The sequence below is a fragment of the Streptomyces sp. NPDC001153 genome, assembly GCF_053598315.1.
Genome location: NZ_JBSFJZ010000043.1, coordinates 1 through 95,334, shown reverse-complemented (window position 1 = coordinate 95,334; position 95,334 = coordinate 1). Strand labels below are relative to the sequence as shown.

The following is a 95,334-nucleotide window of genomic DNA, read 5'->3' as shown; positions in this document are numbered from 1 at the left end:
GTGGGAGCGACGGGACGACATCCATGAAGCCTTCCTCGGGCTCGCTACATGTCTCATCACCTACAGACACGTCCGACGCCTTTGTTAGGACCTCTTAGGGCACTGGCCGAAGGCGTCGCGACCTGCCCGCACTGCCGACCGGACGCCGAGTTGGGCGTCCTCAGCCAGAGAGTGTCCGGCGGGTGGGCTGCTCAACTGTCCTTTGTGCAGCGTGAATCGAGATCGTCACCGGTTCGATGGAACCGGGCGCCTGAATCGTTTGCATAGGACCGAGCCGGAGATCTTCTTCCCTGCGGCCGGCGCTCCTCGGCAGTCCTGCCGACTGGCACCGCCGGTTCGAGACCACCATCCATGGGAGGGAACATGCGTATCCGTACCACCGTCGCCGCCTGCACCCTGGCTGCGGCAGCCATCCTCGGAAGCTCCGGAACCGCCTCCGCCGACTCCGGCGCCGAAGGCGCAGCGGTGGGCTCGCCCGGCGTCGTCTCCGGCAATGTGCTCCAGATGCCGATCCATGTGCCGATCAACGCGTGCGGCAACAGCATCGACATCGTCGGCCTGCTGAACCCGACGTACGGCAACGTCTGCGTCAACGACTGACGCGAATCCGCCCGGAATAACCTCGCTGCGGCGCTCCCGGCGTGGCTGGGACCGCCCGCCGGATGATGCATGACATAGGCCGGACAAATGGGGCGGCCAAGCCGGACCGCCGTCCGGCTCCGCAGTGCCCGGGCGTGTCCGGTGGGCAAGGAACCGTCCACCGGACACGCCTTCAGGCGCTACGCGGCGGACGTCCCGTGTCTTCTTCGCGGCGATCCGGTTCAGCTTGGCGCGGGCCCGCTCGGAGACCACGGGCAGGAAGCGCGGCTCGCCGTCGTCGTCGACAGCGGTGACGTGCTCGTGCTCCAGGTCCTCAAGGCAGGCGGCGGTCTGGTCGCCGCGCCGGGAGGTCCAGCGGATCAGCACGTGCGGCACCCGGCGACGTCCATCACCGGGCGGCGCCCGGCGGTGACGGTGCGCGGCTCGGAGGCCATCCCCAGCACCTCACACACCTCCATCATCACGATCTCGTTGTAGAGCGCGGAGGCGGCCACCGCATTCTCGTACCGCGCGAGGCCGTTCATGATCGCGGTTTCGGTGACCCTCCATGGCCCTGGCAGTGAAAGTGATCCAGAACCACTTTTCAGCGTCGCCGACACTCGCCCAGCCCACGCGGTGACGGCACCCGATCGATCGCCGCCCTGACACGCCTTCGGATCCGGGAACAGGTACGGCGCCTGCGAGTCGAGAATCTTCTGCCCGAGCACCGCCCGTACCTCATCCCGGCACCTCCGGCATCGGCCACGTTCGACGCGAACGCCCGACGCGCCCTGTGCGCGCCCACTCGCCTGTCCAGCCCGGCCCGGTCGCTGAGTCGTTCCAGCAGTTACCCGATTGCCTCCGGCGGCATCGGCTCACCCAGCGGGGCCCGGAACAGGTTCACCAGCAGGAAGTCGCTCCCGCCGCTCCCGAGCAGCCGGTTGCGCTCCTCGTAGTAGAGGTCGAATGCGGAGACTACAAGGAAGTCCAGCGGCGCCACCCACGCCTGCCGTGACTTCGACCAGGCCCCGTTCCCGTTCTCCCGCCGACGCACATGCACGTGGGCGCCCTGGTAGTCGCAGCCCAGCGCACGGGAGTCCGGCAGCAGATGGACATCGCTGCGCCGCAGGCCCGCCACCTGGCCGCGGCGCAGCCCGACTCTGCCGACCGGCAGGACGCTGAGTCGGTCCCGCGCGTTGCGGCAGGCGGCGAACATGGCCACCAGCTCGGCGTCCTCGGCCCGGTCCACCTGTGTCTCCGGCTCGCGAAGCGAGTGCACCGGCCGCAGCCGGTAGAACAGGCCGCCGTTCTCGTCCTGGGCTTCCGCCGGGAGGTCCCGGCTGTCGGCGAGCTCGTAGATCTGCCCGGGCACCGTCCTCGGCGCCTCCCTCACCGACACCGCGTACGACAACAGGCCCCGCACCGCGACGAGCACCCGGTTGATCCGGCGCTCACCCCGCACCGGGACGGCCCCCGGCCCCGGCCGCACCACCGACGCCGCCCCGTCCCGGGGCGCCGGGGTGTACTTCAGCCAGACCATGAACAGACCGAGGTCGCGCCCGGCCGCCGTCCACTCCCGGCGTGTCGACCGGCACCACCGCAGGTAGAGCGCGACGCCACCGGCGTACGCCTTTGTCGTCAGCTCCGCCCGGTCTCGACCGAGCCGCAGATTCCGAAGCCATTGATCAGTAGTTGCGACGACCTCCAGGTCGTCGTCGAGGACCGTCCAGTTGCTCGGTCCGGACGGAATCACCAAGGGGAATGCCCGCACCATCAACTCCTGCCACGAGTCGTGCAACAACCCGCCGCAGAGCCACACCCCACGAGAACGAGTCCCAGGAGCTCAACGAACGCACCTGACTCCACTTCACACCACAGCAGATCCACCCCGAGGGAAACGAGCTGGGCGTTGTTGCCGTACCGAACCGTGAGTCCCTGGCACTGTGCGCATGGGCCGATCTGCTCGGGCTTGCAGCCGAGCAGATCGCTGCCCATGCGGGGAGGGGCGTCGAGGGATCGATGCGTCTGACGGAGTCGTTCATGCATCCGAATCTACGTCGGGCGATCCATAGAGCTCTGTCACTGCGGCCGTCGGCTGGTGTCCCGTGCCGTCGGTTGAGCCGTATCGCGCCCGGGCCACCGCCCCATTGATAGGGATGCGTGCCAATTGCCACCATGTTGAGATTGGTCGGCGACTCATGTGGGGGAAATGTGCTCAGCTTCCGGGGAAGGCCATCTCAGACGAGCCGGACACTCGTCGCTGCCTCCTGTGTCCTGTTCACCTTGGGACTCATCCTGGGAACCCCGTTCATTCTGAACGTGCTCGCGCCGGATGACCTGAACTGGGGTCAGCTGAGCAACGTCAGTCAGACCTATGGTGCGCTGTCCGTGCTCTTCTCTGCAGCTGCACTGGCCGGAGTGGCTGCCTCCCTCTGGTACCAGGCTCGACAGACTCGGATAGCCCAGGAAGCCGCGCGGCGCGATGCGCATCGAGAGCTGATCATCCTGGCGCTCGGCGACCCTACGCTCCTCGCATGCTGGGAGCCTCCGCATACGCCGATGACGGCCACCCGGAGGAAGCAAATCCTGTTCACCAACCTCATCGTCACCAACTGGGAGTCCGACTTCAGGCTCGGGAATCTGAGCGAGGCCGCGCTCCGGGACATGTTCGACGGACACTTCCAGGGCGAGATCGCGCGGGAGCACTGGATGACCGGAGGTCCTGGGTGGCGCGTCTCGGCAGAGCTTTCCGCCGACCGGATGCGCCGCCAGTTTGTCGAGGTTGCCGACGAACGCTACGCGCGCGCCATCGCCGACGGCCCTCCGGTGGCAACTACTGAGTACTTTCAGACTGCTCCGTAACAAGCCAGGCTGCCGAACAGCCGCTACTTCTCAGTTCGGCTGGGGGCGAACAGATCAAGCTTCCCTACGTTGTTCTGCGGGAGGCGGAACACTGGGCGGGCAAGCCACCCCTGAGCCTGGGCAAGCTCCACTGCTCCGGGGTGGGCACGCCTGTCACAGCAGCCCAGGCCGGGCCGCGTACCGGGTCCCAGTGGCGGGTCACCATGAAGCCGGTGCTGTTCAGTGCGCTACGACCGGTGGCCCTGACGCTCCGGGTCGAAACGCCCAGATCTCCTTGAGCTACGCGGACTGCTGCGCGTAGCGGATCGTCGCCTTCGAGGCGTGCCGGTAGGCATCCTGTCGCTCCTGTAACGCTGCGTTGCAGAGCGAGCAGTGATCGCGCGGCATCTCGGCGAGCGCGCCTTGCCGGCCACGGTGGACCGCAGGAGGAACTTGTACGCACGGATCACCGGGCCCACCCCCCTTTTCCAAGACCACCGCCGGTGAGATCACCGTACCGGCCACCACTGACAACGAAGCGAACTCCGGCGCTGCACGCCTCCGCAACAAGCATGCGTTTCCCTCCCCCGGCTGAAGCCAGGGATATCCACGCAAGATCAACGATTGGTGTCCTCCACCGTCGCCGGCGTGGGGGTTACACCTCGGCGAGTCGGTTCGGTGAGGGTCTGCGCGACGGCTTCTGTGAACCTTTGGTGTTCCGCACCGCCGCATCGTAGGGGTGGAGGCTTGCCCGGGATGCGGGGAAGTGGCGCGCGGCTGGGCGTTGGCCGGTTCAGGGTGAGGGGGCCAGGGAGGCCGGGAAGACGGCGTCGGGCCCGAAGCGGATGCGGGCGGCGTCGGCCGCCTGCTCTATCCTGCGTGTTTTGTCACCGCTTTCCGGCCTGTGAGTACCGGTGCCGAAGCTACTGTCCGTCTGTGGGACACCTGCTGGGTGATCCGTCACCGAGAAGGTAACGCCCGCCCAGTGCTCCAGGCACCGGTGAAGCAGTTTCACGGCGTGAGATCGGCGGTGAGCGGCCCGCCGTCCAGGCGGCGCAGGGTGCAGTAGGCGTAGTGCTCGCTGCCGCTGACCCAGCTGGTCTTGTCTGGGCCGAGCACGGTTGAACCCAGGTGGGTGGGAAGGCCGGGGTCGAGCTTCTCACGCTCCTGGGCGCAGGCTGTGCCGGTGCGGATGACGGCGACTGCCCAGCTGGCCGCGTACGTCGGCCGGGGCAGCTCGTCGACCCGGCGGACCTGGCCCTGGTGCGGTTGGGAGCAGCCGACGACGGACCAGCCGAGGTGTTTGTCGAGATCGGCGTCGGTGACCACGGCGTTACCGGTGTAGTTGACGCACTGCCCGACCGCGAGCCTGGGCGGGGTGGTGGGCCGTGGCGGAGCGGACGCGCCGCGGACGGCTTGTGCGTCCTCTCGGTCGCCGAGCCAGGACATTCCCAGGTACGCGGCCACCAGGATCGCGAAGGCCGTGCTCAGCGCGAGGGCGGTCCGGCGAGTCAGGTGGGTCCGGACGCGGGCCCAGGCGGCTTCGTTCGAGTGGCCGGCGATGTGGTGCAGTCGGGCTGCGACGGCCGCCGCGTCGTGCGGGCGGTCGGCGGGCCGGGGCGCGAGCAGGCCTTCACTTTCCTTCAGCTTCCATTCGTTGGGAGGCAGCACATCAGGCACCGCCCACAGCGCTGGGGGGGGAGGGGCAACTCCCGGTCGGTTGCCGGTGGTTGGGATGGCGCGACTTCGTCTGCGTCCAGGCACAGGCCGTGGCGAGGTGCTTTCCCTCGCGCCGATGCCACGAAGCGGCGCAACTGCCCTCCTAACGGATTCCGTTGGCCACCGCCTGCCGCGCGGCCCATGCCAAGCCGTCCGTCCACGGTTCGCCGTGGCCCGGCAGCATGGTGGCGAGCTCGTGTTCGGCGATCTTCTCCAGCGAGGCCAGCGCAGCCTGGCTGTCCTGAGTGAAGGCCCGACAGATGACGCACGGTCCGACCCGGCCGGCCACGAAATCGTGAGTGACCAGGGCGTCGCCGGTGAAGGCGATCGAGGCCTCCGGGAAGAAGTAGCTGGAACTGCCGGCAACGCCGGAAGGGCGAGCGGTTGCCGCTCGGGGGACGCGGGTACTGCGTTGAAGCGCGGTGTGAGAAGTCAGCGCCGGCTGAGACCTGGCGGGTCTCACTCGCAGACAGTCAGCGACGACCAGCGTGAGCAGCCCGAGAACCGGTCACACCATCCCTTTGACGTGCGGCTTCAAGTTGGCGGAGGCTCATTGTCCGAAACTCCTCTGCTGCTCACGAGCCACGCTGTGAGCCGTGCGTCGTCGGGGCCACTCTTACGCTGCATTGCAAAGCGGCGAGGTAGACGTGCGAGTGTCCGCCCGGGTCAAGCCTCACGGAGCCGTCGCGCATCCGTGCCGTGCCGAGGTCGACGGTCTCTCCGTTCGCGGCGTCATGGAGCTCAAGCGGGCACTCGCCCGCGCCGTTGAAGTCCAGAACCTTCACGAGGAGGACTCCTGGTGCCTCGAAGGCGTCGGTGTCGCCCAGTCCGTATTGCTGGCTGAAAGGCAGTGCCAGCTGCCCGGGCCCGGGGCGGCTGACGACCTCACATGCCGCATTGTTTGCTTCCCAGTGGAAATGCCCCGAGGCCTGCATCTGGAACGATTCCGTTCCGTAGTTGTGCAGCGTTTGCCGTCTACGGCTCTCCGTGTTGGTCAGAGTGACTCTGCAGCCGTTGTCCTGGCCCTCGATCTTGTCACTGACGACGAGCCGCCACGGTGAGGCCGCGGTGAGGTCTCCGGACGCCGAGTCCGGGTTTCCCGCCTTCCGGGAAGCCTTGGCCCTGACGTCCTTGCTGACGTTGCCGTGCACGAACTCGGCTGCCACCGTAACGGCGAGAGCGAGGGCCAGGGCGGCCCCCACAGCAGACAGGACCACGCTGCGGCGAGGCCGTTCGCGGCGACCGGCCGGGACCGAGTCACCCTTCGCCGGCCTGGACGGTCGCAGAGAGGATGACGGTGCCGCACCGGCGGCGGATGTGCCCGCCTCGGGTGTGCACGGTGACAGCGTAGGGCGCTGGCCCGGGCTTGGTTGCGCAGGCGTGCCCTGGCCCGTGGCCCGTGCTGCCACTGGTGCCGTCTCCCGCTGCCGGTCAGCCGCTGCCCGCTCCAGCTCGTCGCGCATGGCCTCGGCGGTCGGAAAGCGGTGCGCCGGGTCCTTGCGCAGTGCGCGGGCCACCAGTGTGTCAAGAGAGGGGGTGATCGCCGGGTTGATGCTGGACGGTGTGGGAGGCGGCTGCCGCACATGCTGGTAGGCGATCGAGAGGGCGTTGTCCGCGAGGAAGGGGGGTCTGCCGGTGAGCAGTTCGAACACCATGCAGCCAACGGAGTACAGGTCGGAGCGCGGGTCGACACTCTTTCCCAGTGCCTGCTCCGGCGCAAGGTAGGGTGCGGTGCCGACCATCATGCCTGTGGCGGTCAGGGAGGTGACGCCCGACTGCAGCACGCGGGCGATGCCGAAGTCCATGACCTTCACCAGGCCGCCGGAGCTGACCATCACGTTGCTCGGCTTGATGTCGCGGTGCACCAGCCCCTGCTCGTGGGCTGCGGCGAGTGCTGAGAGCACCTGGGTGGTGATCTTGACGGCTTGCTCGGGGAGGATCGCCCCGTGTCGCTCGATCTCTTCACACAGTATCGCGCTGAGCGGCCGGCCCTCGACGTACTCCATGACGATGTAGGGCATCGGAGTACCGTCACCGGCGACGTCCTCACCGCTGTCGTGGACGGCGACCACGTTGATGTGGCTGAGCCTGGCCACCGCCCGCGCCTCCCGGCGGAAGCGCTCCCGGGCGGAGGACTCCAAGCCCAGCCGGCCGTGGAGAATCTTCACCGCCACCGGTCGGTCCAACACGGTGTCGTGCGCCAGGTGGACAGTTGCCATCCCGCCCTTGCCCACAGGCCGCCGAAGGACGTATCTGCCGCGACCCACCGCGTGCAATTCCGTGCCGACGTCACCCGTGGTCCCGTCCGCGCCCATCGTCGCCTCCATCCCCCTTGGCTGCCCCTCCACCTCAGACAGGCACAGGTCAGCAGACCCATTGCGCCTCCCCGGCCTGATCAGGCCGGGGACAGAGTATCGGCACCCAACCGGCGGTTGCCGGGGCGGCCGGGTCTCCGTTCCCCGGCCCGGCCACCGACGAGGCCACGGCGGTTAGGGTCTGCGCCACGACGCAGATGTTCGACGTCCGGAAAGGCCTGGAGCATGTCCGCGCGGACCGCGACGCCGCATGGCAGTTCGTCCGCGACTTCACGCACGCATGGGTAGAGCCGCTCACAGACGGCGACGGCTTCACCGAGGAGGACCTTGCAGCAGCGGAGGAACGTCTCGGCGTAAGCCTGCCGAGCGCCCTCGGCGAGATGTACCGGCTGCTAGGGCGGCGCCGGGATCTGACGAGCAACCACGATCGGCTGCTGCACCCGGACCAGCTCTACTGCCGGATTTAACGAACTACCGCTATGAAGGAATTCGGGGTGCGACGGGCCATCTCGTACCACCATCGACCGCGCGGCGAACCCCGCGCGGGATTCTCAGGCGTCCCCGGGGAGCAGGTGCTGGCCGACCTGACGGAAGGCCCACGAGCCATGGGTGTGGGTGAAGACCCACACCAGGTCGAAGCGGTTCGGCCACGCCGCGGGCGCGCCGCTGTGCGACGCGCCGAGGGCATTGACGATGGCCGGGATGCGCGAGTGCTCCCAGCAGATCAGGACCGGTTGGGAAGCGGAGAGCGCGGCCTCGGCCAGTGCGGCTTCCTGGGACTCGGCATGGGTGGTGTCCAGGGTGATGCCCATGTGCCGGGCGAGCGGTGTGACGGTCTGCCGCATCCGGTGGGCGCCCGCGAGCGGGCCCTGGTCCGCAGCGGCGTAGATGGTCCGCGGACGCACGATGCCGGGTTTGAGGGGCCGGCCTTTGGGCGGGTCGAACAGCGCCGGCAATGCCCTGGCCCGCTCCCAGCCGCGCCGGGTGAGGGACTTGGCGTCCGGACGGCCGTTCTCGTCGATGCCGGATGCGTTCCGGCCCGGCTTCTCCCCGTGTCGGATGATCATAATGGTGGTGTTGTCGGCGACCGGGACCCTGGTAGCCGGTGCGTCGGCGGGCTCGGATGCGGCTTCGCGCGCGTGCTTGCCGCCGCAGCCCGCGAGGACCGCGGGCGCGGCCGCCGCCATCGCGGCCAATGCCCCACGCCGACTGATCATCGCGCGACCGACGCCGCTACCGCCCGGCGTCCGCGCAGCCCCTTGCGTCCGGCTCTCCACCATGCGAACTCCTTACCGCGATTCTCGGGCCATTGATCGTTGCGGAGCACTACAGCATCGCTTGGTGAGAATCCCTCTCATGTTGGCCGCCGTCGGAACCGGGCGTGGTGGCCGACGGTCTCTTCCCGGGAAGGGCGCGCACATCGCCCTTGAGCGCCCGAACGCGGGTGACAAACGTAGATCAAAAGCCTACGAAAGCAGGGAAATGAGGGCTGTGGAGACGTTGAGGCGGCGGCTGCCGGGTACCGCCGTATACGTGACGGCCCTGCTGCTCACCGCATGGTGGCTGAAGGGGCAACCGGCAGCGGAACGGGCCCGCTTCATGCGCCACAACAGCAGCAACGTGCACCACCTGGATGTCGGCAAGTGGTGGACCCTGTTCACGAGCGGTCTGGTGGTCGACGGTGTACCGGCCCTGGTCGGTATCGCCGCGGTGGCCGGGGTCCTGGGATGCGCCGAGTGGCGCTGGGGGACGCTGCGCGCGTGCGGAGTCTTCGTCTTCGGTCACCTCACCGCGACCCTGCTCACCGAGGGCGCCCTGTGGCTGATGCACGTCGCCCATCTGCCAGGTGTGCCCACCCGGACCCGTGACGTGGGCATCAGTTACGGTCTGGTGACGACCGCCGCCTGCCTGCTCGCCCTCACCCCCGGCCGACTCCGCCGCTATGGCCTGCCTCTGCTCGCCGCGGCGCTGACGGCCGCGCTGCTGTACGACCAGGAGCTCGCGGACGTCGGCCACCTGGCCTCCCTCGCGCTGGGCTCCCTCGCCGCCCGCACACCGTGGCTGCGCGCCCCGTCCGGTCCCCCAGTACGCACGATGCCCGTCGCACCCGATCCCGTCGGCGCCGCATCGCCGAGCGGGAGTGCCCCGATGAGGAACGAGGGCGTCGTGCGCGGGGTACGCCAGGAGCAGTCCCGAACGGCGGTGTAGGCGGTCACGTAATTCGGCTCTGGCGCTGATCTTGTGACGCGGTAGGTGTCAGTGGACATCGCCGCCGCGGCCACCGGCCCGGTGTGGATGCAGTTGTATTGGCTCAAGCGCCGTGACCTGATCCGCCGGGCCGAGGCCGCCGGTTTCCGCGCGCTGGTCCTCACCGTCGACGCGCCCAGGATGGCGTTCCGTCCGGCGGGAGGCCATCAACGGGTTCGCGGTGCCCCGGGCATCCAGGCGGTCAACGTGGCGCATGACGTGATCGCCGCCTCGCACGGCAGCCGGGACGGGGAGCCGGCCATCGCTCGGCAATCCAAGGAGCAGTTCGGCGCCTCGATCACCCGGGATGACGTCGCCTGGCTGCGCGAAGTGACCTCCCTGCCCCTGGTACTGAAGGGCGTGATCACCCGCCTTCGGCCTGCACCGCGTGGTACGCGGAGGGGCCGAAGGCGCCTTGTCGTACGGTCGTTGGGAGCGCGGCGTCAGCCGGCCTGCCCGGTCGGCCGCATGGTGATGTGGTTGATGTCCACACCCGCGGGCTGATTGACGGCGAAGACGATCGTGTCCGCGACCTGCTCGGCGGTCATCACCGGCGCCGCCTCGGGGGTGCCGCCGCGCTCGTCCCAGAACGGGGTGTCCACCACCCCGGGGGCGACGACCGTCACGCCGACCCCGTCCTTGCCGACCAGCAGCCGGGTGTTCTCGGCCAGTGCGTGGGCGGCCCACTTGGTGACCGAGTACAGGTTGCCAGGCGTGTTGCGCACCCCGGCGACCGAACCGATGATCACGATCCGGCCCTTGGACTCCCGCAGGTGTGGCAGGGTCTCCCGTACCAGCAGAGCCGGGCCCAGGACGTTGGTGAGGACCATGGCGCGCATGTCCTCGGGGGCGTGGCTCTCCAGGTTGCCGGGCAGTGAGAAACCGGCGTTGGCAATGACGTTGTCCAGTCGGCCCCACGCCTCCACCACGCGGCGCACGGCGGAGGCGACGTCGTGCGCGTCGCTGGTGTCGCCGGTGATCGTCAGCAGCCGCTCGGCCGCTCCGGCCGAAGAGGCGAAGGCGGCCAGCTTCTCCGCGTCACGTCCGGTGACGGCCACGCGGTGGCCCTGCTTGAGCAGGGCGCGGGCGGTGGCGGCGCCGATTCCGGTCGAGCCACCGGTGATCAGCGTGGCGGGTTCCATGGGACGGCCTCCTCAGCGATGTGGTCATCGGGGCTCCGCCAGGGCCCCCGATGCCGATGAACACGAGGTGGCGCGTGAGGTCGACCGACTCCGGGTCGCCGGTTCCCCGAAACGCTTGCACTATACCCAGCGATCTTCCCGCCAAGCCGGTACGCCATCGCTGGCTGGCCACGATGCCGCACGAATGGGGCCGAACTCCCGCTGCTGGCCGCCCTGTTGGGACCTGCGCGGCGCGCAGGTCCCAGGCTGCGCTCACGCTGCCGGTCTCAGTGACGGCTGAGACCATGGCTCGCGTGTTCTTCGCGGAGTTTGCAGACGTTTTTCCCTCATCTGGCTGGTGTCGTGGTGGAGTTAGTCGAGCGGACTGCGGCTGGGATGGTCACGATGCATGCCCGGGCCCGCTCGGCGGGTGCGTACTGTCCACATTGCGGTAGTGCGTCGCTCCGGGTGCATGGCCGGTACATGCGACGGCTTGCGATACCGCGGTCGGTGGCGTCAATGTGGTGATCGCGCTGCTGGTGCGGCGGTTCAAGTGCCAGAACACGGCGTGCCGGGCCGTGACGTCCGCCGAGCAGATCGCGGGGCTGACGAGTCCGCATGCCCGCTATACACCGCTAGTGCGTGAGCAGTTGACCTTGGTCGCTCTCGCGCTGGCCGGCCGTGCGGGTGCCCGTCTGGCCGGGGTGTTGGGCCTGCGCGTCGCCAAGGACACGCTGTTACGTTTGGTCCGCGCTGTACCGGAAGATCCCGTGGGTGAGATCCGCGTGCTCGGTGTCGACGATTTTGAGCTGCGTAAGGGCGACTCGTACGCCACGATCCTTGTGGACCTGGAGAGACGGCGTCCGGTGGACGTGCTGCCCGGCCGGGATGCCGAACCGCTGGCCGCATGGCTACAAGCCCATCCGGAAGTGGAGATCATTTGCCGAGACCGGGCCGGGGCCTATGCCGAGCGCGCCCGCAGCGGAGCCCCACAGGCCCAGCAGGTCGCCGATGCCTGGCATTTGTGGCACAACCTCGGCGAGGCCGTGGACAAGACCGTCGCAGCCCACCACGCCCGCGTCCGGACCGCGTTCGAGAACATTCTTCCGGCCGTGTCGCCGACCAGCGACGACGTCTGGCTGACGCCGCCGGCTCCGGCTGCCGAGACGCTCGACGTCTGCGGACGAGAACGCCAACTGGTGACCCGGACCAGGGAACGCTACACCGCCGCGCGACGGCTCTTGGACGACGGCAGCACGCTGGAGGATGTCTGCCGGACCCTGCGGCTGGACCGGTCCACCGTCCGCCGCTTCGCCCGCGCCACAGGCATCGACGAGCTGTTGGTCAAAGCGACGAACCGCTCCACCATCCTGGACGAGTACAAGCCCTAATTCGTTGGTAGCGGCACCGGCGCGGCTTCTCGGAGCACTGCCGGACTGTTCGAGTGCGGGACTGTGACGCCTTCCTGGACCCCGGCTGACGAAGCCCTCATTGGGAGAGCGGCGCATGACCCCGTACTTGTGAGCATTGGGACATGACGCCTTACGCCTTCCTGGCTTCGAGCCCTCGCGGGAGAGCGGCCCAGGTCCCCGTGCTCGTGGTGGTGGCGGTCGCGTGGACGCCGGCGGACAACCTATACAAGCGTTGGCCTGCTAGGCCTCTAGGTAGAGCGGTGACGTTCGGCGTCTTCACGGCCGCCACCACCCATGCGGGATGACTCGTTGATGTTGGTGGTACGAGCCCGCTTCACGGTGACCTCTTGACAGTCCCGAGCCGTCGAGCTCCGGGCAAGACCGAGGCCCGTGGCGCGCGCTGGTGTCACGAACGGCTTGTGAGATGTCGGACCGAAGAGTCCTGGAATTAGGGAGCCGCGTGGCCCGCATGCGCTCGTGACCAGCGCAGATACCATCGCCAAGGGGAGGAACAACTTGATCTACTGCGGTATCGACTGGGCCGAAAAGCATCACGATGTCGCTCTCGTCGACGACACCGGGCAGCTGCTGGCCAAGCGCCGCATCAGCGACGATGCGGTCGGTTACCAGCTGCTGCTGGACCCGCTTGCCGAGTACGGCGACACCGAAGAAACTCCCATCCCGATCGCGATCGAGACCAGCCGCGGACTGCTGGTTGCCGCCTTGTGGCAGGGCAAACGGAAGGTCTTCGCGGTCAACCCGATGGCCGCTGCCCGATACCGTGACCGGCACGGCGTCTCGCGCAAGAAGTCAGATCCCGGCGACGCCCTGGTCCTGGCGGACATCCTGCGGACCGAAATGCCCGTGCACCGCCCGCTGCCGGATGACACCGATCTGGCCCGGGCCATCGCTGTCCTGGCGCGTGCTCAGCAGGACGCCACCTGGAACCGGCAGCAGATCGCCAACCAGCTCCGCTCTCTGCTGCGCGAGTACTACCCCGCTGTCCTGGATGCCTTCGCCGGATGGCAGAACGGCCTGTGCCGCCCCGAACCCGCGAACTACTCAAAGTGGCGCCGACGCCGGCCCAGGCCGCGCGGCTCACCCGCGCACAGCTCCGCTCCGCCCTCAAGCGTGCCGGTCGCAGCCGCGGCATCAAAGCAGAGGCCGAGCGGCTCCGCGACATCTTCCGAGGCGACTACGCAAGCCAGCCACGGCTCGTCGAGGAAGCGCTGGGCAAGCAGGCCCTCGCCCTCCTACGTCAGTTGGAAGCCGCCTGCCTCGCGGCCGACGAACTCACCGAGGCGGTCGAGGCGTCTTTTCTCCAACACGGGGACGCGGAGGTGATCTTGAGCTTCCCCGGTGTCGATCCGCGCCGCCCGGCCCGACGGCGCCCCGATCTACGTGATCATGGACAACCTGTCCGCCCACAAGGGCACCGGCATACGCCGCTGGGCGAAGAAGAACAAGGTCGAGCTGTGCTTCACCCCAATCTACGCCTCGTGGGCGAACCCGATCGAGGCGCACTTCGGACCGCTGAGGCAGTTCACGATCGCCAGCTCCCACCACCCCAACCCCACCGTGCAAACCAGGGCCCTGCACGCCTACCTGCGCCGGCGCAACGCCAACGCCCGCCACCGCGATGTCCTGGCCGCCGAACGCAAGGAACGCGCCCGCATCCGCAGCGAGAAAGGCATCTACTGGGGAGAACGCCCCCTGACAGCCGCTGCCTGAACAAGCTGGCGAAGCTATACGGTCTCAACGCTGGGAATCCTCCTCAGGCGCCGTGATTCCAAGGTCGATACGCATGACGCGACGCATCGCCCACAGAGCGTCCCAAAGCCTTCTCATGTCCTCTTGGGCTGCATCCACGCCCTCGCCCTCCTCAGCGATGCCTGTGTCGAGCCGCTTCAGTAAGCCGTGCAGATCGCCAAACCCGCGGTTTACCGTGCTGGCCGCTGTCATCACGGCATCGGATTTGGCGCGGCAGACGCCACTCCAGCGGCCATGAGACCGACATCGTGTGACGGGACGCGGTAGTTGGAACCATGGGGGTGTGGTGGCCTTGCGATGCGGATCCCCGGGTCACGATTGTTGGAACCAAATGGTCACGCTGCTTGCAAGCTGCGGTGAATTGCCATCCATGTTGGAACCAGTAGCGGTGCGGAGCGTTGCCCCAAGCACCGGAGCGTCGGCCGGAGCGGCCGAAGCAGTCGATGAACCTGTTCGAGACGCGCGGGCGAAGCGGCCTCACCCTGGTGGCTGCGCGGGTGATGACCGCCGTGCACTTCACCAGGGCACTACGCCGGCGTCCTCGAAGAACTGGCCCGTCGGGCCGTCGTCGGGCAGGGTCGCGAGTTTGATGGCGATGGCCGCGCCCTGTTCGGGGGTGCGCACGCCCCGGAAGCCGTTGAGGTCGGTCGCGACGTAACCGGGGCAGCCGGCGTTGATCAGGATGTTCGTGCCGCTCAGCTCCCGGGCGTACTGGAGGGTGACGGCATTCAGGAACGTCTTCGACGGCGAGTACGCCACGGCCACTGGACCTGTGGTCAGCTCACCAGCGGTCCCTGACTGCCGGGTGAGGGAGCCGACACTGCTGGACATGTTCACGATCCGCGGTGAGGCAGAGCGGCGCAGCAGCGGCATCATCGCGTTGGTGACGCGGATGACGCCGATGACGTTGGTCTCCACGACCGTGCGGATGGTGGCGGGGTCGACGCGGGTGGGCTCCTGGGGCGTGCCGCCTGTGATGGCGGCGTTGTTGACGAGCACGTCGAGGCGCCCGGCCTGTTCCTCGATCAGCCGTGCGGCGGCTGTCGCGCTCTCGTCGTCGGTCACGTCCAGCGGTACGCCGAACGCGTCGACGCCAGCGGCGCGCAGTCTCTCCACCGCGGCCTTGCGACGCTGATCGTCGCGGGCGCCGACGCCGACGCCCCAGCCGAGGGCGCCCAGGCCTGCGGCGATCTCGTAGCCGATTCCCTTGTTTGCGCCGGTGACCAGCGCGATCGTTCGTTCGCTCATGGGGACCATGCTGCTCTCGGACCCCGGCGGGGGTCCAAGACCGATTGGGTGGGCAACGATACCTTCCAGGTATTGATCCGGAGTACCGTGGCCGGATGGAGACCAGGGAACTGCGCTACTTCGTGGCTGTCGCCGAAGAGTTGCACTTCGGGCGCGCCGCGCAGCGGCTCGGGATCGCACAGCCGCCTCTGTCACGAGCGATCCAGCAGCTCGAACGCCGACTCGGGGCAGCGCTGCTGGATCGGACCAGCCGCACCGTCGCGTTGACCGAAGCCGGCTCGGTGCTGCTGGCCGAGGGCCGGGCGGCCCTCGACGCGGTCGAAGCGGCCGAGCGCCGGACCCGCCGCGCCGCCCTTCCCTCGACCGGCCGTCCCGGCCTGGTCCTGGTCACGAAGGCCACCGCGTCCCGCGAACTGCTGGCGCAACTGCTGGACGCGTACGCCGCCGAACCCGGCGCGGTCCCCGTCGACGTCATCCTGTGCGGCCCGGCCGAGCAGGAACGATTTCTGCGCGAGGGCCGGGCCGACGTGGCGCTACTGCACCGGCCGTTCGACTCGACGGCCGGGTTCCACACCGAAGAACTCAGCACGGAGGGCCAGGTTGTGGTCCTGCCGGCCGGGCATCCGCTCACCGTCCGGACCCATGTGCACATGGCCGACATCACCGGGCTGCCCGGCCTGCCCCTGCCACGCTGGCCCGACCCCGACGGCACCTACCCGCCCGGCCCCGGCCCGCAGGTCCGCGACCACGCGCAGTTGTTGCAGCTCGTCGCGCTCGGCCGTGCTTGCGCGGTCTCACCGGAGTCGTGCCGAGCTCAACTGCACGGTGACCTCGCCGCCGTGCCCGTGCTGGACGCGCCGAAAGTCACCACCGTGATCGCCTGGCCGCCGCACAGTCGGTCCAGAGCCGTCGCCGACTTTGTCCGGACTGCGACCCGTCTCCGGTAGTTCCAATACGCCTGGCCAGGTTCCACCTATCGTGTCCCGGCTCATCTGTCATTTCTCTATGCCCGTCGCTCAGTCGCCAGATGGAGTGCTCACTCGCTAGCTGAAGCGCTCCTTACCTTGTGGGCGGGTTGATTCCGGTCCTTCGTACGATCGGCAGACCCAGGGGCCTGGGTGTGGCTGAAAGCGCTCATGCCGTACGTGTGGCTTTGACTGATAGGCCGCCCAGTGCCCCGCGACGACACGGCCACTCATTGGGATGAGCGAACAGAAATCGCTTCGTAAGGACACGTCGGCGTGGTCGTCTGCAGGGACCAATCAACCGATCGGCGAGGGAGGCTCGGGTGCCCGAGCTCTGGGCGGGGACGGATGCCGGCAAGGCCGCGCACCACTGCACGGTGATCGACACGGACGGAACGAAGGTGCTCTCGCGCCGAGTACCGAACAACGAGGCTGAGCTGCTGGAGCTGATAGGCGACGTCCGTGCACTGGCCGAGGACGACCCGGTGACCTGGGCAGTCGATCTGAACGCGGGCGGAGCCGCCCTGCTGATCGCTTTGCTCACCAGTCACGGTCAACGGCTTCTCTACATCCCTGGCCGCACCGTTCACCATGCCTCCCACAGCTACCGCGGGGACGGCAAGACCGATGCCAAGGACGCTTACGTCATCGCCGACCAGGCACGGATGCGCCGGGACCTGCAGCCCCTGCAGGACTGGGACGAGATCGCGGTGGACCTGAAGATCCTCACCGCTCGCCGCTATGACCTGGCGGCCGACCGCAAGCGGGCCATCAACCGCCTGCGGGCTCAGCTGCTGGAGTACTTCCCCGCTCTGGAGCGGGCGTTCGACTACGCCGCGTCCAAAGGCGCCCTCACGCTGCTGACCGGCTACCAGACGCCAGCAGCCCTGCGCCGGATCGGTGCGAGCCGGCTGACGAGTTGGTTGAAGAACCGCAGGGTTCGCGGCGCCCAGGCCCTGGCGGACGCTGCAGCGGCCGCGGCGCAGGCCCAGCACACCGCCGTCGCCGGGGAGGCCACGGCCGCAGCTGTGGTCTGCACCCTGGCCAAGGCCGTGCTGGCGCTGGACGAGGAGATCGCCGACATCGATCTGCAGATCGCGGCCCGCTTCCGTGAGCATCGCGACGCGGAAGTGATCGTCAGCATGCCCGGAATGGGTCCGTTGCTGGGGGCAGAGTTCATTGCCTGCACCGGAGGGGACATGGACGCCTTCGGCAGCACGGGACGGCTTGCCGGAGTCGCCGGTCTCGCGCCGGTCCCACGGGACTCAGGCCGGATCAGCGGAAACATGCGCCGACCACATCGCTACCATCGCCGGCTCCTGCGCGTCTTCTACCTCTCGGCCCAGATCGCCGCGCGCTTCTGCCCTACGTCGAAGACGTTCTACGACCGCAAGAGGAACGAGGGCAAGAGCCACAAGCAGGCGATCCTCGCACTCGCTCACCGTCGGCTCGACGTCCTATGGGCTCTCATCCGGGATCAACGGCACTGGGCCCCCGAGCCGCCCCAGCCAGCTTGACAAGGACGATTGGGAATCAGTCACAAGGGGACGGGGCGTTTGTACGGCAGCGGGTGGCTACAGCTCGATCTCGATCTGCTCGATGTCAGAGAACTCCACGCCCAGGCCGTGTGCGCGTGTGTGGTTGGCACGGAAGTACATCTGCGCGAGGCCCTCGGCCGCGATCTGCTGGAGCTGGCGTTCGGTGGCGCCCTGTTCCCGGGCGGTGAACAGGCGGTCCGCGAACTCGGGCGGGAGGGCCTGGGTGATGTCGCGGATCCGGGCGTCGTCGGTCGTGCCCTGCGCGGCGGTGAACCCGAAGCGGGCGCGGGTGGAGACGACCGGGCCGGTGGTGGTCGCGGCCTTCTTCTTCGCCTTGGCCCTGACCTGCGGCTGCCACCGCTTCTTGACCTCGCGGTCTATGCGCTCGCGCAGCTCGCGGCGGGGGCGCTTGAGCGTGCCGACCACGTACCGCTCCACGGTGCCCTGGGACACCCCCAGCAGCTGGGCGACCGCCTTGGTGGTCTTGAGCTGCTTGACCAGTACTTCAACTGTGCCTGGGCGCTCTTGGGGGCGGGGCGGGTGAACGCCCCTTTCGGCGCACGGTCCAGGCTGTCCCCGATCGAGTCCAACATGGCCTGCTACTCCCCTTCTCCGGTGGTCGGGTCGTTCTTGATGAGGTTGGCGATGTTGAACACACCGCCGTGCTCCTCGAACTGCTCCTCGGCCCAAAGGACGGTCTGGGTGCCCTGGTGCTTGGCCATGCCAGGCAAGACGCCGAGCCGGAACGCGCCGGGCACGGGCTTGCCCTCCGCGGTGTGGGGCAGGACGTCCAGCGGGGACGGGCCGGGTGAGGGGTAGACGATGGCGTCGGTGCCGATCGCGACTGGGTACAGGTCGGCCGTCGCGGCGGTCTTCATAAGCTTGCGGTGCAGGCCGATCCGCTGGTTGGCCAGGACGGCGGCCCGGATGTCGGGGCGCTACGTCTCCCTGGCGAGCGCCGGCCACGGCTCGTAGTAGGGCACCTGTCCCCGGTTGCGCTGGCGGAGTTTGCCGATCCCGCCCTTCGCGGTCGCCTTGATCGCGTTCACCAGCAGCGCCATCGCCGGGTCGACCTGCTTGGAGCGGGCTATCGCGTCCAGGAACTCCTGGCCGCCCAGGTCGGTGGTGACGTCGAGGTCGGCCATCGTCGCCACGTACGCGTCGCGCAGCCGCTTGTACCAGGGGTCGAGGTGGCGGCCGGTCTGGGTGCGGACGTATGCCTCGATCGGCGCGACCTCGAAGCCGAGCTCGACCGCGTAGGCGACGGTCGGGGTGGCATACCAGGCCGGGCCGGTGGGCTCCTCGCCCTTTGGCGTGAACGGGCTGGGGAGCCGGTCACCGTCGACCGTCCGGCCGTTGATCTCCACGAGCGCGAGGTCGACGTGGCTGAGGTCGACCTGCCACCGGGCAGCGACGGATCGAACTTCGGGTTGCCGGTGAGGTGGATGGGGCCGTTCAGCCCGACGGTGAGCCCGTTGGCGGCCGCGGCGAACGACATGTTGATGCCGATCGCGACCAGGAACTGGTTCACGCACTCCTCATCGGTCAGCGGCCGGCACCGGTCGTAGGGCTCCTCCATCAGCATCTCGGCCGGAGTGCGCAGGTGTTGCCGGGCGAACTTCCCTTTCAGAATGGGGTGTTCGTCGGGACCTCGCACTCCACCACGTCGTACACGGCGGTGAGCGCGTCCGTGTTGAAAGCCTGCTTGAACTCGCCGGTGCCTCGTCCCTCTCCGAAGGGGTCGCCGGGCGCAACGCAGTCATCAGTTCCAGGCCGGTGACTGCCGCGGTGCCGCGCGGCGTCATCACCCGCTCCGCACAGGCGCCCAGGTACCGGGCCAGGTCCGCCGGGTGCATCATGGGCAGCTGCGGGTCGTCCTTCTTGTCCCACTCCCGTGCGTCCAGGGCGTTCCAGGCCGGGATGCACAGCTGGACGCAGTTGCGCTTGGAGCGCTCGGCCGGGCGGTAGATCCGCGCCCACGGCCCGAAACCGCGCTGGGTCAGCTTCCAGTCGGCCTTCGCGAGCTGCTTGACCACCTTGTGGCCGTCCGCGAGCCGTCCGGCGCGCCGCTCCTCCTCCGACAGGGCGACGGGCGGGCCGTAGCGCTCCAGCGCAGCCGAGGTGAGGACCAGGACCGGGTCGGCGTCGCGGCCGTTGCGGTGCAGACGGGCCTGCCCGAGCTTGGCCTCGGCCAGCGTCCACTCGATCAGCGACGGCAGCGACTTGGCGGGCACGTCCAGTACGAGGCCGCCGACCCAGTACGCCAGGACCTGGCCGTCCTCTTCGACGCCGACAACGGCCAGCGGGCCGTTCTCGAAGCCCGGATCGGCGGCCGCCACCGGGGCAGCCGGCTTCTTCGACACCTTCGTCGCCCCCGGGCGCCGCGACGCCGACGGCCTGGTGCCGACGGCTGGGCGGTGCGGGCCAGTCGTACTCGCCGGCACCTTTTACTGCTGGGACTGCAGCTGCATGTGCGGGGGCGCCTGTTCCGCCGCGGGCTCCGGTGCGGCGGGGCCCGTGAACGCCTCCGGTACCTCAGGCTCCGCGGCGGGGCCTGGGAAGCGTTCGGCCAGCTTCTCCCGGAGCCTGGCGTAGGCGGCACGCTTGCGGCGGCCGCGGTTCGGTCTTGCCCAGCTCCCAGTTGACGACGGTCTCACGGCGCGTCTCCAAAGCGGTGGCGATCTGGGTCTGGGTCAACCCGGCAGCCTCCCGCAGGCGCCTGCGTTCGGCAGGCGAGGGCAGATCGTCCTGGGAGACCTGTTCCAGGAGCGCATACGACCAGCTCCTGCGGCGCCGCCGACCCGACCATCCCACCCCGTGAAAGAGGAGAACATCGTGACCCTTCCCCGCCAGCGAGGACTCACCGAGCAGGCCACCCCCACCGCCGTCGATCAGGCATGCCGCATGCTCCGGCTGCCCACCATCCGCTCCCAGTTCCCCGACCTCGCCGAGACCGCGAGCCGTTCCTGCCGAGCCCCGATACCGATGCCGGTCGTCTCCTGGTTGCCGTTCACAGCCAGCCGCGTTGGGCGGCCTTGAGACCTGCCTCGAAGCGGCTGCTGGCGTCGAGGCGTTCCATGAGGGTGGCCATTTGGCGGCGGACGGTGCGCAGTCCGATGCCGAGTCGTTTGGCGGCGGCCTCGTCGGTCATGCCGCGGGCCAGGAGGGTGAGTAGTTCGCGTTCTGCGGGTGTGAGGCCGGTCCCGGTGTCGCGGGTGGTTGCTGCGCCGAGGGGGACGGCGGTCGCCCAGGCCTGTTCGTAGACGGCGATGAGCGAGGCGACGATCCCCGGCTCGCGGGTGCACAGCGCGCCGGCCCTGGTGTCGGCGGGGTCGATGGGGACGATCGCGGTTTCACGGTCGAAGATCAGCATGCGGGGTGGCAGCAGCGGTGCGGTGCGGACCTCTCCGCCGTTCTTGGTCAGCCAGTGCGCGTAGTCGTATGTAGCCTGGTCGTTGCGGACGCTGTCCTGGTAGAGCGTGAGGATCGCGATGCCACGGCCGAGCGCATCGGCGTCCAGTGGGCGTGAGGCGTCCAGGCTGGCCTGGGACTGGGCGCCGCCCGGCATCACCGACAGGCACTCGCGCTGCAGTTCCTTGGCGAGGATCTCCAGTTTGCCCTCGATGGCGTCCATCCCCACCAGACGTTCCGCGCCGTTCACTGGCGTGTTGGGGGCGAGCGCGCCGAATGCCGCGACGGCTTCGGCGGCTGCGGCCTTGCTCGCGGCCAGTTCCTGGGCCCGGCGCGCCAGGTCCGCTTCCTGTCGGCGGACCATCAGATCGAGCGCTACGTGCGGGCTGACGACACGCAAGCCCCCTGGGATGTCCCGCGATGGGCGCACGAACGCGCAGTCGGCCAGGTCGTCCAGGGCTGCGCGGACTTCCCGTTCCGTCAGGCCTGTGACGGCCTGGAGGTCGGACAAGTTCGACTGCGGATGCCGCAGCAAAGCCGCGTACACCGTCTCGACCACCGGTTCCAGCCCCAGAACACCGAGCACCATGATTGCCGCACCCCCCGTGCGTCGTGACGCCTGCAGACCACCGTGCAGCCGATGATCCTCTCAGTACCCGGCCAGCCGCGCAACGCCCGGCGGGTGAACGGCATCGGATGCTCGGGGCAGGCACCAAGGTGCCGGGCAGCTTGGTGCCCAGCTGACCCCGTTCCCCCGGGCCCGACCCGCACGGCATTGTTTTCTCAACGCGCCGGACAGACAGATGATCCGGCGCCGGACCATCAAATCCAAGAATTCCATTCAGAAATGGATCCGGGGGCTGTCATGTCGAAAATCGTTCGCGCCGCAGTGATTGCCGTGCTCGTCGCCACTCCCGCGTTCGGGGCAGCCGCCACCGCCTCGACAAGAGCCCTCGGCGCCGGCATCGGATGGGACCAGGCCCCCACGTCGGCAGCGGCAGCAGGCGCCCCTGTCACCTCCGCGGTGACACCGTCGCAGGCGGACGGCATCGGCTGGGACTAGGAGAGCCATGCACCTCGTCCACCTCGTCCTCACCCGCCCCGACCTGCCCCGGCCCAACTCGGCCGACGCCGAGCGCGTCCTGGACACCCTGTGGGCCCACCTGGATCCCCGCTCCGGCATCGAACACATCCGGACCCGGCCCCGGGCCAGCGGAGTAGATCTCGGCCTCTTCTTCAGCGGCGACGGAAACGGAACCGGCGGCGCCCCGCAGACCGCGGCCGCGATCGCCCACCTCCTTGCCTCCCTCCCCGGCTGGACCGCGACACCTCCGGAGTGAACGCGCACGCCCAGCAAATCCCGCCGAAATCTTTCGCTGGGCATCGTGTCAGAACTCCCTGGACACGAATTCCTAACTCTGGACAACCCGGTGTCCATTGTCTCGCTCCTCTTGCCGCACCGCCGACGACGGCAACGCCACACCTCACCTTCACCACGACTCGGGGGAACACCCATGTCCAAGCCCAGCCCCGCTCGCGCCCTTTCCCGCCTTGCCCTCGTGACCGCGACCGCGGTCGTCGCCGGCCTGTGCACGGTGGCGCCCGCCTCCGCGGACACCGGCACGTACGACAACAGCGGGACCGAGACACCGACCTCCACGGGCACGCTCGGCACCGGGGTCGGGCAGAAGCTGACCGGCGCCCAGATGGTCCAGCGCGCCAGAGACTGGGTCAGTCACCAGGTCAGCTACAACCAGTCCCAGTCGTTCTCGGACAGTGAGGTCGGCGGCCCCTACCGCACCGACTGCGGCGGCCTGGTCGACATGGCGTGGCAGCTCACCAGCAGCCCGGTCGTGACCACGCCCTCGCCCGGCATCGACTCCTCCACCTACAGCACCAAGCTCACCAGCTGGTCCCAGCTCCAGCCCGGCGACGCCCTCGCCGTGCCCGGCGAGCACATCAACCTCTTCGCCGGCTGGACCAACCAGGCCAACGGCGACTTCACCTACATCGCTGAGGACAACCCCAGCGTCCCCACCGGCGAGTACCGCGCCAACATCCACGACACCACTATCGACGGCTACGCCCCCTCCTCGTTCGAACTGCTGCGCTCCAACAACCTCGCCCCGGCCATCCCCGCGAACTTCAACGTCACCATCGATGCCAACGGCGCAGCCCTCGCGTCCGGCCAGACCGTCACCGGCACGGTGAACCTCACCGCCATCGCCAGCTCCCAGGGCGTCATCAACTCCCTGAGCTACACCATCACCGGACCGAGCGGCACCCAGACGATCAACGGCGGTACCGGCGCCAGCAACTACGCGCAGGCCTGGAACACCACCGGCCTGCCCAACGGCACCTACACCATCTCGGTGAACGCGAACGAGATCGACGGACAGAACCACACCTACGGGCCGGTCACCGTCACGACCGACAACGGCAACACCTCGGACAGCACCTGGTCGGTGTACAACCCTGACACCAAGACGATGACCCTGTTCGGCCTCGGATCCGGCGGCCACCTCGGCCTCACCAAGACCACAAACGGCGGAGCAAGCTGGAGCAACTGGACCGAGGCCAACGCATACTGGACGCTGCAGGGCACACCCGACGCGGTGTACGACCCCGACACCAAGACCACGATGCTCTTCGCCCGCGGGTCGGCCAACGGCGCCATGGGCATCAGCACCAGCAGCAACAACGGTGCCAGCTGGTCGAACTGGACCCAGGTGAACGCCTACTGGAGCAACTTCAAGGGCGACGCCTCGGCCGTGTACAACCCCGACACCAAGAAGGTCACCGTGTTCGCACGTGGCGGGGACGGCAAGATCGGTTACACCCAGAGCAGCAACGACGGAGCCACCTGGTCGAACTGGGCCGAAGTCAACGCGTACTGGAACAACTTCGCCGGCGACCCCCACGTGATCTACAACCCCACCACCAAGCGGATGACGGTGTTCGCACGTGGCGGGGACGGCAGAATCGGTTACACCCAGAGCAGCAATGATGGAGCCAGCTGGTCGAATTGGGCCGAGGTCAACGCGGACTGGAACAACTTCGCCGGCGACCCCCACGTGGTTCTCAACCCGGACACCCACCAGATGACGGTCTTCGCCCGCGGCGGGGACGGCAAGATCGGCTACACCCAGAGCAGCAACGACGGAGCCAGCTGGTCGAACTGGGCCGAAGTCAACGCGTACTGGAACAACTTCGCCGGCGACCCCCACCCCGTGTACAACGCCCGCACGAAGACGATCTCGCTGCTCGCGCGCGGCGGGGACGGCAAGATCGGCTACACCCAGAGCAGCAACGACGGAGCCAACTGGTCGAACTGGGCCGAAGTCAACGCGTACTGGAACAACTTCGCCGGCGACCCCACTGCGACCTACGACCCGGACACCACCCAGAACACGGTCTTCGCGCTCGGTAGCGGCGGCCACATGGGCTACACCCAGAGCAGCGGAGGCGGCTGGACGAACTGGGCCGAGGTCAACGCATACTGGACGCTGATCGGGTCCTGATCCATCAACTCCGGCGCCGCCGCACACATGATCGCGGGCCGCCCCCCTCCCCCCTGTCCTGCGGCTCCCCCAACCGGGAGCCGCAGGACACGCGTTTCTACAGGTCGTTTCGGTGGCGAGGCCGGGAACTCTCCCGAAGCTGACGCCCCCGCGCCCTCCGGGCGGCCCCCGCGCAGAGCTCGCGCTCTGCGCGACGGCCTCGACCTCAACGCCCTCGCGGCCCGCCACGCGCGGCTACGACGCGGACGCCTACCTGGCCGCCGTGGCCACCAGCCACCCCGCCCTCGGACACCGTCGCCCGCACGTCCTCCGCACGTCCTCCGCACGTCCTCCACCTGCCCCGCCTGCTGTGGCACCCGCACCGCAACCGGAACTGGCGGCGGCGTCCTCGCCGCCCGGCGCGCCCGCTCTGCGGCCTGCTCGGGCGACCGCCTGCCACTCCCGGACGACTCGCCCGTGCTCCTGTACCTCACGTGCCTGAACAGACAGGAGATATCCGTGGGGCACGATCACCGGAGGGCCACCCCGCACGACTCCGGACACGTCAGCGGGAACCTGCATCGCCCCACCCGCTACCATCGCGGACTTCCACGCGACTTCTGCATGTCGGCCATGAGCAGCCTCCACTGCTGCTCGCAGTCTCGGCGCTTTTACCAGCGCAAACATGGTGCTGTGAGGTTCGTTCGCTGAGCCCGGAAAACCGTTGGACCCGCTGACGGGGGCGCGTCATAGGGTTCGGGGCGCGGAGAGGCGGTCGGCGGAGAGGGAAGGGTGGATGGCGGGACTGTACGAGATCTGGCAGCGGGCGGAGGTGTCGCGCAGGCTCGACGTGTTGTCGGGCTTCATCGCGATGTGTGTGGCGGGGGACCACGACGCGCGATGCCGTCTCGACCAGCTGGTTGCCGGCGCGGACACGGCCCTCTCCGCCTCGCCCCCGGATGTGGTGGTCGCCTCGGAGTACCTGGACGAACTCGTCTGGTGGGCTGACACGGAGTGGGCCGATCACCCCTGTCGTCCCGTGGAAGCCCGGCCTGACGAGGCCGATCGGCAGACGCGTGACTACGCCAAGGATCTCCGGCACGCCGCACTCCCGGTCCGCGTCCGGGACGAGATGGGTCGCATCGAACTCAGTCTCGAGGTGCGGTTCCTGGCCTTGTGCCGCCAACCGGGATTGGACTGTCGGATCCGCCAGGACGTCTTCTACGTCGCCGGGCGTGCCGCGATGGCCCTCGACCTCGGGCAGTTGGAAGCGGCAGAGCGGGAGATCCGGCGCATGGAACAGGTGGGTTCCGTGGAGCCGCGGGAGCGCCGCTGCGGCTGATTCGCGGCTTTCCGAAGTCCATTGGCGTGGAACGATCTCTTCACGTGGATCAAGCCGCGTTCACAACCCCTTTTCGGAGGCGGGGAAGTTCCTCTCTGCTACGGGAGGAGTGCCAGGGCCTCCTTCAGGTTGTGCTCGGCGATCTCGTGCATCAAGGCCCGGTCGGGGTAGTCGCCGTCAAGCAGGCGCAACGGGCCGGCGACCAGGGACAGGCGCATCGCGAGCACGTAGAGGTCCAGCCGCTGTGGGTCGAGGCCGGGCCGGGACAGGACGGGGTAGCGCTTTCCGAAGCGGAGCTGGAGGAAGACGTGCTCCCACTCGATGTCGAAGTGCATGAGGCCCTCGATGTCGATCAGCACCGCGTGACCGTCGGCGTCGACCAGGACGTGGTCGGGGCCCAGTTCTCCGTGGATCAACCCGTATGCGGTACGGGGGGTCACCAGTGCGGCCAAGCCGTGGAGACGCTCGCGCAAGTGACCGTCTGCCGCGGCGATCCTGCGATCTCTGCCCGAGGTCTCTTCGATATCGCGCAAGGCCCGGTCGAGAACCAGTTGCTCACAGGAGGCTCCGCTTGCAGTGCCGCCCTGCTCAAGCAGATCCACCCGGCCGTACGTCGGGGCGAGGTGGCGGTGCATGACGTCCACCATCGCGGCCAGGTCGTTCAGGGCCGCAGTCGCGCGGGCGGGATCGCTCTCAAAGAGCGCTTCGAGAGTGCCGCAGGAGATGTCCTCGACCACGGCCACGTCCGCCGGGTAGAGGTGCTGGCTGTCGTCCGCCAGGAGGATCCGAGGAGCCCTTACCCCGAGGCCTGCCAGACTCCGCTGGGCGGTGAGGAACGGGACCAGACCTGAGGCGGGTGCGAACGGGTCACTGGTATCGATTCCGTTTTGGCCCGGCCAGAAGTTCTCCTCTTCGGCCCAGCTGTAGACGATCACACTCGTCATCGGGGTTCCGTCAACTCGAACCCGGTACACCCCCTTCTTGCTGCCCCCGCGCAACCGGTCCACCGCGACCACACGGCAGCCCGATCCCAGCACGTCACGCACCAGTCCCGACAAGTCCTCGATCTCCGCGAGCTCTCGCATCGGCAGAACGTATCGAACAGGACGGGCGCACAGCGGTGAAATACCCCTCCATCAGCATCCGACTGCCGACCAGCGGCACGCGCCCGGCCCCACCGCAACCGCGGCCGAGCCCGGCGTCTTCCACCGACACGGAGCAACGGGCCCTTGCACGAGCCCGTATCGCCGCCGTACGCCAGCTGCTGCAGGAACACCTCGGCCTCACCGCCGAAGAGTACGGCGGCCAATCGTCTGCTGCTGGACCTCAGCCCTCAGTTCGCCGTCGCCGACATATTGCACCCCTGATGGTCATTCCGCTGGCTGTAGGCACGGCCATCCGGAACACCGCGGTGAGTCGACGCGACGTGCAGGGATAGCGGGAGTCCGAGGCGAACATTGCCTAATTCCCTGTTACTGAGGACGACGGTTTGATGTCGTCTCGTGACGGGCGCGCCAGCCGGAGAGGGACCTGTTGTCTCAGGGCCGCACCAGTATTCGTGTGACCCCGGCGACCAGCGTCGTGGCTAGTGTCCAGCCACTGATGATTAGCGCATAGGCCAGCGCCTGGCTGGACCCGCTCGGATTCCACGCGCCCGATTGACCGAGGCTCACTACCGGCACCAACAGGTCGAGCGTGTAGGCGACCGGGTTGAAATGCGGTCCGCCCGTGCCCAGCGGTGCGGGGTGGTGGGAGGCGAAGTAGACCGATCCGGCGGCGAGCAGGCCCAACAACCACAGCCCGGCCAGCCACGGCCGATACCCGTAGCCGACCGTTGCGTCCTGGAGAAGGCCCCATGCTTTCGCTGGCAGGCCCGCCGCCTCACGTCGCCGCCGCTGCTGGGCAAGCAGCACCCGCCGCGACTCGCCGTCACGCCCCACCGCGCGGTAGCGCGCGGCCAGCTGCTCGTAAGGCTGAGGCTGATACGCGTCACGAGCCAGCCACGGCAGTCGCATCCCGGCCGTCGGCAACGGCATCAGTTCGTCATAGACGAAGCCGTCCAGGCGCAGCTTGTCGGGCCAGGACGCGGCGTCGTCCTCGAACGTTGTAGTCCGTGCCCGCCGCAAGTCCAGGCTGTGCGCGGTGAATCCCTCATTGCAGAACATCGCCCCTTCGACGCGCGCGCCGGAGGCGTTGAGCGTGCCCAGTCGCGCACCGCTCAGTGTCAGCGGCCCGACGACACGGGCCGAGTTGAGCCGGACCGCGCCCGAAGTCGTGACGCCCGACAGGTTGACACCGCCCTCGACCGAGATGTGGTCTGCGCGCAGCGCCGTTTGGCCGTGGTCGTCCACCAGGTCGGCGTCGGGCAGTATGAGCCCGCCCTTGATCGTGGCGTCGCTGAGGTCGACGCCGCCGGTGACGGTGAACCGGTTCTTCGCTCGGGTGTTGCCACGGCGGGCGAACATGCCGGTGTCCACACGCAGCCCCTGCGCCAGCAGGGCGGGCGTGGGTGGGCGGTTGGGCTCCTCATGGGTGATCCGCGCGCCGTCCAGATGCAGGTAGCCGCCGATGCGCGCGCCGGGGAGCCGGAACTGTCCGTCGATGACGACGTCGTGGCAGTACATCGCGGTGTCGACGACGAGCAGGTCGCCGTTGACGGCGGTGCGCGGCGGCGTCCAGTCGGCGTCAGGGTCCGGTGGTTCGGGCGGGGGCGCGGTGATCGTGGTCCCGCTGATTTCGATCTCGAAGACGCGCGCCGCGTAGAGGCTGAGCCGGTCGAGGCGGCAGCCCTCCATCTGGAACTCGCCGCGGATCTCGGCGCGGTTGGCTTCCAGCACGGTGAGGTAGCAGCCGCGCAGGCGCACGCTGCGAGTCTCGGCTTCGGCGAGGTCCAGGCCGTCGTCGAAGCAGCAGTGCTCGAAGCCGAGTGCGTAGGGGACTTGCGTGTGGGCGAGCGTGAGTCGCCCGACGACACGAGCGCCGGCCAGTTTGACCCCCGCGCCGCGGTTCGCATCGGGCCCGCTGCCGGTCAGCAGCGCCGCGATCACCTCGGCGCGAATGTCGCGGGTGCGCGGCCACGACGTCGCTTGGCCGGGGCCGTCGTCGGGTCCGGAGCGCAGGTCGACCAGGGCGCCGGTGGGGAAAGCGTGCCAGAGCCGCTCCTCGGTGGCCGTCAGGGTGCTGATCTGGAAGCCGCTCACGGCATTCGAGCATCGCTGGACAGGGTCAGCAGCGCAAGGGGATTGCCTGCGCGGCGGACGATCGCGGCGGGCGAGTTTCCGACGACGGCGTTTCGCGACGTCATGGCGGTAGCGGGTCGAAGGTCAGGCCGGTCTCCGCAACGAAGCCGTCGAGGACGACGGGCCGGTACTGAAGGCGCTTGAGTCGGTTGCGGATCAGCGTCTCCAGCGCATCGACGGTGAGCGCGGCCAGGTTGGCCAGGCTGCGTTTGACGTGGGACCACACGCCCCCGACCGGGTTCAGGTCCGGGGCGTAGGCCGGGAGCAGCACGACGGTCAGCCAGGCTCGTTCAGCGATCATCTGTTTCATGATTGCCGACACGTGAGTGTTCAGCCGGTCCCAGACCAGGATGATCGGGGCTCTCAACTGCTGGTGGGCGGCGTCGATCAGCCCGATGTAGTCGCGTTCGGACAAGGAGCGTCGCTCGTTCTTGCGGCCGCGGTGGATGCGCAGCCGGTAGAACAATCTCGTGCGCGCCCCGGGACGGACCGCGATCACTCCGACGATCGACACCCGCCCGGAGCTGCGCCCGGCCACCTTCACGATCGGGGTCTGGCCCCGACGTCCCCAGGTTCGGCCGCGCGGCGGCGTCAGATGCTGGCCTGCCTCGTCCTCGAAGCAGACGAAGGCGCCGAGCGCGGCCTGTGTCCTTTTACCGCAGGCCACGTTGTTTCCTTCCAGGTGGCGATCGCGAGCTCGTCGCGCTGGGCGGCCCGTCGCGCCGGCATCTGCGGGGTGAAGCCGAGCCGACGGATCAACCGGGCTGCCGCGTCGGCGCTGTAGGAGACATGGAGTTTGCGGCCGATCAGCTTGGCGACCCGAGCCCCGGTCCACACCTGGTCCTCATCCCAGCCGAACGCCGCCGGGCTCTCGTTCAGCCTCGCGGCCAGCTTGACCTGCGACTTCGTACTGAGCTTGCACCGCTGCCCCAGCGGGCCCCGGCTTGCCAGCGCCGCCGTCCCGCCGCGCTCGAAGTCAGCCCTCCACCAATATATCGACCGCACCGTCACCCGCAGCCGCTTGGCGATCTCCGAAGGCGTGACGTCCTCGACGAACATCGCGGCAGCCTGCATCCGCAACGCCTCGCGGCGCGCCCGCCCCGCGGCGTCCAGCCCGCCGCCTTGCGCATATCTCACTTCAACTACATAGCGCCGTCAGGGCCGTTCGTCAGCACGGTGAACCTCGGCGAGACGACATCAAAGCGCCGTCGTCAGTAGCGGTGCGGCACTAGTAGCTGTCGTAGCTGGGCTTACCCTGCGGCCGGTAGGCGCCGACGATGGTGCCGCCCTTCGTCGTCGAGACCCTGACCGGCTCCAGCGCAGTGGGGATCGCTCCGTCGGCGAACAGCCGCTTGCCGGTGCCGATGATCACCGGATGGATGGTCAGCCGGTACTCGTCGACGAGGCCGTGCTGCATGAGGGTCTGGGCGAGGTCGCCGCTGCCGACGACGTTGATGTTGCCGCCGTCGGACACCTTCAGCTTGCGTACGGCTTCGACGATGTCGCCCTCGAGCAGCGTGGAGTTCTGCCACTCGACGGACGTCAGGGTCCGAGACGCCACGTACTTGTGCATGCTGTTCATCCGATTGGTGAACGGGTTGTCGGGATCGGCGGTCGGCCAGTACGCCGCGAAGAACTCGTACGTCTTACGGCCGAGCAGCATCGCGTCAGAGGACTCGTACCAACCGGCGATGGCCGTGCCGACCTCATCGTCGGCCACCGGTTTCTGCCAGCCGCCGTGCTCGAAGCCGCTCTGAGCGTCCTCGTCCGGGCCGCCCGGCGCCTGCATGACGCCGTCCAGCGTCAGGAACGTGCACATGATGATCTCGCGCATGGTGCGCTCCCTTCGTCGACGGGTAGACCGCACAACCACCGGAAACTCATCGGCAGAACTCCCGTGGCGCCGGACTGCAGTGACTGACTGCCGGGCGACTGCTCCCTGCTCGGCAGGGCTGCCGGTGATCGACGTGGAAGGCATCACGGCATGACGTGGTCCTTGCCCGAGCCGATTTCGACCGTGGCCGTCGAAAGCCCTGCCCTGCGCGCCGGGTGGGCGGCGGAGCCGAAGTTATGGACGGGGTTTGAGATTGGCCGTTGTCCACGACGGAAACGGGATCGGATCCCCCAACATGAGGGACCCGACCCCATACATGCCTTCAGTTCTGGCACGCGCACGCTGACGCGGTCTTGGCCTCCGACGCAGTGAGGCTGGGGCCGACGGAGGTCTCGTCTGACGCGTCGACGCCGCAGCAGGGACGACCGCCTGCCGTCACTCGGTGTGTAGGACGCGGGCGGCGATGGTATGCCGGGCCGCCGCACGCGCCGGCAGCACCGCACCCAGTGCGGCGATCGCCACCCCGGCCAGCACCATCAACGTCATCACCCCTGGGGGCCACACGTCCAGCATCCGAGCAGAGAAGGTGAGTTGGGCCGCGTACTCGGTGATCGGGATCACCACATGGTATGCCGCAACTCCGAGCGGCAGTCCCAGGATCCCGCCCACCAGCCCGAGTCCGGCCATGGACACCACCATCATCACTGTGACCTGGCGTGGCGTCATGCCGATGGACTTGAGCATCCCGAGGTCGCGCCGGCGCTCCCGTGCGTTGAGCACGACGCTGTTGAACACGCCCATCGCGGCGACCAGCGTCAGCATCAGGTCAGCGCGGAGGCGGAGCTGATGACGGTCACGGCGTCCGTGTTCAGCATGGTGTCTTTTGTCGGGTAGAGCACCGGGTCGACGGCTTGTACGGCCTTCGTGTAGGCGTTGAATTCGGCGCCTCGGGTGAGGCGCACCCACTACTGGTTGGCCTGCGCGTCCGGTGCCAAAGTGGTCACCGTCGACCAGTCCGCGCGCATCGAGTCCTCCGGGCCGGCCAGGATCTCCCCGACCAGGGGTCACGCGCTCCTGGCGGCCGTCCGCCGCGGTCAGGGTGAAGGAGTCGCCGAGCCGCAGCCCCTGCTTGCCTCTTCCTCGGCAGGAAGCACTACCGCAACGGCGACCGGAACTTCCCCAAGTCCACGGTCCACGCGAAGTTCGCCGAGTTCGCCCAGCGCATCGACCTGCGCGACGAGCAGGGCAAGCGGGTCAGGATCTCCCGGCCCACGCCTTCGGCCACACCTGTGCGACCAGCCTGCTCAACGCCGGCGTCCCCCTGCACGTCGCGATGCGCTGCATGGGCCACACGACCCGACGATGTTCCTCCACTGCGCCCAGAACCTCTCGACCGTCGCCGAGCAGGAGTTCCTGCGCTACAAGAAGGTGACAGCCGACGGGCGCGAGTACCAGCGCGACGAGACCCGGGACCTCGTCCAGCGCCGCCAGGCTATGAAGGCCTGGCCTCCTCTGGCCGGTGCCGCACCGCAGGGCAGGAAGGGACGCCCCGCCGGAGATCCCACCGTGGCACGCCGCCAAGCGGCCACCGGCATGCGCACCCGCATCGTCCACGAGCTCAGGCGATGAAGCCGAGGGAGTCCTGCTGTTGCTGCCCGACGCGGCAGCGTCCAGCGCTGGGCCACCGGTGATCCGGCATCCAACGAGGTGCTGCGCGTGTGGTACCCGGCTGTCACCGTGCCCGCCGCCTGGCCGCCATCGCCCTGCCGGAGGAGGAGGCCGACGCGCTGGCCCAGTTGCTGACCGAGCGGCAGCTATCGGCCCGCGTCGCATGAAACCTGCTTCGTCCTGTCCAACCCACCGATGCGAAGTCGGCCAGCGCGCAACCGTACGTCACAGGCCGCGCGCCCTGTTCCAGTTGTTGATACGCACCGCGTAGATGATGTTGCCGATGCCCCCCGTCAAGCAGAACAGCCAGAAGTGCGCAGAGAACGACTGACGGCGCCGACGCTGATGGCCCTCACCGGCGACCGCCGTTGCCGCAGCGGACGCGGCCGTGCGGCGGCGATGCAGGGTTGGCTCTCCCGGTGACGCCAGAAAGGCGGCAGTGGTGGTCCTGTGGTCCCCATGAGGCGCTTGGGAGATGATGTTCTGGTAAGACTCGGGGTTCCTGGAGTGAGCGGCCGGTGTGCCGCCATGCGAGGGTTGGAGAGGCACTGGGGCCGCTCCTGCTTTCCGTCCCACGCGGCGGAAGCGTCCTTTCACGGTGAGCGCGAGCCCGGCCGCCTGGCGTAGATCCACCAGGGCATCGTCGAGAGTCTGCTCGCTTCCGTGGGGTGCTTTGGACCTGTCGACCATCAGTCGGGGCGTTCGGCCACGGGTGAACTGGACGAAGGTCGCTTCAGGGTCGGCTGACTGTTCGACCAGCCACCGGACCGAAGCGGTGAACGTGCCTGCGGTCAGCTCGTCAGGCAGCTCGTGCAGACGCCACACCGGGCCCGCACCAGGGCCGGTGAATACCAGCGGACCACAGGCTGCGACCGCCTCAGCGGGCTGCGCGGCGGGCTTCATCTGCTGCTCGAGCCACCGTCTGGCGGCGGCGGGTGCCAGTACGGGCAGGCGGTGCTGGGTCACCACGCTGGGGCTGGGGACCGTTGCCGGGTCGGTGGCGATGACAAGTCGGGTGGTCTTGGAGGGCCGCACACCGATCGTGGCCCCGTGCCGCTCGGCCCAGGCCGTCAGGTCGCGCACAGACGCGTCCTGGCCGACGGGCACGATGCGCACCCCCTTGAGCTCGTCCCCCACGCTGGGCAGATCACGGGCGGCAAGATCCGACACGCCAAGATGCCGCGCCACATCGGTCAGCTCCCGGACGGCTCGCGGCGAGGGGTCCGGCACACGGGAGCGCACCGTTTGCCACACGGCGGCGTGTGTCTGGCGCACCGAGGTCTGATGGTGGCCGGCTGCACTGGCCAACGTGACAAGTCGCTGTGCCTCATGGCCGGCCAAGCGTCCCTGAATGGCGAGGCCTTCGAGCACGCGCTGGTATTCCCCAGCGGTTGCCGGATCCCGCGGCACCGTCCTGCCACTCGGCAGCGCCGCGTGGATGTGCGCGGGCCAGCCCTGACGGCTGCCGGGTGCCCCCGCGATGCGCGGCCGGCTGCGGACGGCCTCGGGCCATACCGGAAGCGCTCCGGCTGGGCCGCCCGTCAATCTCAACGGCTGCGGACTAGTGGCCAGCAGCGTGCTCAGGGCCCGGGCCGTGTTGCGGGCGTCTTCCAAAGCCGCGTGGCCGTGGGACGGCCAGCCTCCGGAGAGGTCTTTGACGATGCCTGCAAGAGTGTAGCCACGCAGGTCGGTCTGGGCGCGGAACGCCGTCAGCGTGCACAAGCCGGCCATCCGCAGCCTGGCGGCTCCGGCCCGCGCGAACTCGGCCTCCAGGAACGAGGCGTCGAAGGCCAGTTTGTGCGCCACCACCAGCGAGCCGCGCATCAGCCGCAGCAGCGTCCCCGCGACCTGCGTGAACAGTGGTGCCTCTGCGACGTCGTTCTCGCTGATGCCGTGCTGTGACTGGTTCTGCCGCGACATCGGCCGCTGTGGGTCGACCAGGGTGGAAAATTCCTCGACCACGGTGCCGTCGGCCCGCAGCCGCACCGCCGCGACTTCACACACACGGTGGCCGCGCGCGGGAGACAAACCGGTGGTCTCCACATCGACCACCGTGTACTCAACCTGCCAGGGATCCACGCCCTGAAGCCCCCGCCGCAAGAACACCGGCTCAAACACCGCGCACATCCCTTCCCCGCACATTCCTCACTCAAGCGGCGACATCTTGGACGGCCACCCGATCAGCAACGCCACTGGGGATCCATGGAACGGACACGTCTACCGCGTGAGATCACATAAGAGCCCACCACTGGTGCGCGAACTCGGCGTTCGGCCTCTGATCACACGCCGGCACACCAAGCCCGGCTTGGGCGTGGGCAACCAGCGGTGGGGGCGAGAAAGGTTTCGCACGCCTGCACGGCGACCGTCTTCACACCGCAATACCCGCTCTCCACAGCTCCTCCCCATTCGTAGCGGCCTGATCCTATGTTCAACCAGGCAGAAGACGGAAGGCACGATCAAGGTCTTGACCTGCACTTTCCTTGCGCAGAGCAACTACCGGCGCACATCACCTGCGCGTCCTGCAGTTGCCTGCCTGGTCATGGACACCCATCTCGGCGAGGCAGTCAACGGGACGGGGCCGATCACCCAGGCGGCTGACCGCGGGTGGGAAGTGCCACGCTTCCGCCCCGCTGCCCGGAGGGCAACTCCTGACCCTGGCCACTCCGGAGATCGCCGCGCTCGTCCAGGACGGCGCCAACGTCGCCGCGGCATGCCTCGCGGCCGCAGCCTCGTGCCCGGGTGTCGCAAAGGTGCTCCTGTGCACGAGCCGGTCGGCAGACAGGGACGACGTGCTCGCCGTAACCGGGGCGTCCGCCATCCCTCCCGCCACGCTCATCACGGCCCTCGATGTACTCGCCCCCCTCAGCCACCGCCTCCGCCACCCCGACCACGGCACGTGCTGGCTGCGCCCGTTGTCGGTACCCGCCAGCCAGGAGGGCGGAGAAACCCTGGGAGGGCACAGAGCGGGCCGCCACCGCGTTCCCCGCCGTCCACAAGCCCGCCCTGTACGTCCTACACGACCACACCGCCGACGGCTACGCCTACCGTGCCGAACTGACGGCGTACGTCGATGAGCCCGTGCTGTCCGCCGACCCGTTCTGCGGCACGAACTCAAGCTCACCGACAGCTGGTTCGGCATGATCCGCAGCACTCTGTCCGCCATCGCCGCGACGCCCACCGGCCGTACGGCCGGAATGGATCGACCGCGCCGTCCCCAAATACACCGGCCAGCCCGCCCCTCGAATCGCGGACTGGAACTGCGCACACGGCGACTTCCACGCCGCCAACCTCACCCAGGACGCCGCCTTGCTCGACTGGGAGGGCTGGGGACTGGCCCCCGGCTACGACAACGCCCTGTTGTATGCCTACAGGTCGGCGTCGAGTTTGCTGGCGGCGGCGGGGCTGGTCGGCGAGGGTGGCGACGGCAGGGCGCATGCGTGGCCGCTACCGCAGCGAGGGCCTGGGGGGGCTGGTGGACGGCCGGGCAGTAAGGGAGCGGCGGGGGGCGGGCCGATGAGCGGGTGGTCGCGGCGATCAGGCAGGTGCTGAGGGGGCAGCGGGAACGGTCGACGGGCAGGAGGTACACGCCCGCGTGGGCGGCGCAGCGTGCGGTGGCCGCGACCCGCTCGACGAAGCCGCCGGGGGCCGGGGGCGCGGTTCAAACGGGTTCGGGCAACCGATCGGTAATCGGGTTGAACCGGTGCTGGTGGGCGGAGAAACTTGCGCGGTGATCACGGAGATGTCCCCCCGCAATCTGACCTGGGACGAGGTGGATCCCGCCCGTCATCCGTTCGACAGAGAATCGGCGGCGCGGGTGGTGAGATCGCTCAGACCGGCCGGGCGGGTGCCCCGACGCCCCGACGTACCACCGTGTGACCGGGCCCTGCACCAATGGAGCTGGGACGAGGCCAGACCATGGTCCGACGCCATGACGTACGCACTGGCCGAGCACTACGGCCCCTGGGTCGCCGGCTGGCGGTGGGCGCACGACGAAGGGGACTTCGACGGGGGTCCGGTCGGCAGCTGGTGCTGCCCCCAGCACTCGGTCACCACCCCGGACGAGACCCTCGATCGCGTGACCGCGGCGCTGCGCGAGTGGCGTGAGTGGCTGGAGAGCCTGGCCACACGATTCGAGGCCTACCCGCTGGACCTGGCCGACATCGACGACCAGCGGATCTTGTGGGACCGCACCGCCCACAACCTGATCCTGCACGTCACCGACCGCACCGGCTGCGGCAGCGCCTGGTACGGGCACTGCCATCAGGTACTCAGCTGGTTCCTCACCCGCTGGGGCGTCGCGGCCGACGACGCCGAGCACCTGGTGGACCGGGCGATCGGCGGCCGGTTCAAGAGCTGGACCGGCCCCGACCCGGTACTGGTCGAGGACATCGCCGAGCGGCTCGCGGCCTCCGTGCGGCCGCACGCGGACGCCCGGTCCGCCGAGTCGCCGCTGCCCGACCACCTGGAGCGCTGGCTCGCGGTGCGGGAAGCCGTGCCGTGGCAGGAGGCCCAGGACAGCACCGGGGACGGACCAGTGACGCCGTCCCGCGACGGAGCGGCGGAGGAGATCCGCACCTTCGACGCAATCCTGGACCCCGCCCGCGGACAGGGCCTGCTCACCGCTTTGGAGCTGATGCGGGCCGACGCCGCGCGCGGCGCCCGGCTCGACTTCGACCTGATCCAGGGCTGGCAACGACACGTCCTCGGCACGCCCGGGCCGCCGCCGTTGCGCACCTTGGCCGCCTTCGCCAAGGGCGGCCGGGAACGGTACGGCATAGGCCCGGACACCCGCGCCCGCCTCGACGCCTGCCTGGCCGAGAGCGCGAAGGACGCCGCCCGGCCCCTGCCGCTGACCGCCCGGGCCGCGCGCGCCTTCCTCGACGTCTGCTTCTTCCACCCCTTCGACGACGGCAACGGCCGCTCCGCCCTCCTCACCTGCCTCTTCGTCCTGGCCCGCGAGGGTGTGGCGCTCGACGGCGTGCGACTGCTGCGCCGTGTCTCCTTCCAGGCCGACGAGCCGCAGGACGCGCTGGCCCTCGCCCGGTACGTCGATCTCCACCTGCGCGAGACCCGGCGAAGGACCACCGACCCGGCCTCCTGAACGGCCTGTGGCCGCCCCGCTCCGACCGGTGACCCCGGCCGCTACGTGCCACCCGGCCCGGCGACCCCCTCAAACGCCAGCTGCTTCGCGGCGGCCAGGATGCAGTCGCGCGGCACCAAGACCAGGGACTCACCCTCACCGATCGAGACGCCCAGCTCGTTCATTCGCTCCGCCTCCGGCTCGGTCAGGAGATGCAGCCTCCCGATCACAAAGAAGTCGCCGTCGTCCCGCTCCACGACATCCGGGCAGTTGTTCGCTCCGACGGACCCGCGCTCGGCGGGCGTCGATCCGATACGGCGCATGAGGCTCCTTGCGGTGACACGATCGGTGTTATGAACACCAATACGGACTGGACCTACCGGGTGTTCGAGCCGCACGGGTCCGAGGGCTGGCGCCCCTACGGCAGCGACCCCGAACAATGGCACGGCGTGATCACCGCCGCCGACACGGACGAAGGCGCCAAACACGCCATCGGCCGCATCGTCGCCGACCTCATGACCGAATGGGAGAGGACCGGCCTTCACCACGCGATGCACGTGCGCGTCTTCCTCTGGCACGACGAGGCGGGCCAGATGGAGGATGCGGACTTCGTCGTGGAGGTCCGGCCCCGGTCGGACTTCGACACAGCGTGACGGATCAGGACGCTCGGCAGCCGAAACCCGCATCGGCGGCAACCCACCCGCGGGCACCGACACTCTGGATCAAGGGAACCGCAGGTACGCCCACCTGTGGCGGAGATGAGGGCGCCCCTCGGCACCGCGCAACATCTCCCCCACGCAACGAAAACGCCGCCAAGTACAGCTGCGGAGCTAATGGCATGTGATCTACGAAGATCGGCCATGGAGAGAGGACCGACGCGAGGATGCGGTGACCAGTGAACGACACGCCCGCTTCTCCTACTTGACGCCGATGTCATGCAGCAGGCCGCGGCGCGACAACTGGTGGGTTGAGGCGGGCGAAGCCCTCCTGGCGCTGGTAAGGGAAGTACGGGTAGGGCGCTGTCCTGCCGCTCGCCGCGTCGAGTTTCGCCATCTGGTCGGGCGTGAGCGTCCAGCCGATGGCACCGAGGTTCTGGCGAAGCTGTTCCTCGTTGCGGGCGCCGATGATGACGGAGGAGACGGTCGGTCGCTGCAGCAGCCAGTTGATGGCGATCTGTGGAATGTTCTTGCCGGTCTCCTGCGCGATCTCGTCGAGGGCGTCGACGACGCGGTAGAGGTGTTCGTCCTCGACCGGCGGGCCGTAGTCCGCGCTGCGGTGCAGTCGGCTGCTGGCCGGCAGCGGCTGGCCGCGGCGGACCTTGCCGGTGAGCCGTCCCCAGCCGAGCGGGCTCCAGACGAGGGCTCCGAGGCCCTGATCGAGCCCGAGGGGCATCAGCTCCCATTCGTAGTCGCGGCCGATGAGGGAGTAGTAGACCTGATGTGCGACATAGCGCGGGTGGCCGTACTTCTCGGCGATCGCGAGGGACTTCATCGCCTGCCAGCCGGAGAAGTTGGAAATGCCGACGTAGCGGACCTTCCCTGCTCGTACGAGATCGTCGAGCGTGGACAGGACCTCCTCGATCGGCGTGCCGGCGTCAAAGGCGTGCAGCTGGAAGAGATCGATGTAGTCGGTGCCGAGCCGGCGCAAGGCATCCTCGCATGCGGTGATCAGGCGGGAACGAGAGGAGCCCGCATCGCCTGGGCCGTCGCCCATCGGCAGGCTGGTCTTGGTGGACACGATCACCTGGTCCCTGCGGCCTTTGATCGCTTCGCCCAGCACCTCCTCGGAGGCCCCGCCGGAATAGACGTCGGCGGTGTCGAACATGGTGATCCCGGCGTCGAGGCAGATGTCCACGAGACGGCGTGCTTCTTGCGCATCGGTGCTGCCCCAGGCACCGAACAGCGGCCCTTGGCCGCCGAAGGTGCCGGCGCCGAGGCTCAGGGCGGGGACCTTGAGGCCGGATGCACCCAGCCGCCTGTATTCCATGACTGTTCCTCTCTCGTCGCCTACCTGGCTAATGGGCTTGGAGTTCCGTTAGCGTGTCCTCAACATAGCAGGCATGACTGATTAACGAAACTGGAGTCCCGTTATGGGCTTTGAGGGTGCAGATCCGGGGACCGTCCGTCCCGGAGGGCGCACAGCACGGGTGCGGGCGGCGGTCCTGCAGGCGACCGGGGACGCCTTGGCGGAGCATGGCTTTGCGCACCTGGACCTCGCCGACATCGCGCGCCGCGCCGAGGTGGGCAAGACCACCGTCTACCGCCGTTGGGGAACGGTGACCAGCCTGGTGGCCGACCTGCTGACGGACATGGCCGAGCAGTCACTGCCACGGACCGAGACCGGCTCGCTGCTCGGCGACCTCAAAGCCAACGCCCGTCTCGTACAGCGCACCCTGGCCGACCCGCGGCAAGGACCGCTGTTCAAGGCAGTGATCGCCGCCGCCACCTGCGAGGCGAAGACAGCCGAGGCCCTGCACCGCTTCTACGACATCCGCGTCGAGGAGTGGGCACCCTGCGTCCAGCAGGCCATCGACCGGGGCGAGGTGCCCGAGGGCACCGATATCCACGAGGTAATCCGTGCTGTCTCAGCCCCCCTCTACTACCGCCTGCTGACCACCGGCGACCACATCGACGAAGCCGCCGCAGACCAAGCCGCCGAGGCCGCTGCGGCTGCGGCGCGTGCGGGAGCGTACCTGAGGGACGACGAAGGTCGTGCGTGACCGGCTTCCCACTCCGCCGCTGAGCGCGGGCCACCGTGCGTGATCCCAGCGGGCACAGCGTTTCCAGGTCCCTCCGGCCGCTTCAGCGAGCCGGGCTGTGATGTCGTCGTTGTGGCCGAGCATCCGGGCGATCACCGGGCGGGGGCTTGGAGGACGAGTTGGCGGATCGCCGCTGTGCGTCCTGGTCGGGCCGGGAAGCCCAGCACCGAGTCTCTACGACCGAGCAGGTCCCATTACCGGTAACCGGTAGTTCGTTGAATCGGGTGGCGGTGCGGGTTGACGGCAGGTCGGATTGGCCGTAGGCCGTTGCGAGGAGTCAACAAGCTCAACTGCCTTGCTTGGGGCTGAAGATGACTGCTTGTCGTCCGTGTCGGCCCGCGCCGGGGCCGTTGGAGAACTACGTGATCCGGTTCGACGACATCTAGTTCAGCCTGGCCCAGCGGCGAGGGTTTCGCGAGCACTTGACCGGGCTGCTGGCGCCGCGGGAGCGGAACAAGACGATCACCTGCCTCGCAGGTGCGGAACCGGGGGCGGGTGCGGGGATGCCTGGGGTGCAGCGGCTGCAGTTCTTCCTGTCCGAGTCACCCTGGGAGGCTGAGCTGGTCAACGACCGGCGGCTTGAACTGCTGCGCGAGGAGCCGGCGACGGCTCCGCACGACGGCGGGATCATCGTGATCGACGATTCCGGAGACCGCAAGGACGGCACGGCCACCGCGCACGTGGGCAGGCAGTGGCTGGGCCAGTAAGGCCACCTGGTACCTGGCCACCAACCTGCCCCGCCCCCACGCACCCCACGCCACCACCAGCTCGCACCCGCCCGCACCCGCCGACCGACCTCGCCGAGATCGTCCGCCTCCACGGCCTCGGCCGTGGATCGAGAAGAGCGACAAACAGATCAAGGACGAACTCGGCTGGGCCGACTTCCAAGTCCGTTCCGACCGCGCCATCCGCCGCGGCAAGCGGATCGGAGTGCGGATCGCCCGCAACGGCATCGAGTCCAGCGATCGCTTAGGGCGTCGCAGGTAGGTGATCGAACGCACCCTCTTCTGGCTGACCGACTACCGCCGGCTCACTGGGCCGCCGCCCACGCCTTCCACGAACCCGGCACCACCGAGGCCGAGGACTGGTCGGGCCCCGTCTGACCGCGATCCTCTCGGGCCACGCCGTTCGCACCGCCGCCGAGATGACCGCCCACGCCAAACGGGAACACCTGTCAGCCGTCCGGCGCGAGACCCTCGACGCCTGCCATCGCTACCAGACCGGCCACCTCGATGAGCTCCACTACGACACCGCGCTCGACCGGCGGGGCCGATCGCCACCGGCGCGGTGGAGGGCGCCGTCGCCACCTGATCGCCGACCGCCTCGATATCACCGGCGCCCGCTGAGGCCTGCCCGGAGCCGAAACCGTCCTCCGGTTGCGCGCCATCGTTTCCAACGGCGACCTCGATCCCTACTGGCGCTTCCACGCCGCACGCGAACACCAACGCCTCTACCCCGCCCCGGACCAGCAGCGGTTTGGCCTCGCCGCTTGATCACGGGACTCCTTGCGGACAGACTGCGACCCATGAGGTCCACAGGCGTGCCCACCGACACGCAGACCACCCGCGTCGACGCGGCTCTCTCCTTGCACAGGCAGGCTCATCAGTGAGCGCCAACCTGCCCTCCTTCCGCTACCACCCCGAACCCGTCGCAAGCGGATCCATCCGCGAGAGCGCCGAGACCTGCGCCTGCTGCGAGCGCAGCACCGGGTGGATCTACACCGCGACCTTCTACACAGCCCAGGACGTCAACGGGCCGTTCTGCCCCTGGTGCATCGCCGACGGCAGCGCCGCTGAACGATTCGAAGGCGCATTCACCGACTCATACGGGCTCGACGGCGTCAGCGAGGAGACCCTGGAGCACGTCACCCGCCGCACCCCCGGCTTCCACGCCTGGCAGGATCCGCACTGGCTCGTCCACTGCAACGACGCGGCCGCCTTCATCGGCGAGGTCGGATACACCGAACTCGCCGCCCACCCCGACGCACTCGACCAGCTTCGAACCGACCTACGGATCGGCGGTTGGCACGACGCATCCCAGCTCGAGAACTTCCTGACCCACCTCGGGCAGGGCGCAAGCGCCATGCTCTTCCGCTGCACCGTCTGCGGCACCCACCTCGCCTACGCCGACGCTTCATAGCCACGCCCACCCCAGACGCGCCTTTCCCTTCAGCGGATCTGACTCGCGCGCCCGCCACGCCTCCTTGAGCATGACGTTGATCCGCAGGCCGTCTGCCTGGATGACCACCTGTGGGCAGGTCGATGCCCACTGCTCCCCGACGCACAAATCCGAAATGGCTGGGTGTCCGTGAAGCCGAGCAGGCCGTGCGGTTACGGAAACTCAGGAAAGTACTGGTGGTCAAGGGGCGACGAACCGACGGGGAGAGACCTGCGTTCTCTCTTCTCATCATGCCCACTACAAAACCGGCTGCTCCCCCGGCCTCCCAGATCGGCCGGCTACTCGACTTCGCCTGGAACCAGACCCGGGCCTGCGCCTTCGCCCTGCTGTCCGGAGTGACGGCATCGAAACTGCTGCCACGGCTGCCGGTGGCCCGCTACGACCTGCTCGTCGCTTACGGCGTGCTGCTCACGCTGCTGTTCTGGCGGCGCGGCTGGGAGAGCGGACGGGACGTCGCCGTCTTCAGCGCCTGCCACGTCATCGGCCTCGCGTCCGAGCTGGTGAAGGTCTCGCAGGGCTCGTGGAGCTACCCGGAACCAGCCGTGCTGAAGTTCGCGGGCGTCCCCCTGTACGGGGGCTTCCTCTACGCGGCCGTCGGCAGCTACGTCTGCCGGGCCTGGCACCTGTTCGACCTGGAGCTGTGCCGCTACCGGCCACGGGCCGCTGGGCTCCTCGCGGCCGTCACGGCGGGCACTTCCGTACGCTTCACGGTGTGCGGGGTACAGCGGAGCATGCCGCTGGCGCTGTCATTCGTCCTGATCGGCTTCTTCCTATGGGTGGCGGAGAACCTCGCCACTTCTGTGGGCGCCTGGCGTTACCCCTACCAGCTGCACGGCTGGCAGCCGGTCGGCGTCGGCAAGTTCGGCGCCTGGCCTTACTCATCAGCGTCACGTTCGTGCTCGCGGCACTCGGCCGGTCGAGGACACCATCGCCTACCAGGTCCCTCTCCACGTCGCGGCGACCCTCATCCGGGCACGATGCCGTCCAAAGAGACAGAACCAGGTGACGCAGCTGGCTGGTGTTCGGTCCCCGATGCCGGTGTGGGGTCGGTGGCTCCGCCGCACCTGCACCTGTACCTGCACCGAAAGCCCATCTGACGCAGGATGCTCCAGCTCTGTGCCTGGCCGAAGCGCTCGTGGAAGCGCCGGGCGATCACGGTGGCGACCCGAGCCAGCGTCCAGCCCCAGTCCTCCGTCCAGCCGTGCACGGACGGCCCCTTCTCCAGCTCCACCGCCAGCCAGGCCCGCCACTCCGGCTTCATCCGTGACGGAAGCCCGGACGGCCCCTTGGACCGCAGGGCCTCCACACCGCCGTCCCGCCAGCGGGCATGCCGAGAGACCGCAACTCCCACATGACCTGCGGCGGCGACAGCGCTTGCGCACATAACTCGGCGGCCTCGAACCGCACTTGCTCCCGCCGGGCCCGCTGCTCCGCGGTCAGACCACTCCCATCGGGATACCGCATCCCCCAGGCATACACCCACCGCCGAGATCACCGTCACCCCGAACCAAAAACCCTCAGTAGTGCCGACGACGTGGTGGCCGAGACGGTGGAGCGGGCTCTGCGTGACCGCTCGGCAGAGGGCGAGGCGGCGGAAGTCTTGGTTGGGACCGCATTGAACGACGACGACGGCGGAGTTCGTCGAGCGCTGGTGTGTGCAGGTCGGAACATGGGTTGTGGCGGGAGGAAGACGGAGCAATTGTCAATAGTTGTGGATGGAGTGAAGCGTGATCAGGCCTCTGGTTGTACGGATCTCGTCGCGCGCAGGGGACTGCCGTGGACTGGTCGGGAGACATGCGCCTTCAGGCGCGCCGGGCGTCAGGGGACGACCTGCTGTCCTTGGTGATGGCTACTGCCGACGAGCCGCCCGCTTGAGGACACGGAGGTACTCGATCAGATTCTGTCCGTGCCGGCCACGGGCGGGGAGACCACCGCCTGCCTGCTCGCCCGAACCCTGCACGCCGTGCACGAGCGCCCGGACGTGCAGAGCCAGCTGCGGGCTGGGGGGGGACGCGAGCTCGCCGGGCGCGCCCCGCCTTCGCCGACATCCGGTGGTCGCCCGCGCGGGACCGGGCCGGGCGCTGCAGCTTTGTCTCAGCGGAAAGCGGCGATGTTGCGGGCGACCCAGTCGGTGAAGGGGCGCGGGGCGCGGCCGAGGGCGCGCTCCACGTCCGGGCTGATCCGCAGCTCGGACGGGTTCGGGGCGCCGAGGATGTCCAGGGTGTCGTCGGCGAGTTCCGCCGGCACGAACCGGGTCATCGCCACCTTGGCCTCGTGGCGGGTGAGTTCGTGGAACCGCACCGGCGAGCCGAGCGCGGTGGCGATGGTCTCCGCCTGCTGACGCGGCGTGATCACCTCCGGCCCGGTCAGCTCGTACACCCCGCCGGTGTGCCGGTCGTCCAGCAGGCAGTCCACCGCGACCTCGGCGATATCCGCCGGGTCGACGACCGGCACCCCGACGTCGCCGAAGGGCGCGGCGACCGTCGCTTGCATGCGGACGGACTCCGCCCAGGCCAAAGCGTTGGACGCGAAGCCACCCGGCCGCAGGATGGCCCAGTCCAGGCCGGACTCCCGCAACGCGTCCTCCACCGCGCGCATCGAGACCCGCGACGGGCCGAGCGGCCTGGTCGCCACGCCCTGCGAGGACAGCAGGACGACCCGGCGGACCCCACTGGCCGCGGCCAGGCCGATGATGTCGGTCGGCCTGGCTCCGGGGGCGTGCAGGTCGCCGGACAGCAGGAGGAACAGCGCCTGCGCCTCTGCCAGCACGGGAGTGAGGCTCGCTGGCTCGGCCAGGTCGGCCGCCATGTGCCGGACGCCGTCCGGCACCGCCGCCGCGTGCCGCGACACCGCCGTCACCTGCTCGCCCGCCTCGGTCAGGGCACGCGTCAACGGCCGGCCCACATTTCCGGTAGCCCCGGTCACCACGATCACGATCAGCTCCTTGTCCGTTGTGTACTGCGGCAATGACGCTAGGAGAATGGCTTACTTTTCGAAAGGACCTACCTGAAGGTAAGCTCCGGACATGAGGGAAGGCGCGCAGCTGACGCAGGCCGAGTCGGGGAAGCGGTATGAGGTGTTTCACACCCACTGCCCCGCGCGCGATGTACTCAGCCACGTGACCAGCAGGTGGGGCGTCTGGGTGCTGATCTCCCTGCGCGGCGGCGACCTGCGGTTCTACGAGCTGCGCGAGAGCATCCAAGGCATCAGCGAGAAGATGCTCGCCCAGACCCTGCGCGCTCTGGTGCAGGACGGCTTGGTCTGGCGGGAGGTCGAGCCGACGACGCCGCCCCAGGTCACCTATGGCCTTACCCGGTTCGGCCAGGACATCGGCGAGCCGCTCGAGGAGTTGTTCAACCGGCTCGACCGAGGCCGTCGTTAGCTTCCGCTGGCGTGGGTGCTGGTAGCGGCGTGCTGCCATGCCGTGCCGCTCGGCCGGCGGTCGGTGGGCCTTGCACCTCGTGCAAGCGCCGTGCAGTAGGCACACGGACGGGCGGCGTGCGCCGATGTCCGCGGGTCAGGGAACCAACCGGAGCGTCGTACGGGCCGCGCGCGAGCGGTCGAGACAGCCGCAGCCGAACCGGCGCGAGCCTATCCGGCCCACCCTTCAGGGCCGTTCCAGCGCGGGGTCGCCGCCGAGCTTGTCCGCGATCACCTCGTGAAGGCGGTCCATGCCCGTGTCCAACACCTGGTCGACCTTTTGATCGGCCCCGGCGCCGGCGGTCTCCCGGTCGCGCCCCCTGCCTAGTTCGAGACGGCTCCGTAGCAAGCCGAGGCTGCTGGAGGGCCGCTGACTTCACTCCAACGCACAGAATCGACGCAGCGACTGCAGCATGGCACGGAACGCATCAGTGCGTGTTTTGATCCTCTTCTGCCTGCTGGTGGCGGACTGAAACCGACTACCCGAGAGGACCAACACCTGATGTCCATATGGCCTTCGATCGTTGCCGTGCTCGGTACCCTCGCCGGTGCCCTGACCGCCGGACTCCTCCAGCACCGATCGGCACGCACCGCACGGGCCGAGGAGCGCGCCGACAGCCACCGCCAGGACCAGCTCGATGCCGTCACCGACTTCGCGGCCGCCCTGGACGCGCACCGCTCGGCGATGTTCCACCGGGAGCGCCTGGCCCTGACCGAGGCAGGCACCGAGCACCAGCTGGAGGCCCAGACGAGATCCCACGACACCCGGGCGGCAATCACCGCGCCCCACATCCGCCTTCAGATCCTGGTCCCCGAGCTGGCCGGCCCCGCCCAGCAGGCCGCAGATGCCACGTACGCGCTGCGCAAGGCCTCCGACCGGACCGAGCTGGACGCCCGGCGGCACGCGGCCAAGGAAGCATCCGTCGCCTTCATCGCCGCGGCCGCCACGCTGCTGAGCCCCACCAACCGCTGACCGAGGGCAACCACTGCCGCGTCCTGGCCGTCCGACCGTGCCGGTCCCCCACGCCCTGCAACACTCGTACGCTCCCGTGGCGGGTGTTCCTGTATCCCGCCGACATTCCGGACGCCGGTGATCGTGAAGCGCTCCTGAAGGCCGTAAGCAACCGTTCTTGGAGATGACCTACGCAGCCAGCCATTCATGGCACCGGTGTGCTGGCCTCAACGGCTCACGGTGGTCTCCTGCTTCACATGCGAGAGCTTCTCAGGGTTGCGCACGGCGTAGAGGCCGGTGATGAGTCCGTCGTCGATGCGCACCGCCATGACGGTGTGGATCTCGTCGTTGACCCGTACCAGCAGTCCCGGGGCGCCGTTGACCTGTACCAGCTCGATCGCCCTTTCGACGCCGTGCCTGTCCCACCGGGCTGCCAGGCAGCGAGCCACCTGGTAGGCACCCGCGACGGGCCGCAGCAGGGCGCGCTTGACTCCGCCCCCGTCGCTGAGGGCGACCACGTCCGGCGCGAGGATGTCGAGCAGACGCTGCAGCTCGCCGGTTTCAACCGCCTGCTGGAAGGCCTGGATCACGGCCCGGGTTTCGGCCGCGGAGACGGTGCCGCGGGGGCGGCGCGCGGCGACGTGCGCCCGGGCCCGGTAGGCGAGCTGGCACACCGCAGCCGGGCTCTTGCCGACGGCTTCGGCGATCTCGTCGTAGTCCAGGCCGAACACCTCGCGCAGGACGAACACCGCCCGCTCGACCGGCGCGAGTGTCTCCAGCACCAGCAGCATCACCATCGAGACGCTGTCGGCCATCGACGTCCTCGGCCAGCGGCGAGTTCCTGCCGAGCCCCACGCCAAGCTCGCTGGTCCCACCTTCCGGAAATGGCTCGACATCCAACTCTGATACGGCCGCACACCGGCAACCGGTCGGCGTACGACCACCCATGTCCTGTGCTGGTGAGGCTTCACCGAGTGCCGTTGAAGTCTGACCACCGTGCAGTTCGTGTCATCAAAGGTTGAGTGACGCGGCTTGCAGGACGGCCGGGGCGCGGGCATAGGCTACTTTGATCACCAGGGGGGAGATGTTCGTGTCGGGTCTGCACGTAGTCGAGGTGGCGCAGTGGCAGGGATCGGGGGCGGCTACAGCCCCTCGGCTGCGCGAGGGGGCAGTTCGGCTTGCCGAGCTGATTCCTGCAGGTCGGCGGCGCACGGTCCCGCTCGCCGACGGCGTCGGCAAGGCGCGGGGCGGCGTACAGAACGCCGATGTGCTGGAACGGCATCTGCAAGCGGTGCGCGCGGCACTGGCCGAGGTCCCGGCCGGCGACCTCACGGTGATCGTCGGGGGCGACTGCGCGGTCGACCTCGCCCCGGTCGAGGCTGCGCTCTCGGTATTCGAGGACCGGCTTGCGCTGGTGTGGTTCGACGCGCACGCAGACCTCAACTCCCCGGAGTCGTCGCCGTCCGGAGCCTTCCATGGCATGGTGTTGCGTGCGCTCATCGGCGACGGGCCAGAGGGCCTGCGGCCCGCGCGGAGTCTGTCGGCCGACCGCGTGGTGCTGGCGGGCGCGCGGTCACTGGACCCAGGTGAGCAGGACCTGGTCGGGCGCCGCGGCATCCGGCACCTCTGCGTCGAGCAGCTGGCTGGTCCAGGGCCGCTCCTGGACGCGGTGCGTGCCACCGGCGCCGAGGCGGTGTACGTCCACATCGACCTCGACGTCCTCGACCCGCAGATCTTCCCGGCAGTCGGCACCCCTGAGCCCGGCGGGCTCGGCGTCGAAGAGCTGCTAGGGGCAGTGCGGGCACTCACTGACGAGTTCACGCTCGCCGGCGTCGCCCTCACCGAGTACGAGCGGACGGAAGGCGCCGATCAGGAGGAGGCCGTACTTCGGCGGATCATCGACGGACTGTTCCGGCCCGATCAACGCTGAGCAGCCCTTCTGCACTCGCGCTGCCCCTCCGGTTCGAACGCCTCGTCCGGGCCGGACGCCCCCGCTCACACTCCGATGGCACATGTTCAACCTTCAGTGTGACGGGACAGCCCAAGGGCACGACGATTCCCCGCTGACCCGCCTCGACATGCTGCGGTTTGGCTGTACGCGAGTCGCGTCGTCGTTTCGCCGTGACTCCGGGCGTCGCACGGTCGTGCGCGGAGGCGATGTTCGCGACTTCGGGAGACGCCTCTGGCCCAGGGCGTGGTGGTCGGCAACGGCGCGGACATGGCCGACCGCCTACACCCGTGGCCAGCGCTTTTGTCCTCAGCCGGTGACCGGCCTCAGACGCTTGGACCAGGGTCGCCGCCTCCCGAGCGTCCGCGGCCCCTCCCGAAGCCGTGAGCATCCGAGAGGGGCCGGTGTCCTCGGTGCCGCCCGAACTGCTGTCGGAACGCTGCTCCTTGCCGCGTACGAAGCCATGCGGTTCGTCCGCCGCGTCGTCGAGCAGCAGACCACGCGGCAGCTGACCCTGATCGACCGGTTGATCACCGACGAGCAATGCCCATGTAGGGCGTGTGGTGGCGCGGGAGCGGGCGGGCGCAATCGGCTTGCATCGTCGTGCACGAATTCCCCCTCGGGGGACCATGTGCCTGTGTCAGGCCGCGGCCTCTTGGTGGGCTTGGTGGCTCCGGGCGGTGGCCAGGTCTGCCGCCCGCCGGACCGAATCGGCGGAGGCGGCCAGCAGCGGCAGCCGGACGGCCGGGCTGGGGATGCGGCCCTGGGCGTGCAACACCCCCTTGATAACGGTCGGGTTCGGTTCGGCGAAGAGCGCGGCGGACAGCCGGGCCAGCTCGGCTCCCAGCCTGCGGGCCGGTCCGGCGGCGTCGCGCTGCCACAGCGAGATCAGCTCGGCGAAGTCAGCGGTGCGGACGTTGGCCGACGCCAGGATGCCTCCGCGCGCGCCTGCCGCGAGCAGCGGCGAGATGACGGCGTCATCGCCGCCGAGCACCGCGAAGCCCGGTGCCGACGAGCCGAGCAGTTCCATCGCGGCCGCGTCGATCGCACCGGTCGCGTACTTGACCCCGACGACCTGCGGCAGGTGCCCGAGCGCGTTCAGGGTGCTGGTGCTGAGGGGCTGAGCGGTGCGGTACGGGATGTCGTAGACGACCAGCGGCAGGCCCCCGTGTTCGGCGAGCGCCGTGAAGTGTGCCAGCGTTCCCGCCTCGCCGGGCCGGGTGTAGGGCGGCGCGGGAACCAGCGCCGCGGTCACGTCACCGCTCTGAGCGAGCTCCCGCAGTGTCGTGATGGCGGAGGCGGTGTCGTTGGTGCCGACGCCGACGATCAGCGGAGCTCCGTGTGCCCGGCAGGCGGCCGAGCAGATGCGGACCACGGCCTGCTTCTCCTCGGTGGTCAGCGTGGCCGCCTCCGCGGTAGTGCCCAGGGCAACGAGTCCGCGCGCCCCGCCGACTGACAGTGCCTCATTGGCGAGCCGGGCGAGCGCGTCCGGGGCAAGGCGCAGGTCGTCGGTGAACGGGGTCACCAAGGGGACAAACAGGCCGGTGAGGTTCGCTTCGGGCTTCATGCGCCCAGCCTGACCGACACAAACCCAATAGATCCAGTTCATGTTTCTTCGCTAATACGTAAGCTCACCTTATGCTCGATGTCCGACGTCTTCACCTGCTGCGCGAACTGGACCGACGCGGCACCATCGCGGCCGTCGCCGAGGCGCTGACCTTCACCGCCTCGGCCGTCTCCCAGCAGCTGAGCGTGCTCGAGCGCGAGGCGGGCGTACCCCTGCTGGAACGAAGTGGCAGACGGGTGGTGCTCACCCCCGCGGGCCGCGCCCTCGTCACCCACGCCGACGCCGTCCTCGAACGCCTCGAACTGGCGGTCTCCGAGCTGGCCGGGGCACGCGAGGGCATCGGCGGGCCGCTGCGGATCGGGACGTTTCCCTCTGGCGGCCCCGCGATCGTGCCCGCCACGCTGGCCGAACTGGCCCGGCGGCATCCCGCGCTGGAACCGATGGTGCAGGAGATCGACTCGGCGCGGGTCTCCGACGGCCTACGTGCCGGCGAACTCGACGTGGCCCTCGTCCACGACTACGACTTCGTGCCCGCGTCCCCGGACACCACGGTCGACCAGGTGCCCCTGTTGGAGGAGCCGATGTACCTGGCAACGGGCGACTCCACCGACACCGATCCCGCAAGAGGTCCCGCCGCCCGCGGCGACACGCTGGCGGAACTGCTCGGACCGTGGGCCGCGTCCCCATGGATCACGGCCCGGGACGGTACGACCGGTCACGCGATGGCCGTACGCGCCTGCCAGGCGGCCGGTTTCCAGCCGCGCATCCGCCATCAGGTCAACGATTTCCGTACGGTCCTGGCACTGGCCGCCATCGGGCAAGGCGCCGGGTTCGTACCGGAGATGGCCACCGCACACGCCCCCGAGGGCGTGGTCCTGACCCGGCTGCCCCTCTTCCGCCGTTCGAAGGTCGCCTTCCGCGCGGGCGGCGGCACGCACCCGGCGATCGCAGCATTCGTGGCGGCGGCGCGAACAGCGGTGGGCGCCACGGGGCCTACCTCCTTACCGATCGCTTCAGTGAGTTGAGTCGCGGGTCCTGTGCTCGGCGATCTTGGTCGAGCGGGTGTCCGGAGTGCGTACTGGTCTTGTTCCTGACGACCTGTGGGAGCGGGTGGCCTCGCTGCTGCCGCCCGCTCCCGCACGGCGCCGCCGCTGCCCCGGTCGGCTGCCTGTTCCCGGCAGGGCAGCACTCGCCGGCGTCATGTACGTGCTGTTCGAACGACGCGCCGATCTCCACCAGGGCCTGCTCGAACTGGCCTGCAGCCTCATACGCCTCCGCCGCCTGCGAACCTCATTCTGAAACGATCAGTTACCCACCCGTCGCCTGGTCTCGGAAGATTTCGCCGAGCCTATCCGGCAGATCCCGTCCGACTCGATGTGCCAGACCGGTTGGGACGCTTCCAACACACTCGCGCGGTGGTGCGCATCCAACCGGTGCGCATCGTGCATCTGGTGCGCAGCACGAAGCGCACCCCAGTCCGCCGGTTTGCGCATCCACTCGGTGGCCTATGCGCACGGGTGCTGCCAGCGGTGCGGGAGTGGCGCATCGGGTGGGCTCGATGGGGTGGAGCGGGCCAGTTGAGCGCGCAGCATTACCCCTTGCGGACCAGGTCGAGGTCACAGCAATCGGTCGACCAGCCCATCGACGTAGTCCGGGGTGAGCGGGCCCCTGCCGAGCAAGACGCGGATATACATCGGGGCCAGGATGTGGTCCAGCACGCCGAACGCGTCGGGTGCGTGCTCGCCGCGTTCGCGGGCGCGATCGAGCATGGACTGCAGTTGCCGGGTGCGTTCGGCGAGGAGGTCGTCAAGCGCCTGCAGGCCCTGCTGACCGTTGCTGGACAGGGCGACGGCCAGGCGCAGCAACGCCAGGCCGTCGGGTCCGGTGATCTCGCGGGCCACGTTGGCCGCGTAAGTGCGCAGGTCGCCGGCCAGGCTCCCGGTGTCGGGCATCGGCGACTGCGCGTTGAGGCGGGTGAGTGCCACGTCGGTGAGCAGGGTTTCCAGGCTGCCCCACCGGCGGTAGATGCTGCTGTCGGCCACGCCCGCGCGGGCTGCGACCTCGCCGACGGTGAAGTTGCCGTAGCCGCGCTCGCTGATCAGGTCGGTGACGGCCTGGTGCACCTTCATGCCGACGCGGGCGCTGCGCCCGCCGGGCCGCCGGGCTCGCTGTCGCTCGTTCATGCCCCCACCTTAACGCAGTCGTGACTTGCGTTTGCGAGGCAACCCTCCTTACAGTCGCCTAACGCAGCCACTGGCTGCTTTAGAGCGCCCGGAGGCTGACCGCGTCGGCCGTGGAGAGGCGCAACCAACGATGGAGAGGACTCCCCATGGCTGCATCGTCTGCGGCCGCAGGCAGTCGCCCAAACCGGGCCGTGCTGCTCACGGTGACCTGCTTAGGCCAATTCATGGTCCTGCTCGACAACACGATTGTGGGAGCAGCGCTGCCCGATATGCAGCACCGGCTGCACACTCAGCTGACCGGTCTGCAGTGGATCGTCGACGCGTACGTACTGCTGGTCGCCATGCTCCTGCTGTCCGGCGGTGTCTTCGCCGACCGGTTCGGCCGCAAGCGCGTGTACCTGACCGGCGTGGCGGTGTTCACCACCGCGTCGGTGCTGTGCAGCCTCGCGCCCTCGGTCGGCTGGCTGGTCGCCGGGCGGGCGCTGCAGGGGATCGGAGCCGCGGCGCTGAGCCCTGCCTCGCTGGCCCTGATCGCCGCCGCCCATCCCGTGCCGCAAGAACGAATCAAGGCGATCGGGCTGTGGGCCGGATTCAGCGGAATCGGCCTGGCCGCAGGCCCCGTGGCCGGCGGCATGCTGACAGATGCCTTCGGCTGGCCCGCCATCTTCCTGGTCAATCTGCCCATCGGCGTGGTCCTTGTGCTGGTCGGTCTGCGCAGCCTTGAAGAGGCCCGCAATCCGAGCGCCCCCGCGATCGATGGTCCGGGGACGGTGCTGTCCGTTCCGGGGGTGGGGGCGTTGACCTACGGGCTGATCGAGGGTGGTGCCCGCGGCTGGACGTCGCCGGTGATCCTGGGCAGCTTCACCGTCGCGGTGATCCTCCTCGCCGCCTTCGCCGCCGTCGAAGCGCGTCGTTCCGCTCCGATGCTGCCGCTGCGGCTGTTCCGGCAGCGGCTGTTCACCGTGTCCAACACCGCCATGGTCGTGGTGGGGTTCGCGCTCATGGGTTCGTCGTTCTTCTTCTCCCAGTTCTTCGTGTACGTCCAGGGCAGCTCGATCCTGCGTGCCGGACTGCAGACCCTGCCGGCATCCCTCGCCATGGTGATCGTCAGCCCGTACGCGGGCCGGCTCGCCGCCCGGTACGGCTTCCGAATCGTGGCGACCACCGGCCTGGCCCTGGCCGGCCTGGGACTGCTGGCGCTCGGCATGGTGCACGCCAACACCGGCTACGGGAACGTGTGGTGGCGGCTGGGAGTCGTCGGCATCGGCTTCGCCCTGACCATGTCCCCACTGACGGGAGCCGCCATCCAAGCAGTCGGCCCGCAGGAAGGCGGCCTCGCATCAGGCATCAGCAGCACCACCCGGCAGATCGGCGCGGTGCTCGGCGTGGCGGTGCTCGGAGCCATCGTCCGCACCCGGCAATCCGGCGGCGCCTCCTTCGAGACCGGCCTCAACAGCGCCTTCCTCGCTGCCGGCACGGTCACTTTGGCCACCGCCGTGTTCACCGGCCTGTGGCTGGCGAGGTCCGGGCCCGCGGACGGCTCCGCGGCGCCGCGACGTTCCACCGGCCCAGGTACGGTCACCACCTCGAACGAGGCATCTGCGAACAGCCGTTGACGGCGACACCGACCATGGCCGGGAGACGTTCCGCCGCAGGCCGTCGCGGCCCTGTGGCAACGCGCCGTCGACCGCGATGACGCCTCGCCCGACACCGACGCGGACGACGTCATCGGCATCCTCTTCGGGCCACTCATCTCCCGCAGGCTCACCGGCCACTACGACCTCACGGACAAGCGCCGAGAAGCTCACGCGCACTGCCCTCGACGGGTTTATGCGCTCCACCGTCTGACACTTCCGATTCCCACGGAGAGACACATGTCCCGCACCTTTCTCATCACCGGCGTGAGCAGCGGCCTCGGCCGCGCCTTCGCCACCGCCGCCCTCGAGGCCGGCCACACCGTCATCGGCACCGTCCGGAACCCGGACCAGATCGCCGCCTTCGAGCACTTCGCTCCGGGCCGCGCTCACGCCCGCGTGCTGGACGTCACCGACACCGATGCCATCGCGCCGACCGTCGCAGCGATCGAGGACAAGGTGGGCCCCATCGACGTACTCGTCAACAACGCCGGCTACGGCGTCGAGGGCACCTTCGAGGAAACCCCGCCCGACACCTTCCGCCACCAGTTCGACGTCAACGTCTTCGGCGTCATCGCGGTCACCCAAGCCGTTCTGCCCCGCATGCGCGAGCGCCGTGCCGGGCACATCCTGTTCGTGACCTCCATGGGCGGTCTGCGCGCGTTCCCTGGCCTGGCCGCCTATCACGGCTCCAAGTTCGCCGTAGAGGGCATTGCGGCCACGCTCGCCCTGGAGGTCGCACCATTCGGCATCCACGTCACGGCGATCGAGCCCGGCTCCTTCCGCACCGACTGGGCCGGCCGCTCCATGCACCGCGTAGAGAGCACCATCGCCGACTACGACCCGATCTTCGCCCCGATCCGCGAACGCCGCCTCGACATGCGCGGTCAGCAGCTCGGCGATCCCGCCCAAGCCGGCCGCGCCCTGCTCGCCATCGTGGAGGCCGAAAAGCCGCCGACCCACCTCATCCTCGGCAGCGACGCCCTCCGCCTCGTCGCCGAGGCCCGCTCCGCCTTCGATGCGGAGACAGCCGCCTGGAACGAGCTGTCGAAGTCCACCGACCACCCCGACGGGGAACAGATCGCGTGAGAGCCGCCGAGCGTCTCTGACGCGTAAACAACTGGAGGTAGAGGCGGTTCCGAGCGAGACTGTTGGCCCGGTCGGGACCATGCCCGCCGAGCTTCGTTCGACCCGTTCATGCGGAAACGGCGTCCATCGGGTCGAGAGTGACGCAGAAGCCGAGTTCGTTGAGCCGGGAGACTGCGGCTCGGCTCGGCGTGCGGCCCGTTCGGGATCCCGCCGGGTGAAGTAGTCGCCGCCCAGGCCGTGGTAGGGCACCGGTACCGTCCGTCCCAGGCCCGCCCCCCTGGGTACTACGCCCTCCCCCGGCCACTCCACTCCAGACGGGCCGCTGGCCGAGGCCATGCTCAAGTGGCTGGCCCTACCGCGTACCGGCAGCCGGCGGGAGATCGCCGCCCTGGTCTCGTACCTCACGGGGCCAGTGGCGGCCTTTGTCACCGGAGCCAGCCTCACGATCGACGGCGGCTTCACCGCGTAGCGGCCGGGCTGGTCTGGATGCTTGTGCCGCGACCGTGCAGTGATCGGGGGCAGACCGCGATACCCGGCGCCGAACCGAATCCACGCCGGTCACGGTCAAGTGCCCGCCGGGGCCGAGCGTTGGCCGCTCCTGTACCTGCGGTCCGCGGCATCACGAACTCGTGCCAGATACACCGCTGTGCGAGACACAACCGCTCATACCGCCGTGGGACCATGCTCGCGGCGAGGGCAGTGCTACGGTTCCGGTAGGCGAAGCGCGGCGTCGGAACGCTTCGCCAGTCACTGCGGTGCCCCTGAGGCGCGAGTACCGGAACGCATCCGGTCGAGGTTGAGCGCCCTGTAGCACCGCGTTGCACGTCAGCCGGGCTGTAACCGGCTCCTGGTCGTTTCGCGGGTCGCCTGACGTGCCTGTGCTCACCCTCGCCGGAGCTGATCCTGCGAGAGGAGCACATCATGACCACTCTGGTCATCGGAGCCCGAGGTGGCGTCGGTCGCCATGTCGTGGACCAACTGCTCGCTGTCGGCGAACCCGTTCGTGCCTCTGTGCGCGACCCTCGGGCTGGAGCCGACCTGCCGGACGCGGCCGAAGTCGTGACCGCCGACCTCACCCGGCTCGACACCCTGCGCCCCGCACTCGACGGCGTGCGCCGGGTGTTTCTCTACGCCCCGCCGGCCAGCGCCGAAGGCTTTGCCACAGTGGCCGCCGAGGCAGGCCTTGAACGCGTCGTACTGCTCTCCTCCGGCAGTGTTCTGCTGCCGGGCATGGAGCACAACGCGATCGCCCAGGAGCACCGTGCGGTCGAGGACGCACTGTCAGCCGCCGGCCTGCCCTGGACGCCGGTGCGGCCCCTGGTCCTGGCAAGCAACAGCCTGCGCTGGGCGGGGTCGATCAGGTCGAGCGGCACGGTGCGGCTGGTCCACCCCGGCGCCGTCACGGCGCCGGTCCACGAACGCGACGTCGCAGCCGTCGCGGTCACGGCGCTGCGTGTCGGTGCCGAGGATGCGGTGGCGACCGATCCATCGAGCGCGGCCGTGCTGACAGGACCCGAACTGATGTCGCAGCGCCGCCAGGTGGAACAGATCGGGCAGGCGATCGGCAGGACTCTGCGCATCGAGGAACTCTCCCCGGACCAGGCCCGCGAGCGCTACGGTCGCTCTTCCGACCCGGCAACTGTCGAAGCGATCTTGCAGTTCCTTTCCCTGGCCGCGACCGGCGGTAGCCGTGTACACCGACCGTGCGGCGTGTGCTGGGTCGGCCCGGCCACAGCTTCGCGCACTGGGCCCGCGACCACGCAAAGGACTTCGGCTGAGGGCCCACGGCCGCTGAACCCCCCGGGGCGCGGGCATGCCACAGCGATCAGCACCTGTCCTGGGCGGTGCCACGGCCCCGGGGTTTCGACTGATGGCGATCAGCGGGCGGTCATGCGGACCGCCATCAGTTCGCCAAGACTCATCGCGCGATGAGGACAGTTTCTGACCTCATTGACGTCTACTGTCGCGGCATCGGCCGGGATGCGGTATCCACGGCAGGAGGGAAGGGGACACCCATGCTGCGAGGGCTTACCACCGTCAGTTTCTGGGCCGCTGATCTGGCGGCGGCGAAGAGCTGGTACACGGAACTACTGGGGGTGGAGCCGTACTTCGAGCGGCCGGGGTACGCCGAGTTCCGGCTCGGCGACTACCAGCACGAGCTGGGGCTGATCGACAGTCGCTACGCGCCCGCAGAGGCGGGGACGCGGCCGGGCGGTGCTGTCGTGTACTGGCATGTCGACGATGTGAGCGCGGCTCTCGGAAGGCTGCTGTCCCTGGGGGCGAAGGAGTACGAGCCACTCACGGAGCGCGGTGCGGGGTTCGTCACCGCCTCCGTGACCGATCCCTTCGGGAACATCCTGGGCGTGATGTACAACCGGCACTACCTCGATGTGCTGGGCACACGCGGGTAACGACAGGGGTGCAGCGAGGGGAACGGCCGGGCCGTGTGCTCCGCCCCATTGGGACGTGGATGACGGGCACATGGGGTCCTCCCCGCCGACGCGGGCGCGCTCCGTCAGTCACGAGACCGATGTCCCACGAACCAGTTCAGACGCTGTGCCTGCCAACCGGCGAACCAGGCACATGGGCGTGGCTGGGTCCCGTCGGCGGGTCATGCCTGGGACGCGGTGGTCTGTCACGCCCATCTGCGGCGTCGTCGGCAGGTTCGGCAGGTGAGGGGAAGAATGAGCGGCATGGCCATGGTGAAAGACATCGACGTCCGCGGCATGCAGCACTGCGAGACGACGGCGCTGGGCGTGCTACTGCGGCATGTGGGACTCGACTTGTCCGAGCCCATGCTGTTCGGGCTAGGCTCCGGGTTGTCCTTCATCTACTGGGACAGCAGAGCCATGGGTTTTCCCTTCCTGGGAGGCCGGGTCAAGCCGTTCGAACTCACCAGGAACCTGGCCGCCGCCCTCGGGCTTGAGCTGCTGGTCGAAGAGACCACCTCCCCGCGCAAGGCATGGCACAACGTGGCGGCACCCATCGACGCCGGTCGGCCGGTCGGGCTGCAACTCGACAGCTACCACCTGGACTACTTCAGCACCAAGGTGCACTTCGGTGGTCACGTCGTGGCCATGTACGGCTACGACGAACAGGACGCCTACCTGGTGGACACCGACCCGCAGGGCGGAGCCGTCTCCACCAGTCTCGCCAGCCTGGCCAGAGCCAGGGCCGAACGCGGCCCCATGACCGCCAAGCACCGCTCCTTCACCATCACAGCGCCCAGCAGCCCGAAGCCACTGCAGGACCGGATCATCCCCGCGATCAAGATCTGCGCCGACGCCTTCCTGAACCCGCCCATCGCGAATCTGGGCCACCGGGGCATCGAGAAGACCGCCAAGCAAGTGCCGAAGTGGCTGGAACGCAGTGACAGTCCGCAGGAAGACCTGCCGCGGACCGCCGTCCTCATGGAGAGGGCCGGCACCGGCGGCGCCCTGTTCCGGAATCTCTACCGGGACTTCCTCGCCGAGTGCGCCCCGCTGATCAACAGCAGCCACCTGCGCACCGGCCACAGCCTGTATGCCGAGGCCGCCACCCTCTGGACACAAGTGGCCGTACTCATCGCGGCAACAGGCGAATCCGGCGACGCGAAGAACCTCATACAAGCCGGCTCCATCCTCCACGAGCTCTCGCGCATCGAACGCGATGCGATGCAGGCCCTCAGCCTGCTCTAGGGCCTGTCCGGCGGGTAATGCGCGGAGCCAGAGTCCCCGCAGCTCGTCCAGGTCGGGGAGGTGGGCTACGGGGAGGGAGTTGAGCAGATCGGGCTGGGCAGCGCGGAGGCTGGGTGGGGCCTGGGGCCGGCACCAAGAGTGCGGCGGGCTGACACAGGACCGTCGTACGGGCAGTGTTACAGCCGCAGAGGGCGTGCGAAAGCCGCTGCGGGCTGCCAGGAGAGGGGCGGCAGACCGGGCGCCTCAGCTTGAGCGGTTCGACCGCCCGCTGCCCACCTGCCGGCCGACGCGGAAGACGACGCCGTATTCGCGGCCGAAGCGGTTGTCCTCCGCAGCGGACGCGCCCACCGAGCGCAGGTGGAAGGCGTAGGCCACCGACTCGATCTGTTCCTCGTTCAGGTACAACCCAGAGGCTGCCGAACTGGCGCGCGGTGCGCACCTTCTCCTCCAGGCCGTCGGCCGGCGGCACCCGCAGCCGGGCACCGAGGCGGCACACGTACAGGCGCAGTGCGTCCAGCTCCGAGCGGCGCAGCTCGACCAGCCGCTCACCGTGAGGCGGCCCGACGGGCCGGCGGTCGGGGGCGGGGCCGGCCTCGGCGTGGACCACCACATCCCGGCCCTGCCCCATCAGCCGGGCCGCCCACACAACAAGCCCGCCCTCACACGCGGACAGCGGCGGTGAAGGTCGCCCCCTGGACGAATGGCAGCCGCGCTCCGATCCGTCAGAAACCCCAGGCTTGGATGATCGTGGCGATGCCCGCGGTGAACAGGTCCGCGTTGATCGGGTAGACGAGTTCCTCGGCCGAGAGATCGAGCGCGTTGCCCAGCACGATCGGTACCACCACCGCGCCGTCGTAACACGCCAGGACGTGCTGGAAGCCGTACAGCGAGAGTTTCGCGATCGGGAGTAGTTCGTCCACAGGGTGAAGCGGGCTCTGCGTTCTTCGGTGTGAAGCGAAGGTTGCCAGCTCTGCCTTGCCTTCAAGGTGGGTGAACGAGAGGTGCGTGGAGGAGGGGTGCGTGAGCGGTCACGGATGTCGGATGGGCCTGTCGGACGCAGTCAGAAGGGCCACACACTCCCGGGGCGGCTCGACAGAGCGCGGGCACGGTCGACCCGTCCTCGGTCCGGCGCAGGTGACAGACCGCCATTTCCTGCAGGAAGACCGGCCCGTGGCCCACGGTTCCATGGACCCCCCGGGGTGATCGGTTTGAGACTTCGCCGGTGGCAGGTCTCGCCGCATTCCGGTCATGCCACGGCGTGCAGATAGCGGGCCCGCCCGCCCCAACGGCCGGGGCAGCTCGGCGACAGTCGGCTGGGCGCGCTCGGCCTGGCTCCCGGAGAACTTCTGCCCGGGTGGCCGGCCGACGCCGGCGAAGGCCGGCCTGATCGAGCTGTTACGGCTGCTCGACCAGACCCGCGCCTCCGGTGTCGTGATGAGCCCGCGCGAGGAATCGGCCTGCTGACCGGGATCAGCTCACGTTCTTCACCTGCTCCGGGACCGCGATCTGCTCCGGGACCGCGATCTGCTCCTCCGGCCCGTGTGCGGGCGGGACCTCGTGACTTCGGCCCAGGTGATGGAAGAGCAGGTTCAGCGTGACGGCCATCAGGCAGCCTGCCGAGATGCCCGAGCTCAGCACGGTCGCGACCTGCTCGGGGAAGGCATGGTAGAAGTCAGGGAAGGCGATCGGGAAGATCCCGAAGGCCAGGCTGACCGCCACGATGACCGCGTTCGATCCGGCACTCAGGTCCGCCTTGCCGAGCGTGCGGATGCCCGCCACCGCCACCGAGCCGAAGAGCACCACGCCCGCCCCGCCGAGCACCGGCTGCGGCACCAGCGAGACCAGCGCGCCGACCGGTGGCAGCAGACCCATCACGATCAAAAAGACCCCGGCCAGCGCGACCACGTATCTGCTGCGGATCTTGGTCAGCGCCACCAGCCCGATGTTCTGTGCGAAGGCCGAGCAGATGAAGCCGTTGAACACCCCACCGAACGCCGTCGCCAGCCCGTCCGCGCGCAGGCCGCCCGCGATCGTGCGGTCGTCCGCGGGCCGCTCCACGACCTCACCGAGCGCGATCATGTCGGCGGTGGACTCGGTCATCGAGACCACCATCACCACCAGCATGGAGATGATCGAGGCCGCCTCGAAGCGAGGTGCACCGAAGGCGAACGGGTGCGGCAGTTCGAAGACCGGCAGGCTGCTGAGCGCGTGCATGTCGACCTTGCCGAGCGGGATCGCCGCGAGGGTGCCGACCAGCAGGCCGAGCAGGATCGAGATCCGTTGCAGGAAGCCGTGCAGGAAGCGGTTGAAGAGCAGCACGGCGACCAGCGTGAGCCCCGCGAGGCCCAGATTGACCAGCGAACCGTAGTCCGCCGCATGGGAGTTGCCGCCCTGCGCCCAGTTTCCGGCCACCGGGAGCAGTGAGATCCCGATCAGCGTGATCACCGTGCCGCTGACCACCGGCGGGAAGAACCTGACGAGCCGGCAGAAGACCGGGGCCAGCAGGAAGCAGCAGAGCCCCGCGATCAGGGTGGAGCCGAAGATCAGCGGCAGCGCGGCGCCCTTCTTCGCCCCGACCACGGCAAGGATCGGTGAGACGACGGCGAAGGAAACGCCGTTGACGAAGGGCAGCCGCGAGCCGATCCGCCAGACGCCCAGCGTCTGCAGGAGGGTGGCGACGCCTGCGATGACCAGGCTGGCGGCGAGCAGGGTGGTGAGCTGCGCGGCGGTCAGTCCGGCCGCTGCGCCGATGATCAGCGGTGGCGCGGCCACCCCGGCGTACATGCTGGCTACGTGCTGGAGCGCGACGGTCGCCATCCGGCCGGGTGGCAGTACCTCGTCGACGGGATGCCGTGACGCCTCAGTCTCAAGCGATGTCTGGCCTTCCACCTGCTGTTCCTCCACATCTGGCAGTGGCTTCGGGCCCGGGAACGACTACCGAGCTGCGGGACGAGCGCGGTGACGCTGGGACGACCCCGGCGGACGGCAGTGTCGTCATCCACCCGCCGGAGCTGCCAGAACAGATCCGACCCATAAGGAAATCCACAATGCGGAATCGCGATTCCGCGTTCAACGAAATGTAGAAAGCGTCCCCCGGGTCGTCAATGCCTCCTACTCGACCGACACACACTGGGCGCAAGTCTGGAGTTTCCTCCAACGGCCACTCGGCGCTGCTTCCAAGGGGGAGCCGGGACCTCCACCGACGGGGCGTTCGACACCTCCGGGCGGCGGGCTGGGGTCGCAGCAGAATGTCCTCCCCGCCGACGCGAGAGTGCTCCGATTCACGGTGAACGTCATCCCGGACCCCGACCATGCGGAGCCCGCCGACACCCTGAAGTGACGCGCAACGAGCACCTGGTGCTGGCCCACGCGGTGCACTCCGCCCTCTGAGCGCACCGGTAGCCGCACCGTCGTGCGGTCGGGGTGCGCACCTGATGCGGTGGCCGGGCCGGTTGAGGGCGACGCAGTTCTCTTTGACACGGACCGTGGTCAAGGAGAAGTGCGGCGGGTGCGCATCGGGGGGTGCGCGGCATAGCCCCCGGCGATGCTGTGCACTCCTGGCTGGTGGACTCCACTCGGTGGAGTGGATGCCGGGCATCGTCGGTGCGCACGACGACATCGGGTTCGCCCGGTGGCCGGCCGCCCGGCCTCGGTGCGGTCCGGGCTGCTGCAGGTGGTGCGCCTGCTGGTCGTCCTCACGCACCGGGGCGTGGGCGACGAGCTGCGTCGGCATCGCCCTGGTCGGCTTAGCGGTCCGCGCGGGCGCAGGAGTCGTCAGCCGCCTCGGCAAACGCGTCCTGGAGGTGACACAGCCGCTCGGCCGTGAGATCCAATGCTTCCACGTCCGTGCGGGACTCCCCCAAAGCCCGCAGCGCCGTCAGGTCGATCGCCTCCCCAGGCTCAGCCTCCGGCTCCTGGCCGCCGTGCTCGGGGCCGGCGACCAGGGGCCCGAGCAACTCCTCGGGCATCGCCGCCTGCTGATGCGCGACGACGTCGTACGCCTGGGAGTCTTGCACGCGGCCTTGCACGACCGTACGCGCCACAGTCACTCGTTCCCGAAGGTGTCCCAGACCGCCTTGGCGAGCGCGGAGACCGCACCACCGACTGCGGCCACGGCGGCCTTCCTCAGGAGTTGGCGGCGCAGATCCGCCTCTGGTTTTGGTCACGAGGCGTGGCAGCACTCGGGCACGACTCTGGGAGGCACCTTGCGGGTGGAGCGGCGCTGCGCGGTTGTGTCCGAGGTCCGCGTTGACCACTGACGATTCGGTCGTGGTGGCGCAAGGGCGGCTCCGGCCACAGGATCTCTCGAAGGGCCCACTCCCCTCAGCTGAGGCTGTGCCATGAAATCTAGGCTCTACAGGTGCCGTGACGAGATTTCAGCCTGCCTCTATTTCTCCTGGTAATGGTGGCGCAGGGCATAGCGGACGGCGTCGGCGCGGGAGTGCAGGTCCGCCTTGGCGAACAGGTTGTTGATGTGCGTCTTCACCGTGGCCTCGCTGATCACCAGTCGCGCCGCGATCTCCGGGTTGCGCAGGCCCTCGCCGATCAGCCCGAGTATCTCGCGTTCCCGCGCGGTCAGGTTGGCGGTCCGGTCGTCGGGCGGGGACGGGGCGGTGGCCGGTTGCGGAGTGGCCGGTGTGGGCGCGGGTCGGGAGGCGAGGGTCAGCAGGCGGCGCTGTACCTCGGGGGCGAGCACGGTCTGGCCCTGGGCCGCGGTGCGCACGGCGTTCAGGATCGTGTTGCGATCGGCCTCCTTGGTCAGGTAGCCGTTCGCACCGGCCTGCAGCGCGGCCAGGATGGACTCGTCGTCGTCGAAGGTGGTCAGCACGAGGATGTTGCTGTCCGGTCGGTCCCGGCGGATCCGCTGCGTCGCCTCCACGCCGTCCATGACCGGCATGTTGAGGTCCATCAGCAGCACGTCGGGATGGTGCCCCTCGGCGGCCGCGACCGCTTCCGCGCCGTTGGCCGCGGTGGCCACCACGGTCACGTCCTCGGCGAGGTCGAGCATGACCGCGAGGGCCTCGCGGATGGTCGCCTGGTCGTCGACGACCACCAGGGTGATGGCGGCGGTGCGGTTGCCGGTCATCGGGGCAGCTCCAGTTCCACGGTCCAGCCGCCCTCCCGGGTCGGCTCCGCCTGCAGGGTCCCGCCCAGCAGGGCGGCGCGTTCGCGCATGCCGACCAGGCCGACCCCGGTGCCGCCGGCCAGCTCGCCTCGGCGGGGCCCGGTTGCGGGCCCGTTGCGCACGGTCAGCGTGACGCGGTCGGCGGTGAGGGCCAGGCGCATGCTGCGCTCCGCGCCTGGAGCGTACTTGGCCGCATTGGTGAGCGCCTCCTGCGCGGCCCGGACGACCGTGTGCGTCGCCTCGGCACCGATGGCATCGCTTTTACCACCCGCACCGGTGATCGCGAAGTCGACCCCGTGCTGTTCGGCGAGTTGGCGCAGTGTGTCCGGCAGCGGCAGGGTGTCCTCGCGCAGGGCGTGCACCGCGCGGCGGGTCTCGCCGATACTGTCCACGGCGAGCGCGCGAGCCCGGCGCACGGCCGCTGTTGCCTCCTCCTCTCGGCCGCCCTCGTGCAGCGCGTCGGCCAGGTCCAGTTGCATCGCGATCCCGGACAGCGAGTGGCCGAGCACATCGTGGATCTCGCGGGCGATGCGTCCGCGTTCGATCAGCGCGGCCTCGCGTGCCTCGGACTCCCGGGCGCGCTGGGCCTCCTCAGCCGCGTGCTCGGCGCTGCGCAGCGCGTCGAGCCGGTACCGCGTGGACATTCCGATGTAGACGGGCAGACCGACGGACAATAAAGCCCACCACGGCCACTGCGGTGCGTCAGGCACCCGGAGTTGGACGAGCCAGGTTGCGCCGGTCGCGACGAGCGAACCGGTCACGGCGACACCGATGGCGGCCCGGGGGGAGTCGAGCTTCCGGCCCGCCGTTGACGCGGCGATGTACGGGAGGAGCGAGGCCGCGTCGGTCGCGTGTACGAGCGGCAGCAGCATCGAACCGGACAGCATCGAGGCGGTTGTCGCGGCGAGCTGCTGACGGTTGCTCAGTCGGGTCAACGGGAACAGCGATCCGACCGCGCCGATCGAGGCGAGGACGAACAGCGGCAGCGCGAGAGTGGGCAGCAGGATGCGGCGGGACGGCCACTGGGCGATGGTCAGGGTGATCGCGACGATGGTAAGGACCGGCCGGACCGCTTCGTCCCAGAAGGGCCCGGTCGGAGCCGTCGGCCGCTTTTCGGTGCTGGTCATCGTGGCGGGGTCCAGATCGTCAGTGGTGGTCGCGAGGCGCCTCGGATCGAGTGTTCCATCCGGACACCTGGTTCTGACCCCACATCACTTGATGGCCGCGGCGCATCGATCGGTAGAGGGCCGCCAGGCCCTCGGCCAGGATGCCCAGCCCGAGGGTGAGCAGCAGGCCGTCGCCGATCGTGCCCGCGTTCTTCGGGTCGAGCGAGTGGAGTGCGAACTTTCCGCCGAACCCGACCGCCAGGTTCAGTGCCCACAGCGCTGCCGTGATGCCCGTGTACTGGACGAAGGCGTAGCCGTCGTGCCGGGAGATGCGCATGCTGGCGCCGCGCAGTGCTCCGAAGGCGACGCTGATCGCCGTGGCGGCGGCCAGGTACAGCACGGACGACGGTGTGCGGACCACCCCGGACACTTCCGACAAGCCGATCAGGCCCAGCACGGCCGGCAGCACCAGCATCCGCTTGCCCTGTGCCGGCTCCCCCGCCATGCGGCGGACCAGCAGGTAGCCCACCGCCGCCACGACCAACACGATCTCCACCGGACCGCTCACCTCAATCGCCTCCGCTGATCCGCACGTTCGAAGTGCTCTGGCGGAGAAGCTAGAACCTCCCGGCACGGACGTCCTGCGGCGAGTGGTGTAGATCCGGGTGGAGACGACTCCACCCGGATCTACGGCGGACGCCGCATGTCCGGCACCGCGGACTGACATAGCGTCGGCATCGTTCGAAACGGGAAATTCCGCCGGCTGTCGCTGCCTTCATTTCCCGGCCCGGAAAAGAACGTCAACCCTCCTCCTGCCCATTCACGACTGGGAGTTCCCATGTCCTCGAACCCGTCCGGTCCGGCTGCCCGCACCGAAACCGGCACCAGCGCACGGCGGTCCGGCTCCGTGATGCGTGCGATGGTCTCCACGCTCTTCTACGATGTCGGCCTTTCGGTCATCGCCTACTTCGCCGCCGAACTGCTCGGTGCGAACACCTATCTCGCGCTGCTGGCAGGCACCGTCGTCGCCGGCTTACGCGTGCTCTGGGTGGCGATCCGGCAGCGCCGCATCGACCCGTTCGCGCTGTTCCTGGTCTTCCTGTTCGGCGCGAGTCTGCTGCTGAGTTTCACCACGGGTGACGCCCGGTTCGTCCTCGCCAAGGACTCGGCGCAGTCCGCCACAGCCGGCTTGGTGCTCGTCGGCAGCTGCCTCGTCAGGCGTCCTCTCGCCTACTACGCCGCCCTGCGATTCGCCCGCGAGGCCGGCTCGGAGCAGGCGGCACAGTTCCGGGCCACCGCGGATACGAGCGCCATGCGGGCCCGCTGGCGCCGCGTCACCCTGGTCTGGGGCACCACGCTGCTGATCGACGCCGCGCTGCGCATCGCAGCCGTCTACCTGCTGCCGATCCGAGTCGCATCCAACGTCTCGCAGCTGCTCATGGTCACCTTCATGGGCGGGCTGACGCTGTGGACCGTCTGGTCGATGAAGAGAGAGCAGGCCGAGCTCGGGAAGGCCGGGCCGCAGCGCGACACAGCCGGCTCCTGACGGATGCGACGGTCATCGCCACCGGGAAGGGAGCTTGTCATGCGGGTCGTTGTCGACCTGAACCGCTGCCAGAGCTACGGGCAGTGCGTGTACGCGGCGCCGAAGGTGTTCCGGTTCCGGGGCACGGAGTCGCTGGAGTACGACCACGTGCCGGACCCGGAGTCCGACCGGGCCGCGGAGCGGGCCGCTGTGGCCTGCCCGATGCGGGCGATCACCCTGGGTCGGGCGGCCGGCGTCGGAGAGGTGTGGGAATGACCGGCCCGAACCGAGGGAGCCTCCGGCGGATTGTCATCATCGGCGCGTCGCCGGCGGGCCTGCACACCGCGGAGTCGCTGCGGGCGAACGGGGTCACCGGCGCGCTCGTGCTGATCGGTGACGAGCCGCACGAACCCTACGACCGCCCGCCGCTGTCCAAGGCGGTGCTGTCCGGATGGATCGGCACCGACCGGGTGCAGCTGCCGCGGAGCCGGGACCTGAACGCCCGCTGGCTGCTCGGCGTGGCCGCGACCGGGCTCGAGCGGCCCGACCGCTCCGTGCACCTCGCCGACGACCACTCCGTCCGCTTCGACGCGCTCGTCATCGCCACCGGATGCCGGGTCCGGCCCTGGCCGGTCGCCGACGAGGCCGCGCTCGGCGGGGTGCATGTGCTGCGGGGCCGCGACGACGCCGACCGGTTGCGCGCCGACCTCGCCGCCGGGCCGTTCCGGGTGCTCGTCATCGGCGGCGGCTTCACCAGCTCGGAGGTGGCGTCGAGCTGCCGGGACCTCGGCATCCCAGTCACCGTTACCCACCGCGGCACCGCGCCGCCGGCGGGCGCGCTCGGCGGGACCGTCGGGGCGGTCATCGGGCGCGGCAGCGGGCGCACGGGGTGGACCTGCGCCTCGGCACCACCGTCAGCGCGCTGGAGAGCGGTACCAACGGCCGGCTGCGGCGGGCCCGGCTGTCCAACGGGGATGACGTCGAGGCCGATGTCGCCACGTCGAGACTGCGTTCCTCAAGCGGATCTACGTGCTGTTCTTCATCGAGCACGGCACCAGGCTCGTCCACATCGCAGGGGCCACGGCGAACCCGACGGTTTCGTGGGTCGCCCAGCAGGCCCGGAACCTGGTCATGGATCTGGGCGACAGAGCCGAACAGGTGCGGTTCCTCATCCGAGACGCGACGCGAAGTTCACCGGTGCCTTCCATGAGGTGTTCACCTCACTTGGTGCCCGGGTGATCCGGACACCGGTCCGTGCACCGTGGGCGAACGCAATCGCCGAACGCTGGGTCGGCACCGTCAGGCGCGAATGCACCGACCGGCACCTGATCTACAACGAGCAGCACCTGCGCGGGGTGCTCACCGCTTACGAGCACCACTACAACACCCATCGCCCGCACCGGGCACGAGACCGGCGACCGCCTCAACCGCTACCGGCGGCTCCGGCCGACCTGAATCACGTCTGGCTCACGCAGCCAAGCCGTTGACGGACCACCGGCCTCAACTGCAACGGCAACCCGCTCAACCCGTTCCCGGGCGTCGCGCCGAAGCACGCCGACGACCTGCGCCGCACCATCCGCCTCGCCGGTCTGCTCGGGGTGAGACACGTCGTCACCATGTCCGGCACCCCGGGCTCCGACCCCGATGCCAAGTACCCCTCCTGGGTGCCGGCGAGTGCCCGACCCAGAAGCCGTTTGAGGCCTGGTGAGCCATCGATTGCTGGGCACCAGAAGCGGCTGACGAGTTCCGCATATCGTGTCCCGTCCCGTCAGGCCAGCCGGGGGCCGCGGCCACCTTGCGTCCTGTGGGTACGGGATCGGCAAACGCCCTCCGTGGCGTGTGTCCGGGTCGTGCTTCCGCACCATGGCCTGTTCAACGTCAGCGTGCCCTCGCACGCTCCGTTCGGGGTGAGCGGCTTGGTGAAGATGAGGACATCCTCATGCTGGATCACCGCGAGCGGGATGCCCCGGCGGCTGGCGTCGCGCAAGCTCTTCATCTGGAACAACGACGGCCGGGTGATCATACGGCTGTCGCGGATGCCCGCGAGGAGGGCCACGCAGCGTTCGGTGGGAGTCAGGCCGGCGGCTTTCCCGGCGGCCAGGACTGCCTACGGCAAGTCGATGAGTTCACGGCGTTCGCGCCACGGGCGGGTGGTGAACACGACAGCGCCGCCAGGCCTCAGCATCAAACGACACTGGGCGAGGATTTCGGTGAAGGCGTCCAGGAGCCGGTCGGTGGAGACGTGGGCGAGGTTGGAGCGGTCGTGGCTGTAGCGGTAGTCCTTCTTGACAACGCCGCGTTCACCGGTGTCGCGGCTGGAGCGGACCTGCCCGTACACGGAGCTTCCGTACGGCGGTGAGGTCACCACGAGGTTTACCTCGCCGTGGAGGGCGGCGGGGATGAGCTGGGTGAGTTTTCGGGCGTCGCCGCAGTGCACGGCGCCGGCGCTGGTGCCGTCCAGAGCGGCCACATCTCCGGCATCCATGTGATCCGCAGCCGTGGCGGCGATCACGTTCGGGGACCGCATTGGCCGCGGCGAACAGTTACATACCGCCTTCTTGCAGCGACCAACTTGGCGCCAAACGACCCGCTGAAGGGCCTCGCTGAGATATTCCGCATAACGGACATTTAAGTGGATGGCATACCTCACACTTTCATAGTTCATTGTTCAACTAAATGAGGAGTAGTGTCACGAGTGCCTGATCCAAGGCGGCCACTGCCACTCGCTTCGGCGGGTTGCATGGTGTTCAAGGAGGAAAAAAATCATGGGTTACAGGATTGTGCGCCGCGTAGCTGTCGCAGCCGCCTCTGTGGCGGTCGCGGCAGCGGGACTCCTCGCCGCAGGGGGACCAGCCTCGGCAGCGACCGTCACGAGTAGCGAACCGGCGGCTGCCCTCGCGTCTCACTCGGCGCAGTACACCAACGCCCTTGAAAACAGGAACGGACACCGGAGCGAAGGCCGAGGTTGGCACGACGACCACGGCCGCGACTCCTGGGTCCGCCGGGTCGATGAGAATCGTAGCCCGGCCCGCCGCTATGACGGCGACGGCCAGCGCGCCGACCGCGAGATCCTCCGCTGGTACAACGACCAGATCTCGTGGTTCCGTGACAACGACGGAAACCGCTACCAGGTGCGGCGGCATGAGGAGCATGCCTACCGTTGGGACCACCGCCGTTGGCTCCTGTGGACCACCGGGGACACCGGATTCCGTGACGTCCGCGAGCACCGCAACGAAGGCTACGCCCACCACGGGTAGGCAGCCGATGAACACAGGCCCGACGTCGGCACCGACGGCCGCCGCAGTCCGTCACTCCCGGGTTCCTGACGCCTCTCGGGATACCTGGCCCATGCGGGCAGCGGAAAGAAGGACCGTAACAAGAGCCGCCCTAACCAGTGCGGATCGATGACACCTGCGCCGGATCAGGGGAACCGGCACAGGAACCACCGGTTTTGGTGGAGCCGGTGACGCGCAGGGGACGTCGACGACGCCGTACCCTGCGGTGGGGGCGCCTCGCCAGTCGCCATGAGCGGCGGCGGCTGACACAGCGACAGCGCCCCCACACAGTCCAGCGGGTGCTGCGCAACAACGCACCGCACGCTGGTCACAAATCGGCAACCGACGGTTTGTCGCTGACGCAGTCCTGAGTAACTGGCCGATCTCCGCTGGGTCCGGGCCGTCGGCATCGGCGGCCTCCTGGCGCCTGCCCAGCAGCTTCTATGAACGCCGTCGCCGCTGGGTCGGCGTCGAGAAAACGGGACGCTCACACCCCATGAGCGGGCGGCACTCGCGCTCGCGGAAGCGGTCAACAGCCCAGCGGGCGCCTTCGCGCAAGTCAGCTCTCGCGCACTCGCCGCACGCGCTGAGCAAGGGCGAGATCTTGGCGTCGACCTCGCCCGTCGGCACCCTGTCGGTCTTCGACTTCCAGACGCCCATTCCGTACCGTTCGGGACGGAGCGCACCGGATGGCTGATGACGAACATGGACTCCGGGATCGAGCAACCTCGGGCCAGCGGAGCCAATGTCATCGTCTCGCCCTTCCCCGCCCCGGTGGGCCGAGACGCGGTCATCCAGTTTCCCGGTGGGGTCAACACTCAGTTGTACTGGCACACCACACCACCGGCCTACAAGCCGCTGCAGACCGTCCCGGAAAACCGCGTGTACCTGCCGCCGGATGCAGTCAGCGCCTTTCTGCGCTCCTACCTGAAGTTCACCAGCGGCGTGGTCGAGTCCGATGCTCCAAAGGCGAATGCGAGCGAGATCGGTCAGCCCTCGCAGACGTTCCGCAGGATCCGCCTCACCTCTCCCTTCGGCAGGACCGTCATCTCGGTGACCAACGGACACCTGCCCTACCCGTACAGGCATGAGACCACGGGGTACAAGGTCGCGAACCTCGCGACGACACTGAGCAAGGCCAAGGCCGCCGGCCGCCACGGTGCTGTCCGGTCCCCACCTCTCGGGCGGCCGCCACAGCGCCATCGCCGAGTTTCCCGGTCATTCAGCGGCACGGCCCTCATAAGATCAACCTGAAACCGTCAACCAGCCGACTGGCGTTCACCTCGGTCTGAACGCATGAACGGTGCCGAATGAGACGGAAACTGAGACGGTACGACGGATGGCTGCGCACTCCTCACCAGGTGGATGTCGCGAGCCTCGCGTCAGGGGGCAACGCTACTTACGACATGGCAGCGCTTGCGAAGGAGCGCAAGCTGGGGGGAGTGCAGGGAGATACCTGGCGATCCATCAGGCGAGGCGAGCTGTACCTATCACATCGAGGGCCGCCGGCGGTTGCGGCGACAGGAAGACCTCACCGGCTTCGCATCCGCGCCCACCGCGGGGGCGAGAGTCTCTTCCTCGAGCGCGGATACGAACAGGTCCGCATCCCGCGAGATCGAGCCAGCCGTGCCCTGAGGCCGGAGACAGCGAGCAGGGGGCGGGCGGCCGCTGATTCAGCGCTTCACAGTTCCAACCCTGAATGCGAGGCAGCCGTGATCAGGAGCCGCAGCGGCACTTTCCGCGGCAACCAGTTCGGCAACACTCATGGTGATGGGTGCCCTGCGATCACATTCGCAGGTCCGTGAGATCACGGGCTCCCGCTGACCGACCCTTTTCCCAGGCAGCGGAAGCGGGAGCCGGGCGCGCGGAACCATATCTGCCCTCGACGCAGCAATTAGTTTATAATTCAATTTCTGGCGAGACGCTGCAAGGAGGTCGTACCGTGGCAGAGCTCGGACTCGCCGACACGCTGGGTATCCTGCGGCAGCCCGGCGTAGAGCCGCAGCACAGCAGCGCAGGGCTCGGTTGGGATCACCTCTACCTCTCCTGCCAGAAGGAACAGCCCTACCGCGCTCGCTTCGAACCGGCCCCCACCCACCTGCTGATCCTGCATCTCAGCGGACCGGTGACCGTCCGCAGGGGCCAGGGGCCGAAGGCGCGGTCGCGGGCGGTCCCACGCGGTGGGCTGTTCGTGCAGTCAGCTGGCCAAACGCTGTCCGTGGAACTCGCCGGACGGCTCGACACCGTGCACGTCTATCTGAGCGACGAGGCGTTGCGCGAGGCCAACGACGGGCGGCCGGTCCAGCTGTCCGAGGACCTGGGTGCCGTCGATCCGTTGGCCGAACAGCTCGTCCTGGCCTTGGCGGGGGTTGCACGGGATTGGCAGCCGTCGGCGCGCACCTACGTCGACCACCTCGCCGGCATGCTCGCCGCGCAGCTCGTACGGCGGCACGCTGCCGGGCCCGCCGAGCCGCCTCCCGGCCCGTCCGGATTGAGCGACCGGCAGCTTGTGGCGGTCAGGGAGCTCATGGAGGATCGGCTCGCCGAGGCACTGCCGATCGCGGATCTGGCCGCCGCCGCCTCACTGAGCCGCAGCCAGTTCACCCGGCAGTTCAGGGCGAGCACCGGACAGTCGCCGCACCAGTACCTGCTCGCGCTGCGCCTGGAGCAGGCATGCCGAATGCTGCGCACGGGTTCCGCCCCCATCGGGCAGGTGGCGGTCGAATGTGGTTTCTCGCACCAGGAACACCTGACACGAGCGATGCGCGCCAGGCTGGGGACCACCCCGGCCGCCCTGCGCCGCGCGGGTTGAGAGGTGAAGGGGCACCCCCCGCGCCCGTCTCAGCGGCGTCAGCGTTCCAGGACCAGCGCCAGTGCCTGGCCCACCCCGATGCACAGGGCCGCCAGCCCAGTCCCGGATCCCGCCGCGGCCAGCTGATGCGCGACCGCGCCGGTGATGCGGGCGCCCGAGGCTCCCAGCGGATGGCCGATGGCGATGGCCCCACCGCGCGGGTTGACGACCTCCGGGTCGAGTTCGGGCAGCGCGACCAGGCAGGCCAGAGCCTGTGCGGCGTACGCCTCGTTGAGTTCGATCGTGTGCAGTTCGTCGGGAGCGACCGACGCCTTCCCGAGCACCTTGCGGATCGCGTCCACCGGGCCGAGTCCGAAGTACTGCGGCTCGATGCCCGTCACCGCCGCCGCCCGCACCCGCGCCAGTGGTTCGCGGCCGGTCGCCGCGAGCCCCTCCTCGTCGGCGAGCAGCAGCGCGGCCGCCCCGTCGTTGAGCGGCGAGGCGTTGCCGGCTGTGATCGTGCCGTCCTCGATGAAGGCCGGCCTGAGCCGGGCGAGGGCCTCCAGGGAGGTGTCGTCCCGGATGCCCTCGTCACGGGGCAGGTCCACCCCCTCGACGGGGACGACCTCTCCCGCATACCTGCCCTCACGCCAGGCACGGGCGGCGTTGCGGTGGCTGGCCAAGGCGAACGCGTCCTGTGCCTCTCGGGTGACGGCGTACTTGGCGCCGACGAGTTCCGCGCTCTCGCCGAGGGGGATGGTCCACTCCGCCGGCATCCGCGGGTTCACCATCCGCCAGCCGAGCGTCGTCGAGTACAGCTGCTGGTCCGTCGCCGGAAAAGCACGCTCCGGCTTCGGCAACACCCACGGCGCGCGGCTCATGGACTCGACGCCGCCGGCCACCGCAATGGACGCGTCACCGAGCGCGATCGCTCGGGCCGCCTGGACGACTGCCTCCATACCGGATCCGCACAGCCGGTTGACCGTGGCACCCGGCACGGTGACCGGGAGTCCTGCGAGCAGCGCGGCCATCCGGGCCACGTCGCGGTTCTCCTCGCCCGCTCCGTTGGCGTTTCCGAGAAGCACGTCGTCGATGCGCCCCGGGTCCAGGTCGGGACTGCGGTCCAGGAGGGCGCGCAGCACACCGGCGGCGAGATCATCGGGGCGTACGCCCGCAAGGGCGCCGCCGTAGCGGCCGAAGGGGGTGCGCACGGCGTCGACGACGTACACGTCACGCGGTCTCTCGATCATCAGTGGCTCCCTGCAGGACTGGGGTGGAAGTTCAGCGGTGTCAGGTCGGCGATCTCGTCGGCCGTCACACCTGGGGCGGTTTCGACGAGCCGGAGTCCGGTCGGCGTGATGTCGAGGACGCACAGGTCGGTGATGATCCGGTCCACGCAGGCCCGGCCCGTCAGCGGCAGGGTGCAGTTCTCGACGATCTTGTGGCTGCCGTCCCTGGCGGTGTGTTCCATCAGTACGACGACCCGGCGGGCGCCGTGGACGAGGTCCATCGCACCGCCCATGCCCTTGATCATCTTTCCGGGTACCGCCCAGTTGGCCAGGTCGCCGCGGACCGAGACCTGCAGCGCGCCCAGGACGGCGGTGTCGATGTGACCGCCGCGAATCATCCCGAAGGACAGCGAGGAGTCGAAGAAGGACGCCCCCGGCCGCACGGTCACCGTCTCCTTGCCCGCGTTGATGAGGTCGGCGTCGACCTCGTCGGGTGACGGATACGGTCCGACGCCGAGCAGGCCGTTCTCCGAGTGCAGGACGACGTCGATGTCTGTCGGCAGGTGGTCGGCCACGCGGGTGGGCAGGCCGATGCCGAGGTTGACGTAGTCGCCGTCCCGCAGCTCGCGCGCAGCGCGCGCTGCCATCTCGTCCCTGGTCCAGCTCATCGCTCGCGCACCGTCCTCTTCTCGATTCCCTTGTCGGCCGCCTGCTCGGGGGTCAGCGCCACGACACGCTGGACAAACACCCCGGGCAGATGGATCTCGTGGGGGTCGAGTGCTCCCGGCTCGACGAGTTCCTCCACCTCGGCCACGGTGATGCGCCCGGCCATCGCGGCCAGCGGGTTGAAGTTGCGTGCCGCACGGTGGAAGACGAGGTTGCCGTGCCGGTCTCCGCGCGCGGCTCTGACCAGCGCGAAGTCGGTGGTGATGGCGTGCTCCAAGATGTGGTCGACGCCATGAAAGGTCCGTACCTCCTTGGGTGGCGATGCCATGGCGACGGATCCGTCCGGCGCGTACCGCCACGGCAGCCCGCCCTCCGCGACCTGCGTGCCGACGCCGGCCGGGGTGTAGAAGGCCGGGATTCCGCAGCCACCCGCCCTGAGCCGCTCTGCGAGCGTGCCCTGCGGCGTCAGCTCGACCTCCAGCTCGCCCGCGAGGTACTGGCGGGCGAACTCCTTGTTCTCACCGATGTACGAGCCCGTGACCCGGGCAATGCGGCCCGCGGCCAGCAGGATGCCGAGGCCGCGGCCGTCCACGCCGCAGTTGTTCGACACCACGGTCAGACCGCTCGCCCCGCTCTCGTACAGGGCGCCGATGAGCACCTCGGGGACACCGCTCAGCCCGAAGCCGCCGACGGCGAACGACCGTCCGTCCGCCACGTCCGCCAGGGCCTCCGCGGCCGTGGCCATCACCTTGTCCATACCGCTCTCTCCTACCGGTCCAGCACCCGACGCAGCGCGCCGAGCAGTTCGTCCTGGGCCGACTGCGCGCTCTCGGGGGCGGTGGCGCGGCGCCAGGCGACGTAGCCATCGGGGCGCACCAGCAGCACGCCGTCCTCGGCGATCTCGTTGACTCGGCTCCATTCGCCATACGCGTCACGGCAGTTGTCGTGGCCGATGCGCACCACCCGCAGCGGAAGGCAGAGCTCTGTCCGGCAGGCGGTCGCGGCGGTGTCCCAGACGCCGCCCGACAGGCCGGTCAGCACGGTGAAGGTGCCGTCACCGATGACGTCCAGCGTGGACAGACGCTCTCCGTGGGCGTCGACGAGCCACGCGTGCGGCAGCTTCGCGCCGGGCCGGGTGGTCGCCCGGGCCACCAACTCGGGGTCCTGCTCCCAGACTTCGGCCGGTCCGTCGTCGGAAAGCACCGCCGAGGAGGCGTAGCGCTGGTTCATCTCCACGCCGTGCGCGTTGAACTCGTAGTTCTTGAGCTGGATCGCTTCTTCAAGAAGGCGCCGCTTCTCGCCGGCCTCGGGCGTCTGCGCCCCGAGCGCCGCGAGCCCTTCGGCGATGGCCTGCTCGTCGCTGCCGCCTCCGACGCCCAGCACTTCGAAGATAGGGCCGAACTGGTCACGGCTGAGGTTGGCCCGCTCGACGATCTGCCGCCCGACGGGCGCGCGTTCGGCCGTGTAGCTGTCGAGCAGCGCTTCTCCGGCCTCCCCGCGGATCACCATGGCGAGCTTCCAGGCGAGGTTGTAGGAGTCCTGGACGGAGGTGTTGGAGCCGAGCCCGTTGGACGGCGGATGACGGTGCACGGCGTCGCCGGCGCAGAAGACACGCCCGGACGAATACACCGTGGCGTAGCTGTGGTTGACCGTCCACAGCGAGGTCGATGTGATCTCGACCGGCAGGTGGGGGTCACCGACGAGATCACGTACGATCTGCCGCGCCGCCTTCTCGTCCACCTCTGGCGGCGGTTGCTCGATGTCATAACCCCACACCAGCAGCCACTCGTTCCACGGACGGACCATACGGACCAGGCCCATGCCGATGCCGCCGGTCTCTGCCCCGGGCCGCAGCACCCAGTACAGAACACTGGGCCGGTGGGCGCAGTAGCGGGTGAGGTCTGCCTTGAAGACGATGTTCATGCTGCCGGCCTTGGCCATGCGCCCGTCGAAGGGCAGGCCGAGCTGCTCGGCGACCGTGCTGCGCCCTCCGTCCGCGCCGATCAGGTAGCGGGCCCGCACGGTGAACTCGTCGCCGCGGACCCGGTCACGCAGGACGGCGGTGACGCCATCGGCGTCCTGGGTGAAGCCGATGAACTCGGTGTCGAAGCGGACCTTGGCGCCGCGGGACGCCGCGTTGCTCACCAGGATCGGCTCCAGGTAGGTCTGCGGCAGGTCGATCATCTCGCAGGGGCTCTTCGAGGCGTATTCGGTGGCCGAGGCGGGCCCCGTGCCCCAGCTGCGGATGCGGCCGATCTCCTGCCCGGTCAGCGAGGTGCACAGCACCGTGTCACCCATGAGGTGGGACGGGCTGCCGAACGTCAGTGCCTCGGATTCGACGCCGAGGTCGCGCAGCACTTCCATGGTGCGCTGGTTGGTGATGTGGGCCCGCGGCGTGTTGGCAAGCCAGCCGTATTTCGTCACCAGCAGGGTGCGGACGCCGTAGGTGGCCAGCGCCAGGGCGGCCGAGCCGCCAGCGGGGCCGCTGCCGACGACGATGACGTCGGTGTCGTACGCGCGTCGCGCATCGGTGATGGTCATGAGTGGGCGCTCCTCGGTCATCCGGCCAGGGGGGCGATGCGGAAGGTGTAGTGGAGGCGACGCCACTCCCCCTCGACATGGCGGCCGTCGGGGGTGGGGCCGGTCTGCGGCGCGAAGTCGACGACGAGCTCGTCCTTGACGCCGAAGACGGTGTCGCTGTCCAGATAGGCGCCGCCTGACACGAACAGCTGTGTGACGAGCCGGCGGTGGCCGGGTGCGTCGATCATGAAGTGGAGATGTGGTGCCCGGTAGGGGTGACGCTCCACCGCGCCGAGCATGTGCCCGACCGGTCCGTCGTCGGGGATCGGGTACTCCGAGGGCAGGATGGACCAGAACGTGATCCGCCCGTCGGCGTGGGTGCGCAACCGGGCTCGCAGCACCGGTCCGTCCAGATCGGGGAGTTGGACGTCGTAGAAGCCCTCTTTGTTGGACTGCCACACGTCCACGACCGCGTCTTTGACTGGCTCGCCGTCGGTGCCGGTGATCCGCACGTCCGCCCAGAGCGGGACGCCGGGCAGCCCGGCGGAGATGTCGCTTCCGTGCGCGGCCTCGGGCGGCCCCTCCACGTAGAAGGGGCCGAGCACCGCGGACGGTGTGGTGGTGGGGGTACGGGAGTTGGTGAGCAGATCGACGGCGCTGGAGACACCGAGGGTGTCCGACAGCAGGACGAACTCCTGGCGGGTCGGGCTGCACAGCTGTCCGGTCCGGGTGAGGAAGTCGATGGCGTACTGCCATTCGGCATCGGTGACGTCGTTGGTGGCGACGAAGGTGTGCAGGTGCCGGACGAGGTCGCTGAGCAGGGTACGGACCCGGGGCTCGGGGGCCCTCGCGAAGCTGGCCACCACCTGTTCGGTGAGGCGGGCGAGCCCCGCTTCCGTGGACGGAGGGCCTTCGGGGCGGCGCCCGTACCAGGCGTCGGTCAGCAACTCCGCCATGTCCTCGGCGGTCAGCTCCCGCGGGTTCGGGTAGGGCGTCGAGACGGCCAGTTCGGCCGCGTGGGCGAGGCTCGACTCCGGCAGGCCGAGGTCGCGCAGCGAGGTGGGCCCGCCCAGGGAGGCGACCAGGTCGTACACGCCGCTCGGGGCGTCCGGCACACCTAGGGCGTCGGCGATGCGACGCATCACACCGGGGACAGCGGGCGCGTTGTAGGCCATGGCGTGCGGCAGGACGACGGTGTGCGTCTCGGCGTGCGGCATATCGAAGCTGCCGCCGAGGGTGTGGCACAGCTTGTGGTGCAGGCCCATACCGACGGTTGCGAGGCAGGTCCCGGCGAGCCAGGCCGCATGCAGGAGATCGGCGCGCGCTTCCGGGTCGGCGGGGTCGGCGGTCAGGAGGGGCAGCGCCCGCGCGATGCGGGAGATCGCGTCGAGGGCCTGCTGGTCGGTGACCGGGTTGGCGTCGGAGGAGTACAGGGCCTCGACGGCGTGCGCGAGTGCGTTGACACCGCTGGTGACCGTCATGGGCAGCGGCAGAGTGAGGGTGAAGTCCACGTCGTAGACGACGGTTTCGGGCAGGATCGACGGGGAGGACTGCGTGACCTTGCGCCCGTCCCGTGTCTCGCCGAGCACGGGGGTCACCTCGGAGCCCGCGTACGTGGTCGGCAGGACCACCTGCGGGAGGTCCGTGCGCAGGGCGAGCGCCTTTGACAGGCCTGTCGTCGAACCGCCCCCGATGGCCACGATGCCGTCAGCGGACGCCTGCGTGAGCACGTGGAGCGCCTGCTCTGTCACCTCGACCGGGGTGTGCATGGCCGCGCCGTCGAATTCCGCCACCAGCATGTCACCGAGGGCCCGGCGGACTCGCGCAGAGGCCTCCGGCAGGGCTGGGCTGGACAGCAGCAGCACCCGGGAGCAGCCCAGCCGCTCGGCCTCGTCGCGGACCCGGCGCACCGTGCCGGCACCGAAGACGACCCGCGAGGGACGGGATGTGTACACGAATGTTCGCACTGAGCTCGGCCTCCGCGTCATCGGGGATTGTGTCGGTAGCTCGGGCACCGAGTATGCGAAGGGCATCCGGGTGAGTTCCTGCACGATCAGCGCGTTGCACTGCACAAAGCACGCGTGTGTCCCAGGGTCTCCGGCGGACCTGGGGCGTGCGTCGGAACGCTGATGAGTGCCGGGCGGAGATCGCCGGATCGACCGGGCAGCTGGAAGCTGCGCGGGAGGCGCGCTCCCGGCAGGTGATCACTCGTGAACGGTGGCCGAGGGCGTGGCCGAGCCCTCCCGCGAGACAGCCTGGATGAGATCGAGGATTGGCTCCTTCGTCCGATGGCCCGGAGTGCGGCTGCCGTTCGGCCACGGCCTCCTCACCGCATCCGCGGGCATTGCCAGGGCCGGGAACGGGTGCTGTCCTGCAGCGCGTGTGCCTCGCTGCTGCTGTCCGGCCGGGCGGCGCCTGGCCCGGCAAGCCGGTGAAGCACCTCTGCGCAGCCTCACGTCACACAGGTAATCCGGACAGCGTCCGCTAAAGGTCTCCGTCTTGAGGGCCGTCCGGGCCGGAGCCCTCAAATCTGCGGCGCTGGTGCAGGTATCGCGGCGGGCGGCCGAGGCGGGTTCCCTCGTGTGGCAATCCCCCCCACGCACCTGCTCGTTTGCATGATCTTGCAACTAACGTGACGCCCCGATCGCTCGAAGTCACGTCAACCACATGCTGAGGTGGCCAGGTGGCCTTGCCGGCCCGGCAGAGGGTGCCCGCGTGGGTCAAGGCGCCGATGATGCCGTGGGATCGGGCGGCCTTCATGTCGTGAACTGCGCCGGGCCGGGCAGCTGAGGCCCGGGGCAACTCAGCAGGGGCTGCGTCGGCCTCATGCCTCTCAGGCAGGCACCCAGTGCGACAGTGAGAGCGGCAACGCCGTAGGCCCATGCCTGCAAAGGGAACCCTGGCAACAGCCGCCCGGCGAGGTAGAGAACTGTGCCGGCCACGGTGACGGCGAGCCACTCCCAGCGGCCGTCCAGGGCTGCGAGGGCGATGACGAGCAGGGAGTACCAGGGGTAGTTGGGTGAGAACAGCAGCAGCGCCGTGCCGGTCACCAGGAGGGCACCACTCCAGGGACGTGCCGGGTCTCCGCGCCACCATACGAACAGGGCCGTCAGCGCGAGCAGGACAACAGCGGCGATTCCGGCGGCCGAGTCCGGCAGGATCAGCCGAAGCAGGGCGAAGCGGCGTACGTCGCCGGGTTCGTAGCCCTCTTCGTTCAGGTAGCCGGGGAGATAGCCGAGGACGCTGGTGCCGGAGGCCAGGACGTAGGGCAGGTAGGCGAGCGCGACCGCGCCGAGGGCAGCCGCCGCCACGCTCCCGATGCGGCGCGCGCTGCGCTGTCCGGACAGGGCGCCGGGCAGCGCCAGCACGGGCAGCAGTTTGACCGCGACGGCCGCGCCGAGCAGGGCTCCACGACGCGCCCCGGAAGTGGCGGTGCCCAGTGCCAGCACGGTGAGCAGGACGCCGAGGGTGTCGACGTGGGCGTTGTTGACGGCTTCGAAGGGGACGGCCGGGCACCAGCCCCACAGTGCGGCCCGGGCAGGGGCTCGTTGCGGGTCGCCGCGTCGCCGCAGGACGGCGAGCAGGGCGATGGTGGTGCCGAACGCCAGTACCGCTCCGCCCACTTGGAGCGGCTTGTGACGAGTACCGGGTGGCGAGAGGGTATGGACGGCGAGGAACCAGCCCTCCGCGACGGGCGGGTAGATCGTCGGCACGCTGGGCCGGTTGATGCGGACACACGCGCCGCTGTCGGTGCGCCTCAGTCCCCAGCCGTCGCAGGCTCCATGGGTGGGGAAGAGCCACTCGTCCCGGAGACGGGCGAGTTGGGGGGCGGCCGGCGGGTGTGCGTAGGGGGAGATACCGGCCGCCTGTACGCGGCCGTCCCAGGCGTAGCGGTACATGTCGTCGCTGGTGCGGGGCGGTGCCGCCAGGCCGGACAGTGCGACGGCGGCGGAGCCCGCGAGCACCAGGAAGGTCGCGGCGCGCGCGGGGAGTTTGCGCACGGCCCAGACCCCGGCGGCGAACAGTGCCCAGGCAATGGCGTATCCCACGAGCAGGCGGCCCGGGTCGCTCTGGTTGTCGCCGGCGTGGAGGGTGCCGATGACAACGGCGCTGAGTGCGACGAGCACCGCCACGACCAGGGTGGTACGCGTACGGCCGACGCGGCGGTTCACCGGCTCGGCGGGGTGGTCGGGCAATGGCTCCGCGGGCCGGGGAGCCGACGTACGCGTGGGGACGCTGTCGGTCATGAGTGGTGCGGCCTTTCGGTGTTCGAGGGCTGCGCGTCGGGGTGATTCGCGCGCCTGCGGCGTAGTTCCGCGAACGGGCGTCCTTCGCAGGTCCACCTGCCGGTCGGGGTCCAGCCGGCGGAGTCTGCGGCGTTCAGGAGCGCGGTGGTGCCGAGCCTGGCCCAGGGGAAGGGCCGTCCGTGGTGGCCGTGGGCGTCCTCGACGCGCACGGTGAGGCGCTGGTCCACGTCCTGCGGGGCGGCTTCGGCCAGCAGGAGCCCGCCGGGGGCGACGAGTTCGCGCATGCGGCGCAGCAGGGCGACAGGATTGCCGCCGATGCCGATGTTGCCGTCCATCAGCAGCACGGTGCCCCAGCGGCCTTCGCCCGGGAGGCGGTCGAAGGCCGAGCGCTGGATGGCGGCGCCACCACTGCGCCGGGTGCGCTTCACGGCGTCCCGGCTGAGGTCCACACCCAGCGCCGGTATGCCGCGGGCGGCCAGTGCGGCCACCATGCGTCCCGGTCCGCATCCCACGTCCAGGACGGAGCCCGTACATCGGCGCAGCACGCTCGTGTCCGCCGCGTCGGGACGTGCACACCAGCGCTCCACGTCCAGTGGCAGTACGTGGTCCTCGCCGAGGCTGTCGGGGTGATCGGGCTGTGACAGGCGCCGCAGGAACAGCGGGCCGCGTCCGCTACGCAGAGCGTGGGCGTAGGGATCGTCGATCCACGGGGCGCCCGGTTCCACGGGCACGGCGGGGCGGACGGGTAGCGCCGGCATGCGCTTCCTGGCCCTGACCACCGTCAGGTTCTCCGCCCGGGGCTCCGCCACGGCCGGTTCCGGCCGCTCGGCCACGGCGGAGTCGATGCCGACCACCGTCCCGCTCATCGGACCACCTCTGCCATCGAGTTGAGGACAGCGGCGAAGCGGGAGCCGCGTGCACAGCAGGCGGCGACCGCGGCAGCGTCGGCTGCTGTGTCCACGTCACGAAGCACCGGCAGGTCGGTCACGGCCAGTCCTGCCTCGGCCAGGCGGATGCGCTGGATCGCGCCCGTACGGTCCGTGGACATGGGCACCCCACGGACCAGGGCACCGACCCGGGCGGGATCGGCGAGGCCGAGCGCCCAGAAGCCGCCGTCCGCGGCCGGACCGAACCAGGCATCACGGCCGTCCCGGCCGACTCCGGCGATCATGTCGGCGGTCAGATGCGGGGTGTCCATGCCGACCAGGAGCGTCGGGCCGTCACAGTGGGCGAAGGCTGCGATGATCCGCTCGTCCAGGCCGCCGAGGCTCTGGGGTGCGACGTCGTAGCCGGGCGGCAGCCAGGGGCCAGGGGTGCCGTCGAGAGCGAGCACGCGACGGCGTGCGGGGGCTCGCAGCAGGGTGTGGAGCGTGTCGGTGAGGGCAGCCTCGGCCAGAGTGGCCGCTTCCTGGGGCGTGTAGGGCGGGGTGAGCCGGGTCTTGACGCGGCCGGGCACGGGTTCCTTGGCGATCACCAGCAGGGTCACCGGGGGCAGGGTGTTCATCGTCCGCCTCCCCGCACGCCGGCGACGGCGGTCGTAGTGACGGGCGTCTCGGCGAGCACGGCACGCATGTCGTGCACCGCCTGCCAGGTACCCCGCCAGGTACCGGTGACCTTGGAGCGGCCGGTGCGCGGGTGGTAGGGCACCTGCGTCTCGCGCACCCGCCAGCCGGCGTCGGCGCCGCGCACCACCATCTGCAGCGGGTAGCCGGAGCGCCGGTCGGTCAGGTCCAGGGCGAGCAGCGCCTCGCGGCGGACCGCGCGCATCGGGCCCAGGTCGTGCAGCCGCACCCCGGTGCGCCTGCGGATGAGCCGGGCCAGCTCCAGGTTGGCCAGGCGGGCATGCAAGGGCCACGCGCCGGGGGACGTGGGGCGCCGCCGGCCCAGCACCAGATCGGCGGTGCCGCCGAGCACGGGTGCGGCGATGTCCGGCAGCAGGGCGGGGTCGAGGGAGGCGTCGCAGTCGCAGAAGCACACGACGTCGGCGGTCGCGGCCATGACGCCGGCGTGGCATGCGGCGCCGAAGCCGCGCACCGGCTCTGTCACCACGTGGGCGCCGAGTGCGCGGGCGATGTCCGCCGAGCCGTCGGTGGAGCCGTTGTCGACCACGATGGCGCGCCAGCCGGGCGGGATCCGGTCGAGCACCCACGGCAGGGCCTCGGCCTCGTCCAGACAGGGCAGCACCACATCGACCCGGGCGGGAGAAGAGGGGGAAGTCTCGATCACCCCACTCACCCTACGAACACAAAAGGGGCGTAAGGGACTTGGTGTCCTTACGGATCTCTGACGTCGGCGACAGTCCTTACGGATCTCTGACATCCGCCACCGCTCCCCCTGACAGCCGCGGGGCGGTGTGAGACTCGATACCGTGAAACGCGTACTCGTCGTGGACGACGACCCGACCGTCTCCGAGGTCGTCGCCGGATATCTGACCCGGGCGGGCTTCGACGTCGATGTGGCCGCCGACGGCCCGTCCGCCGTGGCCAGGGCCATCGCGCAGCCGCCGGAACTGGTGGTGCTGGACCTGATGCTGCCCGGCATGGACGGGCTGGAGGTCTGCCGCCGTATCCGCGAGACCGGTCCACTGCCCGTGATCATGCTGACCGCGCGGGGTGACGAGGAGGACCGCATCCTCGGCCTGGAGGTCGGGGCCGACGACTATGTCACCAAACCTTTCAGCCCGAGGGAGCTGGTCCTGCGGGTGGAGTCGGTACTGCGCCGTGCGGGGACGCTGGCGGCGGTGCGGAGCACACCGTCCGTACCACGCCTGACCGGACTGCGGGCCGGACCGCTCGCTGTGGACCCCACGGCTCGCCGGGCCACCCGCGATGGCCAGGAACTCGCCCTGACCATCAGGGAGTTCGACCTGCTGGAGTTCTTCCTGCGCCATCCCGGGCGGGCCACCAGCCGGGAGGAACTGATGCGTCGCGTGTGGGGCTGGGAGTTCGGCGACCTGTCCACCGTCACCGTCCATGTACGGCGGCTGCGCGAGAAGATCGAGGACGACCCGGCCCGCCCGCGGCTGATCAACACCGTGTGGGGCGTCGGCTACCGCTTCGATGTACCTGCGGCGACCGGGGCGGACGATGCTGCGTGACACCTTCCTGATCGCCCTGTACGCGGCGATCGGCGCGGGCGCCGCCGGACTGCTCGGTGTGGCCGCCCTGAGGCTGCTGCGCAACCGCTCGGTCGCGCTGTCGCTGACCGTGGTCGCCGCCGTCGCCGTGGCGGCGATGCTCGCCGGGACCATGCTCGTGTCGTGGGCGATGCTGCTGTCGGATCACGACCTGTGGGTCGTCACCATGGTGTGCTCCATAGCGGCGGTCGTCTCCCTCGCGGTGGCGCTCGTCCTGGGCCGCAGCGTCGTCAAGGGCAGCCAGGCACTCGCCGAGGCCACCCGCGCCCTCGGTGACGAGGGCCGCTTCACTCCGCCCAACACCGCCCCTACAGCCGAACTGGCCCAACTGGTCCGGGAGTTGGATGCAACCAGCGGGAAGCTGGCCGCCTCCAGGGAGCGCGAGCGGGCCTTGGAGGAGTCCCGACGGGAGCTTGTCGCCTGGATCTCCCACGACCTGCGTACCCCGCTCGCCGGGCTGCAGGCGATGACCGAGGCGCTGGAGGACGGCATGCTAGACGATCCGGGCGTCTACCACGCCCGGATCCGCACGGAGGTCGAGCGGCTCAGCGAGATGGTCGGCGACCTGTTCGAACTCTCCCGCATCCAGGCCGGCGTACTCGCCCTGAACACGGCCCGCATGTCGGTCTACGACCTCGTCGGCGACGCGATCGCGGGTGCCGACGCCCTCGCCAGGGAACACGGCGTTCGGATCATCGGCGACGGAGTCGAACCGGTGCCGATCGAGGTCGATGGCCGCGAGATGTCCCGCGTCCTGGCCAACCTTCTCGTCAACGCCATCCACCGCACGCCCACCGACGGAACGGTCGCCGTCTCCGCCCGGGAGGAGGGCGGCAGCGTCGTCGTCTCGGTGACCGACGGCTGCGGCGGCATCCCGTCCGAGGACCTGCCCCGCGTCTTCGACACCGGCTGGCGCGGCACCGACGCCCGCACCCCGCCCGCCGGTGCAGGCCTGGGACTGGCCATCGTGCGGGGCATCGTCGAGGCCCACAGCGGCCGGGCCGCCGTCCACAACGTGCCCGGCGGCTGCCGCTTCGAGGTCCGCCTGCCGACAGCCGCCTGAGTCCGCTTTCCGGTCCGGAGAAGGGCCGTCCCCGTGGAAGTACAGGGACGGCCCTTCCGAGTAGTCTCCGGGGAACGCTCAGCCGGCCCGCAGCGCAGCCCCCGCGAACTCCGCCATCCCCTCTGCGAAGCCCACCACCGGCTTCCAGCCCAGCTCCTCGCACAGCCTGCGCGAGGAGGCAGTGATGTGACGGACGTCGCCGAGCCGGTACTCCCCGGTGACGACGGGTGCGTCGCCGCCGTGCGCCACGGCCAGCGCGGAGGCCATCTCCCCCACCGTGTGCGGGTCGCCGCTGCCGACGTTGTACGCCCGCAGGCCACCCTCCGGCAGAGCGGGCAGCCCTTCCATGGCCGTGAGGTTGGCCCCCGCGACGTCCCGCACGTGCACGAAGTCCCGGCGCTGACCGCCGTCCTCGAACACACGTGGTGCTTCACCGCGTGCGAGCGCGGACCGGAACAAAGAGGCGACTCCCGCGTACGGGGTGTCCCGCGGCATGCCGGGTCCGTACACGTTGTGGTAGCGAAGCGCTGCCACCCTTCCGCCGGTCGCCCGTGCCCACGACGCGGCCAGGTGCTCCTGGGCGAGCTTGGTGGCCGCGTAGACGTTGCGCGGATCGGTCGGCGCCTCCTCCCCCACCAGCCCGGCGGACAGGGGCTCGCCACAGTGTGGGCACGGCGGTTCGAAGCGGCCCGCGTCCAGCTCGGCGATCCGTCGCGGCCCCGGCCGTACGACGCTGTGCCGGGCACACTCGTAGCGGCCCTCGCCGTAGACCACCATGGAACTCGCCAGCACGAGCCGGCGTACCCCGGCCGCAGCCATGCCCGCCAGCAGTACGGCCGTGCCGAGGTCATTGCAGCCGACGTAGTCGGGCGCGTCCGCGAAGTCCTTGCCGAGCCCGACCATCGCCGCCTGGTGGCAGACGGCGTCCACGCCCCGCAGAGCGTCCACCACCGCTCCCCTGTCGCGCACATCCGCGTGGCGCCAGTCGACACCATCGGGGACGGGCGGCGGCGTACGGTGGGCGGCGGGCAGGAGCGCGTCGAGCACGCGTACCTCGTGCCCGGCACTGGTGAAAGCGCTGACGATGTGCGAGCCGATGAAGCCCGCACCTCCGGTGACCAGGATCAACATGCTCCGACGCTAAGCCTGGCTACGCGTCTGCGGATGCCTGGACGCAGAACCGTCAGGGGTTCGTAAGCCTTCCGGACCGGCCGGACGCCGCCGCGCTCAGCAGACCGAAGCCCACGGCGAACGCGAGCATGGTGAACACACCGCGGGGCCAGAAGATGTGACTGTCGAGGAATGACCAGCACGCCCCCAGCACCACCACGGCCCCGGGCAGCACCCGGACGCCGTGGCGCCGCAGCAGCACCGCGCCGGTGGCGAGAGCGGCGACTGTCAGCGCGTACACCCCTGCCCGGCCCAACTCGTCACCAGCCGAGAAGAGCCACCCCACCGCCTCCTGCGCCCCATGGCCCGCCACCGTCCCGGCAGAGACACCGGCCACCGCGTCCAGCCCCGAATAGTAGGCCGCGTAACCGAGACACCCTGCCCAGGCCACCACGGTGAGTGCACCGTCCAGGTCACCCGCTGGTCTGCCCCACAGCGGCACCAGCAGGCCGAGCGCCAGCAGGGGGAAGGCGGGAAGCAGAGCGACATGCAGCGCCGTCCACTGAGCGGCCGTCGACGCGGTGAGATGCCGCGGGTGGGCCAGGCCCGCCACAGCCAGGAACAGGGGCGGAGCCGTTGCGAGGACCACCGTACGAAGAGTGCGCATGGCGCCACCGTAGGAATGCCCTACGCCAGGCGGGGCCCGTGCCGGCCGTGCGTAAGACACCCGTAAGACGCCGCTGTTACGAAGGTGGACGCCGTCGGCTGCGACGGACCTCCTTCGCCACCACCAACAGGGCCGTGAACGTGGCCAAGGCCACCAGGGTCAGCAGCCAGTTGCGCGGGTAGTCGAGCGGCAGCACCGTCGAGTTGGCCCGCGGCCCCGGCCGCAGCAGCACCGGAAGCGCCACCGCAGTCAGAGCGCCCGCCACGAGCAGCGCCCCGCGGACCGGCCCCCGTACCCCACCACGGACCAGCACCAGCCCGAGCAACAGCACCACTGGCGCGACCAGCGCGTCGTGCAACACGACCGCCCCGCCGAGCCACTCCAGTACACCCATCAGCTCCTGCTGTCTGTCCAGCAGCAAGGACGCGCCGACACCCATCAGCGCCAGCCCGGCGGCGCCCACCAGCAGTCGCAGCACCTTGACCCTCATGACAGCACCTCCAGTCGGCCGACCCACTTGGTCTGCAGTACACCCGGACGGTTCGGAGCGATGAGGCGCACCGGGTATCCGTGGTCGGGCGACAGTTCCTCACCGTTCAGCCGCAGTGCGAGCAAGGTCAGCGGGTCCCGGGCGTGCTCGTGACCCATCTCGGAGACCCGGTAGCCGCCCCGGGTCTGCAACGACACCACCCGTACCCGCGCGTGGACCGGGGCGCCCGCCCGCTCCAGCAGGTCCATGACGCGCACACCTGTCCAGTGCGCCGACTTGCTCCAGCCCTCCACGCAGGCGATCGGCAGCTCGACCTCGTGCTGGGGCAGTGCGCGCAGCTCGTCCAGCGTGAGTGTGTAGGACCTCGGTCCGGCGACGGTCAGGCGGTAGCGCTCGGCGTGGATCAGGCCGACCCCGGCCGCCGCGGCAGTCCGGTTGACCGGCAGCCCCTCGGGACCATGGTCGGGGTGGCGGGGTGCGAGAAGAGTCAGGTCCTTCAGCGGGGTGAAGGACTGCCCCACCGTGGTGATGGTGACCGCGCCGACCGCCGCCGCCACCGCGGCGAGCAGGGAACGCCGATCCGGGGCGTCCTCGGCCGGCAGGGACAGCGTGCCCGCCGAGCGACGGCTCCAGTGTGCCGCGATCTCAGGTGCCTTGACCGCGATGTGGAGCACCAGCGCTCCTGTCAGCAGCCAGGCCACGGCGTAGTGCACCTCCACGAAGGAGAAGGGCCACGGGTACCACTGGGCGGTGTTGAGCAGGCCGGTCGCCAGCTCGAAGAGGGCGGCCGCGACCAGGACAGCCACCGACACCCGTTCCAGGGCGTGCCGCACCGAGCGCACCGGGGGCCACTCGAACAGGCGGGGGTACACCGTCCACAACTTGGCGAGCAGCAACGGGATCGCCGCGATACCGGACGCGACGTGGAGCCCCTGCGTGAACCGGTATCCCCACACCGGACGGCTGGGCAGCTCGTTAGCGAGCCATCCCGGCGGGTGCTGCGTGAAGTGGCTGATCAAGCCGGTGCAGAAGCACACCGTGAACGCCAGGCCGAGCCACCGCCCGATGGAGGTTGCCGTGCGGGCGTCGTGCAGTCTGCCCTTGAACACAGGCGGAAGGAAACGCGATGTCATGCCTTCCATCCCACCCGGAGGAAGGCCGCCATGGAACGTCCGACCGCCTTACGGAACAGGGACATCTCCCGGCCGCAGGGCACGCCGAACATCCGCGGGACTCCACCCGTCGCAGTCCTGACCACCCGTGTGACAGGCACTTGGCGGAGGCCGGGCACCTGTCCGGCTTCCGCGCTTCGCAATACGGCCGTCACGCCGTCCAGCGCCTCGAAGCCTGCACATGGGCCTTACAGGAACACCTCCTGCGAGGCGGCCGGGCCGGTGCACAGCCTTGCCCGAGCAGGACGGTCACAGCGTGAGGACGCACACGCGTCGCTGCCCGGCCAGCGCCGGCCACGCGGCCGCGAAGTCGACCTCCGACTGCTCACCCGCAGCTTTCGACCGAGGGAGCGTGCCTTCCGGGAACCGCCGCGCCGCCGTAGCCTCCGCTCCGACGGCCGCCCTTCCCGCAGCGGTCCTGGCCCCGGACCAGATCAGTGCGTACCCACGTTGCCGAACTGCCGACTCCAACGATGGGCACCCGATCCGGGCGGCCGAATTCCTTTCGAGAGCATGACGTTCCCCGATGCCGTGATCTCGAACCGTGCCTGCGCGGCTAGCGTGCTGGGCATGACGAACGCGGAGATCGGTGTCATCGGCGGGTCCGGCTTCTACTCCTTCCTCGACGAGGTGACCGAGGTCCAGGTCGACACCCCGTACGGAGCACCCAGCGACTCCCTCTTCCTCGGCGCGATCGCCGGCCGACAGGTCGCCTTCCTCCCCCGCCACGGCCGCGGCCACCATCTGCCCCCGCACCGCATCAACTACCGCGCCAACCTGTGGGCGCTGCGCTCCGTCGGCGTACGTCAGGTTCTCGGCCCGTGCGCGGTGGGCGGACTGCGCCCGGAGTACGGGCCGGGCACACTGCTGATTCCCGACCAGCTGGTGGACCGCACAAAGACCCGGGTGCAGACGTACTTCGACGGGCTGCCGCTCCCGGACGGCACCGTGCCGAACGTGGTGCACGTGTCCCTGGCCGACCCGTACTGCCCCGCCGGACGGGCGGTCGCGCTCAAGGCCGCGCGCGGACGGGACTGGATGCCGGTGGACGGCGGCGCCCTGGTCGTCGTCGAAGGGCCGCGGTTCTCCACCCGCGCAGAATCGTTGTGGCACCGGGCGCAGGGCTGGTCCGTGGTGGGCATGACCGGTCATCCCGAAGCCGCGCTCGCCCGTGAACTGGAGTTGTGCTACACATCGTTGACTCTGGTCACGGACCTCGACGCGGGCGCGGAGACCGGGGAGGGCGTCTCGCACGACGAGGTGCTGAAGGTCTTCGCGGCGAGCGTGGAGCGGTTGCGGGGCGTGCTGTTCGACGCGGTGGCCGCGCTGCCCACCGCCGAGGAACGGGATTGCCTGTGCGTGAACGCGCTCGGCGGAATGAACCCGGGCTTCGAACTACCGTAGCCGCGGAGGGTTCGAAGGTGTCCCGTTGGTGGGACGTCGTCCTACTCAGTCGGCCGGTATCGTACGTCCGGCTCGCCCCGCAGAGATGTCGCTGCCATCTGGTACCGCGCGATTTCCAGGGCTCCGCGGACTGCGGCGAATTATTAGCGGGTGAGATTCAAGAACAGCTCACACCGGCCGACCGCGTGAAGCACGTCAGATGCAGCTGATCATGTGTGGTCACTGCGGTCGAATCACACATTTCCCATGGTGGATCGGACGACACCGGCGCGCGAACCCGACTCCTTCTCGCGCCCGACCGGAGAAACTCCGTTAGAAATACGTAAGCGGCCGCTATGGAATCACGGGTGGATAGAACACATAGGCTGGCCGTATGAGGCTTCGATTCCTTGCCTTGAGCGCTGCCTGCGTCACCACCCTTGGGGGGACCTCCGCGTGCTCTGCCGTGTCACGTCACGCCCGGACAACCACGAGTGCATCCCCGGCCGTCACCCGGACAACAGCAATGCCCACCGGTCCGTTCACGCTCGGACGAGAACAAGGCTTCAACTTCTCGGGTTCCTTCGAGTCCCTGATGTCCTGCGACAGCCCCCATGACTACTCGCCCGGGCTCACCATCGCGAATGCACCGGCGGGGACCGCCGAACTCGCCCTTTCCATGGTCGATGTCCAGGACCAGAAGATCCATTGGCTACAGGTGGGTATTCCGGCGGCGACCCGGGAACTGAAAGCGCACCATCTGACACCCGGCGCCAGGGAACTCCTCAACGACCTCGGCGAGGCAACGTACGACGGGCCGTGCCCGCCCCCCAACAGCACCCACCAGTACCTGCTGACGCTGTATGCGTTCCACGATGCGCTGCCGAAATCCCTTGGCGACAGCTCGTCTCCGAGTCAGACACTGACAGAACTTCGAAGCAGGTCGGATGCGACTGCCGTGCTCATCGCGCCATACACGAGGCGCAGCTGACGTGAAGTAACAGGGACTCGTCGGCCGGTCTTTGCCATTGCCCCTTGCGTGCCCGATCTCCGCTGTGGTCGCTCCGCGCGGTCACGTCCGCTGCCGGTTTCGGTCGTTCGTCCTGGGCAGGGCACGAGGTCGTCTACGACCAGGAGGCAGGCCGTCCCGATGCCGACCGCGCCGGCGAGCAGCCGGGCGCTGTTGAGGCGAAGCAGCTTGGTGCTGAACTTGGCGGCACCACCAGCAGACGAAGAACATTCTTTGTTCTTACAGCCCTCAGAAGCTTGGCTTCTTCTAGAGCCTGAAGTCGGTTGCCTGGAGGCATCGTTGCGCTCCAGGCAACCCGAAATAACGGCTACACTCTGTGATTAACTGGAGCCTTCGCGCTACTGTCTGACACCCCAGGAGGTCTCTCCCGGACCAGTCGTGGACCAAACGGCGCCGAACGACATCACCCCGCGAGCCGCCCGCTCATGAGCGCCGCTAGTCCATGAGAACGCCTCCTGGCACCGCATCAGATCGAATGCCGGGCGTGCGTCCCATCACTCGCGTACCGACCGTCGTATTGGCTCTCAGCGGGTGACGTGTTTCTTCTGTGTGATCACGGGCGGGGGCTTCGCGTATCGCTGCGGCTGCGTCGCAGTTCCACGCCACCCGGACGTCGTGCGGGGCTGCTCCTCGCAGTCACGGACGTCACCTTCGACTTCCCGGGACCGGCTCGAGACCACGGCCGAGCCGCCCCCGCGCGACCTCGTCGTCGAGTTCGATGGGGCACCACATCGGGTTCCGGCATGGCGGGCGGGGGCGGCGAGCGCTTCGGGGACACTGCCATCTGTCTGCCTGGCGAAGGAAGCTGCCCCGGGGCCCTCTCGGCCCGCTTGCTCGTGAGCGCCGTGGGCACCCGCGTCTCGACCACTTCGAGTGGACCAACGCCGAGGCCCGCCGGGAGGTGACGAACGCCGGAAGACACGACAGGGTGCACGAGATCTTCTCCAGCACCGGGCGAACGGTTCGGCCACGGAAGGTGGTACCGCTTTCACCCCTGCCTGTCCCCGGTCGCCGGCGTGATCCGGTCGTGCCGAGGCACCCGCTGCGGGTATCCCGCTCCGTCGGGAGAAGGAGATCGCACGGGCAATGGATCACCCTGTCCCGCTGTCCGGGTACCGTCAGGGTATGAGTCATCCGCACCCCGAGCTGAAAGCCGCCCCGCCCCTTCCCGAAGGAGGGCTGCGGGTCATCGCCCTGGGCGGCCTGGGTGAGATCGGCCGCAACATGACCGTCTTCGAGCATGCGGGCAAGCTGCTGATCGTCGACTGCGGCGTGCTGTTCCCGGAGGAGACCCAGCCCGGCGTGGACGTGATCCTGCCGGACTTCACCTCGATCCGGGACCGGCTGGACGACATCGTGGCCGTGGTCCTCACCCACGGCCACGAGGACCACATCGGCGGTGTGCCGTACCTGCTGCGCGAGCGGTCCGACATTCCCGTCGTCGGATCCAAGCTGACGCTGGCGTTCCTGGAGGCCAAGCTGAAGGAACACGGGATCCGGCCGCGCACGGTGCGGGTGCGGGAGGGCGACCGGCGTGGTTTCGGGCCCTTCGACTGCGAGTTCGTGGCGGTCAACCACTCCATCCCCGACAGCCTCGCGGTCGCGATCCGCACCCGGGCCGGGATGGTGCTGCACACCGGCGACTTCAAGATGGACCAGTTCCCTCTCGACGACCGCATCACCGATCTGCGCGCCTTCGCCCGCCTCGGCGAGGAGGGCGTGGACCTGTTCCTCACCGACTCCACCAATGCCGAAGTACCCGGCTTCACCACCTCCGAGCGAGAGCTGAACCCGGCGATCGAGCAGGTGATGCGCACCGCGCCGCGCCGGGTCATCGTCTCCAGCTTCGCCAGCCACGTGCACCGCATCCAGCAGGTCCTGGACGCCGCCCACCAGCACGGCCGCAAGGTCGCCTTCGTCGGCCGGTCGATGGTCCGCAACATGGGCATCGCCCGTGACCTGGGCTATCTGAAGGTCCCCTCCGGTCTGGTCGTGAGCACGAAGGAGCTGGAGAAGCTCCCGGACCACAAGATCACGCTGGTGTGCACCGGCTCCCAGGGCGAACCGATGGCCGCGCTGTCACGGATGGCCAACCGCGACCACATGATCCGCATCGGCAAGGACGACACCGTCCTGCTCGCCAGCTCCCTCATCCCCGGCAACGAGAACGCCATCTACCGGGTGATCAACGGACTCACCCGGTGGGGCGCCCACGTGGTCCACAAGGGCAACGCCAAGGTGCACGTCTCCGGGCATGCCAGCGCCGGCGAACTCGTCTACTGCTACAACATCGTCAAACCCCGCAACGTCATGCCCGTGCACGGCGAATGGCGCCACCTGCGGGCCAACGCCGACCTCGCCATCCGTACCGGTGTCGACCCCGACCGGGTCGTCATCGCCGAGGACGGCGTCGTCGTCGACCTCGTCGACGGGCGCGCCTCCATCACCGGCAAGGTCCCCGCCGGCAACGTCTACGTGGACGGCATGGAAGTCGGCGGCGCCACCGAAGCGTCCCTCAAGGACCGCCTCACCCTCGCCGCCGAAGGCGTGGTCACGGTGGTGGCGATCGTCGACGCGGACACCGGCGCCCTCGCCGAGGCCCCCGACTTCCTGGCCCGGGGCTTCGTCCACGACGACGCCACCTTCGAGCCGGTCATCCCCGTCATCGAGAAGACCCTGGCCACCGCGGCCGAGGAAGGTGTCGGGGACGCGCGCCAACTCGAACAACTCCTCGCCCGCGCCGTGGCGAACTGGGCGTTCCGCACCCACCGCCGCAAGCCCCTCATCATCCCCGTCATCATCGACGCCTGAACCACAGCCCAGCAGCACGGTCGGTTCCGGCCGCGGCCCCGCCCGCGACGGACTTCCCGGGCGGTGCCGCCTCAGCGGCGGCCAGAGGCTGCCCCAGGTTCCAGATCCCCGCCACCCATGGCGACCTCCTATCGATTGCCGCTCCTTCTCCCCCGGGTTCGCCCCTCGTCACCCACTACATACGTCACGCTCGCTGGCGGTTCTCTTTTTGCGTGGAGTCCGGTTGACGCGTTGAGCCCGCCTGAGCTGCGAAACGGCGCTGCGGTCCCTCGACGGCCTCGTCCGTCGGCAGTGCATCGGTTGCCTCGGGTTCCAGCGTTCTGATCAGGCTGATGTCTTCGGCTGAGGCTTGCCGCCCTCGGCGCGCAGTTGCTCGTTGATGCGCTGCGCCTCTTCGAACTGGTCTTCGAGGATGACGATGCGGCAGGCGGCCTCTATGGCGGTGCCCTGGTCGACGAGTTCGCGGGCGCGGGCGGCGATGCGCAGCTGGTACCGGGAGTAGCGGCGATGGCCGCCATCGGAGCGCAGCGGGGTGATCAAGCGGTGTTCTCCGAGGGCACGGAGGAAGGCAGGGGTGGTGCCGAGCATCTCGGCGGCCCGGCCCATGGTGTAGGCGGGGTAGTCGTCATCGTCGAGAGGGCCGACGGGACGGGAACCGGCAGGCGGCATAGACCTCTTCTTTCGGGGACGCGTCGGGGGGGGGGGGGGTTCGGTGTGGGCGACCGCGGCCCGCGTCTGATCAACCCCACATCC

88 protein-coding genes and 15 pseudogenes are annotated in these 95,334 nt (G+C 69.4%); 49 read left to right on the top strand and 54 right to left on the bottom strand.

The window, feature by feature from the left end; genetic code table 11:
* The first annotated feature begins 48 nt into the window (after window positions 1-48).
* Together ACWDEN_RS37300 and ACWDEN_RS37295 are read left to right on the top strand one after the other, a co-directional pair.
* Window positions 49-267, top strand: coding sequence for a hypothetical protein (locus ACWDEN_RS37300; RefSeq protein WP_450862358.1), 219 nt, complete (start codon window positions 49-51; stop codon window positions 265-267).
* A gap of 96 nt (window positions 268-363) precedes the next feature.
* The gene (locus ACWDEN_RS37295; RefSeq protein ID WP_450862356.1) at window positions 364-600 is read left to right on the top strand and encodes a chaplin; all 237 of its coding nucleotides are present in this window, start codon (window positions 364-366) and stop codon (window positions 598-600) included.
* A 359-nt stretch (window positions 601-959) separates the two neighbouring features.
* Here ACWDEN_RS37295 and ACWDEN_RS37290 read toward each other — a convergent pair whose 3' ends face one another.
* Window positions 960-1,307: a hypothetical protein gene (locus ACWDEN_RS37290; protein ID WP_450862354.1), complete on the bottom strand. Its 348-nt coding sequence runs from the start codon at window positions 1,305-1,307 to the stop codon at window positions 960-962.
* Window positions 1,308-1,426: 119 nt separating this feature from the next.
* Entirely contained in the window at window positions 1,427-2,353 is a 927-nt protein-coding gene (locus ACWDEN_RS37285; protein WP_450862352.1) for a tyrosine-type recombinase/integrase, read from the bottom strand.
* A gap of 509 nt (window positions 2,354-2,862) precedes the next feature.
* Here ACWDEN_RS37285 and ACWDEN_RS37280 point away from each other — a divergent pair.
* Window positions 2,863-3,441, top strand: coding sequence for a DUF6082 family protein (locus ACWDEN_RS37280; RefSeq protein WP_450862350.1), 579 nt, complete (start codon window positions 2,863-2,865; stop codon window positions 3,439-3,441).
* A 282-nt stretch (window positions 3,442-3,723) separates the two neighbouring features.
* Here the strand turns inward: ACWDEN_RS37280 and ACWDEN_RS37275 are convergent.
* The 4 genes and pseudogenes from ACWDEN_RS37275 to ACWDEN_RS37260 all read right to left on the bottom strand — a co-directional run.
* Window positions 3,724-3,890 (bottom strand): annotated as a pseudogene (locus tag ACWDEN_RS37275) (RNA-guided endonuclease TnpB family protein); the annotation flags it as partial.
* 541 nt (window positions 3,891-4,431) lie between these two features.
* Window positions 4,432-5,091, bottom strand: coding sequence for a hypothetical protein (locus ACWDEN_RS37270; RefSeq protein ID WP_450862348.1), 660 nt, complete (start codon window positions 5,089-5,091; stop codon window positions 4,432-4,434).
* 151 nt (window positions 5,092-5,242) lie between these two features.
* The gene (locus ACWDEN_RS37265; RefSeq protein ID WP_450862346.1) at window positions 5,243-5,602 is read right to left on the bottom strand and encodes a hypothetical protein; all 360 of its coding nucleotides are present in this window, start codon (window positions 5,600-5,602) and stop codon (window positions 5,243-5,245) included.
* Window positions 5,603-5,714: 112 nt separating this feature from the next.
* Window positions 5,715-7,454 (bottom strand): protein kinase domain-containing protein, encoded by a 1,740-nt coding sequence (locus ACWDEN_RS37260; RefSeq protein ID WP_450862345.1) that lies wholly within the window; start codon window positions 7,452-7,454, stop codon window positions 5,715-5,717.
* Between the two features lie 197 nt (window positions 7,455-7,651).
* Here ACWDEN_RS37260 and ACWDEN_RS37255 point away from each other — a divergent pair, with 197 nt between their 5' ends.
* The gene (locus tag ACWDEN_RS37255; protein ID WP_351622250.1) at window positions 7,652-7,921 is read left to right on the top strand and encodes a hypothetical protein; all 270 of its coding nucleotides are present in this window, start codon (window positions 7,652-7,654) and stop codon (window positions 7,919-7,921) included.
* 84 nt (window positions 7,922-8,005) lie between these two features.
* Here the strand turns inward: ACWDEN_RS37255 and ACWDEN_RS37250 are convergent, their stop codons facing one another.
* Window positions 8,006-8,671, bottom strand: coding sequence for a hypothetical protein (locus tag ACWDEN_RS37250; protein WP_351622247.1), 666 nt, complete (start codon window positions 8,669-8,671; stop codon window positions 8,006-8,008).
* A gap of 265 nt (window positions 8,672-8,936) precedes the next feature.
* Here ACWDEN_RS37250 and ACWDEN_RS37245 point away from each other — a divergent pair, with 265 nt between their 5' ends.
* Both ACWDEN_RS37245 and ACWDEN_RS37240 read left to right on the top strand, forming a co-directional pair.
* Entirely contained in the window at window positions 8,937-9,662 is a 726-nt protein-coding gene (locus ACWDEN_RS37245; RefSeq protein WP_351622244.1) for a rhomboid-like protein, read from the top strand.
* Window positions 9,663-9,713: 51 nt separating this feature from the next.
* Entirely contained in the window at window positions 9,714-10,205 is a 492-nt protein-coding gene (locus ACWDEN_RS37240; RefSeq protein WP_351622241.1) for an alpha-hydroxy-acid oxidizing protein, read from the top strand.
* On the opposite strand, the gene ACWDEN_RS37235 is transcribed toward ACWDEN_RS37240, so the two are convergent.
* Complete coding sequence (locus tag ACWDEN_RS37235; protein ID WP_351622239.1) at window positions 10,145-10,843, bottom strand: SDR family oxidoreductase; 699 nt, start codon at window positions 10,841-10,843, stop codon at window positions 10,145-10,147. The genes ACWDEN_RS37240 and ACWDEN_RS37235 overlap by 61 nt on opposite strands.
* A gap of 488 nt (window positions 10,844-11,331) precedes the next feature.
* Here ACWDEN_RS37235 and ACWDEN_RS37230 point away from each other — a divergent pair.
* The 3 pseudogenes from ACWDEN_RS37230 to ACWDEN_RS37220 all read left to right on the top strand — a co-directional run.
* A pseudogene (locus tag ACWDEN_RS37230) lies at window positions 11,332-12,213 on the top strand (ISL3 family transposase); the annotation flags it as partial.
* 537 nt (window positions 12,214-12,750) lie between these two features.
* Window positions 12,751-13,640, top strand: a pseudogene (locus ACWDEN_RS37225) (IS110 family transposase); the annotation flags it as partial.
* A pseudogene (locus ACWDEN_RS37220) lies at window positions 13,597-13,965 on the top strand (transposase); the annotation flags it as partial. The pseudogenes ACWDEN_RS37225 and ACWDEN_RS37220, both read left to right, overlap by 44 nt.
* 24 nt (window positions 13,966-13,989) lie before the next feature.
* Here the strand turns inward: ACWDEN_RS37220 and ACWDEN_RS37215 are convergent.
* Window positions 13,990-14,196, bottom strand: a complete 207-nt coding sequence (locus ACWDEN_RS37215) for a hypothetical protein (RefSeq protein WP_351622262.1) — start codon at window positions 14,194-14,196, stop codon at window positions 13,990-13,992.
* 324 nt (window positions 14,197-14,520) lie between these two features.
* Window positions 14,521-15,252: an SDR family oxidoreductase gene (locus ACWDEN_RS37210; RefSeq protein ID WP_351622237.1), complete on the bottom strand. Its 732-nt coding sequence runs from the start codon at window positions 15,250-15,252 to the stop codon at window positions 14,521-14,523.
* 95 nt (window positions 15,253-15,347) lie between these two features.
* Between ACWDEN_RS37210 and ACWDEN_RS37205 the strand changes: the two genes are divergently transcribed.
* Window positions 15,348-16,199: a LysR family transcriptional regulator gene (locus tag ACWDEN_RS37205; RefSeq protein WP_351622234.1), complete on the top strand. Its 852-nt coding sequence runs from the start codon at window positions 15,348-15,350 to the stop codon at window positions 16,197-16,199.
* A 341-nt stretch (window positions 16,200-16,540) separates the two neighbouring features.
* Window positions 16,541-17,734 (top strand): IS110 family transposase, encoded by a 1,194-nt coding sequence (locus ACWDEN_RS37200; protein WP_450862341.1) that lies wholly within the window; start codon window positions 16,541-16,543, stop codon window positions 17,732-17,734.
* Between the two features lie 57 nt (window positions 17,735-17,791).
* Here ACWDEN_RS37200 and tpg read toward each other — a convergent pair.
* The 5 genes and pseudogenes from tpg to ACWDEN_RS37175 all read right to left on the bottom strand — a co-directional run bounded on the left by tpg (window position 17,792) and on the right by ACWDEN_RS37175 (window position 20,569).
* Window positions 17,792-18,345 (bottom strand): annotated as a pseudogene (gene tpg, locus ACWDEN_RS37195) (telomere-protecting terminal protein Tpg).
* Window positions 18,346-18,354: 9 nt separating this feature from the next.
* Window positions 18,355-18,633, bottom strand: coding sequence for a hypothetical protein (locus ACWDEN_RS37190; RefSeq protein WP_450862339.1), 279 nt, complete (start codon window positions 18,631-18,633; stop codon window positions 18,355-18,357).
* 60 nt (window positions 18,634-18,693) lie between these two features.
* Window positions 18,694-19,122 (bottom strand): hypothetical protein, encoded by a 429-nt coding sequence (locus ACWDEN_RS37185; RefSeq protein WP_450862337.1) that lies wholly within the window; start codon window positions 19,120-19,122, stop codon window positions 18,694-18,696.
* A gap of 171 nt (window positions 19,123-19,293) precedes the next feature.
* On the bottom strand, window positions 19,294-20,118 hold the full coding sequence (locus ACWDEN_RS37180; protein WP_450862335.1) for a hypothetical protein: 825 nt from the start codon (window positions 20,116-20,118) through the stop codon (window positions 19,294-19,296).
* Between the two features lie 172 nt (window positions 20,119-20,290).
* A complete protein-coding gene (locus tag ACWDEN_RS37175; RefSeq protein ID WP_351607307.1) occupies window positions 20,291-20,569 on the bottom strand; it encodes a helix-turn-helix transcriptional regulator in 279 nt (92 codons plus the stop codon).
* Between the two features lie 21 nt (window positions 20,570-20,590).
* On the opposite strand from ACWDEN_RS37175, the pseudogene ACWDEN_RS37170 reads away from it, so the two are divergent.
* A pseudogene (locus tag ACWDEN_RS37170) lies at window positions 20,591-20,719 on the top strand (IS21-like element helper ATPase IstB); the annotation flags it as partial.
* A gap of 46 nt (window positions 20,720-20,765) precedes the next feature.
* On the opposite strand, the gene ACWDEN_RS37165 reads toward ACWDEN_RS37170, so the two are convergent.
* On the bottom strand, window positions 20,766-21,755 hold the full coding sequence (locus ACWDEN_RS37165) for a LuxR C-terminal-related transcriptional regulator (protein ID WP_450862333.1): 990 nt from the start codon (window positions 21,753-21,755) through the stop codon (window positions 20,766-20,768).
* Window positions 21,756-22,031: 276 nt separating this feature from the next.
* Between ACWDEN_RS37165 and ACWDEN_RS37160 the strand changes: the two genes are divergently transcribed.
* From ACWDEN_RS37160 to ACWDEN_RS37140, 5 genes and pseudogenes are all read left to right on the top strand, one after another.
* Window positions 22,032-22,229: a hypothetical protein gene (locus ACWDEN_RS37160; RefSeq protein ID WP_351607301.1), complete on the top strand. Its 198-nt coding sequence runs from the start codon at window positions 22,032-22,034 to the stop codon at window positions 22,227-22,229.
* Window positions 22,230-22,236: 7 nt separating this feature from the next.
* Complete coding sequence (locus ACWDEN_RS37155; RefSeq protein WP_450862330.1) at window positions 22,237-22,506, top strand: hypothetical protein; 270 nt, start codon at window positions 22,237-22,239, stop codon at window positions 22,504-22,506.
* A gap of 174 nt (window positions 22,507-22,680) precedes the next feature.
* Window positions 22,681-24,687, top strand: a complete 2,007-nt coding sequence (locus tag ACWDEN_RS37150) for an Ig-like domain-containing protein (protein ID WP_450862329.1) — start codon at window positions 22,681-22,683, stop codon at window positions 24,685-24,687.
* Window positions 24,688-25,212: 525 nt separating this feature from the next.
* Window positions 25,213-25,350 (top strand): annotated as a pseudogene (locus ACWDEN_RS37145) (IS110 family transposase); the annotation flags it as partial.
* A gap of 112 nt (window positions 25,351-25,462) precedes the next feature.
* Entirely contained in the window at window positions 25,463-26,008 is a 546-nt protein-coding gene (locus ACWDEN_RS37140; RefSeq protein WP_450862328.1) for a hypothetical protein, read from the top strand.
* Between the two features lie 98 nt (window positions 26,009-26,106).
* Here the strand turns inward: ACWDEN_RS37140 and ACWDEN_RS37135 are convergent, their stop codons facing one another.
* From ACWDEN_RS37135 to ACWDEN_RS37110, 6 genes are all read right to left on the bottom strand, one after another.
* On the bottom strand, window positions 26,107-27,093 hold the full coding sequence (locus ACWDEN_RS37135; RefSeq protein ID WP_450862327.1) for a phosphotransferase: 987 nt from the start codon (window positions 27,091-27,093) through the stop codon (window positions 26,107-26,109).
* Window positions 27,094-27,546: 453 nt separating this feature from the next.
* On the bottom strand, window positions 27,547-29,208 hold the full coding sequence (locus tag ACWDEN_RS37130; protein WP_450862326.1) for a hypothetical protein: 1,662 nt from the start codon (window positions 29,206-29,208) through the stop codon (window positions 27,547-27,549).
* Window positions 29,209-29,308: 100 nt separating this feature from the next.
* Window positions 29,309-30,384, bottom strand: a protein-coding gene (locus ACWDEN_RS37125; protein WP_450862324.1) for an IS630 family transposase whose coding sequence is annotated in 2 segments (ribosomal slippage) — window positions 29,309-29,899 and window positions 29,902-30,384 — 1,074 coding nt in all. Because the reading frame shifts where the segments join, the coding sequence is not laid out codon by codon here.
* A gap of 91 nt (window positions 30,385-30,475) precedes the next feature.
* The gene (locus tag ACWDEN_RS37120; protein WP_450862322.1) at window positions 30,476-31,081 is read right to left on the bottom strand and encodes a dihydrofolate reductase family protein; all 606 of its coding nucleotides are present in this window, start codon (window positions 31,079-31,081) and stop codon (window positions 30,476-30,478) included.
* Between the two features lie 435 nt (window positions 31,082-31,516).
* Complete coding sequence (locus tag ACWDEN_RS37115) at window positions 31,517-31,903, bottom strand: FtsX-like permease family protein (protein ID WP_351607278.1); 387 nt, start codon at window positions 31,901-31,903, stop codon at window positions 31,517-31,519.
* Complete coding sequence (locus ACWDEN_RS37110; RefSeq protein WP_450862320.1) at window positions 31,903-32,043, bottom strand: hypothetical protein; 141 nt, start codon at window positions 32,041-32,043, stop codon at window positions 31,903-31,905. Before ACWDEN_RS37110 ends, ACWDEN_RS37115 begins: the two co-directional genes overlap by 1 nt.
* A gap of 400 nt (window positions 32,044-32,443) precedes the next feature.
* Between ACWDEN_RS37110 and ACWDEN_RS37105 the strand changes: the two genes are divergently transcribed.
* Complete coding sequence (locus tag ACWDEN_RS37105; RefSeq protein ID WP_351607272.1) at window positions 32,444-32,710, top strand: hypothetical protein; 267 nt, start codon at window positions 32,444-32,446, stop codon at window positions 32,708-32,710.
* Between the two features lie 264 nt (window positions 32,711-32,974).
* On the opposite strand, the gene ACWDEN_RS37100 is transcribed toward ACWDEN_RS37105, so the two are convergent.
* Window positions 32,975-34,867 carry a 3'-5' exonuclease gene (locus ACWDEN_RS37100; protein ID WP_450862318.1) on the bottom strand — a complete coding sequence of 631 codons (1,893 nt, stop codon included), beginning with the start codon at window positions 34,865-34,867 and terminating at the stop codon, window positions 32,975-32,977.
* Between the two features lie 1,810 nt (window positions 34,868-36,677).
* On the opposite strand from ACWDEN_RS37100, the gene ACWDEN_RS37095 reads away from it, so the two are divergent.
* Window positions 36,678-37,850, top strand: a complete 1,173-nt coding sequence (locus tag ACWDEN_RS37095) for a Fic family protein (RefSeq protein WP_450862316.1) — start codon at window positions 36,678-36,680, stop codon at window positions 37,848-37,850.
* A gap of 41 nt (window positions 37,851-37,891) precedes the next feature.
* On the opposite strand, the gene ACWDEN_RS37090 is transcribed toward ACWDEN_RS37095, so the two are convergent.
* Window positions 37,892-38,152: a hypothetical protein gene (locus ACWDEN_RS37090; protein ID WP_351607266.1), complete on the bottom strand. Its 261-nt coding sequence runs from the start codon at window positions 38,150-38,152 to the stop codon at window positions 37,892-37,894.
* 30 nt (window positions 38,153-38,182) lie between these two features.
* Here ACWDEN_RS37090 and ACWDEN_RS37085 point away from each other — a divergent pair, with 30 nt between their 5' ends.
* Window positions 38,183-38,482: a hypothetical protein gene (locus ACWDEN_RS37085; RefSeq protein WP_351607264.1), complete on the top strand. Its 300-nt coding sequence runs from the start codon at window positions 38,183-38,185 to the stop codon at window positions 38,480-38,482.
* 280 nt (window positions 38,483-38,762) lie between these two features.
* Here ACWDEN_RS37085 and ACWDEN_RS37080 read toward each other — a convergent pair whose 3' ends face one another.
* Window positions 38,763-39,815: an aldo/keto reductase gene (locus ACWDEN_RS37080; protein WP_450862313.1), complete on the bottom strand. Its 1,053-nt coding sequence runs from the start codon at window positions 39,813-39,815 to the stop codon at window positions 38,763-38,765.
* 103 nt (window positions 39,816-39,918) lie between these two features.
* Here ACWDEN_RS37080 and ACWDEN_RS37075 point away from each other — a divergent pair, with 103 nt between their 5' ends.
* The 6 genes and pseudogenes from ACWDEN_RS37075 (at window position 39,919) to ACWDEN_RS37050 (ending at window position 43,771) form a co-directional block, all read left to right on the top strand.
* Entirely contained in the window at window positions 39,919-40,548 is a 630-nt protein-coding gene (locus ACWDEN_RS37075; protein WP_450862311.1) for a TetR/AcrR family transcriptional regulator C-terminal ligand-binding domain-containing protein, read from the top strand.
* A gap of 350 nt (window positions 40,549-40,898) precedes the next feature.
* Window positions 40,899-41,502, top strand: a pseudogene (locus ACWDEN_RS37070) (transposase); the annotation flags it as partial.
* Window positions 41,503-41,652, top strand: a pseudogene (locus ACWDEN_RS37065) (IS5/IS1182 family transposase); the annotation flags it as partial. It lies immediately after the preceding pseudogene.
* Window positions 41,622-42,080: pseudogene (locus ACWDEN_RS37060) on the top strand (ISKra4 family transposase); the annotation flags it as partial. The pseudogenes ACWDEN_RS37065 and ACWDEN_RS37060, both read left to right, overlap by 31 nt.
* Window positions 42,081-42,192: 112 nt before the next feature.
* The gene (locus tag ACWDEN_RS37055) at window positions 42,193-42,726 is read left to right on the top strand and encodes a CbrC family protein (RefSeq protein WP_351607252.1); all 534 of its coding nucleotides are present in this window, start codon (window positions 42,193-42,195) and stop codon (window positions 42,724-42,726) included.
* Window positions 42,727-42,995: 269 nt separating this feature from the next.
* Window positions 42,996-43,771 (top strand): annotated as a pseudogene (locus ACWDEN_RS37050) (DUF817 family protein).
* Window positions 43,772-43,810: 39 nt separating this feature from the next.
* Here ACWDEN_RS37050 and ACWDEN_RS37045 read toward each other — a convergent pair.
* Together ACWDEN_RS37045 and ACWDEN_RS37040 are read right to left on the bottom strand one after the other, a co-directional pair.
* Window positions 43,811-44,229 (bottom strand): annotated as a pseudogene (locus ACWDEN_RS37045) (winged helix-turn-helix domain-containing protein); the annotation flags it as partial.
* 630 nt (window positions 44,230-44,859) lie between these two features.
* Window positions 44,860-45,699: an SDR family oxidoreductase gene (locus ACWDEN_RS37040; protein WP_351607315.1), complete on the bottom strand. Its 840-nt coding sequence runs from the start codon at window positions 45,697-45,699 to the stop codon at window positions 44,860-44,862.
* A 91-nt stretch (window positions 45,700-45,790) separates the two neighbouring features.
* Here ACWDEN_RS37040 and ACWDEN_RS37035 point away from each other — a divergent pair, with 91 nt between their 5' ends.
* Complete coding sequence (locus ACWDEN_RS37035; RefSeq protein WP_450862309.1) at window positions 45,791-46,147, top strand: winged helix-turn-helix transcriptional regulator; 357 nt, start codon at window positions 45,791-45,793, stop codon at window positions 46,145-46,147.
* Between the two features lie 225 nt (window positions 46,148-46,372).
* Here the strand turns inward: ACWDEN_RS37035 and ACWDEN_RS37030 are convergent, their stop codons facing one another.
* The gene (locus tag ACWDEN_RS37030; protein ID WP_450862307.1) at window positions 46,373-46,534 is read right to left on the bottom strand and encodes a hypothetical protein; all 162 of its coding nucleotides are present in this window, start codon (window positions 46,532-46,534) and stop codon (window positions 46,373-46,375) included.
* A gap of 153 nt (window positions 46,535-46,687) precedes the next feature.
* Between ACWDEN_RS37030 and ACWDEN_RS37025 the strand changes: the two genes are divergently transcribed.
* Window positions 46,688-47,158 (top strand): hypothetical protein, encoded by a 471-nt coding sequence (locus ACWDEN_RS37025; RefSeq protein ID WP_351607244.1) that lies wholly within the window; start codon window positions 46,688-46,690, stop codon window positions 47,156-47,158.
* A gap of 206 nt (window positions 47,159-47,364) precedes the next feature.
* Here the strand turns inward: ACWDEN_RS37025 and ACWDEN_RS37020 are convergent.
* Window positions 47,365-47,952 (bottom strand): annotated as a pseudogene (locus tag ACWDEN_RS37020) (sigma factor-like helix-turn-helix DNA-binding protein); the annotation flags it as partial.
* A gap of 275 nt (window positions 47,953-48,227) precedes the next feature.
* Between ACWDEN_RS37020 and ACWDEN_RS37015 the strand changes: the two are divergent.
* The gene (locus ACWDEN_RS37015; protein WP_450862305.1) at window positions 48,228-49,067 is read left to right on the top strand and encodes an arginase family protein; all 840 of its coding nucleotides are present in this window, start codon (window positions 48,228-48,230) and stop codon (window positions 49,065-49,067) included.
* A 658-nt stretch (window positions 49,068-49,725) separates the two neighbouring features.
* On the opposite strand, the gene ACWDEN_RS37010 is transcribed toward ACWDEN_RS37015, so the two are convergent.
* On the bottom strand, window positions 49,726-50,652 hold the full coding sequence (locus tag ACWDEN_RS37010; protein WP_351607239.1) for a dihydrodipicolinate synthase family protein: 927 nt from the start codon (window positions 50,650-50,652) through the stop codon (window positions 49,726-49,728).
* 71 nt (window positions 50,653-50,723) lie between these two features.
* On the opposite strand from ACWDEN_RS37010, the gene ACWDEN_RS37005 reads away from it, so the two are divergent.
* On the top strand, window positions 50,724-51,677 hold the full coding sequence (locus tag ACWDEN_RS37005) for a LysR family transcriptional regulator (protein WP_450862303.1): 954 nt from the start codon (window positions 50,724-50,726) through the stop codon (window positions 51,675-51,677).
* A 46-nt stretch (window positions 51,678-51,723) separates the two neighbouring features.
* Window positions 51,724-51,864: pseudogene (locus ACWDEN_RS37000) on the top strand (IS5/IS1182 family transposase); the annotation flags it as partial.
* Window positions 51,865-52,268: 404 nt separating this feature from the next.
* On the opposite strand, the gene ACWDEN_RS36995 reads toward ACWDEN_RS37000, so the two are convergent.
* Window positions 52,269-52,835 carry a TetR/AcrR family transcriptional regulator gene (locus ACWDEN_RS36995; protein WP_351607233.1) on the bottom strand — a complete coding sequence of 189 codons (567 nt, stop codon included), beginning with the start codon at window positions 52,833-52,835 and terminating at the stop codon, window positions 52,269-52,271.
* Window positions 52,836-52,981: 146 nt separating this feature from the next.
* On the opposite strand from ACWDEN_RS36995, the gene ACWDEN_RS36990 reads away from it, so the two are divergent.
* From ACWDEN_RS36990 to ACWDEN_RS36965, 6 genes are all read left to right on the top strand, one after another.
* On the top strand, window positions 52,982-54,451 hold the full coding sequence (locus ACWDEN_RS36990) for an MFS transporter (protein WP_450862300.1): 1,470 nt from the start codon (window positions 52,982-52,984) through the stop codon (window positions 54,449-54,451).
* A gap of 258 nt (window positions 54,452-54,709) precedes the next feature.
* On the top strand, window positions 54,710-55,558 hold the full coding sequence (locus tag ACWDEN_RS36985) for an oxidoreductase (protein WP_450862298.1): 849 nt from the start codon (window positions 54,710-54,712) through the stop codon (window positions 55,556-55,558).
* A gap of 277 nt (window positions 55,559-55,835) precedes the next feature.
* Complete coding sequence (locus ACWDEN_RS36980) at window positions 55,836-56,027, top strand: SDR family oxidoreductase (protein ID WP_351607313.1); 192 nt, start codon at window positions 55,836-55,838, stop codon at window positions 56,025-56,027.
* A gap of 452 nt (window positions 56,028-56,479) precedes the next feature.
* Window positions 56,480-57,490 carry an SDR family oxidoreductase gene (locus ACWDEN_RS36975; RefSeq protein WP_450862297.1) on the top strand — a complete coding sequence of 337 codons (1,011 nt, stop codon included), beginning with the start codon at window positions 56,480-56,482 and terminating at the stop codon, window positions 57,488-57,490.
* A gap of 83 nt (window positions 57,491-57,573) precedes the next feature.
* On the top strand, window positions 57,574-57,969 hold the full coding sequence (locus ACWDEN_RS36970) for a VOC family protein (RefSeq protein ID WP_351607225.1): 396 nt from the start codon (window positions 57,574-57,576) through the stop codon (window positions 57,967-57,969).
* Window positions 57,970-58,251: 282 nt separating this feature from the next.
* Window positions 58,252-59,235, top strand: coding sequence for a BtrH N-terminal domain-containing protein (locus ACWDEN_RS36965; protein WP_351607222.1), 984 nt, complete (start codon window positions 58,252-58,254; stop codon window positions 59,233-59,235).
* A 243-nt stretch (window positions 59,236-59,478) separates the two neighbouring features.
* Here the strand turns inward: ACWDEN_RS36965 and ACWDEN_RS36960 are convergent, their stop codons facing one another.
* Both ACWDEN_RS36960 and ACWDEN_RS36955 read right to left on the bottom strand, forming a co-directional pair.
* Window positions 59,479-59,640: a DUF6417 family protein gene (locus ACWDEN_RS36960; RefSeq protein WP_351607220.1), complete on the bottom strand. Its 162-nt coding sequence runs from the start codon at window positions 59,638-59,640 to the stop codon at window positions 59,479-59,481.
* A 317-nt stretch (window positions 59,641-59,957) separates the two neighbouring features.
* A complete protein-coding gene (locus ACWDEN_RS36955; protein WP_351607217.1) occupies window positions 59,958-60,155 on the bottom strand; it encodes a solute carrier family 23 protein in 198 nt (65 codons plus the stop codon).
* Between the two features lie 328 nt (window positions 60,156-60,483).
* On the opposite strand from ACWDEN_RS36955, the gene ACWDEN_RS36950 reads away from it, so the two are divergent.
* On the top strand, window positions 60,484-60,699 hold the full coding sequence (locus ACWDEN_RS36950; protein ID WP_351607216.1) for a hypothetical protein: 216 nt from the start codon (window positions 60,484-60,486) through the stop codon (window positions 60,697-60,699).
* 6 nt (window positions 60,700-60,705) lie between these two features.
* Here the strand turns inward: ACWDEN_RS36950 and ACWDEN_RS36945 are convergent, their stop codons facing one another.
* The 5 genes from ACWDEN_RS36945 to ACWDEN_RS36925 all read right to left on the bottom strand — a co-directional run bounded on the left by ACWDEN_RS36945 (window position 60,706) and on the right by ACWDEN_RS36925 (window position 66,022).
* On the bottom strand, window positions 60,706-62,052 hold the full coding sequence (locus ACWDEN_RS36945; RefSeq protein ID WP_351607213.1) for a nucleobase:cation symporter-2 family protein: 1,347 nt from the start codon (window positions 62,050-62,052) through the stop codon (window positions 60,706-60,708).
* Window positions 62,053-62,981: 929 nt separating this feature from the next.
* Window positions 62,982-63,251 (bottom strand): hypothetical protein, encoded by a 270-nt coding sequence (locus tag ACWDEN_RS36940; protein ID WP_351607211.1) that lies wholly within the window; start codon window positions 63,249-63,251, stop codon window positions 62,982-62,984.
* 371 nt (window positions 63,252-63,622) lie between these two features.
* Entirely contained in the window at window positions 63,623-64,321 is a 699-nt protein-coding gene (locus tag ACWDEN_RS36935) for a response regulator transcription factor (protein WP_351607209.1), read from the bottom strand.
* Window positions 64,318-65,487, bottom strand: a complete 1,170-nt coding sequence (locus ACWDEN_RS36930) for a sensor histidine kinase (RefSeq protein ID WP_351607207.1) — start codon at window positions 65,485-65,487, stop codon at window positions 64,318-64,320. Before ACWDEN_RS36930 ends, ACWDEN_RS36935 begins: the two co-directional genes overlap by 4 nt.
* A gap of 19 nt (window positions 65,488-65,506) precedes the next feature.
* Window positions 65,507-66,022, bottom strand: coding sequence for a DUF1453 domain-containing protein (locus ACWDEN_RS36925; RefSeq protein ID WP_351607205.1), 516 nt, complete (start codon window positions 66,020-66,022; stop codon window positions 65,507-65,509).
* Window positions 66,023-66,304: 282 nt separating this feature from the next.
* Here ACWDEN_RS36925 and ACWDEN_RS36920 point away from each other — a divergent pair, with 282 nt between their 5' ends.
* The 3 genes from ACWDEN_RS36920 to ACWDEN_RS36910 are packed head-to-tail and all read left to right on the top strand — an operon-like array spanning window position 66,305 to window position 68,478.
* Window positions 66,305-67,012: a VC0807 family protein gene (locus ACWDEN_RS36920; protein WP_351607203.1), complete on the top strand. Its 708-nt coding sequence runs from the start codon at window positions 66,305-66,307 to the stop codon at window positions 67,010-67,012.
* Between the two features lie 39 nt (window positions 67,013-67,051).
* Window positions 67,052-67,267 carry a ferredoxin gene (locus ACWDEN_RS36915; protein ID WP_450862293.1) on the top strand — a complete coding sequence of 72 codons (216 nt, stop codon included), beginning with the start codon at window positions 67,052-67,054 and terminating at the stop codon, window positions 67,265-67,267.
* A complete protein-coding gene (locus tag ACWDEN_RS36910) occupies window positions 67,264-68,478 on the top strand; it encodes an FAD-dependent oxidoreductase (protein ID WP_450862291.1) in 1,215 nt (404 codons plus the stop codon). The genes ACWDEN_RS36915 and ACWDEN_RS36910 overlap by 4 nt, the downstream gene beginning before the upstream one ends.
* 620 nt (window positions 68,479-69,098) lie before the next feature.
* Here the strand turns inward: ACWDEN_RS36910 and ACWDEN_RS36905 are convergent.
* A complete protein-coding gene (locus ACWDEN_RS36905; protein WP_450862289.1) occupies window positions 69,099-69,476 on the bottom strand; it encodes a hypothetical protein in 378 nt (125 codons plus the stop codon).
* Between the two features lie 280 nt (window positions 69,477-69,756).
* On the opposite strand from ACWDEN_RS36905, the gene ACWDEN_RS36900 reads away from it, so the two are divergent.
* The 3 genes from ACWDEN_RS36900 to ACWDEN_RS36890 all read left to right on the top strand — a co-directional run bounded on the left by ACWDEN_RS36900 (window position 69,757) and on the right by ACWDEN_RS36890 (window position 73,078).
* Window positions 69,757-70,248: a hypothetical protein gene (locus ACWDEN_RS36900; protein ID WP_450862288.1), complete on the top strand. Its 492-nt coding sequence runs from the start codon at window positions 69,757-69,759 to the stop codon at window positions 70,246-70,248.
* Window positions 70,249-70,962: 714 nt separating this feature from the next.
* Window positions 70,963-71,520, top strand: a complete 558-nt coding sequence (locus tag ACWDEN_RS36895) for a hypothetical protein (protein ID WP_450862287.1) — start codon at window positions 70,963-70,965, stop codon at window positions 71,518-71,520.
* Window positions 71,521-72,208: 688 nt separating this feature from the next.
* Window positions 72,209-73,078 carry a helix-turn-helix domain-containing protein gene (locus ACWDEN_RS36890; RefSeq protein ID WP_351607194.1) on the top strand — a complete coding sequence of 290 codons (870 nt, stop codon included), beginning with the start codon at window positions 72,209-72,211 and terminating at the stop codon, window positions 73,076-73,078.
* Window positions 73,079-73,116: 38 nt separating this feature from the next.
* On the opposite strand, the gene ACWDEN_RS36885 is transcribed toward ACWDEN_RS36890, so the two are convergent.
* The 10 genes and pseudogenes from ACWDEN_RS36885 to ACWDEN_RS36840 form a co-directional block, all read right to left on the bottom strand.
* Window positions 73,117-74,307: a thiolase family protein gene (locus ACWDEN_RS36885; protein ID WP_351607191.1), complete on the bottom strand. Its 1,191-nt coding sequence runs from the start codon at window positions 74,305-74,307 to the stop codon at window positions 73,117-73,119.
* Window positions 74,307-74,954: a CoA transferase subunit B gene (locus tag ACWDEN_RS36880; protein ID WP_450862285.1), complete on the bottom strand. Its 648-nt coding sequence runs from the start codon at window positions 74,952-74,954 to the stop codon at window positions 74,307-74,309. Before ACWDEN_RS36880 ends, ACWDEN_RS36885 begins: the two co-directional genes overlap by 1 nt.
* Window positions 74,951-75,709, bottom strand: a complete 759-nt coding sequence (locus ACWDEN_RS36875; RefSeq protein WP_351607187.1) for a CoA transferase subunit A — start codon at window positions 75,707-75,709, stop codon at window positions 74,951-74,953. Before ACWDEN_RS36875 ends, ACWDEN_RS36880 begins: the two co-directional genes overlap by 4 nt.
* An 11-nt stretch (window positions 75,710-75,720) precedes the next feature.
* Window positions 75,721-77,493: an FAD-dependent oxidoreductase gene (locus tag ACWDEN_RS36870; RefSeq protein WP_351607184.1), complete on the bottom strand. Its 1,773-nt coding sequence runs from the start codon at window positions 77,491-77,493 to the stop codon at window positions 75,721-75,723.
* Between the two features lie 17 nt (window positions 77,494-77,510).
* Complete coding sequence (locus tag ACWDEN_RS36865; protein WP_450862282.1) at window positions 77,511-79,427, bottom strand: maleylacetate reductase and hydroxyquinol 1,2-dioxygenase domain-containing protein; 1,917 nt, start codon at window positions 79,425-79,427, stop codon at window positions 77,511-77,513.
* A 733-nt stretch (window positions 79,428-80,160) separates the two neighbouring features.
* Window positions 80,161-80,265: pseudogene (locus ACWDEN_RS36860) on the bottom strand (IS5/IS1182 family transposase); the annotation flags it as partial.
* The gene (locus tag ACWDEN_RS36855) at window positions 80,229-81,719 is read right to left on the bottom strand and encodes a glycosyltransferase 87 family protein (protein ID WP_450862280.1); all 1,491 of its coding nucleotides are present in this window, start codon (window positions 81,717-81,719) and stop codon (window positions 80,229-80,231) included. The gene ACWDEN_RS36855 and the pseudogene ACWDEN_RS36860, both read right to left, overlap by 37 nt.
* Entirely contained in the window at window positions 81,716-82,585 is an 870-nt protein-coding gene (locus ACWDEN_RS36850) for a class I SAM-dependent DNA methyltransferase (protein ID WP_450862278.1), read from the bottom strand. Before ACWDEN_RS36850 ends, ACWDEN_RS36855 begins: the two co-directional genes overlap by 4 nt.
* Window positions 82,582-83,223 (bottom strand): TIGR04282 family arsenosugar biosynthesis glycosyltransferase, encoded by a 642-nt coding sequence (locus tag ACWDEN_RS36845; RefSeq protein WP_450862276.1) that lies wholly within the window; start codon window positions 83,221-83,223, stop codon window positions 82,582-82,584. The genes ACWDEN_RS36850 and ACWDEN_RS36845 overlap by 4 nt, the downstream gene beginning before the upstream one ends.
* On the bottom strand, window positions 83,220-83,945 hold the full coding sequence (locus tag ACWDEN_RS36840) for a glycosyltransferase family 2 protein (protein ID WP_450862275.1): 726 nt from the start codon (window positions 83,943-83,945) through the stop codon (window positions 83,220-83,222). Before ACWDEN_RS36840 ends, ACWDEN_RS36845 begins: the two co-directional genes overlap by 4 nt.
* Before the next feature lie 142 nt (window positions 83,946-84,087).
* On the opposite strand from ACWDEN_RS36840, the gene ACWDEN_RS36835 reads away from it, so the two are divergent.
* The gene (locus tag ACWDEN_RS36835; protein WP_351607174.1) at window positions 84,088-84,816 is read left to right on the top strand and encodes a response regulator transcription factor; all 729 of its coding nucleotides are present in this window, start codon (window positions 84,088-84,090) and stop codon (window positions 84,814-84,816) included.
* Entirely contained in the window at window positions 84,806-85,918 is a 1,113-nt protein-coding gene (locus tag ACWDEN_RS36830) for a sensor histidine kinase (protein WP_450862272.1), read from the top strand. The genes ACWDEN_RS36835 and ACWDEN_RS36830 overlap by 11 nt, the downstream gene beginning before the upstream one ends.
* A gap of 78 nt (window positions 85,919-85,996) precedes the next feature.
* Here the strand turns inward: ACWDEN_RS36830 and ACWDEN_RS36825 are convergent, their stop codons facing one another.
* The 4 genes from ACWDEN_RS36825 to ACWDEN_RS36810 form a co-directional block, all read right to left on the bottom strand.
* Window positions 85,997-87,049 (bottom strand): NAD-dependent epimerase/dehydratase family protein, encoded by a 1,053-nt coding sequence (locus tag ACWDEN_RS36825; protein WP_351607169.1) that lies wholly within the window; start codon window positions 87,047-87,049, stop codon window positions 85,997-85,999.
* Window positions 87,050-87,101: 52 nt separating this feature from the next.
* On the bottom strand, window positions 87,102-87,695 hold the full coding sequence (locus ACWDEN_RS36820) for a hypothetical protein (RefSeq protein ID WP_450862270.1): 594 nt from the start codon (window positions 87,693-87,695) through the stop codon (window positions 87,102-87,104).
* A 76-nt stretch (window positions 87,696-87,771) separates the two neighbouring features.
* On the bottom strand, window positions 87,772-88,185 hold the full coding sequence (locus tag ACWDEN_RS36815) for a hypothetical protein (RefSeq protein WP_450862268.1): 414 nt from the start codon (window positions 88,183-88,185) through the stop codon (window positions 87,772-87,774).
* A complete protein-coding gene (locus ACWDEN_RS36810) occupies window positions 88,182-89,318 on the bottom strand; it encodes a molybdopterin-dependent oxidoreductase (protein ID WP_351607164.1) in 1,137 nt (378 codons plus the stop codon). The genes ACWDEN_RS36815 and ACWDEN_RS36810 overlap by 4 nt, the downstream gene beginning before the upstream one ends.
* A 609-nt stretch (window positions 89,319-89,927) precedes the next feature.
* Here ACWDEN_RS36810 and ACWDEN_RS36805 point away from each other — a divergent pair.
* From ACWDEN_RS36805 to ACWDEN_RS36795, 3 genes are all read left to right on the top strand, one after another.
* On the top strand, window positions 89,928-90,761 hold the full coding sequence (locus tag ACWDEN_RS36805; RefSeq protein ID WP_450862266.1) for an S-methyl-5'-thioadenosine phosphorylase: 834 nt from the start codon (window positions 89,928-89,930) through the stop codon (window positions 90,759-90,761).
* Between the two features lie 505 nt (window positions 90,762-91,266).
* Window positions 91,267-91,731: a YbhB/YbcL family Raf kinase inhibitor-like protein gene (locus tag ACWDEN_RS36800; protein ID WP_450862264.1), complete on the top strand. Its 465-nt coding sequence runs from the start codon at window positions 91,267-91,269 to the stop codon at window positions 91,729-91,731.
* A 1,164-nt stretch (window positions 91,732-92,895) separates the two neighbouring features.
* Entirely contained in the window at window positions 92,896-94,581 is a 1,686-nt protein-coding gene (locus ACWDEN_RS36795; RefSeq protein WP_351607156.1) for a ribonuclease J, read from the top strand.
* Between the two features lie 324 nt (window positions 94,582-94,905).
* Here the strand turns inward: ACWDEN_RS36795 and ACWDEN_RS36790 are convergent, their stop codons facing one another.
* Window positions 94,906-95,250: a MerR family transcriptional regulator gene (locus ACWDEN_RS36790; RefSeq protein WP_450862262.1), complete on the bottom strand. Its 345-nt coding sequence runs from the start codon at window positions 95,248-95,250 to the stop codon at window positions 94,906-94,908.
* Between the last annotated feature and the right edge of the window lie 84 nt (window positions 95,251-95,334).

Excerpts from the sequence above, each read along its gene's own strand:
- ACWDEN_RS37115 (WP_351607278.1), bottom strand. The coding sequence starts at position 31,903 with ATGCTGACGCTGGTCGCCGCGATGGGCGTGTTCAACAGCGTCGTGCTC.
- ACWDEN_RS37245 (WP_351622244.1), top strand. The coding sequence starts at position 8,937 with ATGAGGGCTGTGGAGACGTTGAGGCGGCGGCTGCCGGGTACCGCCGTA.
- ACWDEN_RS37295 (WP_450862356.1), top strand. The coding sequence starts at position 364 with ATGCGTATCCGTACCACCGTCGCCGCCTGCACCCTGGCTGCGGCAGCC.
- ACWDEN_RS37255 (WP_351622250.1), top strand. The coding sequence starts at position 7,652 with ATGTTCGACGTCCGGAAAGGCCTGGAGCATGTCCGCGCGGACCGCGAC.
- ACWDEN_RS37035 (WP_450862309.1), top strand. The coding sequence starts at position 45,791 with ATGAGGGAAGGCGCGCAGCTGACGCAGGCCGAGTCGGGGAAGCGGTAT.
- ACWDEN_RS37260 (WP_450862345.1), bottom strand. The coding sequence starts at position 7,454 with ATGGGCGCGGACGGGACCACGGGTGACGTCGGCACGGAATTGCACGCG.
- ACWDEN_RS36800 (WP_450862264.1), top strand. The coding sequence starts at position 91,267 with ATGCCCACCGGTCCGTTCACGCTCGGACGAGAACAAGGCTTCAACTTC.
- ACWDEN_RS37075 (WP_450862311.1), top strand. The coding sequence starts at position 39,919 with ATGGGCTTTGAGGGTGCAGATCCGGGGACCGTCCGTCCCGGAGGGCGC.
- ACWDEN_RS37120 (WP_450862322.1), bottom strand. The coding sequence starts at position 31,081 with ATGCGCGAGATCATCATGTGCACGTTCCTGACGCTGGACGGCGTCATG.
- ACWDEN_RS36825 (WP_351607169.1), bottom strand. The coding sequence starts at position 87,049 with ATGTTGATCCTGGTCACCGGAGGTGCGGGCTTCATCGGCTCGCACATC.
- ACWDEN_RS37300 (WP_450862358.1), top strand. The coding sequence starts at position 49 with ATGTCTCATCACCTACAGACACGTCCGACGCCTTTGTTAGGACCTCTT.
- ACWDEN_RS37090 (WP_351607266.1), bottom strand. The coding sequence starts at position 38,152 with ATGCGCCGTATCGGATCGACGCCCGCCGAGCGCGGGTCCGTCGGAGCG.
- ACWDEN_RS37080 (WP_450862313.1), bottom strand. The coding sequence starts at position 39,815 with ATGGAATACAGGCGGCTGGGTGCATCCGGCCTCAAGGTCCCCGCCCTG.
- ACWDEN_RS37155 (WP_450862330.1), top strand. The coding sequence starts at position 22,237 with ATGCACCTCGTCCACCTCGTCCTCACCCGCCCCGACCTGCCCCGGCCC.
- ACWDEN_RS36880 (WP_450862285.1), bottom strand. The coding sequence starts at position 74,954 with ATGAGCTGGACCAGGGACGAGATGGCAGCGCGCGCTGCGCGCGAGCTG.
- ACWDEN_RS36910 (WP_450862291.1), top strand. The coding sequence starts at position 67,264 with ATGACCGGCCCGAACCGAGGGAGCCTCCGGCGGATTGTCATCATCGGC.
- ACWDEN_RS36815 (WP_450862268.1), bottom strand. The coding sequence starts at position 88,185 with ATGAGGGTCAAGGTGCTGCGACTGCTGGTGGGCGCCGCCGGGCTGGCG.
- ACWDEN_RS37025 (WP_351607244.1), top strand. The coding sequence starts at position 46,688 with ATGTCCATATGGCCTTCGATCGTTGCCGTGCTCGGTACCCTCGCCGGT.
- ACWDEN_RS36945 (WP_351607213.1), bottom strand. The coding sequence starts at position 62,052 with ATGGCGACCGTCGCGCTCCAGCACGTAGCCAGCATGTACGCCGGGGTG.
- ACWDEN_RS36920 (WP_351607203.1), top strand. The coding sequence starts at position 66,305 with ATGTCCTCGAACCCGTCCGGTCCGGCTGCCCGCACCGAAACCGGCACC.
- ACWDEN_RS36805 (WP_450862266.1), top strand. The coding sequence starts at position 89,928 with ATGACGAACGCGGAGATCGGTGTCATCGGCGGGTCCGGCTTCTACTCC.
- ACWDEN_RS36875 (WP_351607187.1), bottom strand. The coding sequence starts at position 75,709 with ATGGACAAGGTGATGGCCACGGCCGCGGAGGCCCTGGCGGACGTGGCG.
- ACWDEN_RS37205 (WP_351622234.1), top strand. The coding sequence starts at position 15,348 with ATGGAGACCAGGGAACTGCGCTACTTCGTGGCTGTCGCCGAAGAGTTG.
- ACWDEN_RS36885 (WP_351607191.1), bottom strand. The coding sequence starts at position 74,307 with ATGATCGAGAGACCGCGTGACGTGTACGTCGTCGACGCCGTGCGCACC.
- ACWDEN_RS37165 (WP_450862333.1), bottom strand. The coding sequence starts at position 21,755 with ATGGTGCTCGGTGTTCTGGGGCTGGAACCGGTGGTCGAGACGGTGTAC.
- ACWDEN_RS37160 (WP_351607301.1), top strand. The coding sequence starts at position 22,032 with ATGTCGAAAATCGTTCGCGCCGCAGTGATTGCCGTGCTCGTCGCCACT.
- ACWDEN_RS36845 (WP_450862276.1), bottom strand. The coding sequence starts at position 83,223 with ATGAACACCCTGCCCCCGGTGACCCTGCTGGTGATCGCCAAGGAACCC.
- ACWDEN_RS37210 (WP_351622237.1), bottom strand. The coding sequence starts at position 15,252 with ATGAGCGAACGAACGATCGCGCTGGTCACCGGCGCAAACAAGGGAATC.
- ACWDEN_RS37285 (WP_450862352.1), bottom strand. The coding sequence starts at position 2,353 with ATGGTGCGGGCATTCCCCTTGGTGATTCCGTCCGGACCGAGCAACTGG.
- ACWDEN_RS37135 (WP_450862327.1), bottom strand. The coding sequence starts at position 27,093 with ATGCGAGAGCTCGCGGAGATCGAGGACTTGTCGGGACTGGTGCGTGAC.
- ACWDEN_RS37010 (WP_351607239.1), bottom strand. The coding sequence starts at position 50,652 with ATGAAGCCCGAAGCGAACCTCACCGGCCTGTTTGTCCCCTTGGTGACC.
- ACWDEN_RS37005 (WP_450862303.1), top strand. The coding sequence starts at position 50,724 with ATGCTCGATGTCCGACGTCTTCACCTGCTGCGCGAACTGGACCGACGC.
- ACWDEN_RS36790 (WP_450862262.1), bottom strand. The coding sequence starts at position 95,250 with ATGCCGCCTGCCGGTTCCCGTCCCGTCGGCCCTCTCGACGATGACGAC.
- ACWDEN_RS36985 (WP_450862298.1), top strand. The coding sequence starts at position 54,710 with ATGTCCCGCACCTTTCTCATCACCGGCGTGAGCAGCGGCCTCGGCCGC.
- ACWDEN_RS37150 (WP_450862329.1), top strand. The coding sequence starts at position 22,681 with ATGTCCAAGCCCAGCCCCGCTCGCGCCCTTTCCCGCCTTGCCCTCGTG.
- ACWDEN_RS36975 (WP_450862297.1), top strand. The coding sequence starts at position 56,480 with ATGACCACTCTGGTCATCGGAGCCCGAGGTGGCGTCGGTCGCCATGTC.
- ACWDEN_RS36935 (WP_351607209.1), bottom strand. The coding sequence starts at position 64,321 with ATGACCGGCAACCGCACCGCCGCCATCACCCTGGTGGTCGTCGACGAC.
- ACWDEN_RS37105 (WP_351607272.1), top strand. The coding sequence starts at position 32,444 with ATGTTCCTCCACTGCGCCCAGAACCTCTCGACCGTCGCCGAGCAGGAG.
- ACWDEN_RS37085 (WP_351607264.1), top strand. The coding sequence starts at position 38,183 with ATGAACACCAATACGGACTGGACCTACCGGGTGTTCGAGCCGCACGGG.
- ACWDEN_RS36950 (WP_351607216.1), top strand. The coding sequence starts at position 60,484 with ATGCCACGGCGTGCAGATAGCGGGCCCGCCCGCCCCAACGGCCGGGGC.
- ACWDEN_RS36970 (WP_351607225.1), top strand. The coding sequence starts at position 57,574 with ATGCTGCGAGGGCTTACCACCGTCAGTTTCTGGGCCGCTGATCTGGCG.
- ACWDEN_RS37250 (WP_351622247.1), bottom strand. The coding sequence starts at position 8,671 with ATGATCAGTCGGCGTGGGGCATTGGCCGCGATGGCGGCGGCCGCGCCC.
- ACWDEN_RS36810 (WP_351607164.1), bottom strand. The coding sequence starts at position 89,318 with ATGACATCGCGTTTCCTTCCGCCTGTGTTCAAGGGCAGACTGCACGAC.
- ACWDEN_RS36895 (WP_450862287.1), top strand. The coding sequence starts at position 70,963 with ATGACGAACATGGACTCCGGGATCGAGCAACCTCGGGCCAGCGGAGCC.
- ACWDEN_RS37215 (WP_351622262.1), bottom strand. The coding sequence starts at position 14,196 with ATGACAGCGGCCAGCACGGTAAACCGCGGGTTTGGCGATCTGCACGGC.
- ACWDEN_RS37095 (WP_450862316.1), top strand. The coding sequence starts at position 36,678 with ATGACGTACGCACTGGCCGAGCACTACGGCCCCTGGGTCGCCGGCTGG.
- ACWDEN_RS36850 (WP_450862278.1), bottom strand. The coding sequence starts at position 82,585 with ATGAGCGGGACGGTGGTCGGCATCGACTCCGCCGTGGCCGAGCGGCCG.
- ACWDEN_RS36870 (WP_351607184.1), bottom strand. The coding sequence starts at position 77,493 with ATGACCATCACCGATGCGCGACGCGCGTACGACACCGACGTCATCGTC.
- ACWDEN_RS36855 (WP_450862280.1), bottom strand. The coding sequence starts at position 81,719 with ATGACCGACAGCGTCCCCACGCGTACGTCGGCTCCCCGGCCCGCGGAG.
- ACWDEN_RS36995 (WP_351607233.1), bottom strand. The coding sequence starts at position 52,835 with ATGAACGAGCGACAGCGAGCCCGGCGGCCCGGCGGGCGCAGCGCCCGC.
- ACWDEN_RS36905 (WP_450862289.1), bottom strand. The coding sequence starts at position 69,476 with ATGGATGCCGGAGATGTGGCCGCTCTGGACGGCACCAGCGCCGGCGCC.
- ACWDEN_RS36965 (WP_351607222.1), top strand. The coding sequence starts at position 58,252 with ATGGCCATGGTGAAAGACATCGACGTCCGCGGCATGCAGCACTGCGAG.
- ACWDEN_RS36915 (WP_450862293.1), top strand. The coding sequence starts at position 67,052 with ATGCGGGTCGTTGTCGACCTGAACCGCTGCCAGAGCTACGGGCAGTGC.
- ACWDEN_RS36990 (WP_450862300.1), top strand. The coding sequence starts at position 52,982 with ATGGCTGCATCGTCTGCGGCCGCAGGCAGTCGCCCAAACCGGGCCGTG.
- ACWDEN_RS36900 (WP_450862288.1), top strand. The coding sequence starts at position 69,757 with ATGGGTTACAGGATTGTGCGCCGCGTAGCTGTCGCAGCCGCCTCTGTG.
- ACWDEN_RS37190 (WP_450862339.1), bottom strand. The coding sequence starts at position 18,633 with ATGAAGACCGCCGCGACGGCCGACCTGTACCCAGTCGCGATCGGCACC.
- ACWDEN_RS36830 (WP_450862272.1), top strand. The coding sequence starts at position 84,806 with ATGCTGCGTGACACCTTCCTGATCGCCCTGTACGCGGCGATCGGCGCG.
- ACWDEN_RS37235 (WP_351622239.1), bottom strand. The coding sequence starts at position 10,843 with ATGGAACCCGCCACGCTGATCACCGGTGGCTCGACCGGAATCGGCGCC.
- ACWDEN_RS36795 (WP_351607156.1), top strand. The coding sequence starts at position 92,896 with ATGAGTCATCCGCACCCCGAGCTGAAAGCCGCCCCGCCCCTTCCCGAA.
- ACWDEN_RS37140 (WP_450862328.1), top strand. The coding sequence starts at position 25,463 with ATGGCGGGACTGTACGAGATCTGGCAGCGGGCGGAGGTGTCGCGCAGG.
- ACWDEN_RS36820 (WP_450862270.1), bottom strand. The coding sequence starts at position 87,695 with ATGCGCACTCTTCGTACGGTGGTCCTCGCAACGGCTCCGCCCCTGTTC.
- ACWDEN_RS36930 (WP_351607207.1), bottom strand. The coding sequence starts at position 65,487 with ATGACCAGCACCGAAAAGCGGCCGACGGCTCCGACCGGGCCCTTCTGG.